We start from the raw sequence: 101,684 nt of genomic DNA, 5'->3' as shown, positions 1-101,684 counted from the left end.
CCTCCCGGCTGAGCGGAGGGGCGCCTCAGGCGACGTACGAGACGAAAGGGCGTCAGCCCATGAACTTCTTGAACTCGTCCGGCAGCTCGAAGTTCTGTCCCTGCTGTCCGGCGGGAAGGCCGAAGGCGCCGCCTTCCTGACCGGCCTGCTCGCGGCGGGCGGCAGCAGCCTGCTCCTCCTGCTTGCGCTTCATCGGGTTGCCCGACTGCCGCTTGCCCTTGGCCTGCTTCTGCTTCTTCTTCTGCTTGCCGGGGCCGCCACCCATGCCGGGCATCCCGGGCATACCCGGCATGCCGCCGCCCTGGGCCATCCGCGACATCATCTTGCGGGCCTCGAAGAAGCGCTCGACCAGGTTCTTTACGGCGCTCACCTCGACGCCGGAGCCCTTGGCGATACGGGCGCGGCGCGAGCCGTTGATGATCGCCGCGTCCGCGCGCTCGGCGGGCGTCATCGACTTGATGATGGCGGCGGTGCGGTCGACGTCCCGCTCGTCCAGGTTGTTGATCTGGTCCTTGATCTGCCCCATGCCGGGCATCATCCCGAGCAGCTTGCTGATGCTGCCCATCTTCCTGACCTGCTCCATCTGGGCCAGGAAGTCGTCGAGCGTGAAGTCCTTGCCGCCCTTGCTGCCCTGCAGCTTGGCGGCCATCTTCTCGGCCTCTTGCTGGGAGAAGGTCTGCTCGGCCTTCTCGATCAGCGTGAGCATGTCGCCCATGCCGAGGATGCGGGACGCCATGCGGTCCGGGTGGAACGCGTCGAAGTCGTCCAGCTTCTCGCCGTTCGAGGCGAACATGATCTGGCGCCCGGTGACCTGGGCGATCGACAGGGCGGCGCCACCACGGGCGTCACCGTCGAGCTTCGACAGGACGACGCCGTCGAAGCCGACGCCGTCGCGGAAGGACTCCGCGGTGTTGACGGCGTCCTGACCGATCATGGCGTCGACGACGAAGAGGACCTCGTCCGGGCTGACCGCGTCGCGGATGTCCGCGGCCTGTTGCATCAGCTCCTGGTCGATGCCGAGGCGGCCGGCGGTGTCGACGATGACGACGTCGTACTGCTTGGTCTTGGCGAACTCGATCGAGTCCTTGGCGACCGCGACGGGGTCGCCGACTCCGTTGCCCGGCTGCGGGGCGTAGACGCCGACGCCCGCGCGCTCGGCGACGACGGAGAGCTGGTTCACGGCGTTGGGCCGCTGCAGGTCGCACGCCACCAGGAGCGGGGAGTGGCCCTGCCCCTTGAGCCAGAGGCCGAGCTTTCCGGCGAGCGTGGTCTTACCGGCACCCTGCAGACCGGCGAGCATGATGACGGTCGGCGGGTTCTTGGCGAACCGCAGGCGTCGCGTCTCGCCGCCGAGGATGCCGATGAGCTCCTCGTTGACGATCTTGATGACCTGCTGGGCGGGGTTCAGGGCCTGGGAGACCTCGGCCCCTGCGGCGCGCTCCTTGATCTGCTTGATGAAGGCCCGGACGACGGGAAGGGCGACGTCCGCCTCGAGCAGGGCGATGCGGATCTCGCGCGCCGTGGCGTCGATGTCCGCCTCGGACAGGCGGCCCTTGCCCCGGAGGTTCTTGAATGTCGCTGCGAGGCGGTCGGAGAGAGTGTCGAACACGGCGGTCGCGAATCCTCGGGTCGAAGGGGGCGCCCCCCGCTCGCGCGGAGCTGAGCGTGGGGGAGGGCGGATAGGTCGCCCTCCAGGGTATCTGCACCGCTGCGGGTGTGGGTCCGCAGTATCTGAGCGGGGCTCCGCACCTCGACGCGGGGCGTTCCGCCCGCCCCGATTCGCGGGGCCCCCTGCCCGATACGCGGTGACTTCCCACCCCGCATCGAGGACGTGGTGACTCCACACCCCGCATCAGGGCATCGCTCCCCTACCCCCGCAACCCCTCCTCCACGACCCGGGCCACCCCGGCGGCCCGCTCCCCCGAGAGCGGTCCCGACCCCGCTTCCGTCTCCGTCACATAGAACGCGTCCACCGCGTTCGCCCCCAACGTGGAGACATGCGCGCTGCGCACGACCACCCCGGCGGACTCCAACGCCCGCCCGATGCGGTGCAGCAGCCCCGGCGCGTCCTGGGCCCGCACCTCGATCACCGTCGCGACCCGGGAGCCGGCCGGCGCCACCGTCACGCGAGGCGGCGGGGCCACCGTGCCCCGGCGGCGGGGGTATGCCGCGTCCCGCTCCGCCAGCCGGGCCGCGATATCCAGCGACCCGTCGAGCGCCCGCACCAAGTCCGCCCGCAGCCGAGCGGCCTGCGGCAGGGAGCCGTACTCCGCGGCGACCCGCCAGTTCAGGAGCAGCACCGAGTCCTCGAGCCCGGAAGGCAGCCCGACCCCCCGCAGCTCCGCAGTACGTACTGCGAGCCGGTGCATGGCGAGCACCCCCGCGACGGCGGGCAGCACGCCGGGCTGATCCGGCACCGCGATGACCAGCTCCACGCCCAGCGGCTCCGGGTCACCGGCAGCCCCTTCCCCCTCGGTCCCCTCCGTCTGCGCCCGCAGGGCAAGCACGGGCCCACCCGTACGGAAAGCCTCCACGGCGAGCCGCTCCTGCTCGGCGGTGGGAGCGACGTCCTCCGCGCCCTCCGGCTCGTCCCCCGAGAGCACCGCCCCCACCCGCTTCACCAGGTCGGCGACGAGCGATCCGCGCCAGGCGGACCAGGCCGCCGGACCGGTGGCCAGCGCGTCCGCCTCCGTCAGCGCGTGCAGCAGCTCCAGCGTGCCCTGCGTCCCCACCGCGTCCGCGACGGACTTCACCGTGGCCGGGTCGTCGAGGTCCCGCCGCGTGGCCGTCTCGATGAGGAGCAGGTGATGCCGCACCAGGGTCGCGAGGACCGCCACGTCGCCACGGTCGAAACCGATCCGGGCGGCGACGTCACGGGCGATGATCTCCCCGGCCTCGGAGTGGTCCCCCGGCCAGCCCTTGCCGATGTCGTGCAGCAGTCCGGCCACGAGCAGCAGGTCGGGCCGCCCCACGCGCCGGGTCAGCTCCGAGGCCTGCACCGCCGTCTCCACCAGATGCCGGTCGACCGTCCACGTGTGTACGGCGTTGCGCTGCGGCCTGCACCGCACCCGCTCCCAGTCGGGAAGCAGCCGGGTGATCAGCCCCTCGGCCTCAAGGGCCTCCCAGACCTCCACCGTCGGCCGCCCCGCGCCGAGCAGCGTCACCAGCTGCTCCCTGGCCTCCGCGGGCCACGGCGTGGGCAGCGGCCGCACCGCCGCCGCCATCCTGCGCACCGCGTGCAGCGAGAGCGGAAGACCGGCCTGGGCCGCGGCGGCGGCGGCCCGCAGCGGCAGCACGGGATCGCGCTCGGGCCTTGCCGCCCTGGCGAGGACCACCTCCCCGTCCTGCTCAACGACGCCCTCGGCCAGCGGCGACCGCTCGGCCGCCGCCCCCTTGCCGCCGCCCAGCATGGCCCGCAGCCGCGGCCGCACGGACCGGGACCGCAGCACCCGGCCCACCTCGCGCCACGTCACGTCACTCGCGTAAGAGACGGTGCGGGCGGCCTCGTACACCTGCCGCAGCAAGGTGTCCGCGTCCAGGAGTCCCAACTCGGCGGCGACCTGGTCCTGCTCCTGCAGGGCGAGCCGGTCCGTGGCCCGCCCGGTGGTCAGATGCAGCGCGTCCCGTACGTCGAGGAGCCGCCGCCGGGCATCGGAGAGCCCCTCCCTCGGCGCGTCCGCCAGCCACGACGCGGCGACGGCCCGCAGCGCGGTCGCGTCCCGGAGCCCGCCCCTGGCCTCCTTCAGGTCGGGCTCCAGGAGGTAGCTCAACTCCCCCTGCCGCTCGGCCCGTTCCTCGCACAGCTCCCGCAGCTCGGGCAGCTTCTTCGGCGCGAGGTTGCGCCAGTCGGCGAGCACCGCGGTGCGCAGGCCCGCGGTAAGACCGAGGTCGCCCACCACGTGCCGGGCGTCGAGCAGCCCCAGCTGCACCTTCAGGTCATCGCCCGCGGTCTTGCGCGCCTCGGCCGGTGTCCGCACGGAGTGGTCGAGCGCGAGCCCGAGGTCCCAGATGGGGTACCAGACGCGGTCCGCGAGGGCCGCCACCTCCCCCGCGTCCGCGCTGCCGTCGTGCAGCAACAGCAGATCGAGGTCGCTGCGCGGCGACAGCTCCCCCCTGCCGTAGCCGCCCACGGCGACCAGCGAGGCCCCGCGCGGCGCGCCCGCGGCCGTGAAGAGCCCGGTCAGCCAGTCGTCCGTGAGGTCGGCGAGGGCCGAACGGCGCGGCGGCCCGGACTGCGCCTCCCCCTGAAGGAGGCGCAGCCGGGCCGCCGCATAGCCGCTGGGTCCGGAGTCTTCCGAGTCCGATTCAGTACGTACGTCCACACTCGTCACCCAGCAGCTCCTGTCAGTCCCGCTCAGTTCCGCTCTGTTCCGGTCGGCATGACCCGGCCCGACCCGTCCCGCGTCACAGCGCGTCGGGTCCGCGCTCGCCGGTCCGTACCCGGACCGCCGTCTCGACCGGGACGCTCCAGACCTTGCCGTCCCCGATCTTGCCGGTCCGGGCGGCCTTCACCACGACATCCACGAGCTGTTCGGCGTCGTCGTCCTCGACGAGGACCTCGATGCGGATCTTCGGCACGAGATCGACGGTGTACTCGGCGCCGCGGTAGACCTCGGTGTGACCGCGCTGGCGGCCGTAGCCGCTGGCCTCGGTGACGGTCAGGCCCTGGACGCCGAAGGCCTGGAGGGCCTCCTTGATCTCGTCGAGGCGGTGCGGCTTGACGACCGCGGTGATGAGCTTCATGCGTCCACCTTCTTGTCCTTGCCGGCCGTGTCGTTGCCGGCCTTTCCTGCCTCCTGGACCGGGCTCGGCACGGCGGCCGTGCGGGGCGCCGTGCCGCCGCCCGCTCCGCTGAAGTCGTACGCGGTCTCGGCGTGCTGCACCTGGTCGATGCCCGCGACCTCTTCGTCCTCGCTGACCCGCATCCCGATGGTCTTGTCGACCAGGAGGGCGAGGATCGCGGAGGCGATGAGGGAGTACGCGAGGACGGCGCCGACACCGGCGGCCTGCTTGCCCAGCTGGTCGAGGCCGCCGCCGTAGAAGAGGCCCTTGGCGTCGGACTGGACACCGCCGGTGGCGAAGAAGCCGACGAGCAGCGAGCCGACGACACCGCCGACGAGGTGGACGCCGACGACGTCGAGGGAGTCGTCGTAGCCGAACTTGAACTTGAGGCCGACGGCCATGGCGCACAGCAGACCCGCGATGGCGCCGACGGCGATCGCGCCGAGCGGCGAGATGGAGCCGCCGGACGGGGTGATGGCGACGAGTCCTGCGACGGCACCGGAAGCGGCGCCCAGCGTGGTGATCGCGCCGTGCCGGATCTTCTCGTAGGCGAGCCAGGCCAGCATGGCCGCGGCCGTGGCGACCTGCGTGTTCAGGAACATCATCGCGCCGACGCCGTCGTTGTTGCCCAGCCACGATCCGGCGTTGAAGCCGAACCAGCCGAACCAGAGGAGCGCGGCGCCGAGCATGACGAGCGGCAGGCTGTGCGGCCGCATCGGGTCCTTCTTGAAGCCGACGCGCTTGCCGATGACCAGGATCACGCCGAGCGCGGCGGCACCCGCGTTGATGTGCACGGCCGTACCGCCGGCGAAGTCGATGACGCCGAGCTCGAAGGCCCAGCCGCCCGTGCCCCACACCCAGTGCGCGACCGGGAAGTAGACGATCGTGGCCCAGAGCGCGACGAACAGCGCCCAGGCGGTGAACTTCACGCGGTCGGCGAGCGCACCGCTGATCAGTGCGGGCGTGATGATCGCGAACATCAGCTGGAAGACCGCGAAGACATAGACCGGGATGCTGTAGCCGTCCCACAGCTCCGTGAGCCCTATGCCGCTCAGGCCCACGTAGTCGGACGACCAGCCGAAGAGGCTGCCGTGGTCGGTGCCGAACGCGATGGAGAAGCCGTACAGCACCCAGAGGATGGTGACGATCCCCAGACTGATGAAGCTCATCATCAGCATGTTCAGCGTGCTCTTGACGCGGACCATGCCTCCGTAGAAGAAGGCGAGTCCCGGTGTCATGAGCATCACCAGGGCGGAACAGATGAGCATGAACCCGGTGTTGGCGGCAGACAGCTGCGGGGCGTCTGCGGCGATCGTGATGCCTGGGGGCATCGGCGTCTCCTCGTCGTCGTATGCGGCCCGTGCGGGCGGGGCAGGTGGGGTCTCCCCTGGTCGAGCGGGACCGAGAGCTTGGGGAAGGGTGGGCCGTTATGCGCCATGAGATTGGCCCAGCGCCGTTTCAGGGGGCGCCCCTCGATGTTTCGCCGCAGTGACGAAGAGGTCGTACGTGTTACGCGTCCATGAACTGCCGGGTCAGGCAGGGGGCGGTTTCCTACCCTGCGCACACGGCAAGAACCGGCCGCGACGGCCATCCGATTGACCAGGCATGGGGGAGCCGAGTCGGGCAGTTCGGGATGGGCCGGCCGCGGCCGGAGTTCTGGTGGGGCGCCGTCAGACCGCCTCCGCGGTTTCCGGCATCTCGACGGCGAGCTGTTCGGTGAGCTGCACGACCTCGGCGTTGTCGCCGAAGTCCCGCACGGCGGTGTCCACGGTCTTGCGCAGCCGGGTGTTGACCCGCTCGGAGCGGACCTTCTTGGCGATGGTGAGGGCCTTGCCCGCGAGGACCGTGCTCTGCTCGGGCTCGCGCTGGAGCAGGTGGACCGTGGCCATCCCGATGAGGTTCAGTGCGTACGAACGCTGGTGCTCGGAATCCTTGCCGAAGAGATCGACGGCACGCTCCATGACGGGCTCGGAGAGCGAGGCGTACGTGGGGCTGCGTCCTGCGACATAGGCCAGGTCACGGAACGAGTGGGCGTTCTCGCCGTTGAGCTCGGCCTCGGAGAAGAAGCGGATCCAGTCGGGCTCGGGCTCGTCGAAGTCCAGGGCGTCGGCGAAGGTGTCCTCGGCCATCCGCACGGCCCGTTTGCACCTGCCGGGCTGGCCCATGCTGGCGTAGGCGCGGGCCTCCATCGCATACAGCATCGCCTGGGTGCGCGGGCTCGCGCAGTCCCGGCTTCCGTACTGCGCGAGGTGGATCAGTTCGAGCGCGTCGTCGGGCCGCCCGAGGTGGATCATCTGGCGGCTCATGCTGGAGAGGATGTACGAACCGAGCGGCTTCTCGCCCGCTTCCTTCGCGGCGTGCAGGGCGAGCACGAAGTACTTCTGGGCGGTGGGCTGGAGGCCGACGTCATAGCTCATCCAGCCGGCCAGCTCGGCCAGTTCACCGGCGACCTTGAAGAGCCGCTTGGACGTGGCATCGGGCTGGGGCTCCTGCAACAGGTCCGTCACCTCGTGCAGTTGGCCGACGACCGCCTTGCGCCGAAGGCCGCCGCCGCACTGGGCGTCCCACTGCCGGAACATCACGGTCGTGGACTCCAGGAGGTCCAGCTCCGGTTTGGAGAGCCGACCGGGCCTGCGGGAGGGCGTGGACGGCTCGGGGTCGCCGACGGGGCTCGTCGGGCCGGGGACCAGCCAGCGCTGCATGGGCTCGATGAGGGCGGTGCCCGCGGAGAGCGCGAGCGAGGTGCCGAGGAAGCCGCGCCGGGCCAGCATGAGGTCGCTGCGCGAGAACTCGCTGATGAGTGCGACGGTCTGGGGGCCGGTCCACGGCAGGTCGACACCGGAGACGGAGGGCGACTGGTGCGCGGCGCGAAGGCCGAGGTCCTCTACGGCGACGACGCAGCCGAAGCGCTCGGAGAACAGCTCGGAGAGGATGCGCGGGATGGGTTCGCGCGGATTCTCGCCGTCCAGCCAGCGCCGCACCCGCGAGGTGTCGGTGGAGATGTGGTGAGCACCCAACTGCCGTGCCCTGCGGTTCACTTGCCGCGCCAGCTCGCCCTTCGACCAGCCGCTGCGCACGAACCAGGAATTGAGCAGTTCGTTGGGGCGCTTCTCAGCGTTCGTACCACTTCCGCCACTGCCGCCCACTGGAACGCCCCCATCCCTCACGACACTTATGCGCGGTCCCACGCCAAGCCCTAGCCAAGCCTTACCAGAATGCCGCGCATTGCGGCTCTCCGTCCGGAGAACGTCACCCATCGAACAGGAAACCGAGTTGCCTCCGGCATACCCACGAGTGCACGGCACTCAGGGGCCGTGCACTGAAAGTAATCCTACGATCACCCGTCCGGCGAGGGCGATCCCGGAAACGCCACCATTCGCCACCCCTTCGAATGAACTCCCGTCCCGCAACAAGCGATTCACTTGACAGTGGACGTCCGAGGGTGGGCGGAAGGGAGCACTTGAGGGCGCGCATGACCGAGCGCACCCCCCTTCGGACACCGGGCGCCCGCACAAAAGCACAGGGTCACGATCCGATTCCGTCACGTAACCACACCGCGCTCGACCCGTTGGAGGGGGCATGGGCTTCACGATCGGCGGCATCCGGGGAATCGACAAGCCCCGCACCGGTTCCCGATGGCGCGGGCGCGCCTCGGACTGCACCGCGGTGGCCGAGTACACCGGACTGTGGGGATGGGCCGCGGTCCCCGGCGCACGCGCCCTGGACGGCCGCTGCTCCTGCGGCGTGGCCGCCTGCGCGGCCCCCGGCGCCCACCCGCTGGAGTTCGCTCCCGAGGTTCCCGCCGGGGCGACGCTCGACGAAGTGACGGAAGCCTGGGCCCAGTTCCCCGGCGCCGCCGTGCTGCTGCCCGTGGGGCGCGCCTTCGACGTGCTCGAAGTGGCCGAGGCGGCGGGGCGCAGGGCGCTGGTCCGCCTGGAGCGCATGGGCCTGCCGCTCGGCCCGGTGGCGGCAACGCCGGACGGCCGCGCGCACTTCTTCGTCGCCCCCGGCGCCGCCGCCGAACTCCCCCAGCTGCTCTACCGCATGGGCTGGGACGACGCGGACCTCGACCTGCACGGCCGCGGCCCCGGCAGCCACCTCACGGCCCCGCCGTCCGACCACGGGGGCCTCGGCCCGGTCCGCTGGCTGCGCGCGCCCGACCTCGACTCGGCGACGCATCCGCCGCAGGCGCGGCTGATCCTGGGGACCCTGGCGTACGTGGCCCATCGCTCACCCGCGTAGGAACCGCCCGCACACGGAAGTGCCCCACCCCGGCTGCACCCCGGGGTGGGGCACTTCTTTCGTACGTCGCTCGTACGTCGCTCGTACGTCGCTCGTACGCGGCCGACGCGGGCCGGACGGGCCGGGCGGAGCGCCTACTCCCCGATCAGCGCGTCGACGAACGCCTCGGGCTCGAACGGCGCCAGATCGTCCGCCCCCTCGCCGAGGCCCACCAGCTTCACCGGCACACCCAGCTCCCGCTGGACGGCGACGACGATTCCGCCCTTGGCGGTGCCGTCCAGCTTCGTCAGGACGATGCCGGTGATGTCGACGACCTCGGCGAAGACCCGCGCCTGCACCAGGCCGTTCTGCCCGGTCGTGGCGTCCAGGACGAGCAGCACCTCGTCGAGCGGCGCGTGCTTCTCGACGACGCGCTTGACCTTGCCGAGCTCGTCCATGAGGCCGGTCTTGGTGTGCAGCCGGCCCGCGGTGTCGATGAGGACGACGTCGGCGCCCTCCGCGATGCCCTCCTTGACCGCGTCGAAGGCGATCGACGCCGGGTCGCCGCCCTCGGGTCCGCGGACCGTGCGCGCGCCCACGCGCTCGCCCCAGGTCTGCAGCTGGTCGGCGGCGGCGGCGCGGAACGTGTCGGCTGCGCCGAGGACCACCGAGCGGCCGTCGGCGACCAGGACGCGGGCGAGCTTGCCGGTGGTGGTGGTCTTGCCGGTGCCGTTCACGCCGACGACCATCACGATGCCGGGCGTCTCCAGGCCCGACTCGGTCTTGACCGTGCGGTCGAATTCCGGGCCGACCAGCGTGAGGAGTTCCTCGCGCAGGAGGTTGCGCAGTTCGTCCGGGGTGCGGGTGCCGAGCACGCGGACGCGCTCGCGAAGCCGCTCGACCAGTTCCTGGGTGGGGGCGACGCCGACGTCGGCGGTGAGGAGCGTGTCCTCGATCTCCTCCCACGTGTCCTCGTCCAGGTGCTCGCGGGAGAGGAGCGTGAGCAGCCCCTTGCCGAGTGCGTTCTGCGAGCGGGAGAGCCGGCTGCGCAGGCGGACCAGGCGACCTGCCGTGGGCTCCGGGGTCTCGATCTCCGGCGCGGCCGGCTCTTCGATGACGACGGGGGCCGACGCCGAGGGCTCGGCGAGCGGGAGTTCCACCTCCTCGATCGTGCGGCGCGGTTCGTCGCGCGGCGTCTCGGCCTCGTCGCCGACGTGCGGCTCGGCCGGAGGAGCGGTGATGGTGGGCGTGGACGACGGGGCCTTCGGCGGCAGCTGCTTCTTCTTGCGGCTGCCGATCACGAGCCCGCCGAGCGCGCCGATCACGACCACGGCGATGACTACAGCAAGGATGACGATTTCCATAACCCAACCAGTATGCGTGAGCGTGACCTCAAGCACGCCGATGCGTTACCTGCGCAAGGCCCAGTGTCCTGCGGGCCGGGCTGGCCCGCCGCCAGACCTCGCGTCGGCGAGAAGCCCTTCAGGGCGGAGTCACAACTCACCCAGTATCAGAGTGTGAGTCGGTACGCACAGGCCGTACCCGGGGCGTGTACGGCTCATATCGTGGGCCGCACACGCCCCGCTTTGGGTGATCCCACGAATCACATGCCGCGATAGTGCCCATTACTCGGACTAAAGTACGATAGAGCTCTCCGTATCAACGCGCGTAGAGTCCAACCCGATCACCCCCACGGACGGATCGCGGCGTTGCGATCCGAGCGAGAGGCACGGACCCCACCCCATGAGCACCACCGCCGAAACCGAAGGCGCCCTGGAGACACGCGGCCTCGAGCCCGTCCCCGACTCCGAGCGCACGGGCCGGACCCGCGAGCTGTTCCCCACCTGGGTGGCGGCCAACATCAGCGTCCTGCTGCTCACCATGGGCGCGGGTCTCATCGTGACCAACGGCCTGAACTTCTGGCAGGCGCTGGTCGTCGCCCTCGTCTCGCCCCTCCTGAGCTACGGCCTCGTGGGGCTGATCTCGATCGCGGGCAAGCGCGGCGGCTCCCCCGGCATGACGCTCTCGCGCGCCGTCTTCGGCCAGCGCGGCAACCTCTTCCCGGGCTCGCTGATCTGGGTCGCGCGCTGGGGCTGGGAGACGATCAACGCGGTGACGGGCGCGTACGCGATCATCACCGTCCTGGACATCTGCTTCGGCGTGAAGTCCAGTACGTGGCTGACGATCGTGACCCTGTTCGCCTTCGTCGCCTGTACGTTCCTGATCAGCGGCCTGGGCCGCAAGGTCCTGCACATCTGCAACACCTGGGCGACGTACCTCTTCGGCGCGTTCAGCGTGCTCGTCCTGGTCTACCTGGTGGCCAACACCCCCTGGTCGGACGTCTTCTCGCGGCCCGCGGGCTCCACCGCGGCGATGGTCGCGGGCGTCGGCGTGATCGCCGCGGGCGGCATCAGCTGGGTCCCCACAGGCCCTGACTTCACGCGCTACCTCCCGCGCAAGGCCTCGAACAAGGCGCTCGTGGGCAACGCCATCGGCGGCGCCGGCATCGTCGTCGTACCGATGGTCCTGATGGGCGCGGTCATGGCGGTCAGCACACCCAGCCTGTCGAACGCCTCCGACCCGGTCTCCTTCCTCGGCCAGCTCCTTCCGACCTGGATCGCGGTGCCGTACCTGGTGATGGCCCTGATCGGCATGCTCCTGATCAACTCGATGTCGATGTACTCCGCGGGCTTCACCGCGATGACGCTCGGCATCAAGGTCCCGCGCACCTGGGCCGTGTCCATCAACGCCATCATCAGCCTGATCTTCGGCTACCTCCTGATGAACGTGGCCACCAGCTTCATCGGCTCGTTCATCTCCTTCCTGACGCTGCTCGCGGTCGCGTTCTCCGCCTGGATCGGCGTCTTCGGCGTCGACATGCTGCGCAGGAAGACGTACGACGGCGAGGCGCTGATGGACACCAAGCGCACCAGCGCCTACTGGTACAAGGCCGGCTTCGCCTGGCAGGCCATGACCGCGTGGGCGATCGCCCTGGTGATGGGTCTGCTCTTCACGAAGGTCGACTGGTTCAGCGGCCCGCTCGCCACGTCCTGGATCGGCCGCAACGGCCTGGGCTGGCTGGCCACGATCCTCATCGCGGCCGCGCTGTACGCGGTACTGCCGAGGGACCCGGCCGTCGAGACGCCCGAGGGCCCGGAGGGCAAGAGCGGCGGCGAGACGGAGCTGGTCTCGGCCTGATCCGGATCAACCGCCGCGCGACACTGGTCATCTGACACCGCGTCATCTAACGTCCCTCTTCGCCCGCCCACGGTGAAGGGGGACGTTTCCATGCCCGTCACAGTCGTACGCTTCAACCTCGTCGATCCGGATGCCACGCCCTCCTCGCTGAGCGACCGCTACAAGGCCGCCCTGGAGATGGCCGCGTACGCGGACGACCGGGGCATCTCCACCGTGCAGACCGAGGAGCACCACGGCGTCGGGAACAACTGGCTGCCCTCGCCCTTCACGTTCGCCGGCGCGGTGTTCGGCGCGACCCGGCGCATCGCGGTCACGGTCTCCGCGATCATCGGCCCGCTGCACGATCCGCTGCGGCTCGCCGAGGACATCGCCGTGCTCGATCTGCTCAGCGGCGGCCGTCTGGTGACGGTGGCGGGGATCGGCTACCGGCCCGCCGAGTACGAGGCGTTCGGCGTCGAGTGGAAGCGGCGCGGCAAACTCCAGGACGAGCTCCTGGAGACCCTGTTGCAGGCGTGGACGGGCGAGCCCTTCGAGTTCCGCGGCCGCACCGTACGCGTCACCCCGCGCCCGTTCACCCGACCGCACCCGATGCTCCTGGTCGGCGGCTCCTCGCAGGCGGCGGCCCGCCGCGCGGCCAGGCTCGGCCTGCCGTTTTTCCCCAGCGCCCATCTGCCCGAGCTCGAGGCGTACTACAACGAACGCCTCGCGGAGTACGGCACCGAGGGCTGGACCATGATGCCCGCGGCCGAGACCCCGCTCCTGCACATCGCGGACGACCCGGACCGCACCTGGGCCGAGCACGGCGCGCACTTCCTGCACGAGGCCCGCACCTACGCCTCCTGGCAGTCCAAGGACATCCGCTCGGCGGTGAAGTCCGCCGCCACCACGGTCGACGAGCTGCGCGCCGAGGGCGTCTACCGCGTCCTGACGCCCGACGAGTGCGTGCGGTACGTGCAGGGCGGCGCCGCCAATCTCGTACTGCACCCGCTGTCGGGCGGGATGCCGGTGGACGAGGGATGGCGCAGCCTGCACCACTTCTGCGAAAACGTACTGCCCCGGCTCAAGGAATAGGTCCTTGAACCGGGGCAGCTTCCTAGGAAGAGGGGCAGCGGGGATTAGCCCATCTCCTCCAGGGTCTTGCCCTTCGTCTCCTTGACGAACTTCATGACGAAGGGGATCGAGATCACGGCGAAGGCGCCGTAGATGATGTACGAGCCGGTCAGGCTCCACTCGGACATGCTCGGGAACGTCTTGGTGATCGCGAAGTTGGCGAGCCACTGGGCCGACGCGGCCACACCGAGGGCGGCGGCGCGGATCCGGTTCGGGAAGATCTCACCGAGCAGCACCCAGACCACCACGCCCCAGGAGAGGGCGAAGAAGAGCACGAAGGCGTTGGCGGCGATGATCGCGGTCAGGCCCTGCGCGTTCGGCAGCGAGACGTTGTCGCCGGAACCTGTGCGGTACGAGAACGCCCATGCGCAGGTGAAGAGCGCGAGCGCCATGCCCGCCGAGCCGATGATGGCGAGGGGCTTGCGGCCGATGCGGTCGACGAAGACCATCGCGATGACCGTACCGATGATGTTCACGATCGACGTCTCGAACGAGTACAGGAACGAGCTGCTCGGGTCCTTGCCGATCGACTGCCACAGCTGGTTCGAGTAGTAGAAGATCACGTTGATGCCGACGAGCTGCTGGAACACCGAGAGCCCGATGCCGATCCAGACGATCGGCAGGAAGCCGACCTTGCCGAGCAGGTCCTTGAACGAGGACTTGTGCTCGCGGCGCATGCCCTCCTCGATCTCGGCGACGCGCCCGTCCAGGTCGATCTCGGTGCCCTCGACCTCGCCGAGCACCTTCTTCGCCTCGGTGTTGCGGCCCACCGAGATCAAGAAGCGCGGCGACTCGGGGATCGCGAAGGAGAGCAGACCGTAGAGGACGGCGGGGATGACCATGACGCCGAGCATCAGCTGCCAGGCCTCCAGGCCCAGGAGCTTGCCGCGCTGGTCGCCGTCGGCCACGTTCAGGATGCCCCAGTTGACCAGCTGGGAGACGGCGATGCCGATGACGATCGCGGCCTGCTGGAAGGAGGCGAGACGGCCTCGGTACGCGGGCGGGGCCACCTCGGCGATGTAGGCCGGGCCGATGACCGAGGCCATGCCGATGCCGATGCCGCCGATGAAGCGCCACATCGTCAGGTCCCACGCGGCGAACGGCAGGGCGGAGCCCACGGCACTCGCGGCGAAGAGGACGGCGGCGATCTGCATGCAGCGGATGCGGCCGATGCGGTCGGCGATGCGCCCGGCGATCGCGGCACCGACGGCACAGCCGAGCAGTGCGGTGGCGATGATCCAGCCGAGCATGTTCGCGTCTACGTCGAAGCGGTGCTGGATGGCGACGGTGGCGCCATTGATCACCGAACTGTCGTAGCCGAAGAGGAAGCCACCCATCGCGGCGGCTGCCGTAATGAAGATGACATGGCCGAGATGGTCCGGGTGGGCCTCTCTGCCTCCGGGCTGCGGCGCCTTCGTTGTGCTGGTCACATGGACTCCTCGGGCCACCGGCAACATCGCCGGGGGTGGGGGTGAGCACTTCAAGTGGCGCACAACTTCGCGCCGCCCACCACCTGAAGGTAAAAGCAACGTTGCAGAGACTATGCCTTCAAGTTTCGAAGTCAAGACCTGGGTTCCTGTGAACTTCAGGCACTCCTGAGGCAGGCTTCGTTCAAGTGTTGAAGTAATCAAGGAGGGCCGGTGAAGGCCGGTGCTGGACTGGGGGCCAGCCGGTAAAGGGCTAACGCAGCCGCTGGCTGATCACCTTCGAGACGCCGTCGCCCTGCATCGAGACGCCGTACAGCGCGTCCGCGACCTCCATCGTCCGCTTCTGGTGCGTGATCACGATGAGCTGCGAGGCCTCCTGCAGCTCCTCCATGATGCGGATGAGCCGCTGCAGGTTGGTGTCGTCGAGCGCGGCCTCGACCTCGTCCATCACATAGAAGGGACTGGGCCGTGCCTTGAAGATCGAAACGAGCAGCGCGACGGCCGTCAGGGACCGCTCACCGCCGGAGAGCAGCGAGAGCCGCTTGACCTTCTTGCCGGGCGGCCGGGCCTCGACGTCGACGCCCGTGGCGAGCATGTTGTCGGGGTCGGTCAGGATGAGCCGCCCCTCGCCGCCCGGGAAGAGCCGCGAGAACACGCCCTCGAACTCACGGGCCGTGTCGCGGTAGGCCTCGGTGAAGACCTGCTCGACGCGCTCGTCGACCTCCTTCACCACTTGCAGGAGGTCCGCCCGCGTCTTCTTCAGGTCCTCCAGCTGCTCGCTGAGGAACTTGTGGCGCTCCTCCAGCGCGGCGAACTCCTCAAGGGCCAGCGGGTTCACTTTTCCGAGCTGCTGATACGCCCGTTCGGCTGACCTCAGCCGCTTCTCCTGCTCACCGCGGACGTACGGCACCGGCTTGTTGCGCGGGTGCTCCGGGTCCTCGGGCAGCTCCTCGCCCTCGGCGGCGGGCGAGGGCGGCACGAGCCGGTCGGGGCCGTAGTCGGCGACGAGACCTGCCGGTTCCACACCGAGTTCCTCCAGTGCCTTGGACTCCAGCTGCTCGATCCGCAGCCGCTTCTCGGCACCGAGTACCTCGCCGCGGTGGACTGAATCCGTCAATTTGTCGAGCTCGGCCTTGAGGTCGCGCCCCTGGTTCCGCTCGGCGGTCAGATCCCGCTCCCGCACCTCCTTGGCCCGCTCGGCGGCCACCCGCTCCTCCTGCGCCCGTACGAGAGAGATCTCGACGTGCGCGAGGAGCTGGCGCGCACCATCGGCGACGGCACCGGCGACCGCGGCCTCGTGCCGCATCCGGGCCTTGCGCTGCTCGGCACGCGCGCGTGCCTCGCGTTCGGCGCGGGCTGCCCGGTCGAGCGAGTCGGCGCGCCCTGAGAGCCCCTTGACCCGCTCCTCGTGCGTACGGACCTGGAGCCTGGCCTCCATCTCGGTCTGCCGGGCATTGGCCCCGTCGGCGGCAAGCCGGTCCCGTACGGAGGTGTCGGGCTCCTCCTCGGCGGGGGCCTCCTCCGCCACGGCAAGCCGCTCGGCCAGCTCTTCGGCGTCCTGGACCGCCCTGTCCAGGGCCTCCTGCGACTTGGCGGCGGCGGCCGCACTGCGCTCGGCCTCACCGGCGGCGCCACGCGCCTGCCCGGCGAGCGCGCCGAGCTGCTGCGCCACCGACGACTTCTCCCGGTCGGCGGCGCGCCTGCGCTCCCCCAGCTCCTCCACCAGCGCGGCGGCCTCCTTGCGCCGCTCGCCCGCATCCTGCTGTGTGCGCGCCAACTCCTCGCACTGCCCGGCGAGTTGTTCGAGCTCGGCCGCCGCCTCGTCCACGGAGGCCTGCACCTCGATCAGGCTCGGCGCCCCGGCGGACCCGCCGTGCGCGAAGTGCGCCCCCAGCAGGTCGCCCTCGGCGGTGACGGCGGTGAGCTCCGGGTGGGCGTAGACGAAGTCCTCGGCATCCTCAAGGGTCCCGACCGCGACCATCCCCCGCAGCAGCCGCCGCACCGAGGGCATCAACTCCTGAGGCCCGCGCACCAGTTCGGCCACCAGAGGCGGCCCGTCGGCACCCGCGGGACGTACGTCACCGGGGTCGGCGTCCGGCGCCCCCGTCAGCAGCAGCGCGGCCCGGCCCGCGTCCTGCTTGCGCAGCAGCCGGATGGCTTCCGCCGCCGACGCCGGTGTGGCCACCGCGATCGCGTCCGCCGCGGCACCGAACGCCGCCGCGACCGCCACCTCGTACCCCGGAGCGACCGTGAGCAGCTCCGCCGCCGGACCGAGCAGTCCCGTGAGGCCGTCCTTGGCGGCGAGCAGCGCCCCCGTACCGTCCTTGCGCCGCAGGCCCAGCGCGAGCGCCTCGTGCCGGGCGGCGACCGCGGCCCGCTTGCGCTCGGCGGCGGTGGCCGCCTCCCTGGCCGCGGTCAGGGCGCCCTCGGCCTCCGTGAGGGAACGCTTCGCCTCGTCGTGCCGCTCGCCGAGCTCCGCGTCACCGGCGTCGAGCCCGTCGACCTCCGCCTTCAGCTGCTCGTACTCCTGTTGGGCCGCGACCGCGCGCTCGCCGGCCTCGTCACGGGCCACGGAGAGCCTGTCGATCTCGGCCTGCGCCGAGCCCGCCCGCGAACGCGCCGCGTTGACCTGGCCGTTCAGCCGCGCGAGCCCTTCACGCCGGTCGGCGATGGCCCGTGCCGCGTCCTTGAGGCGGCGCTCCTCCACCGCCAGCTCCCGCTCCAGATCGGCACGGTGGCCGACGGTGTCCTCAAGCGCGTGCTCGGCCGCTTCGAGGGCGGCCTCCAGCTCCGCCTCCTGCTCACGGATCCGCGCGGCCTCGCGCTCCATGTCCTCGGGGTCACGGCCGCGCCGCTCCTCCGGGGGCGCTGCGGTCGCGCTCTTCACGCGGGCGTCGGCCAGCGACACCGTGCCGCGCACCCGCTCGGCAAGCTGCGACAGCTCGTACCACGTCTGCTGCGCACGCTGGAGCCGCGGCGTGAGGCGCCGCACCTCGTCCTCAAGCTCGCCCTCCCGCTGGAGCGCCTTCTTCAGCTCGGCCTCGGCACTGTCCTTGCGCCGCTTGAGCTCCGCCTCGTCGGCGATCTCGGTCCGCAGCGCGTCCCGCAGGCGTACGAGATCGTCGGCGAGCAGCCTCAGGCGGGTGTCGCGCAGGTCGGCCTGGATCACGGCGGCCCTGCGCGCCACGGCGGCCTGCCGCCCAAGCGGCTTGAGCTGGCGCCGGAGCTCGTCGGTCAGGTCCTGTACGCGGGCGAGGTTGGCCTGCATCGCGTCGAGCTTGCGCAGCGCCTTCTCTTTGCGCTTGCGGTGCTTGAGGACACCCGCGGCCTCCTCGATGAAGGCGCGGCGCCCCATGGGGTCGGCGTGCAGGACGCCGTCGAGCTGGCCCTGCCCGACGATGACGTGCATCTCGCGCCCGATGCCGGAGTCGGAGAGCAGTTCCTGGATGTCGAGCAGCCGGCAGGTGTCGCCGTTGATCTGGTACTCGCTGCCGCCGTTGCGGAACATGATCCGCGTGATGGTGACCTCGGCGTAGTCGATGGGCAGGGCGCCGTCGGAATTGTCGATGGTGAGGGACACCTCGGCACGGCCGAGCGGCGGGCGCCCGGTGGTGCCGGCGAAGATGACGTCCTCCATCTTGCCGCCGCGCAGCGACTTGGCACCCTGCTCGCCCATGACCCAGGACAGCGCGTCCACGACGTTGGACTTGCCGGAGCCGTTCGGTCCGACGACGCAGGTGATGCCCGGTTCGAACTTCAGCGTCGTCGCCGACGCGAAGGATTTGAAACCGCGCAGTGTCAGGGCCTTGAGGTGCACGCCGCCGGACTCTACCTTTCACTGACCGTTTCACCCAGGAAGATGCAGGGCACATCAGACGATAAGGAAGCGACGTACGCGGCGACAAGAAAGACATCCGCGGCAAGAGAAAGAAAGAAGGGACGCCGAAGCGTCCCTTGCAGAACTGGACAAGCGGCTGACATGGGCAGCCCGACCACGTGCGTTAACAGGCATCCCGCAGAGCCAAGAGTGCGTCACCGCGTTGAAGCGTCACGCAGCCTGCGAGGTTAGCGCCTTACAGAGGTAGTGGTGGTCAGGTGAGCGCAGGCTCCGCCTGGGGTACGTCGAGGCTCTCGAGGAGCGATTCGTGAGAAGCGGCAGCCGCGAGCGCGTCGTTTTCGGCCTGGATCTTGGTGAGCTCGGATTCCAGGTCCTGTACACGCTGCTGGAGCCGTCGCATCTCGGCGAGAAGTCGCGGGTCGGAACCGCCGACGTAACCGAGAAGCGCCTTTGCCATGATGGATGGTCCTCCACAATGAGTGACCGACCGAAGCGGTGTGGGTCGTGAGGGAATCGCACCCGCGGTGCTTGGCACTCGTTGTTCTTGCTGGGTCTTGCTGGCCGTTCTCACATGCCAAACAGCTAAGGTGCGCGGGGATTCCAGAGTCTCACCAAAAAGTTTGACGGTCAACACGATCACGCCCCGTATTGGCGGGCAACCCGGCGGCCTGCGGCCGTGGGAACGGCGGCGCGGCCTCTGCTGCGGGGCCCTGGGGGCGTGTCGATCATCCTGCACGGGGGAGCCTGCCACGACATGCCGTTCTTGGCAACCACCAGGCGTTTTCCGTCCCGGACGGTTGCCCTGGCCCCTCCTGAGGAGGTCCGCCCGGCGGCTCTTCGTCAGCGAATCGCGAACGTGTCGTAGATGCCGCGCGGCGTGTCCCAGATCTCAGTCACACCGTCGACGCGGCCGGGTGTGTCGCCCTCGCGCAGCCAGTCGAGCAGTCCCTGGGCGCCCGCGCGCTGCCCCTCCGCGACGACTTGCACACGGCCGTCCTCCAGATTGAGAGCAAAACCACTCAGGCCCCCGATCTCCAGAGCCTTGGCCCGCGTGAACCAGCGGAATCCCACGCCTTGTACCTGGCCACGCACCCAGGCCGTGACTCTGACTTCTTCGTTCATGGGTGCACGCTAACCGGCCAATTGCTCTCGGAGCACTTCGTCCCCATGCGCCATCGCGTACAGTCCCGACTCGATGAGCCTCACTCGTATGGGTGAGCCACTTTGACCGCCAGGACGAGGAAGGCCAGGAGATGGGACGCCACCGACGCTCCGGCGCAGGGGCAGCCGCCACCGGCCGCGCCACAGAGGGCTTTGATGCGTACATGGACGGGCTCTCCGGTAACCCGGAGCCCCGCCCCGCCACCGCGTCGCACCGCCGCAGGGGCCGCCGCTCCGCACCGGTGCGCACCGGCCTGCTCGGCGTGTCCGCGGCCGTCGCGATGGGCGCCGTGGCAGTCGCGTCCGGCCTCGTCCCCGGCGCCGAGAACTACTCCCTGGGCGGTGGCGGCGACTCGAACAAGGTGCGTGCCGCCACCACCCCCAGCGACGTGGCCCCCCAGGGCGGCGACAGCGGCACCGCCGAGCGCGAGACGGCCCCGCCGAGCCGCGGCTCCGAGCGCCCCGAAGCCCCGGACCCGACCCCCTCGAAGTCCACCGAGAAGCCCTCGGCCGAGCCCTCGAAGAAGCCGTCGACGAAGGCCCCCGCACCCGATGCGGGGGCCGACGAGAAGAAGAAGACGACGGCCCCGGCCAGCCCCTCGCGCACCCCCGCCCAGAAGCCCAAGGCTCCGCCGGCCGCATCGAAGTCGCCGTCCGCCGAGAGCGCGGCCGAGGCGGCGGTGCTCACCCTGGTCAACGAAGAGCGGGCCAAGGCGGGCTGCTCCCCCGTGCGTGCCGACGCCGCGCTCGCCTCGCTCGCCGGGGACTTCAGCTCGGACATGGCCGCGCGTGACTTCTTCGACCACACCGACCCGGACGGCGCGACCCCGTGGGACCGCGCCGAGAAGGCCGGGATATCGGACCTGGGCGGCGAGAACATAGCCCGCGGCCAGGCCAACGCGCAGTCCGTCATGGACGCCTGGATGAACAGCCCCGGCCACCGGGCCAACATCCTCAACTGCGACTACAAGACCTTGGGCGTCGGCGCGCACTTCGCGCCGGGCGGCCCCTGGTGGACGCAGGACTTCGGCTTCTAGGACGGACCGGCTCACTAACCATCGGTTAGCGCCACCCCTTGGTTTGCGCTGTGCGGGAGTATGCTGGCCGTATGGATTCCGGCACCGAAGACCTGGCGTACGACGTGTTCTCCAGGCAGTGCCCCTCGCGCGGCACCCTGGAGCACGTCACCGGACGCTGGGGCGCGCTCACTCTGGGCGCCCTGCACGACGGCACGTTCCGTTTCAACGAACTGCGCCGCCGGGTCGACGGCGTGAGCGAGAAGATGCTGTCCCAGACCCTGCACGCCCTTGAACGGGACGGCCTGGTGCACCGCGAGGCGCAGCCCACGAACCCGCCGCGGGTGGACTATGAACTGACCCCGCTGGGACGGGAGGTCGCCGACCGCCTGATGAACCTCATCCACTTCGTGGAGGGCAGGATGGACGGCGTGCTCGAAGCGCGCGACCGCTACGACAACACGGCGGCCGGCGGCCGCTGACACCGCGGGCAGAAGTAACTGGAGCGGTTCATCCAGGGACGGCGGCGCATCGGCGTACCGCAGCGGCGGCACGGCTCGTCCTCACGTCCATAGGCGTCGAGCGACCGCTCGAAGTACCCGGACTCGCCGTTCACGTTCACGTACAGGCTGTCGAAACTCGTGCCGCCGACGGCGAGGGCCGCGTTCATCACGTCCCTTACGTGGCCCAGGAGTTCAGCCGTGCGCGGGCGCGTGAACGTGGCGGTGGGCCGCTCGTAGTGCAGCTTGGAGCGCCAAAGGGCCTCGTCCGCGTAGATGTTGCCGACCCCGCTGATCAACGACTGGTCGAGCAGCGCGCGTTTGATCGTCGTACGACGGCGGCGCAGCGCGGTGTGGAAGGCCGCGTCGTCGAAGAGCTCGTCCAGCGGGTCGCGTGCGATGTGCGCGATGACGTCCGGCATTCCGTCCGGGGTGTTCGCGTGCAGCGAGAGTCCGCCGAAGGTGCGCTGGTCCACGAAGCGCAGCTCGGTGCCGAGGTCGTCGGCGAAGCGCACCCTGATCCGCAAGTGCTTCTCGTCCGGCGCCTCTTGGGGCTGTACGAGCAGCTGTCCGCTCATGCCGAGATGGGCGAGGATCGAGGTTCCGCTGTCCTCGACGGGCAGCCAGAGATACTTCCCGCGCCGCATCGCCGTACCGACACGGTGGCCCGTGAGGCGCAGCCCGAAGTCGGCACCGCCCGCGATGTGCCGCCGCACGGAGCGCGGATGCAGGACCTCGACATCGGCGACGGTGCGATGAGCCACCCACCGCTCGAGCCCACGCCGGACGACTTCAACCTCGGGCAGCTCGGGCATGGGCTCTTGACTCCGGGTAATCGGGTGGGCGAGAAAAAATGCCGCGAAGCGGCGGAAAAAGCTGGTGCCGGCCACCCGAAGGGCGACCGGCACCAACAGTAAAGCGGTTGTCAGGCAGACGGGGCTTCAGCGGCCCCGTCGACCTCCGCGGCAGCGGGAGCAGCCGCAGCGGCTTCCGCCGCCTTGATCCGCTCATCCGCGGCAGCGCGAATCTCGCGCCAAGCGGACTCCGCGGCCTGCTGCTCCGCTTCCTTCTTGCTGCGGCCGGTGCCGGTGCCGTACGAGACGCCTCCGACGCGGGCGGCAGCAGTAAAGGTCTTCTCGTGGTCGGGGCCGCTCTCCGTGACGAGGTACTCGGGAACACCGAGGCTCTCGGTCGCGGTGAGCTCCTGGAGGCTGGTTTTCCAGTCCAGGCCCGCACCCAGGTTCGAGGACTTCTCGATCAGCGGGTCGAAGAGCCGGTGCACCAGCTCGCCCGCCGCGTCCAGACCCTGGTCCAGATAGACCGCGCCGATCACCGCTTCAAGGGTGTCGGCGAGGATGGATGCCTTGTCCCGGCCACCCGTGCCCTCTTCGCCCCGGCCGAGCCGGATGAAGGAGCCGAGTTCGAGGCCACGACTGACCTCCGCCAGCGCACGCGAATTGACCACCGCGGCCCGCAACTTGGCCAGCTGGCCTTCGGGCAGGTCGGGGTGGGTGCGATAGAGCGTGTCCGTGACGACGAGTCCGAGCACCGAGTCCCCGAGGAACTCGAGCCGTTCATTCGTCGGCAGACCGCCGTTCTCGTACGCGTACGAACGGTGGGTCAGTGCACGCACCAGAAGGGCGGACTCGAGTTTGTACCCGAGCCGCCCTTCCAAAAGCGTGTGGGACGAGGCCGTGTTTTCCGCCTGCTTCTTGGCGTTCTCCGCCTTGGCGTCATCCGCCATTTTGTGGCTAGACACGGTGCCTCTCACCAGCCGCTCAGACCTCGAGGACCTGGCGCTTGTTGTACGTGCCGCAGCTCGGGCACGCGATGTGCTGCAGCTTCGGCTCCTGGCAACGCTCACACGAAACCAAGGTGGGGACCGCAGCCTTCCACTGCGACCGGCGGTGGCGCGTGTTGCTGCGCGACATCTTCCGCTTCGGAACAGCCACGGCTACTTCTCCTGCTTCTCGTCGACGCCGGCTTCGGCGCCGCTCACGTCGTCCTTCTCGCCGTCCTGGATGGTCCCGGCGAGTCCCTGCAGTGCCGCCCAACGGATGTCGGCGACGTCATGGTGGTGCTCCGGGTCGTCCGCGAGCCGTGCTCCGCACTGGGAACACAGGCCCGGACAGTCGTCCCGGCACACCGGCTGCATCGGCAGTGCGAGCACTACCGCATCACGCAGCACGGTTTCGAGGTCGAACAAGCCGTCCTCGAGATAGAGCCTGTCCTCGTCGTCCTCGGCGTCGTCGGCCGGTTCCGCAGTGCGGCCCCGGTCGTCGGCGTCAGGGTACGAGAACATCTCCTGGAAGTCCGCGTCCACCTCAAGCTTCAGCGGCTCCAGACACCTTACGCACTCCCCCTCGGCCGTTGCACGGGCGGTGCCTGTGACAAGCACCCCTTCCATGACCGACTCAAGGCGGATCTCCAGCTCGACCGGGGCGCCTGCCGGCACTCCGATGACCCCTTCGATGCCGAAGACACCCGGAGAACCGGGGGCCTCGACGGAACGGGTCAGCCGCTGCAGCGCACCAGGACGCCGACCCAGCTCGTGTGTGTCGAACACGAGAGGGTTTCGGTGGTCAAGGTGAGCACTCAGGGCTTTTCCTGCTTTCGAATCCTGGAAGTTCTTGGAGGGCGACCCCGTCATGATGAGCTCGGCTCACTGACCGGGCAGCCCGGATCGCGGACGTACGCGCGACCGAAGAGCCAGGATACTGGACCTTTCGCTCTCGGCCCAATCCGGCCCGGGACCGTCCGCCGGGCAGGGGCTAGCGGCCCTGTTCGTACTGGCGCAGCTGCTCCGCGGTGATCATGCCGGTATCGAAAAGACTGGTCTCGTCGAGCACGCCGGGCGCGGGGTGGTGCTGCTGCTGCGGCTCTCCGTACCCCTGCTGCGGGTAGCCGTACGGGTCCTGCTGCTGGTAGCCGTACGGGTCCTGCTGGGCGTACTGCTGCTGGTAGGCGTACTGGTCCTGCTGCGGGTAGCCGTAGGGGTCCGGCTCCTGCTGGGGCGGGGCGTACGGCTGCTGCGCGGGGATCTGCGGGGCTGCCTGCGGCGGCTGCGGGGCGTCGGGGACGGGCGCGGGGACCACGGCGGCCGTGGGGTCGGTGAGGCCCGCGAGGTACTCGGCGTCCGTGGTGTGCGCCTGCGGTCCTCCGAGGCCCTCTGCGAGGGCGGCGAGGTCGTCGGCGGGCGCACGGCCGTGCAGGGTCTGCCGGCCGCGGCCGACCGCCTCCAGGGTCTTGGCGAGGACCGCCTCGAAGGCGCCGAGCTTGGCGTCGACGTAGGCGTCCGCGTCCCGGCGCAGGGTCTCGGGGTCGTGGCTGCGCTGCGGGGCGTCCTCGTCCTCGTAACCCTGCTCGTCGAGGCCGGGTCCGGTGCCCAGGAGCTTCTCGCGGCCGCGGCCGACCGAGCCGAGGGTCTTGGTGAGGACGACCTCGAAGTTCGCGAGCTTGCTGTCCACGTAGTCGTCGGCCTCGACGCGGACGTCTTCGGCGGCCTGGCGGGCTTCGGCGAGGATGCGCTCGGCCTCGCCCTGGGAGTTGCGGGCGACCTCCGTGTCGGAGATCAGCGAACCGCGCTCGGCGTGCGCGGTCTCGATGATCCGGTCCGCCTCCTGGCGGGCCTGCTCGACCATCTGCTCCCGGCCGCCGATGAGCTCCTGTGCCCGGGCCAGGGAGCCGGGCAGCGCCTCGCGCACCTCTTCGAGCATCGACAGCAGATCGGCGCGGTTAACCACGCACGAGGCCGACATGGGCATGGACCGGGCGCTGCCGACCGCCTCGACGATCTCGTCGATCTTCTTCTGCACGTCCACCGTGTGCTCGCCACTCTCTACAGCTGGTTGGAGACGGACGGCACGACTGTAAGGCCAGTCGGCGGCCGTCCGACACCGGGTGACGGGGTGTCAGTACGCGTCATTTCTTGCCGATGCGCTCCGCCAGCGCCTCGTGGACCACCGGAGGCAGCAGATGGGCGACGTCACCGCCCCAGGCGGCGACCTCCTTGACCAGCGAGGAGGAGAGGAAGCTGTAAGTGGGGTTGGTGGGCACGAAGAGGGTCTCGACGCCCGAGAGGCCGTTGTTCATCTGGGCCATCTGCAGCTCGTAGTCGAAATCGCTGACCGCTCGCAGGCCCTTGACGATGGCCGGAATGTCGCGCTGCTTGCAGAAGTCGACGAGGAGGCCGTGGAAGGACTCGACCTCGACGTTCCCGAAGTCGGCGGTGACCTCGCGGATCAGCTCTATCCGCTCCTCCACGGAGAAGAGGCCCTTCTTCGACTGGTTGATCATCACCGCGACATGCACCACGTCGTACAGCCTGGAGGCGCGGGCGATGATGTCGAGGTGTCCATTGGTGATGGGGTCGAATGACCCCGGACAGACGGCGCGGCGCAACTGAAGTCCCTCGCTCTCCGGTCCGGTCATGGCGCGATCACTGAGTCGTCGCACGTAGAGGCGGCGCGACCGTACCAAAACGTGGCTTCGCCGTAGCGACGGGACCTCAGTGCTTCGAAGCCGTCGGGCCAGCTGAATTCTCCGCCTCTGGTACTGCGTTCAACGGTGACGAGCGCATCGTCCGTGAGCCAGCCCCCGGCACGGAGTGTGAGCAGGATCTCGCGAAGATCGTCATCGGTGACGACGTACGGAGGGTCGAGAAAGGCCAGGTCGTACGGGGTCGTGGGGGCGCCGCCCTGGACGATCTGGGCGGCTTTGCCCGCCCTGACCTCGGCACCGGGCAGGCCGATGGCCTGCACGTTCTCCCGGATCGTGCGCACCGCGCGGGCATCGGTCTCGACGAGCAGGGCGTGGCCCGCGCCGCGCGAGAGCGCTTCGAGGCCGATGGCACCGGACCCGGCGTACAGGTCCAGGACGCGTGCCTCGTCCAGCGTGCCCTGCAGGGCCTGCCAGGTGGAGAACAGGCCCTCGCGTGCGCGGTCGGACGTGGGCCGTGTGCCGCTGCCCGGCGGGACGGCGAGGAGACGTCCGCCGGCCACACCGGCGATCACGCGGGTCATCTGAGTCCTTGTCGGTGTACGAACGTGCGGGAAGATCCGGCCTCAGTCTCTCAGCCCCTGCGCCTCCGTCGCCTGTCAGCCCTTGTCGAGGTACTGCTCGCGCTCGTCGTCCAGGAGTGCGTCCAGGGCCGTGCGCAGCTCGGGCAGGTGCTCCAGATCCGGGTCGGCGGCGACCACGGCGACTGCTTCCTCGCGGGCCTCGGCGATGATCTCCTCGTCCTCGATGACCGCGAGCATGCGCAGGCTGGAGCGGACGCCGGACTGCGCCTGGCCCAGTACGTCGCCCTCGCGGCGCTGCTCCAGGTCGATCCGGGAGAGCTCGAAGCCGTCGAGCGTCGCGGCCACGGCGCCGAGGCGGGCGCGGGCCGGGCTCGCCTCCGGCATCTCGGTGACCAGCAGGCAGAGGCCGGGTGCCGAACCACGGCCGACCCGGCCGCGCAGCTGGTGCAGCTGCGATACGCCGAAGCGGTCGGCGTCCATGATCACCATGGCGGTGGCGTTCGGGACGTTCACGCCGACCTCGATGACCGTCGTAGCGACCAGGACCTGCGTCTCGCCCGCGGCGAAGCGGCGCATCACCGCGTCCTTGTCGTCGGGCTGCATGCGGCCGTGCAGGATCTCCACCTTGAGGCCGCTCAGCGGGCCGCGGGAGAGCTGCTCGGCGACCTCGATGACGGCGAGCGGGGGCCGCTTCTCGGCGGTGGCCTCCTCCTCGGCCTTCTTCTTGGCCTTCTTCGGGTCGTCGTCCTCGTCCCCGATGCGGGGGCAGACCACGTACGCCTGGTGGCCGTTCTCGACCTCCTCGCGCACGCGCTCCCACGCGCGCGCCAGGAAGTGGGGCTTGTCCTCGGCCGGTACGACATGGCTGGCGATCGGGGAGCGGCCCGCCGGGAGCTGGTCGAGGACCGAGGTCTCCAGGTCGCCGAAGACCGTCATCGCGACCGTGCGCGGAATGGGCGTGGCCGTCATGACGAGGAGGTGCGGGGGCTGCTTGCCCTTGCCGCGCAGGGCGTCGCGCTGCTCGACCCCGAAGCGGTGCTGTTCGTCGACGACGACCAGGCCCAGGTCGTGGAACTGGACCTTGTCCTCGATCAGCGCGTGCGTGCCGATGACGATCCCGGCCTCGCCGGTGACCAGGTCGAGCAGGGCCTGACGGCGCCCCGCGGCGCCCATGGAGCCGGTGAGCAGCGTGACCTTGGTGCCCTGGTCCGAGCCGCCGAGCATGCCGCCCTCGGCGAGCTCGCCCATCATCTCGGTGATCGAGCGGTGGTGCTGCTGGGCAAGCACCTCGGTAGGCGCGAGCATGGCGGCCTGCCCGCCCGCGTCCACGACGGCGAGCATGGCGCGCAGGGCGACCATCGTGTTGTGCGTCACCGTGAAATTGTCCGTGACATAGGCCCGGCTCGGGTGCGCGACGCTGATGCACTGGACCGGCTTCCGACCGACGAACTCGACGCTGCGGATTCCCCGCCGGAAGGTGTTGTACTTCGGCCGCTCCCTCACTCGGCTTGCTTTCCGCGTGAGCCGGAAGGGTGCGTACTCGTCGGGCAGGGCGATCGACACGTTGAACGCCGCCTTCTTCGGCAGCACCCTTGCCCGGCCGCCCAACGACCGCACGAGCCATGCGACGTCCTCAGCAAGCCGGAGAGAGGCCGAACACAACGAAATGCTCAGCCCGTCCGATTGAATCGTGCCGTCTGTGTCCAGAAGCCCCTGCAGAAGCGCCAGCCGACTCTTGATCGACACATTCTTGAACGCGTCGGGGATGAACTTGTCGTGTGAGGTCAGGCCCCACAGTCCTAGGTCCCGTAGCGCCTGAATGACAGGGTTACGCACTCCTCCTGGCCGGTGGACCAGCTGAATCGTGTAGTCGCACGAGGACCCGGCCACGGGGACCAGGTGGCACTCCGGGGTCACAGCACCGGCGGCGGCGTCGTGGATCTCGTCGTCGATCGTGGACAGCCGCAGGTTGTGCCTGAAGGACCCGTCCCCCAGCAGCAGCCCCATGAGGTACGGATCGAGTGGGGGTGCTGCGTCACCCCCTAGATCGACTGGTGTCGCGGCAGGGAGGTACCACTTCGAGGATCCGTTCGCCTTGAACAGGTCCAGGCGGATTTCCCGGGTCGTCATCACCTTGGGCGGCTGGCCGCGGTGCCAGCCACAACTCGTACCCACGATCCAGAGGTGCTCGTCGTCGCATTCGACGGAGCTCCCGTCCGACAGGGTCAGGCTCCACACGTCACGCTCGCCCTGTGGAAAAACGCCATCGACCACGGCGATCTCTCCCGAGGGCACGAAGACGGACTCGCCTCCCCGGATTTCGCCCATCGGTCGGAAGCCGTCCGGCGTCAGCACCAGCGAATCGAGCGGCTGAGCCTTACCCGATCCGACCTCGCCCTGGAGGAGGCGGTGCATCGGGTGCTCGGTGGCGAGGTCGTCGAAGATCTCCTTGGAGACCTTCTGCTGGCCGTCGGTCAGGGTGAAGGGCAGCTTGGCGTCGAAGGCGTCGAGCAGGCCGCCCTCGCGGGGGCGGCGGGCGATCGCGGGCAGCTGCGCGTCCGCGTACCTCCGGCGGGCCAGGGCAACCTGGAGGACGAAGGCCTCGTCCCACTTCAGGCGGTCGCGGGCGGATTCGATGTCCGCCTTGGTCTGCGGGCGGTGGATCTTCAGGAGCGCTTCGGGGAGCGGGATGAGCTCCCGGCCGTCGCGCAGGCTCGGCGGCAGCGGATCGACGGCCTCTTGGGCGCTGGGCAGGACCGCGTCGACGGACTTGGCGATCTTCCAGGACTCCAGCTTGGCGGTGGCCGGGTAGATCGGAATGAGGGCGCCGGCCCAGGAGTCGACGGTCTCCTCGGCGCTGTCGGAGTCGCCCTTCAGGAGTTCGTACGCGGGGTGGGCCAGCTGCATCTTGCGGTTGAAGACGGACGCCTTGCCCGCGAACATCGCGCGCGTGCCCGGCAGCAGGTCCTTGTGCGGCTTGTGGATGCCCCGGCCGAAGAAGACCAGCTGGAGCTGGCCGCTGCCGTCGGTGATCGTCACTTCGAGGCGCTGGCCCCTGCCGCCGTTGAACGTCAGGATGCGGGCCGTCGCGACCTGGGCGACCACCGTGACGTGCTCGTCCAGGGGCAGGTCGGCGAGGCGGGTGAGCTCGCCCCGCTCCGCGTACTTGCGCGGGTAGTGGTGCAGCAGGTCGCCGACCGTGTGCAGGTCGAGGTGCTCGGCCATCACCTTCGCGGTGGCGGGACCGACCACTTTCTTCAGGGGTTCTTCGAGCGCGGGCACGAGATCCATTGCACACCACCCCACTGACAATTCGGCGTACGTCTGTGAAATCCGCTGGTCAGCGATGGAGGAGACGTCCGCTACTCGACGCCGATCAGCAGCAGCGCCGACTGGCGTCCGCCGCGGTAGACCACGGTGTCGACCGCCAGATGCGCCTCGCGCACATGCTTCTCCAACTCGTCGCCGAGGCTGTCCGGCACGTCCTCGCCGAGCACAAGCGTGACCATCTCGCCGCCCGCGGCCAGCATCCGGTCCAGGACGGACCGCGCGGTGCGTGTGGTGTCGTCGCCGATCACGGCCACGTCCCCGTCGATCAGGCCGAGGACGTCACCGGCCTGGCAGATGCCCGCCATGGTCCACGACTGCCGCTCGGCGAGGGCCAGTTCGGCGTACCGGGTCGCGCCGGCCGCCGAGGTCATCGCGACGACGTCCTCGTCGAAGCGGCGGTCCGGCTCGTGCACGGCGAGCGCCGCGATGCCCTGGACCGCGGACCGGGTGGGGATCAGCGCGACCCGCACCCCTTCGGTACGGGCCTGCTCCGCCGCGGCGGCAGCGGTGTGGCGCAGCTCGGCGTCGTTCGGCAGGAGCACCACCTCGCGCGCGTGCGCCCGCCGGACGGCTTCGACGAGCTCCCCGCTGGCGGGCGGCTCCCCCGGCCGCGCGGGCACGGTGGTCGCCCCGGCTTCGGCGTAGAGACCCGCAAGCCCTTCCCCCGGTACGACGGCGACGATCGCGCGCTGCGCGCGTTCCCGCGGCGGCTGCGCGGCGCCCGCGGTGTGCGCGTCGCCCACCCCGAAGTGGGTGATGCGGATGCGGTGCGGCCGCCCCGCCTCGACGCCCGCCTCCACGGCGGCCCCGGCGTCGTCGACATGGACGTGCACGTTCCACAGCCCGTCGCCGCCGACGACGACGAGCGAGTCACCGAGCCCGTCGAGCCGTGTCCGCAGCCGCGCGACGGCCGTGTCGTCGGCCTCCAGGAGGTAGATCACCTCGAAGGCGGGGGCCGTCGCGTCGGGCGGGGTCTCCTGGCACTCGGCGGGCTCCACCGGCTCCACGCGCGCGTGGCCGCCCTGAGCAGCCGTCTTCAGGCGCACCGTCTCGCCCGACAGGACCTCCACCAGCGCCCCGAGCACCGTCACGAGTCCGCGCCCGCCGGCGTCCACCACTCCCGCTCGGCCCAGCACCGCGAGCTGCTCCGGCGTCGCGTCGAGCGCCCGGCACGCGCTGTCGTACGCGGCCCGCGCCACCACTCCGCAGTCGCCGTCGGCGTCGCAGGCCGCATCGGCAGCGGCGGCGGCCACCGTCAGGACCGTGCCCTCCACGGGGCGCGCCACGGCCTGGTGGGCCGACTCGGCGGCCCGCCGGAGCGCGAGCGCGAGAGCCGGCCCTTCGGCGTGATCAGTGTCACGGTCGGCGCCGAGGACCTGCGCCATCCCCCGCAGCAGCTGCGACAGGATCGTGCCCGAGTTCCCGCGGGCGCCTATCAGCGCGCCGTGCGCCATCGCCCGCACGGCCTCGGCGAGGGAGGGACGGGAGGGTTCGAGGCCCGTGAACACCGCGTCGACGGCCTGGCAGGCCGATTCCACGGTCAGGTACAGGTTGGTTCCGGTGTCTCCGTCCGCGACCGGATAGACGTTGATCGCGTCGATCTCCTCGCGGGCCCTTCCCAGGGCGTCCAGAGCGAGGCCGCACCAGGCGCGCACCGCGACGGCGTCGAGGTTCTGCGGCACCTGCTCGCCTCCTAAGGGCATCCGGAATGGACGCAGCGTAGACCGGGAAGGGCCAAAGGCCCGGGGCGGGGCCGGGGCGAGACATGGTAGTTTCGTTCTACCGAAGCAGTCGTTGTATGCTGCTCCGGTTGCCCGATACCCATCGGGACATTCCTCCTGGCAACGCCACCCACGATCATTGCACTGATCCCGGCATGCCGGGATTACCCGTAAGTGCATCTGAAGTCTTGGAGTGACCCGTGGCTGCCAACTGCGACGTCTGCGGCAAGGGGCCGAGCTTCGGCAACAACATCTCGCACTCTCACCGCCGTACGTCCCGTCGCTGGAACCCGAACATCCAGCGCGTTCGTGCCGTGGTCAGCGGGACGCCGAAGCGGCTCAACGCCTGCACCTCGTGCATCAAGGCCGGCAAGGTCTCGCGCTGACGCATTTCCCCAAGCTCTTAATGAGCAGGGGATGCCCCATTGCGCGGCCACCTAGCTGGTTGCTGAAAGAGCCGGTCCCCCTCGGGGGACCGGCTCTTTCGTGTGTGCCCCGAAGGCATCGCCTCCACCGGCAGCTCCCAAAGGCCTTGTACGCCAAGGGAGTTCTGCACGGTGACGGCGGTGACGCGTGCCGTGCTTAATCCATGTCGCCGTTGTCGCCGAAGTGGTCCCAGCCCTTGCTGGTCCAGGGCGCTCCGTCCACCGTCACCTGGGGCAGGGCCGAGGGGTTGAGGACCTCGCCGATGACCTTCCAGCGGGCGGGGAGCTTCACGTCGGCCGGGAACGTCGCCACTATCGCGTGGTCCTCTCCGCCGTTGAGCACCCACTGCAGCGGGTCGACGCCGACCGCCTGGCCGATGTCGTTCATCTGGGAGGGCACGTCGACGTCCCCGGAGCGGATGTCGATGCGCACCTTGCTCGACTCGGCGATGTGTCCGAGGTCGGCGATGAGACCGTCGCTCACGTCCGTCATCGAGGTCGCGCCGAGGCCGGCCGCCGCGGGGCCCGCGTGGTACGGCGGTTCGGGCCTGCGGTGGGCCTCCACGAAGGCGCGGGGTGAGCGGAAGCCGCGCGAGAGCACCGCGTGCCCGGCGGCGGACCAGCCCAACCAGCCGGTGACGGCGACGACATCGCCGGGCTGCGCTCCCGCGCGGGTGACCGGCTCGTGGTTGCGCAGATCGCCGAGCGCGGTGATCGCCACGGTGATCGTGTCGCCGCGTACGACGTCGCCGCCCACGACGGCCGCTCCCGCGACCTGGCATTCGTCCCGCAGGCCGTCCATGAGCTCGGTGGGCCAGCTGGCGGGGAGTTCGGCGGGGACGACCAGGCCGAGCAGCAGAGCGGTCGGTACGGCGCCCATGGCGGCGATGTCGGCGAGGTTCTGCGCGGCGGCCTTGCGGCCCACGTCGTACGCGGTGGACCAGTCGCGGCGGAAGTGACGCCCCTCCAGGAGGATGTCGGTGCTCGCCACGACCCTGCGGTCCGGCGCCGACACGACGGCGGCGTCATCGCCGGGACCGAGCCGGACGGCCGGGGTGGAGGTGAGCCGGGAGGTGAGTTCCCTGATGAGCCCGAACTCCCCCAACTCGCCGACGGTTCCCTTCACCGGGACTCACCATGCCCTTTCACGCTGCTCGGCTTGCGGTCGCGAGCCTTCACTGTCATAGGTACGGTCGAGGTGACCGTCAACTTCTGTTGCCCGTCCACCGCGATGTGCGCGCCACAGCGATCCCGGGTCTCCCCGCGGGAAGCGGCGACGCGGTACCGTGGCGTCCCTTCTCCCCACATGATCCTCGTGGCCGCCCTGGAGGTTCCGTGGTACAGGCGTACATCCTGATCCAAACAGAGGTCGGCAAAGCGTCGACCGTCGCCGAGCTGATCGGCAAGATCCCAGGAGTGATCCAGGCCGAGGACGTGACCGGACCCTACGATGTCATCGTGCGCGCCCAGGCGGACACGGTGGACGAACTCGGCCGCATGGTGGTCGCCAAAGTCCAGCAAGTGGACGGCATCACCCGGACCCTGACCTGCCCCGTCGTGCACTTGTAGCCCCCGTCTACCCTTGGCCGGTGATGATTTCCCGTCGCCGGCGCCGCTGCCTGGTCTCAGCCCCCGCTCTCGCACTCCTGATCGCGTCCGCGGGCTGCTCCTCAGCAGACGAAGAGGCGAAGGCCGCGGTTCCCACCCCGGACAGCAAGGTCACCGAACTGTGCCGGAACCTGGACAAGCAGCTGCCCGGGAAGGTGGACGGTCTCGCACGGGTTGATCCCGCGCCGGAGTCGGAGCTGACCGCCGGGTGGGGAGACCCGGCGATCATACTGCGCTGCGGTGTCGCCAAACCGCCGAAGATGAACGACCCCGAGGCGGACGGCGTGACGGCGGACGGCGTCAACTGGCTGATCGAGGAGCAGGACGACGGTTCGTTCCGTTTCACCTCCACGCTGCGCGAGGCGTACGTGGAGGTGACCCTGCCGAAGGAGCGCGCGGGGAGCGGCGTGAGCCCGCTGACGGACTTCGCCGCCCCCGTGAAGAAGACCATCCCCGAGGGGATCGCCTCCTAGCTCCGCAAGGCCTTCGCGGGAGGTGCTAGCGCAGCCCCGTCGACCGGCCGAGGGCCGCCTGGACGAGCCGGTCGACCAGCTCGGGGTAGCTGACGCCGCTCGCCTCCCACATCTGCGGGTACATCGAGATGGGCGTGAAGCCCGGCATCGTGTTGATCTCGTTGATCACGAACCCGTCCTCGGTGAGGAAGAAGTCCGCGCGCACCAGGCCCTCGCAGGACGTGGCCTCGAAGGCGTCGACCGCGAGCCGCTGGATCTCGGCGGTCTGCTCGGGCGTCAGCGGGGCGGGCACGATGCCGGGCGTCGAGTCGATGTACTTCGCCTCGAAGTCGTAGTAGTCGTGCGACTGCACCGGCGGGATCTCGGCGGGCACGCTCGCGCGCGGCCCGTCCTCGAACTCCAGGACCCCGCACTCGATCTCGCGGCCGCGCAGCAGCGACTCGACGAGGATCTTGGGGTCGTGGCGGCGGGCCTCCTCGATCGCCTCGTCGAGGCCCTCGAAGGAGTCGACCTTCGTGATGCCCATCGAAGAGCCGCCGCGGGCGGGCTTGATGAACAGCGGCCAGCCGTGGTCACCGGCGAACTCCGCGATCTTCTTGCGGGCGCCCTCCTGGTCGCGGTCCCACTCGCGCGGGCGGATCACCAGGTACGGGCCGACGGGAAGACCGAAGGAGGTGAACACCCGCTTCATGTACTCCTTGTCCTGGCCGACGGCCGAGGCGAGCACTCCCGCGCCCACGTAGGGCACTCCGGAGAGTTCGAGGAGTCCCTGGAGGGTGCCGTCCTCGCCGTACGGGCCGTGCAGCATCGGGAAGACGACGTCGACCTCACCGAGCGCCTTGGGCACGGAGCCGGGCTCGTTGTAGACGACCTCGCGGTTGTTGGGGTCCAGGGGCATCACCACGCCCCCGTCGGCCGACTCGGCCAGCGCGTCGACGTTGGGCACCTGGCGGTCGGTGATCGCCATGCGCTCGGGATCGTCGGCGGTCAGCGCCCAGCGGCCGTCCGTCGTGATGCCGATGGGCAGGACGTCGTACTTGGTGCGGTCGATGGCACGCAGTACGGCGCCCGCCGTGACGACCGAGATGCCGTGCTCCGAACTGCGGCCGCCGAACACGACGGCCACACGCGGCTTGCGGAGCGGCAGCTCAGAGCTCTGCTCGGGGGTCGCCTTGGGGCTCTGGGGGAGGTTCTCGCTGCTCATATCGGCTTGAGGGTACCCGCTGGCCCCCACAGAGTCAGCGGCGCTCGGGCTTGGCGCTGCGCGACATCAGCTCCTTGAGGGCGACCACCGGCGGCGTGCCCTCGTGCACGATGCCCACGACCGTCTCCGTGATGGGCATGTCGACGCCGTGCCTGCGGGCCAGTTCGAGGACCGATTCGCAGGACTTGACGCCCTCGGCGGTCTGCTTGGTGACCGCGATGGTCTCCTCCAGCGTCATGCCCTTGCCGAGGTTCGTGCCGAAGGTGTGGTTGCGCGAGAGCGGCGACGAGCAGGTGGCCACCAGGTCGCCGAGGCCCGCGAGTCCGGAGAACGTCAGCGGATCCGCGCCCATCGCCAGGCCCAGACGGGTGGTCTCGGCGAGGCCGCGGGTGATGAGCGAGCCCTTGGTGTTGTCGCCCAGGCCCATGCCGTCCGCGATGCCCACGGCGAGACCGATGACGTTCTTGACGGCGCCGCCGAGCTCGCAGCCGACCACGTCCGTGTTCGTGTACGGGCGGAAGTACGGCGTGTGGCAGGCGGTCTGGAGGCGTTGCGCGATCGATTCGTCCCGGCAGGCGACGACCGCGGCGGCGGGCTGCCTCGCGGCGATCTCACGGGCGAGGTTGGGTCCCGTGACGACGGCGACGCGGTCGGCGGCGACCTTCGTGACGTCCTCGATGACCTCGCTCATCCGCATCGCCGAGCCCAGTTCGACGCCCTTCATGAGGGAGACGAGCACGGTGCCGGGGGCGAGCAGCGGCGCCCACTCGGCGAGGTTGGCGCGCAGCGTCTGGGAGGGCACGGCGAGCACGGTGAAGTCGGCCCCGGCCGCGGCCTGTGCCGGGTCGGTGGTCGCCTTGAGGTTCGCCGGGAGTTCGACGTCGGGGAGGTAGTCGGGGTTCCTGCGCGAGGAGTTGACCGCGTCCGCGAGTTCGGCGCGGCGGCCCCACAGGGTGACGTCGCACCCCGCGTCGGCGAGCACCATGCCGAAGGCGGTACCCCAAGAGCCCGTTCCGAAGACGGCGGCCTTCACCGGGTTCGTCACTTGCTGTCCTCCGTGGTGTTCTCGGTGCTGTTCCCGGAGACGCTCCGACCGTTCTGGTCCGCCGCCTTGCGTCGTTGCGCGAGCCGCGCCTTGCGCGGGTCGTAGGGGGTCCCGGGGGCCTTCTCCTGCCGGATCTCCTCCAGGAGTTCGGTGACCGCGGCCATGATCTCCTCGGTCACCTCCCGCAGGATCTCGGGGGTGGGCTCCTTGTCGTAGAAGCGCGAGAGGTCGACCGGCTCGCCGGCCAGGACCTGGAGCCTCTTGCGCGGGAAGAGGCTGAGCTTCTTGCTGTACGGGGGAAGCGCGAGGTTGGCGCCCCACTGCGCGACGGGGATGACCGGGCACTGGGTGCGCAGGGCGACCCGCGCGGCACCGGACTTGGCCGTCATCGGCCACATCTCGGGGTCCCTGGTCAGGGTGCCCTCGGGGTAGAACGCCACGCACTCACCGCGCTCGATCGCGTCGACCGCGGCACGGAAGGCGTCGAGCGCGTTCGTGGTCTCGCGGTAGACGGGGATCTGGCCCGTGCCCTTCATGACCTTGCCGACGAAGCCGTCCTTGAAAAGGCCGTCCTTGGCCAGGAAACGCGGCACTCGTCCGGTGTTGTACTGAAAATGCGCGTACGACAGCGGGTCGATATACGAGTTGTGATTCACCGCGGTGATGAATCCACCGTCGGCCGGAATGTGTTCCATTCCTCGCCAGTCCCGCTTGAAGAAAACCACCAGAGGCGGTTTGGCGATGACCGCCGCCAGGCGGTACCAGAAGCCGATTCTGCGGCGGGACACTCGGACACCTTCCTCCATGAACCCGGGCGGCCGCACAAGTGTCGCCCCAGGCTGCCTGTCTGTCGAGAACACCGTACGCCCGCCCTCACGGCCCGGGCCTCCCAGCAGGCCACAATGGGCGCTGACGCGAAGGACGGAGCCGCCCCCGTGCAGTGGACCCTGGTAATACCCCTGAAACCGCTGGAGCGCGCCAAGAGCAGGCTCACCGCCGCCACCGGCGACATTCTGCGACCGGGCCTCGCTCTCGCCTTCGCCCAGGACACCGTGGCCGCCGCCCTGGCCTGTAGCGCGGTACGGAGTGTGGTGGTCGTCACGGACGACGGACTCGCCGGGCGTGAGCTGTCGGCGCTGGGAGCCCGGATCGTGCGGGACGAGCCAGCGGGCGGCCTCAACGCCGCTCTGGCCCACGGGACGGCGACCGTGCGCGCCGCGCGGCCCCGAACAGCTGTCGCGGCGCTGAATGCGGACCTCCCCGCACTGCGCCCCCCGGAATTGGCCCGGGTGCTCGGCGGTGCGGCCCAATTCCCCCGTTCATTCCTCGCGGATGCCGCCGGAATCGGGACGACACTGCTGTCCGCGGCCCCCGGCATGGAATTGCGCCCCGCTTTCGGCGCGGCGTCGCGTTCCCGGCACGCGGCGTCGGGCGCCGTGGAACTTCCGCTCGGCGACGTCGATTCCGTACGCCAGGACGTGGACACCGGCGACGATCTGCGGGCCGCGCTCGCGCTGGGCGTGGGGCCGCGCACGGCGACGGCCGCGGCGCGGCTGCTGATCGCCGACTGAGTACGCTTCCCCCATGCAGGCGACCGCGTACACGTACGACTCCGAGACCCGCAGCGGCAGCGTGCTGCTCGACGACGGCACCCCTGTGCCCTTCGATCCCCCGGCGTTCGACGCGGGCGGCCTGCGGTTGCTCAGGCCGGGCCAGCGGGTGCGGATCGAGGTCGAGGGAGAGGGCGAGCAGCGGCGGATCACCCTGGTGACGCTGCAGACTTTCTGAGCCCAGTGGCGCCGGAGCCCGTACGAGGGCCCTGAGCCGCATCGAGCCGCACCCGGACACGCCGCGGGCCGGGCTCCCAATGGGGAGCCCGGCCCGGCGCGTGAGTGCCCTCGTGCCCTTACTTCTTGCGGGCGGTCGCCTTCTTGGCGGTGGTCTTGCGCGCCGTCGACTTCTTGGCGGGCGCGGTCTTCTTGGCCGTGGCCTTCTTGGTGGCCGGCGCCGTCTTCTTGGCGGTGGCCTTCTTGGTGGCGGGGGTGGCCTTCTTGGCCGTCGCCTTCTTGGCCGTGGCCGCCTTCTTCGCCGTCGCCGTGGTCTTCTTGGCGGTGGCCTTCTTGGCGGTGGCCGCCTTCTTCGCCGTCGCCGTGGTCTTCTTGGCGGTGGTCTTCTTGGCGGGAGTGGCCTTCTTCGCCGCCGCCTTCTTGGCCGTGGCCTTCTTGGCCGCCGCCTTCTTGACGGTCGCCGAAGCGCTGCCGCCCGAAAGGCTGCCCTTGGGCGCCTTCTTGACCGCGACGTCGTTCTTCGGGAGCTTCTTCGAGCCGCTCACCAGGTCCTTGAAGCCCTGTCCGGCGCGGAAACGCGGGACCGAGGTCTTCTTGACCCGAACGCGCTCCCCGGTCTGCGGGTTGCGGGCGTAACGGGCCGGACGGTCAACCTTCTCGAACGAGCCGAAACCGGTGACCGAAACACGGTCTCCGCTGACCACGGCACGGACGACTGCGTCCAGAACCGCGTCCACGGCGTCGGCGGCCTGCTGACGGCCACCCACCTTGTCGGCAATCGCTTCTACGAGCTGCGCCTTGTTCACGTCTTCCCCTTCGGAGACCTCGCCCGAGCGTATTCGCCAGGCTTTTTCGCACGTTAGGCAGATATATACCGCAAATCAAACACGAAACGGGCTAATCACCCTTGTGCCGCAACGAACTCGGCTGTCCATGAGTTCCTCGAAGGTTCCTCGAAGGGCCGTTTGAGCCTTGTCGCTCAGGTGTCTTCGGGGAATCGGCCCTCGTCAACCTGGTCGAGGTCCGCCATGAATCGCTCCAGACGCCTTGCCGCATCGGCGAGATCGTGTTTGGCCGCGGCCGTAATGACCAGCAGCTTCCGGGTCAGCGCCATCCGTACGCCCTCCGGGACTTGCAGTGCACGCACCCTTGAGTGCGCTTCCTTCAGTTGGTCCGCAACAAGCCCGTAGAGCTCGAGTTGGCTGTTACGTTCCATGCACCGATTGTGCCATCTGGGGCGAGTTGTCGCCTCCGCAGGGGGTAACTACCCACATTCGGCGCCCTCCTGAGGGTACCCGCTCGCAGTGAGTACAAGGGGATTTCAAGCCTCTTCTGCCGTCGAAATCAAGGGAGTTGAGACCACCCGTTCAGGTCATCGGGTACCCCGAGGGGGCCGGACACAGATGTACCCCCAACCGTTCACGATTGGGGGTACACCAGGGTGCTGCGGGGGTGTTGCGGGGGTGTCAGACCTGCACCGTCCGGGGCTTGTACGAGCGGCGCTTCGACTCGTATTCGGCGATGTCCGGCTCGTTCTGGAGCGTGATGCTGATGTCGTCCAGGCCGTTCAGGAGACGCCAGCGGGCGTTCTCGTCGAGCTCGAAGTCGGCGGTGATGCCCTCGGCACGAACCTGGCGATCCTGCAGGTCAACGGTGATTTCGGCCTGCGGGTCGGCCTCCGAGAGCGCCCAGAGCGCGTCCACGATCTTCTGGTCGAGCACGACGGTCAGCAGGCCGTTCTTCAGCGAGTTGCCGCGGAAGATGTCGGCGAAGCGCGAGGAGATCACGGTCTTGAAGCCGTAGTTCTGCAGGGCCCAGACGGCGTGCTCGCGCGAGGAGCCCGTACCGAAGTCGGGGCCCGCGACCAGCACCGTGGCGCCCTGGCGCTCGGGTTTGTTCAGGACGAACTCGCCGTCCTTGCGCCAGGCCTCGAAGAGCCCGTCCTCAAATCCGTCCCTGGTGACCTTCTTCAGCCAGTGGGCGGGGATGATCTGGTCGGTGTCGACGTTGCTGCGGCGCAGCGGGACGGCCCGGCCGGTGTGCGTGGTGAATGCTTCCATGGCTCTCAGACTCCGGCGGTGACGGGGGCGTCAGGGGCATCGGTCAGGTCGGCGGGCGAGGCCAGGTGGCCCGTCACCGCGGTGGCGGCGGCGACCTGGGGCGACACCAGGTGAGTGCGGCCGCCCTTGCCCTGCCTGCCCTCGAAGTTGCGGTTGGACGTCGACGCGGAGCGCTCGCCGGGCGCCAGTTGGTCGGGGTTCATGCCCAGGCACATCGAGCAGCCCGCGTGCCGCCATTCGGCGCCCGCGGCGACGAAGACCTTGTCCAGGCCCTCCTCGATGGCCTGCAGGGCGACCCTGACCGAGCCGGGAACGATCAGCATGCGCACGCCGTCGGCGACCTTGCGGCCCTCGACGATGGAGGCTGCCGCACGCAGGTCCTCGATGCGGCCGTTGGTGCAGGAACCTACGAAGACGGTGTCGACCTTGATGTCGCGCAGCGCCTGGCCCGCGGTCAACCCCATGTATTCCAGGGCCTTTTCGGCGGCGAACCGCTCCGACGCGTCTTCGTACGAAGCAGGATCGGGGACCTTCTCCGAGAGCGGCGCGCCCTGGCCCGGGTTGGTGCCCCAGGTGACGAACGGCGCGAGCTTGGTGGCGTCGATGTAGACCTCGGCGTCGAAGACCGCGTCCTCGTCCGTCTTCAGGGTCTTCCAGTACTCGACCGCCGCGTCCCACTCCTCGCCCTTCGGGGCGTGGTCGCGGCCCTCGATGTAGTCGAAGGTGGTCGCGTCGGGGGCGATCATGCCCGCGCGGGCGCCGGCCTCGATCGACATGTTGCAAATGGTCATGCGGGCTTCCATCGAGAGTTTCTCGATGGCGGAGCCGCGGTACTCCAGGACGTAGCCCTGGCCGCCGCCGGTGCCGATCTTGGCGATGATGGCGAGGATCAGGTCCTTGGCCGTGACGGTGTCGGGCAGTTCGCCGTCGACGGTGATGGCCATGGTCTTCGGGGGCGCCATCGGCAGCGTCTGCGTGGCCAGGACGTGCTCGACCTGGGAGGTGCCGATGCCGAACGCCAGCGCACCGAAGGCGCCGTGCGTGGAGGTGTGCGAGTCGCCGCAGACCACGGTGGTGCCGGGCTGGGTCAGTCCCAGCTGGGGGCCCACCACGTGGACAACGCCCTGCTCGACGTCGCCGAGCGAGTGCAGCCGCACGCCGAACTCGGCACAGTTCTTGCGCAGCGTCTCCAACTGGGCGCGCGAGACCGGGTCCGCGATGGGCTTGTCGATGTCGAGGGTCGGGGTGTTGTGATCCTCGGTGGCGATGGTGAGGTCGAGACGCCGCACGGGCCGGCCGGCCTGCCTCAGGCCGTCGAAGGCCTGCGGGCTCGTCACCTCGTGCAGCAGGTGCAGATCGATGAAGAGGAGGTCGGGCTCGCCTTCGGCGCGCCGGACGACGTGGTCGTCCCAGACCTTCTCCGCGAGTGTCCTACCCATCGCTTTCCCTCCGACCGGCTGTGTTGGGCCGGCCCAACTAGAGAATGTTCGTCCACGCCCGTACCCCTCGTGCCGTACGTGGACCGCTTTCCGTTGGTCCGCGGATCGCATGTACAGGGTGACGTGTTCCATCGGAAATTGAACTTGCGTTTCACAGAGTGAGACGCGAGTATCGACGCATGGACAACTCTAGCGGCGTCGGCGTTCTCGACAAGGCGGCTCTCGTCTTGAGCGCCCTGGAGTCCGGTCCGGCCACCCTCGCGGGGCTGGTCGCGGCCACCGGACTCGCACGACCCACGGCACATCGCCTCGCCGTGGCACTGGAACACCACAGGATGGTGGCACGCGACATGCAGGGCCGTTTCATTCTCGGCCCGCGGCTCGCGGAACTCGCGGCGGCGGCCGGCGAGGACCGTCTGCTCGCCACGGCGGGCCCGGTCCTCACGCACCTGCGCGACGTCACGGGCGAGAGCGCGCAGCTCTATCGCCGCCAGGGCGACATGCGCATCTGCGTCGCCGCGGCCGAGCGCCTCTCGGGCCTGCGGGACACGGTCCCCGTCGGCTCGACGCTGACGATGAAAGCGGGCTCGTCCGCGCAGATCCTGATGGCCTGGGAGGAGCCGGAGCGCCTGCACCGCGGCCTCCAGGGCGCCCGCTTCACGGCCACGGCCCTCTCGGGCGTACGGCGCCGGGGCTGGGCCCAGTCGATCGGCGAGCGGGAGCCGGGCGTCGCGTCCGTCTCCGCCCCCGTACGCGGCCCATCGAACCGCGTGGTCGCCGCCGTCTCGGTCTCCGGACCGATCGAGCGCCTGACCCGCCACCCCGGCCGGATGCACGCCCAGGCCATCATCGACGCCGCAGGGCGGCTGTCCGAGGCCCTGCGCCGCACGGGCGGCTGACCCGCACCACACGCACCCAGCACACGGAACGCCCGATGGGCCGCCTCAACGCCGCGGCGGCCCATCGGGCGTTCTTCTCTTGTGCCCCTCAGGCTCTTGTGTCCCTCAAGCCGCCTTGAGCCGGTCTGCGGCCCTGTCCCCCCGCCGGCCGACCGGCACCACACCGATGGCCTTGCCGAGCCCGAACTCCGGCATGTTGATGTACACGGCCTCGTGCGCACCGGCCGGCACGTCATACGTCTCGTGCCAGAAGCCGACTTTCCCCTTGCCCTCCCGCAGCCGCCGGTTGAAGGCGGCCCAGGCGGGCCGGTGTTCCTTGCCCTGGTCGGACGCGTAGGCGAGCAGCTTCGGTGTCGACTCCCAGTACTGGACGACGTACAGCAGCCGCGGCCCGCCCATCAGCAGCTGATATCCCAGCATGCCGCTCCCCCGATCCTCCGACAGCTCCTTGAGCATCCTCGGCATCGCGCGGAAGACGGGCCACCAGCTGCGCACGGCGCGGAAGTTGTTGATGCGCATCCCGATGGTGAAGACGGTGATACCGCCCTGCGCATCGGCGGTCATGCGCCCTTCGATCGGCTTGGTGCTCATGATGATTCCCCCATCCAGAGAGCGTTGGATAGTGCCGCTATCCATGATTGGATAGTGCCACTCCCCAAGTAGATGCGCAAGAGGGCGGACGGCACAGGGCAGGACGGCAAGAGGAGAAGTGAGCCGATGAGACTGGCGGAGCTCAGCACGCAGAGCGGGGTCTCGACGGCCACGATCAAGTACTACCTGCGCGAGGGCCTGCTCCCGCCGGGTCACCGGGTGACGGCGACGCAGGCCGAGTACGACGAGACGCACCTGCGGCGGCTGCGCCTCGTCCGGGCGCTCATCCAGGTGGGCCGGGTACCGATCGCCTCGGCGCGGGAGGTTCTCACCGCCCTGGAGGACGACAACCTGGACCACAACTCCCGCCTGGGCACAGCCGTTTGGGCACTCCCCCACGGCCCCGAGTCCGCCGAGGAGGACGCGCACACCGCAGCCGCGCGGCGCACCGTCGACGCACTCCTCGACCAGCCCGAGTGGGAGCACGCCAGGGAGTACGGGGCCGACTCGCCGGCCTATCGGATGCTGGTGACCGCGGTCGGCACGCTGTCCCGGCTCGGATATCCGTGCGCCGTAGAGGACTTGGCGCCCTACGCACGCGCCGGTGGGCAACTGGCGGTCGCTGACCTCGACTTGATCGAGCGCTACGAATCGCCGGACGAACAGCTGCAGGCGGCGGTCGCGCTCACCGTGCTCTATGAACCGGTGCTGCTCGCGCTGCGCCGTATCGCGCAGGCGGAGGAGTCCCACCGTCGCTTCGGGCAGGGCGCCGGAGCCGAAGGGGAATGAACGAAGAAGGGCCCTCCCTTACGGGAAGGCCCTTCTCCATCTGTACCCCCGACCGGATTCGAACCGGCGCTACCGCCTTGAGAGGGCGGCGTGCTAGGCCGCTACACAACGGGGGCTAGCTTGTCCTGCTGTACTGCGCTGGGCTACCAGGACTCGAACCTAGAACAACGGAACCAGAAACCGTCGTGTTGCCAATTACACCATAGCCCACTGTGGTCTAGACCAGCTAGACCCTGCGTACCCCCGACCGGATTCGAACCGGCGCTACCGCCTTGAGAGGGCGGCGTGCTAGGCCGCTACACAACGGGGGCCCTAGCGATCCTGCATCGGTAGCAGTGGGTGCGACCCTGACTGCTTCCATGGGAAGGATCTGTACCCCCGACCGGATTCGAACCGGCGCTACCGCCTTGAGAGGGCGGCGTGCTAGGCCGCTACACAACGGGGGCGTTGCAGATAAGCTCTGCGAGCTGGCCTACCAGGACTCGAACCTAGACTAACGGAACCAGAAACCGTCGTGCTGCCAATTACACCATAGGCCATCGATACGCAACCCCTTCAAGGGGTTTTGCTTCGATTTACGTCTCCCTGTCCGGACCTTTCGGCCTTCTCGGGCGGCGCAGGAAGAACATTACCCGAAGGTGGACGGCGCTCCAAAACGGGTATCGCCGCGGAGCAGCGGGGGCAGCTCGGTGAGCCGCGAGATGCGGTGCACGCCCGACGGACCTTCCTGGACCGCGCTGTTGCGGTCGAGCCAGATCCCGAGAAGGCCCGCGTCCCGGGCGCCTCTCGCGTCGATCTCCGGCTGGTCCCCCACGTAGGCGACCTCCTCCGGCTTGAGGCCCATCGCCGTGCACACCGCGAGGAAGGCCTCCGCAGCGGGCTTGGAGACGCCGAGTTCGGCGGCGCACAGGACGGACTCGAAGCGGTCGCGCACGCCGAGGATGCGCAGCTTGCGGTCCTGGACGATCAGGGCGGAGTTGGACAGGACCGCGTGACGGTAATCACCGGCGAGGGTGTCCAGGACGGGAACGGTGTCGGGGAAGAGTTTCCAGGCGGATTCGTAGTGGACGAGGTACCGCTCGTACCAGGAGTCCGCGTCCTGGTCGGTCAGGATGTCGTCCAGGAACTCGCGTACGCGGTCGCGGCGCTGGTCCTGGAAGTCGATCCCGCCGGCGCTGAAGCGGGCCCAGTGGCGCTCGGTGACCTCTTTCCACAGGGCGAGGGCGCGCTCGGCGGTCTCGTACCGCTCGATGATGCCCTCGGCGGTGAGATGGGCGTGCATGCCGGTGGTGTCGGCACCCGCGTAATCGAAGATCGTGTCATCTACGTCCCAGACCACGGCTTTGATCGGCATGGTTCGAACGTACGCGAAGGGCCCGGATGCCGTGGTGGCTTCCGGGCCCTTCATGCTCTTCGTGCTCTTCGTGCTCTTCGTGCTCTTCGTGCTCTTCGTGCCTACGCGGCCAGCTTCGCCAGGGCCGCGTCGATGCGGGTCAGCGACTTCTCCTTGCCCAGGATCTCCAGGGACTCGAAGAGGGGCAGGCCGACCGTGCGGCCGGTGACCGCAACGCGGACCGGGGCCTGGGCCTTGCCGAGCTTCAGGCCGTGCTCCTCGCCGGCGGCCAGGACGGCCTCCTTGAGGGACTCGGGGGACGTCCAGTCGGCGGCGTCGAGCTTGGCGCGGGCCGTCGTCAGGAGCGCGGCCGGGTCGCCCTTGCCCATGGCCTTCGTCCAGGACGCCTCGTCCTCGACGGGCTCGTCCAGGAAGAGGAAGTCCACGTTCTCCGTGATCTCGGAGAGGACCTTGATGCGGGTCTGGGCGTGGGGGGCGATGGCCTCCCAGGCCGCCTGGTCGAACGCCTCGGGGGCCCAGTTGGCGTGCGGGGCCTTCAGCCACGGCTCACAGGCCGCCGCGAACGCCTTCACGTCCAGCATGCGGATGTGGTCGGCGTTGATCGCCTCGGCCTTCTTCAGGTCGAAGCGGGCCGGGTTGGCGTTCACGTCCGCGAGGTCGAACTTGGCGACCATCTCGGGGATCGTGAAGACGTCCTGGTCCGCGGAGAACGACCAGCCCAGGAGGGACAGGTAGTTGAGCAGGCCCTCGGGGAGGAAGCCGCGCTCGCGGTAGAGGTTCAGGGACGCCTGCGGGTCGCGCTTGGAGAGCTTCTTGTTGCCCTCGCCCATCACGTACGGGAGGTGGCCGAAGGCCGGGGTCTCCTTGGCGATGCCCAGGTCGGCAAGGGCGTTGTAGAGGGCGATCTGCCGCGGGGTCGAGGAGAGCAGGTCCTCGCCGCGCAGGACGTGGGTGATCTCCATCAGGGCGTCGTCGACCGGGTTCACCAGGGTGTAGAGCGGTGCTCCGTTGGCGCGGACGATGCCGTAGTCCGGGAGGTTCTCCGGCTGGACGGTGATCTCGCCGCGGACCAGGTCCGTGAAGGTGATCGCCTCGTCGGGCATGCGGAAGCGGACGATGGGCTTGCGGCCCTCCGTCTCGTACGCGGCGCGCTGCTCGGCGGTCAGGTCGCGGCAGTGGCCGTCGTAGCCGGACGCCTTGCCGGCGGCGCGGGCGGCCTCGCGGCGGGCGTCGAGCTCCTCCGTGGAGCAGTAGCAGTAGTACGCGCGGCCCGCGTCCAGGAGCTTCTGCGCGACATCCCGGTAGATGTCCATGCGCTGCGACTGGCGGTACGGCGCGTGCGGGCCGCCGACCTCGGGGCCCTCGTCCCAGTCGAAGCCCAGCCAGCGCATCGCCTCGAGCAGCTGCTCGTACGACTCCTCCGAGTCGCGAGCCGCGTCGGTGTCCTCGATGCGGAAGACCAGGGAGCCCTCGTTGTGCCGGGCGTAGGCCCAGTTGAAGAGAGCGGTGCGGACCAGGCCCACGTGGGGGTTGCCGGTCGGCGAGGGACAGAAACGTACGCGTACGGGAGTCGCGTTAGCCACGCTTGATCACCTTGTTGGTGAGAGTGCCGATGCCTTCGATGGTGACGGCGACCTCGTCGCCGACGTTGAGGGGGCCGACCCCTGCCGGGGTGCCCGTGAGGATGACGTCGCCCGGGAGCAGCGTCATGGCCTCGGAGATGTGCACGATCAGGTCCTCGATGGAGCGGACCATGTCGGTCGTGCGCCCCAGCTGGCGCTGTTCGCCGTTGACCGTGCACTGGATGGTGAGGTCCGAGGGGTCGAGGTCGGTCTCCACCCAGGGGCCGAGCGGGCAGGAGGAGTCGAAGCCCTTGGCCCTGGCCCACTGCTTCTCGCGCTGCTGCACGTCACGCGCGGTGACGTCGTTCGCGCAGGTGTAGCCGAGGATGACGTCACGGGCGCGCTCGCGCGGGACCTCGCGGCACATGCGGCCGATGACCACGGCGAGCTCGGCCTCGTAGTGCACCTCCTGCGAGAAGGAGGGGTACGCGATGGAGTCGCCGGGGCCGATGACCGAGGTGGACGGCTTGAAGAAGGCGACCGGGATCTCGGGGACCTCGTTGCCGAGCTCCTTCGCGTGCTCCGCGTAGTTGCGGCCGATGCCCACGACCTTGTTGGGGAGCACCGGGGGCAGCAGCCTGACCTTGCTCAGCGGGACCTTCGTGCCGGAGAGCTCGAAGTCCGCGAACGGGATGCCCTTGATGATGTCGAGGACGAGCCCGTCGGTCGTTCCGGGGGGACTTTCGCCCTCGACCGCGCCGAAGGCGACGTTGCCGTCGATGGAGAACCTGGCGATGCGCAAGAGCGGTGCCCTTTGCTGGAGGGGAGAGAGTTTGACACCCCAGGCTAACGCGGTGGCCTGCGGCCCGCGTGCGACCGGATCCCACGTGACCCCGAGCCGCCGCCCCGTCTGTCGCCGCTGCGCGAGCTCGTCCTCAAACCCCGGACGGGCTGGACTACACCCCGGCCGGGCTGGACTGCTCCGGCGCGTCCATCAGGATCGTGCGCTTCGGGTTGGCCGTCACCGTCGGCAGTTCCAGGGCGTGGTCCGGCTGCTCGGCGGCCGGGGCGACCTCCTGCGCGTCCGTGAGGTGGGCGAGGGTGGTGCGGCGGGGGTTGGCTATGTTGCGGAACATCGCCGACTTCACAGTCTTCATCTGGTGTTCGGATCCTGTCGGTTGAGGCGTCCCGTACGGGCGCGGGTTGTCGGATTCGCCATCCCTGTAAAGCGTCAGGCTAAACATCCAATTCCCGGCCAAAGCTTTGGGGAGGCCTTGATCTTGATGTGAGTTTGCTCACGAGCGAGCGGGCAAATAGGTCAATTCAGGCCCGTGAAGGCCTTGTTGGAATCGGACATTGCGCCACTGAAGCCACCATTCCGCTCCCGATCATGAAGACTGGGACACCACTCGACTGTAGGTTTCCCGGGCTTAATGGACCGATTTGCCCAGATAACTTTCTACGTCTCGTGACGCGCCACTCACGCCGTGTCACGGAGGTCTCGACGCGACACACGGGCCTTGTTGGAGATCCTGCACTGTGCTGGAATTCCCGGGACCGCCGCGGGATCGAACCGGCGCGCAGGGGCGCAACGCAGCGCCGAGTGGCGGCGGGAAAGGGGAGCAGCGCCGGTCACTCACGACCACCATGGGGCGTTCTGCGCCCCACGACGCCGACACCGTCCCGCCGTTTGTGCGGAGGGACGCCTGGTCCAGAGGTTGCGACGCTAGTGCAGGGACGTTTCAAGAGGGATGGCAGCAGCGCTGCGGCGGAGCCGGAGCGCGGCGGGACCGACCGCGGCTCCTCGGCCCAGCACGCCCAGAACCCCGGGCAGGCCCCCGGCGACGGCGGCCCGAGCGCCGTGCGCGGTCCGGGCGGCACGAGCCTGCCCACGGCCGGCGCGCCGACGGGCGGCACCACGGGCACCGCGAAATCGCCCACAGGCCCCGGCTCCCGAATAGCCCTGCGCAACTGGCGCATCTCGACCCGACTTGTCTCGCTGCTCGCGCTCCCCGTGATCACCGCGACCTCGCTCGGCGCTCTTCGTATCAATGAGTCGATGGACGAGATCCAGCAGCTCAACAACATGAAGATGCTGACCGACATGACCAAGCGGGCCACCGAGCTGGCCTCCGCGCTCCAGGAGGAGCGCGACCGCTCGGCAGGTCCCCTCGCGCACGACGCGAAGGCGTCGGACTACGTGGTCAAGGGCTCCAGGGAGAAGACCAACCGCGCGTACAACCGTTTCCTCCAGGAGACGCAGGAGCTCGACAACACCGAGAGCGACAAGGGTCTCCTCGGCGTCCGGGCGAACACGGTCGAGATCACCCAGCAGCTCCAGAAGATCAGCGACGTACGCCAGAACGCGTACAGCGACAAGAAGTCGACGTCGCAGACGATCGACGCCTACAGCCAGCTCATCGAGCAGCTGCTCTCCCTGTCCTCGGACATGGCGCAGGCGACCAGCAACCCGGACATGATCCAGCGCACCCGCGCCCTGACGGCCTTCTCCTCCGCCAAGGAGTACGCCTCGGTGCAGCGCGCCGTGATCGCCGCCGCGCTTCCCGCGGGCGACAGCACGTTCGGCACCATCTCCGAGACCGACCGGCGCTACGGCTTCGCCGCGCTCGACAAGGAGAACTCCGAGCTCGATGCCTTCAAGGGCATCTACGCCGGCAACCCCGACGAGCTGACCAAGCCCATCGACGGCGGCAACTCGTCCATCGAGGGCGCCGACTCCTACGCGAAGCGTGTGCTGAGCCAAGAGGGCGGCATCAAGCTCCAGGACAAGCGCTCGTACAAGGACTGGGTGGACGCCGACACCACCAAGATCGACGCGATGTCCAAGATCGAGCTCACGCTCCTCAACGAGATGGAGCAGAAGGCCCGCGAGCTGCGCAACGAGTCCGAGCAGGCCGCCATCCTCAACGGTGCGCTGATCCTGCTCGTCCTCGGTGTCTCGCTCGTCGGCGCCTTCGTCGTGGCCCGGTCCATGATCCGCTCGCTGCGGCGCCTCCAGGACACCGCGACCAAGGTCGCCCAGGACCGGCTGCCCGAGCTCGTCAAGCAGCTCTCCGAGGCCGACCCGCAGGACGTCGACACCTCCGTCGAGTCCGTCGGTGTGCACTCCAGGGACGAGATCGGCCAGGTGGCCGCGGCCTTCGACGACGTGCACCGCGAGGCCGTCCGTCTCGCCGCCGAGCAGGCGCTCCTGCGAGGCAACGTCAACGCGATGTTCACCAACCTCTCGCGCCGTTCGCAGGGCCTCATCCAGCGCCAGCTCTCGCTCATCTCCGAGCTGGAGTCGCGCGAGGCCGACCCGGACCAGCTCTCCTCGCTCTTCAAGCTCGACCACCTCGCGACCCGCATGCGCCGTAACGGCGAGAACCTCCTCGTGCTCGCCGGTGAAGAGCCCGGCCGTCGCTGGACCCGGCCCGTCCCGCTCGTCGACGTGCTGCGTGCCGCCGCGTCCGAGGTGGAGCAGTACGAGCGCATCGAGCTCTCCGCGGTCCCGACGACCGAGGTCGCCGGACGCGTGGTCAACGACCTCGTGCACCTGCTCGCAGAGCTCCTGGAGAACGCGACGTCGTTCTCCTCGCCGCAGACCAAGGTCAAGGTCACCGGTCACGCGCTGCCCGACGGACGTGTGCTCATCGAGATCCACGACACGGGCATCGGCCTCTCCCCCGAGGACCTCGCCGCGATCAACGAACGGCTCGCGTCGCCGCCCACCGTGGACGTCTCGGTCTCGCGCCGCATGGGTCTGTTCGTGGTCGGCCGTCTGTCGCAGCGCCACGGCATCCGCATCCAGCTCCGTCCGTCGGACTCCGGCGGTACGACCGCGCTGGTCATGCTGCCCATCGATGTCGCGCAGGGCGGCAAGAAGGCGCCGAACAAGCCCGGTACGCCCGGCCCCGGCCAGAGCGGCGGCCCCGTCGCCGCGCAGGCCTCCGCGGGTGCGGCCGCCGCGCGCCGCGGTGTCGGTGCGGGCAGCGGTGCGCCCGGCTCGGCTCCCGCGGGTTCCGCGGGACGGCTCGGTGCGGGTCCGCCCCGTGGTCAGGTCACGGGATCGGGGCCGCGCGCCGCGCTGCCTTCGCGTGACGCGGGGCCGCGGACCGGTTCGCCGTCCGCGCCGGCCGGTCCTCCCGGGCTCTCGGGTCCTTCGGGTCAGCAGCCTCCCCGGCAGGGGCCGCCCGCGCAGGGTGCCGGTGCCGCGGGCAGCTCCGGTGGCAGCCTCTTCGGGGGTGCTCCGAGCGCGGGACGCGGCCAGGGTTCCGCGCCGCAGCCTCCCGTGCCCCAGCAGCGTACGAATCCGGTGAACCCGGCCTCCGGGCCCGCGAACCCCGCTGCGAACCCCTCAGCGAACAACGCCGGGGATCAGGGTCGCCGGCCGCAGCTGCCGCCGCGCGGTGGTCCGCGTGCCGAGCTTCCCGGCGGCAACCCGCAGCCCCGCGTGCCCAGCTGGAGCGACGAGAACGCCCAGCCGCAGGTCTCGCGCGAGCCGTTCGACACCCCGCGCGGTCACGAGGAGCCTGAGTCCACCGGACAGTTCCCGCACGCCTCGGCCGGCAACAGCATGCAGGGCCCCGGCTCGACCGCCGAGTTCGCGCGGCCGGACTTCAACGGTCCGCCGCCCGGCACGGGCTCGCCGCAGAACGCGGGCCAGGGCGGTCAGGGTCAGGGCGGCCAGCAGGGCACCGGGCAGTTCGTACGCCCGGACGTCTTCGGCGGCCAGAGCGGACAGGGCGGTCAGGGCGGTCAGGGCAGCCAGGGTGGTCAGCTCGGCCAGGACACCTCCTCCGGCACGGGTCAGTTCCAGCGTCCCGGCACCAGCGCCCCCGGCTACGACAACGAGGCGCCCCGGCGCGGCCAGGGCCCCGGTCAGGGCCAGAGCCAGGGCGGCCAGCTCGGCATCCCGCCGGTGCCGCCGCAGTCCTCGCAGCCGCAGCAGCCCTCGCCGTCGGAGGGCCTGCCGCCCGCCGGTCCCGGCGACGGCCGCACCCCGCTGTTCGACACGCTGGAGACCAACTGGTTCCAGCAGCAACAGCAGGGATACCAGGCCCCGCAGGGCGGCGACCGCTCCCCCGAGCAGCAGCAGCCCCAGCAGCCGCAGCGCCCGCAGCAGTCGGCACCCCTCCCGCCGCGGCCCCGGGCCCAGCAGCCGCAGAACCCGGCCGCACCCCAGCGTCCGGCGCAGGCGCCCGCTCCCGCGTCCAACGGAACGGGCGGCGGCAACAACATCAACGGCGTCACGAACGGCAGCGCCGCATCCTGGCGCACCTCGCCCAACGACGAGCTCGGCCGCCAGGCCGAGCGCGTCCGGCAGCCGTCCGCCGGTGGCGTCACCACATCCGGCCTGCCGCGCCGCGTCCCGCGAGCCAACCTCGTCGCGGGCACCGCACAGCAGCAGCAGGACAGCACAGGTCCGCAGGTCTCGCGTGCGCCCGAAGAGGTACGCGGCCGGCTGACGAATCTCCGTCGGGGCATCCAGCAGGGTCGCCAGGCCGGTACCGGCCAGACCGGCAGCTTCCCCACTCACCAGCAGGAGCGTTAGTTGAGTCCGAGCCAGGCGGCACAGAATCTGAACTGGTTGATCACGAACTTCGTGGACAACACCCCCGGGGTGTCCCACACGGTCGTGGTCTCCGCCGACGGCCTCCTTCTGGCGATGTCCGAGGGCTTCCCGCGTGACCGTGCCGACCAGTTGGCCGCGGTGGCGTCGGGTCTGACCTCTCTCACCGCCGGAGCCTCCCGGATCTTCGAGGGCGGGGCCGTCACCCAGACCGTGGTGGAGATGGAGCGGGGGTTCCTCTTCCTCATGTCGGTCTCCGACGGTTCCTCCCTGGCCGTGCTCGCGCACCCCGAGTGCGACATCGGCCTCGTCGGATACGAGATGGCGCTGCTCGTCGACCGCGCGGGCGCCGTCCTCACCCCGGACCTCCGCGCCGAACTGCAGGGCAGCCTGTTGCACTGACTTTTCTCATCGGCCGCCCCACCGACCGAACGTACTGACCACCGTCCGGCCACCCTGGTGCCCCCCACCGGCTCTATCAGACGGCACGCAGACCACCTGCTGTCCCGCCCGGAGGATCCATGACCCCGCCCAACGCCTCTCACGACCCGTACGGTGCTCACGCGTCGTACGGCATTGAAGGCGACCAGCCGCTGGTGCGTCCTTATGCGATGACCGGCGGCCGGACCAGGCCCCGCTACCAGCTCGCGATAGAGGCGCTGGTGAGCACGACGGCCGACCCGGCGCAGCTGATGGGGCTGCTCCCCGAGCACCAGCGCATCTGCCACCTGTGCCGCGAGGTCAAGTCGGTGGCCGAGGTGTCGGCGCTGCTCTCCATGCCGCTCGGCGTGGCCCGGATCCTCGTGGCCGACCTGGCCGAGGCCGGGCTCGTCGCCATTCACCAGCCCGGCGGCGACGAGAACGCCGGCGGTCAGCCTGACGTGACACTGCTCGAAAGGGTGCTCAGTGGACTTCGCAAGCTCTAGCAGCGGAGCGCCGGCTCGCTCCACCACTTCCGCGAAGATCGTGGTGGCGGGCGGCTTCGGCGTGGGCAAGACCACGTTCGTGGGCGCGGTTTCCGAGATCAACCCGCTGCGCACCGAGGCCGTCATGACGTCCGCGTCCGCGGGCATCGACGACCTCACCCACACCGGGGACAAGACGACGACGACCGTCGCCATGGACTTCGGCCGCATCACCCTGGACCAGGACCTGATCCTGTACCTCTTCGGTACGCCCGGTCAGGACCGCTTCTGGTTCATGTGGGACGACCTCGTGCGCGGCGCGATCGGCGCCGTCGTGCTGGTCGACACCCGCCGTCTCGCCGACTGCTTTCCGGCCGTCGACTACTTCGAGAACAGCGGCCTGCCCTTCGTCATCGCGCTCAACGGCTTCGACGGCCACCAGCCGTACACCCCCGATGAAGTGCGCGAAGCTCTCCAGATCGGCCCCAACACGCCGATCATCACCACGGACGCGCGACACCGTGCGGACGCAAAGAGCGGCCTGATCACGCTGGTCGAGCACGCACTTATGGCACGACTCAAGTAGACGAGGGAGTACGGCAGTTGCCGTAGATTCAACAGAGCGGCCTGTGTCTTTTGACACGGATGACCGCTCTGTTCATAACGTTTCGACAGAGAATTCGCCGGGCGCCGCCACGCGTCGCGGTCATTCGGTGTCGCTGCGCGCACAAGAGCCCCGCCTTTTGGCGGGGCTCGCTCTTTTTGACCGTTTTATCTGAGGCTTACACCACTCGGAACAAGCGCTTCTCACTGTTTGGTGGAGGACCCCCTGACGTGCTGGAATGCGCTGAACTGCCCAGTAGCACGGGCCTTGGAGACGACAGCGGGACCGGTGTAGGTCCCGCCGCCGAGAGGTTGTTGGTCGAGTGAGGCGAAGCAAGACGAGCCCCGCACCGCCGCAGACGCGGGACACGCGGGGCAACTTCACCCCGCCGCCGCGCACAGCGGCGTCCCCCGCCGATGTGCAGGGCATGGAAACCCCGGCTCCCTCCGGCGGCAGAATGTCCCCGCGCAACTGGCGCGTGCCGACCCGCCTGAACGCGATCCTCCTCATACCCGTGCTCGTCGGCCTCGTCATGGGCGGCTTCCAGGTAAAGGGGTCGATCGACACCTGGAGCGAAGCCCAGGACGCCGAGAACACGGCCCGCCTCGTGCAGGCGTCGCTGAACTACGGCAACCGCCTCATCGAGGAGCGCGACCTCTCCGCCGCTCCGCTCCTTCGCGGCAAGAAGAACGACCCGGTCGTCGTGAAGGCCCGCAAGGCCACCGACGAGGCGAAGACCGAGTTCGACGCCGCCGCGGAGAACATGCCGCAGAAGGAAGGCCTCAAGCGCCGCCTCGACGGATTCCACAAGGTGGAGCCCGGTCTGCAGTCCCTGCGTGCGGCCGCGTACACCTCCAAGCTCTCGGGCGCGCAGACCGAAGAGGGCTACGTCGCCATCCAGCACCCCCTGATGGAGTTCGCCAACGAGCTCGGTCTGGGCACCGGAAACATCACCAGCTACGGGCGTACGGTCTACGCGATCTCGCTGACCAAGGCCGCGCTCTCCCTGCAGCGCTCCATCGGTACGCACATTCTCGTCAAGCCCGGCCCCACCGCTCCCAGCCTCGCCAAGCAGCGCGTGGCGCTCTCCTCGTACGCCTACCTCGAGGGCATCGCCATCGAGGAGTACACGGGCGGTGGCACCCCCGCGGACGTCGCCAAGCTCGAGGCCGCGAAGAAGAAGCTGAAGGCCGACGGCGAGAAGCAGGCCAAGCAGGCCGCGGCCGCCGCGAAGGCCAAGGGCGAGACGTTCGTCCCGCCGCCGTCGTCCGAGGCGATGGTCGCCGCCATGGCGCAGCTGCAGACCACGCAGCCCAGCGCCCGGGTCGCCCTCGCGGGCAAGGGCATCACCCCCGAGGCCTGGTGGGCCACCACATCCGCCAAGTTCGACGCGTACCGCACCATCGAGTCGGACCTCGCCGACAAGGCGGTGACCGAGGCGTCGGACATCGCCGCCGACGCCCAGCGCAACGCGTACATCACCGGCGCCATCGTCGTGATCGCGCTGCTCGCCGCCTTCATCCTGGCCGGGATGATGGCCCGCCAGATGTCCAAGGCGATGCGTCAGCTGCGCACCGCCGCCTTCGGCATCGCCGAGCAGCGTCTGCCGATGCTGGTCGACCAGCTCTCGCGCACCGACCCCGGCCGCGTCGACACCCGCGTACAGCCCATCCCGATCTCCTCCACGGACGAGATCGGCGAGGTCGCCCGCGCCTTCGACCAGGTGCACCGCGAGGCCGTCCGGCTCGCCGCCGAGCAGGCCCTGCTCCGTGGCAACATCAACGCGATCTTCACCAACCTCTCGCGCCGCAACCAGTCCCTGATCGAGGGCCAGCTGACCCTCATCACCGACCTGGAGAACAACGAGGCCGACCCGGACCAGCTGGAGAGCCTCTTCCGCCTGGACCACCTGGCGACCCGTATGCGACGCAACGGCGAGAACCTCCTGGTCCTCTCCGGCGAGGAGCCCGGCCGCCGCTGGGACCAGCCGGTCCCGCTGGTCGACGTGCTGCGCGCCGCCTCCTCCGAGGTGGAGCAGTACGAGCGCATCGAGCTGTCCGGTGTCCCGGAGGCCGAGATCCACGGCCTCGCCGTGACCGACCTCGTGCATCTGCTCGCCGAGCTCCTGGAGAACGCCACCACGTTCTCCTCGCCGCAGACCAAGGTCCGCGTCACCGCGACCCGTCTTCCCGACGGCCGCATCATGGTCGAGATCCACGACAAGGGCATCGGCCTCACCGCCGAGGACTTCGCGGACATCAACCACAAACTGGCCAACCCGCCGACGGTGGACGCCGCGATCTCGCAGCGCATGGGCCTGTTCGTGGTCGGCCGCCTCTCCGACCGGCACGGCATCCGCGTCCAGCTGCGCCCCTCGGGCGAGCAGGCCGGTACGACCTCGCTCGTCATGCTGCCCGACGGCATCACGCACGGTGGCGGCGGCGAGAACCACCTGCCGGAGTCCGAGTTCACGGTCTCCTCGATCATGCCGGAGCAGCACCAGGCCCCCGAGCCGCCGGCCTTCCACCACGAGCCGATGCGTACGGCGGCCGAGCTCGGCTTCGACGACAGCCGCTACAACGGCGATGCCGCCGACTCCCCGGATCTCGACCCGGTGGGCCGCTCGCTGATGCGCGAGGAGCGGCGCGCCGCTCTGGAGGCGCAGGCGCAGTCCCCCGACGGCCGCCCGCTCTTCCGCGACGACATGGACGCGCAGCCCGGCTTCGACCAGCAGGGCGGCTACGACCCCTCGTACGACCAGCAGACCCCGGCGTACGACGAGTACAACCAGGGCCAGGCCGTGCAGCCGGCGTACGACGAGCCGTACTACCCGGCGCGGGACGGTTACCAGGACGCCCCCTATGCGGAAGCGGGTCACGACGACCGCGCCGCCGGCGCGGGTGCCGTCTCCGAGCCGTTCACGGCCTACCCGGACCGCTCTCACCAGGACGACTGGCCCTCACGCGGCGGATTCGACGACAACTCGGGTGCGTATCAGGCCGAGTACTCTCCGGAACCGGAATCTGGTCCGGCGGCTCCCGCGAACGGTGCCGAGCGCGTAGGCTTCGAGCGTCCCGGGCCGGCTCCCTCCGCGGTCCACGACACCACCGCCGCGGGTCTTCCGCGCCGCGGCGGCTCCGGTGCGAACAGCAACGGCAGCGCCCCGGCCCCGACCGGCGACGCGTTCGGCAACACCGACGACAACAGCTGGCGTACGTCCAACGACGACCGCTGGCAGCGCGCCGAATCGCTGAAGGAGCCCAAGGCGGGTGGCGTCACCCCGTCCGGTCTCCCGAAGCGGGTGCCCAAGGCCAATCTGGTCGAGGGCACGGCGGAACAGACCCCACAGGGCGGCCCTCAGGTCTCCCGCGACCCCGAGGACGTGCGGGGTCGGCTGAGCAACCTGCGCCGCGGCGTCCAGCGGGGACGCAGCGCAGGCAGTGACACCACGAATGGCCAGGGCTTCGGTCCTGACAGCACCTACAACCAGGAGCGTTAGTGTGAGCCCGATGAGCCAGGCGGCGCAGAATCTGAACTGGTTGATCACGAACTTCGTGGACAACACCCCCGGGGTGTCCCACACGGTGGTGGTCTCCGCCGACGGACTCCTTCTGGCGATGTCCGAAGGCTTCCCCCGCGACCGGGCCGACCAGCTCGCGGCCGTCGCGTCCGGTCTGACCTCCCTCACCGCCGGGGCCTCCCGGATCTTCGAGGGCGGTTCCGTGACCCAGACCGTTGTGGAGATGGAGCGAGGATTTCTCTTCCTCATGTCCATCTCTGACGGCTCCTCACTCGCCGTCCTCGCACACCCGGATGCGGACATCGGTCTCATTGGGTACGAGATGGCACTTCTTGTCGACCGCGCGGGCACCGTACTTACGCCCGACCTGCGTGCGGAGCTGCAGGGGAGCCTTCTCAACTAGTAGACGTACGGTGCGTTTTCGCGTCCCGTGGCCGTAAGGTTTCGGGACGCGGCTCCAGAATGATGGTGCCCGGCACAGTCGGAGGAGGAGTACGTGGCAGGTTCAGGAACACCCCCGGACGGTTCGTCATCGGCCAACTGGTCGCCTGGTCACGGCCAGGGGCAGGGGCCGCACGAAGGGGCGCCGAACCGGTACAACTTCCCCTCCGCGCCCAGCCAGCACCGCAGGCCTTATCAGCAGCCGCAGCAGCCGGGCCCCCGCCAGAGCCCGTACGAGCAGCCTCATACCCCCAGGATCCAGCCAGTGCAACCACAGCGACGAGCGCCCGAGCCGGCGCCCGCTGCGAGCAACCCCCTGGTGCGTCCGTACGCCATGACGGGCGGCCGTACCAGGCCCCGCTACCAGCTCGCCATCGAGGCGCTGGTGCACACCACCGCCCAGCCGCACCAGCTCCAGGGCCAGTTGCCGGAGCATCAGCGGATCTGCAATCTGTGCCGCGAGATCAAGTCAGTCGCTGAGATCTCGGCACTTCTCTCCATTCCCCTCGGCGTAGCCCGGATCCTCGTAGCCGACCTGGCGGAGGCCGGACTTGTCGCCATCCATCAGCCGGGCGGCGACGAGACCGCCGGCGGCCAGCCAGACGTGACACTGCTCGAAAGGGTGCTCAGTGGACTTCGCAAGCTCTAGCGGCGGAGCAACAGCCCGCTCCACCACTTCCGCGAAAATCGTGGTGGCGGGCGGCTTCGGCGTGGGCAAGACCACGTTCGTCGGGGCGGTCTCTGAGATCAACCCGCTGCGCACCGAGGCCGTCATGACGTCCGCGTCCGCGGGCATCGACGACCTCACCCACACCGGGGACAAGACCACCACCACGGTGGCCATGGACTTCGGCCGCATCACCCTGGACCAGGACCTGATCCTGTACCTCTTCGGTACGCCCGGTCAGGACCGCTTCTGGTTCATGTGGGACGACCTTGTACGCGGCGCGATCGGCGCGGTGGTCCTGGTCGACACGAGGAGGCTCGCCGACTGCTTCCCCGCCGTCGACTACTTCGAGAACTCCGGACTGCCCTTCGTCATCGCCCTCAACGGCTTCGACGGCCACCAGCCGTACACGCCCGACGAGGTCCGCGAGGCGCTGCAGATCGGTCCGGACACCCCGATCATCACCACCGACGCGCGGCACCGCGCCGACGCCAAGAGCGGGTTGATCACGCTCGTGGAGCACGCGCTCATGGCGCGGCTGCGGTAACCAGCCCCGCCCACGCACGACATTTCGCCCCCGCCGGCTGCTGCCGGCGGGGGCGAATTGCTGTGGCGAAGCCTGCTGCCGTTGCCCAGCGTTGCACCTTTGGCCAAAACACATGCCTGCCGCTGTGATGTTTTCGGTGGGACCCTCGCTGGAGGGAGAGGCAGGTTCGCGTCCACTACTCCTGCCCTTCTTTCCCCTGACGGATCGAGCAGGAAGCGAAGCCCTCACATGAGCCTGTCCTACTCAGGCGGGAGAGTCTCCCCGGCCGGTGCCCCGGCCGGACAGCGGGCACGGGCGCCACTGGCCGGGCAGCAGAGCCGCTCCGGGGCGCTCACAGCGGACGAACACCTGGGCGAGACGGTGGCGGCGGCACAGCGGGGGGACGAGGCCGCCTTCCGGATGCTCTACCGCTCCTTGCACGACCAACTCCTGTCGTACGCCCAGGGATTGGTGGGTCCGACGCTGGCACCCGGCGTCCAGAGCCGAAGTTGGGAGTACATAGCCCGAAATCTGGCCAAGTTTCAGGGCGACGGCGCCGACTTCCGCGGCTGGTGCGCGCTGGTGGTCCGCACCAGAGCCCTGGAACAGCCGGGCCTCCGGGACCGGCGCGGGGCCGACGGCGACGAGCCCGCGCGGCCCGCCGACCGAACCCTCGCCTTCATCGCGCGGCTGCCGCAGGAGCAGGCCGAAGCTCTGCTCCTCCTCGTCGTCGTGGGGCTCGACCTCCGGCAGACGGCCACCGTGCTCGGCAGACGGGCGAGAACCGTCCGGACCGCCGCACACCGGGGCCTGCGCGCACTGGCGAAGCTGCTCGGGGACACCGCCGCCCGGTAGGTCGCTATCCGGTCAACCAGGCCGCAGGGCACCTTCTGCGCAGCGGTACGACAGACACAGCACGAGAACGACAGGCACAGGCACGGGCACGGGCACGGCCGAGAGAGACCAGGAGAGACAACCGAAGAGAGGAGAGTCATGCCGACAAACAGACGCGGACGCCGGCCGACGCATCGCGTCAGGCCGACGTCTCACCCCCCACCACCGGCCTCGTCAGCCGAAACCGGGCACCTTGAGCTCAGCCCAGACCATCTTTCCGCCGATCGTCGGTTCGACCCCGACGTCGGCCGACAGAGCCGCCACGAGGAACAGCCCACGCCCACTGACCTGGAACGGGTCCGGGGGCTCCATGGGCACCACCGGAAGCTCGGTGGAGGTGTCCGTCACCTCCAGGCGCACACCCTCGGCGCCCGTACGACGGACGGCGAACTCGAACGACGAGTAGCTGCAGTGCCGCACATTGCTGCACAGCTCGGTGGCCACGAAGGCGCAGTCGTCGACCAGCGCCTCCAGGCCCCAACTGCGCAAGCAGGCGCCGACGATCCGGCGTATCTGCTCCAGGCAGTGCGGGTCGTACTCCATGCGGACCTCGCAGGATCTGCTGATCACTACGAGCTCTTCCGCGGATGTGTTCGGCATTGCCCCTCCGGCACCGCTGTAGGTGTCAACTCAACCGAGAACAAAGGACGTTGGACTCGCATCATGTCGAGGCATCTATCACCTAGGCAAGTATTACTGACTGTTCACATCCCTCAAGGGGGGTGCGCAAGATGACAGTTGTCTGGCCGGAAGGCGCGGGACATCATGTGCGCATGCCGCAAAGTGATATGCCCACCATGCGCAGCCGTCGTCTCGGCGCCGAGCTGCGACGACTCCGGTCGGATGCCGGCCTCAAGGTCCAGGACGCGGCCGATGCACTGGAGTGTGGGCAGCCAAAGATCAGCCAGATCGAGACAGGCAAACGGGGCATCCGGCAACTCGACCTCACCACCCTGCTCAACCTGTACGGGGTGGAGGACGATCAGCAGCGGTCGAATCTGAAGCGGCTCGCCAGGGACATCCACAAGGTGGACTGGTGGTCCGGTCAGGGCCCCTTGCTCAGCGGCGACTTGCGCGACTACCTCACACTGGAAGCCGACTCCTCACTCATCCGCGCTTACGAGCCGATGGTGCTGCCGGGCCTGCTCCAGACAGAGGCATATATGCGGGAGATATTCACCGCGGGAGCCGAAGCGGATCGCGTCGAAACCCTTGTAAAGACGCGAATGAGACGCAAGGATCTGCTGCACGGGAACACCGAATTCCGGCTGCGCGTCATCATCGACGCCCCGGCACTGCACCGCATTTCTGGTCCCACTGAATTGATCCATCAACAGTTTCAGCACTTGATCGAAGTGGGAAATCAGGCCAATGTCACCGTTCAGATCCTCCCTCTGAACATCGCATTGCCGCTCGCGCAGTACGCTCCGTACACGATCTTCACGCTGCACGGAGAACCCCCCATAGAGGTGACCTGGTTGGAGCACATGACCGGGGGAACGTTGCTTGAGCAGCGGCCTGACGTCCAGGTTTACACCAAAGCCTGGGACGACCTGACGGCAGCCGCGCTCTCTCCCGCCGAGTCGCGCCAGTACATCCTTGACCACATGAAGAAAGAGAGCGGGTCGTGATGTCTCGCACATCTGCGGCCAGTCCCGCGTTCACAGAGGCAATAGACGAATCAGTGAAAGCGAACTGGCACAAGAGTACCTACAGCGGCGCCTCGAACGGCTGCATCGAGCACACGAAGCTTTCGGCCGATCAGCGGGCGATTCGTGACACAAAGAATCGGGAGTTCGGAACACTCGTCTTCGACTCCACCGCATGGCGCGCATTCATCGCTGGAATCAACTCCGGGATTCTGCAGATATGAGAACGAACACTGCAAGCGGCACACGCGTCACACAGCGGGAAAAGGCGCTGCTCTACGCGCTCGACATCTCCCGCGCCCAGTGGACAAGCACCCCCGGGAGCCCCGTGGAGGGCCCCGTGGAGATAGCGCCGCTGGGGAACGGCGCAGTGGCCCTGCGCAACCCCGCAGACCCCCGCGGCCTCGTCCTGCGCTTCACCGCGGAGGAGTGGTACGCCTTCAAACTCGGGGTGCTTGACGGAGAGTTCGACTGACCTCGCGGGCGAACCCCGAAGGACCCCGCACCAGGGCGGGGTCCTTCGGGGTGCCTGTCGGCCTTGCCGGCTGCTTCAGGGCGCCGGTCAGCCCTGCCAGCTGTGCGGGGCACGGAAGCCGGGGCTGCGCTCCAGGCGGCGCCAGCCGGCCTTGTCGCGGCCGCGGCGGGGCGTGGCGGGGGTCTGTGCGGTGGCGGCGGCGCGGGCCAGCAGGATCGCGGTGATGGCGGCGACCTCTTCGGGCTCGGCGTGGCCCTTCTCTACGCGGATGTCGGGGGTAGTCATGTGCAGCGTTCTCCTTGTGGGCTACTGCAGGATTACTGCGGGGGGTTGCCGTGCTTGCGCGACGGCAGGTCTGCGTGCTTGTTGCGGAGCATCGCCAGGGAGCTGATGAGGACCTCGCGGGTGGCGGCGGGGTCGATCACGTCGTCCACCAGGCCGCGCTCGGCGGCGTAGTAGGGGTGCATCAGCTCGGACTTGTACTCCTTGACCATCTTCTGCCGCATGGCCTCGGGGTCCTCGGCGGCCGCGATCTGACGGCGGAAGATCACGTTGGCGGCGCCCTCGGCACCCATCACCGCGATCTCGTTGGTGGGCCAGGCGTAGGTGAGGTCGGCGCCGATGGACTGGGAGTCCATGACGATGTACGCGCCGCCGTACGCCTTGCGCAGGATCAGCGAGATCCGCGGGACGGTGGCGTTGCAGTACGCGTACAGCAGCTTGGCGCCGTGGCGGATGATGCCGCCGTGTTCCTGGTCGACGCCCGGCAGGAAGCCGGGGACGTCCAGGAGGGTGACGATGGGGATGTTGAAGGCGTCGCACATCTGGACGAAGCGGGCCGCCTTCTCGGAGGCCTCGATGTCCAGGACCCCGGCCAGGGCCTGCGGCTGGTTGGCGACGATGCCCACCACCTTGCCGTCCAGGCGGGCCAGGGCGCAGATGATGTTGCGGGCCCAGCGCTCGTGGACCTCCAGGAAGTCGCCGTCGTCGACGAGCTCCTCGATGACCTTGGTCATGTCGTACGGCCGGTTGCCGTCCGCGGGTACCAGGTCGAGCAGGACGTCCGAGCGGCGCTCGGCCGGGTCGTCCGACTCGTGGACGGGCGGGTTCTCGCGGTTGTTGGAGGGCAGCATCGCGATGAGGTAGCGCACCTCGGCGAGGCAGGTCTCCTCGTCGTCGTAGGCAAAGTGGCAGACGCCCGAGGTCTCGGCGTGCACGTCGGCGCCGCCCAGGCCGTTCTGGGTGATCTCCTCGCCGGTCACCGCGCGGACGACGTCCGGCCCGGTGATGAACATCTGCGAGGTCTCGCGGACCATGAAGACGAAGTCGGTGAGCGCGGGGCTGTAGGCGGCGCCGCCCGCGCACGGGCCCAGCATGACGCTGATCTGCGGGATGACGCCGGAAGCCTTGGTGTTGCGCTGGAAGATGCCGCCGTAGCCGGCCAGCGCGGAGACGCCCTCCTGGATACGGGCGCCGGCGCCGTCGTTGAGGGACACCAGGGGCGCCCCGGCCGCGATGGCCATGTCCATGATCTTGTGGATCTTCGTGGCGTGCGCCTCGCCGAGGGCGCCGCCGAAGATGCGGAAGTCGTGCGCGTAGACGAAGACCGTGCGGCCCTCGACCGTGCCCCAGCCGGTGATGACACCGTCCGTGTACGGCTTCTTGGCCTCCAGGCCGAACCCGGTCGCCCGGTGCCGGCGCAACTGCTCGACCTCCTGGAACGACCCCGCGTCCAGAAGCAGCTCGATCCGCTCGCGTGCGGTCAGCTTGCCCTTCGCGTGCTGGGCCTTCGTCGCCTTTTCGCTCGGGCCGCGCAGGGCCTCGGCACGGATCGCGTGCAGTTCGGCCACGCGTCCACGTGCGTCGGTGGGCTCGCCCTCGGGAGAAGAAGCGGTGTCGTCCAAAACGGTCATGTAGTGACCTTACGAAGTGCGCCTACCGAAACGGACCGTCGACTATGAACAGTCTCCGGCCCGTTTTCCTGGCACCCCCGAACAGAAGCCCGGTCCAGTGGGCCCTAAGTGACTGCTCAGAGGGTCGTCGCGCTGTAGGGATTCGACAAAGGGCGGGGTCATGCGCGGTGAGAGACGCCTCACACCCTTTGGCCGAGACGCATGAGGCGGGTCTGCTGCGCCGGGGCTACCGTCGAATTCGGTGCGTGAGCGAACCGACACGCTCCGCTTGATGTTGAACATTGAACTGAATGGAGCTAGAGTCAATCTCGTTGAACATTCAACAGACATTCAGCAGGCATTCGACAGGCATCACCCCTCGTAGCTCGCAGCTCGGGCTCCCGCTCGCAGCTCGTCCCCAAGGAGCAGTCATGGGTCTCTTCGGCCGCAAGAACGAAACCACCTCCTCCGCCGCGCCCTCCGGCACCGACGCGGCGTCCGCCCCGGTCAGCCCGGACCTGGCCGCGCTGACCGGCGAGTACACGATCGACCCCGCGCACACGTCGATCGGCTTCGTCGCCCGCCATGCGATGGTCACGAACGTCAAGGGCTCCTTCACCGACGTCGCGGGCACGCTGCACCTGGACGGCACTGACCCCGCCGCGTCCACGGCTTCCATCGACGTGCAGATGGCGAGCATCGACACCGGCAGCGCGGATCGTGACGGTCACCTGAAGAGCGCGGACTTCTTCGACATCGAGAAGTACCCGGAGATGACCTTCCGCTCCACGAAGGCGGAAGCGCTGGGCGGCGACGACTACCGGGTCACCGGTGACCTGACGATCCTCGGCACCACGAAGCCGCTCTCCATCGACCTCGAGTTCAACGGCTCGGCCACGGATCCCTTCGGGAACGAGCGGGTCGGGTTCGAGGGGCAGGCGCAGATTCTCCGTTCGGAGTGGGGGCTCACGTGGAACGCCGCTCTGGAGACGGGCGGGGTGCTTGTCTCCGACAAGATCAAGCTGAGCTTTGACATTTCCGCGATCAAGTCTGGCTCCTGAGCCCTGGGCGGTTTTCGGGCCCTCCGCTTCGCGGCGGATCTCTCCCACCCACCCACCCGATTGCCCCGTGTCTGGGGTGGGGTGGGTGGGTCGTCCCGTTTTCGGGCAGGGTGCGGGCCGTCTCGGGCCCGTGCTGGTTGCGGTTTTGTACGGACTTCGCCGCCTAGCGCAGCAACTCGGTCAGTGCCTGCTCCAGTTGGGTTCTCGCCGTCGTGTCCGTGATGATGCCGGACTTGGTCGGCGTTGCCGGGGTGACCGGGATCCGGACGCACGCCTCGTCCCTTATTGCCGCGCCCGTGTAACCGAGCACCGTCCGCAACGTGGCTGCCGCGCCCTCTCCCCGGCCGGGGGCCGCCGCGTTCACCCAGGCGACCGGCTTGTCGGAGATTTCCGTGCCGCCGACCGTCCAGTCGAGCAGGTTCTTGAAGGATCCCGGCAAGGTACCCGCGTACTCCGGCGTGCAGATCAGGATCGCCGCCGCCTCGTCGATCGCCGCGCGGAGTCGGGCCACCGCCCGCGGCAGGGGGTCGGTGTCGTCGTCGGGGTTGAAGTGGGGCAGCGTCGCGAGGCCGTCGTAGCGAAGGGTGCGTACGTCCGGGGGCGCCACGTCCTGCGCGGTGCGCAGCACGGTCTCGTTGGAGGAACCGGCGCGCAGACTTCCGGACAGCAGCAGGATCATGGGGGCCATCGGACGAACGTATCCACCTGTCCGGCCCCTCCGCACCTCCTATACCGTTCGGGCCGTGGCCGAGTTCATACAGCAACTGCCTGCCCTGATAGGCGTGATCGTCGGTGCGCTGGGGTCGTATCTGGCGATCACCCGGGGCGACCGGGTCCGTTTCCAGCGGGAGCAGGCCGCCCGTTGGGACGAGCGGCGGCTCGCCGTCTACGGGGACTACGCGCGCGTCGTGAAGCAGTCGGTCACGCTCACCTACCGCGTCGCGTCCCACCTCGGCAACGACCCGCATCCGCACCCCCTCTCCCCCGAGGAGGCCGCGCCGCACCTCGCGGAGGCCTCGATCGCGCGGGATCCGGCCGGTGAGGCGCTGCTGATGCTCGGTACGCCGGACGTGGTGGACAAAGCGCGGGTCTGGGTCCTGACGGTCGTCGAGATGGAACGCTTCCTGCGCGAGGACACCAGGGACCCCGCCGCGTGGTCCGCGCTCCTGGAACGCCAGCGGACCACGCGCGAGGGCTACTACCAGGCGGTCCGGCGCGACTTGGCGCTGCCGCCCGGGCACTCGGGGTCCTGGAGCATGCCGCCCCCGGAGGGGCGTGTGTGAGCCTCCCGGCCCGGCCCGGACCGGCCCTGCTTCCGGTTACGCCGTCCAGTCGGGCCTGCGGCCCAGATACCGCAGTAGTCCGGCTGCCTCGCCCTTTTCCATGCCGCCCGCCTCCGGCTCAAGCGCCGGCGCGAAGGCGAAGGCGCGGACCGGCTCGACGGTCTGCCGGGCCACGTCGAGCAGCGGGCGCGCCAACTCGTCGTCGAGCGGGGATGGTTGGCCGGTGGCCACGGCTATGTCCCACGCGTGGACGGCGGCGTCGAGCGCGCAGGCACCGACGCCGAGGGCCGCGGTCATGGTGCCGGGCGGCAGCGGTACCCGTACCTCCTGAACCGTCTCGTCGACCGTCGCCCAGGCCTCGGCGGTGGCCGCGAGCGCCGGTTCGAGCAGGGCCCCGGGGGAATCCGCCAGCTTGCCGGAGGGGGCGAACGGGTCCTCCGCCGGACCGGGGCCTCCGGTGAGGGCCGAGGCGTAGCCGAGCTGGTCGCCGGCGGCGTGCTGGAGGACCTGGGTGACGTTCCACTCCGCGCAGGGCGTCGGGCGGTCCCAGTCCCCGTCCGGTACCCCTCGGACGGCCGCGCGCAGCGCCGCGTGCGCACGGTCGAGGATGGGCCAGGTGCTGTTCGTGCCGTGCTCGTCGCTCATGTCTTCTCCCGCTCGTCGGGGTGCGTTCGCCACCTTGCCCTAGAGCGCGGTCCAGCATCTAGCTTCACGCCCATGACCACACAGCAAGAGCGGAAACAAGGGCAACAGCGGCGGATCGGAGTTGCGTTCGGTGCGCTGAGCACCGCGGACGACGTACTCGAAGGGATCGATCTGCACGGCAGGACCGCGCTGGTCACCGGCGGCTACTCGGGCCTCGGCCTGGAGATCACCCGCGCGCTCTCCAAGGCGGGCGCCCACGTCGTCGTCCCGGCGCGCAGGCCCGGCCCGGCAAAGGACGCGCTGCGCGGTACGGACCGCGTGGAGGTGCACGCACTGGACCTGGCGGACCAGGGCAGCATCCGGCACTTCGCGGACCGTTTCCTCGCGACCGGCCGCAGCCTCGACATCGTCATCAACAACGCGGGCGTGATGGCCTGCCCCGAGGCCCGCGTCGGCCCGGACGGCGCCTGGGAGTCCCACTTCGCGATCAACCACCTCGGCCACTTCGCCCTGGTCAACCGTCTGTGGACGGCGTTGCGTCCGGGCACCGCACGCGTGGTCTCCGTGGCCTCGTCCGGCCACTTCCTCTCCGGCATCCGCTGGTCGGACCCGCACTTCCACCAGGGCTACGACCGCTGGCTGGCCTACGCCCAGTCGAAGACGGCGAACGCGCTCTTCGCGCTGCATCTCGACTCGCAGGGCGCGGCGGACACCGGCGTACGGGCCTTCGCCGTGCACCCCGGCAGCATCCTCACCCCGCTGCAGCGCCACATCCCCCGGGAGGAACAGCTCGCGCAGGGCTGGATGTCCGAGGACGGCACTCCGGCGCAGGGCTTCAAGACCCCGGCGCAGGGCGCGGCCACGGCGGTCTGGGCGGCGACCTCACCGCTGCTCGACGCCCATGGCGGCGCGTACTGCCAGGACTGCGACGTGGCGGAGCCCGCCACGACGGACGACATGCTGATCGGCGGCTTCAAGCCGTGGGTGAGGGACCCGGAGTCGGCGGCCCGCCTCTGGCAACTCTCCGCGGAGCTCACGGGATTGAGTGCCCTGGCATGATGAGGGCATGACCCCGGACCGGCACGACGAGTGGATCACCATCACCTCGTACGAGATCACGCCCGGCAGCCCTCGGCCGCTTGCCGCGCTCCGCGGTTGACTGCGTGAGCGGGGCATCGACTGGATGCCGTTCCCGCCGGGCGCGGTGCACGTGGACCTCATGTGCGGCCCTGGCCCTGACGGCCGGTGGCACGGCCATTTCGTGATCCGCGTCCCGGCGGACGCACTCCGCCCGCTCGGCCTGCACCCCGGCCGGCCCCTGTCCCGCGTGGTCGGCCCCTCACCGCCGGGCTGGTGGCACGCGGCGGCGGAACGGCGCCGCTAGAGGGCGGCGGAAGCGGTGTGCGTCAGGATCGCCTCCGCGAGCGGGCCCTGCACCGCCGGCGGCAGTGCGTGCCCCATGCCCGCGATCTCCACCACCCGCGAGTCGCTGCCGATGACCTGCGCCAGGTGGTGGGCGTGCGGCGGCGGGAAGACCGGCTCGGCCGTGGCGGAGACGGCGAGCACGGGGACCTTCGTGCCGGCCAGCTCGTCGGTGCGGAGCATGTGGGAGTCGTCGGCCCGCGCGTGGGCCGACGAGGCGACGTGGGTGCCGGTGTGCATGATGATCCGGCGCTCCAGGTCGCGGAAGTACGTGTCCTCCACGTCGAGTTGACCGCCGTTCAGGACGCGCCAGTGCTCCACCCGGCGGTCCAGTTCGGCCTCCACACCCTTGTCCTGAACCGGGCGGGACCACATTTCGAGGACTTCCGGGGCGATGCCCGGGAGTTCACCGACCGGGACCTCGGTTCCGTCCGGGGCCGTGTACGGGGTCTCGCTGAGCGCGCACGTGCCGATCAGGGTGGCGCTGAGGACGCGCTCGGGGTGGTCGGCGAGGACCAGCTGGGCCAGCATGCCGCCCAGCGACATGCCGACCAGGTGCGCCCGCTCGACACCTAGGCCGTCCAGGACCGCTACGGCGTCCCGCGCCAAGTCGGTTACCGCGTAGGGGTGTTGATCGAAGGCGGTGGTGGAGCGGCCCGTGTCCCTGTGGTCGTAGCGGATGACCTGATGCCGTTCGGCGAGCGCGTCGACCAGGGCGTCGGGCCAGCCGATGCCGGACGCCTGGGCGCCCATGACCAGGAGCAGCGCCGGGGCGTCGGGAGCGCCGCGCCGCTCCGTCCACAGCCGGACTCCGGGGGCGGCTTCGACGTATTGCTGCTTCTGCTGCATGGGGTGACCCTCCGAGCCGTCGCATCATAGAACGATACGTATCGTCTCGCGATCTCCTGATGACGTCAACCCGGTCGGCCGACCGCCGCCTGCCAGAACCCACCGCCTGCTAGAACCCGCCGCCCCCGAAGTCCCCGCCACCGCCGAAGTCCCCGCCACCGAAGCCGCCGCCGAAGTCGCCGGGGTCGAAGTCCGAGCCCGAGTAGTCACCGCCCTCGAACCCGCCGCCCGCCCCGCCGCCGAAGTCCCCGTACCCCGCCCCGTAGTCCGCCGCGTAGGCGGGGCTGGCCATCATGCCGCCCAGCATGGTGCCGACGAGGAGGCCAGGCAGCAGGGCGCCGCCGAAGTAGCCGCCGGCCCAGGGGCCGTAGGCCGGGCCCGCCTCCCAGTACGGGCGCCGCTCCCCCGAGTCCGTGGCCACCGTGCGGGACATGGGCTGCTCGCCGTCCGCGAGGCGCGTCGCGTCCGCGAGGCAGACCGGGACGGTCCGCTCGGACCCGCCGGGCGGCGCCCACTGCGCGTCCTTCACCGACGGGCCGTGGCGGGGGTCGAAGAAGCACGGCGCACGCCGCTCCGGCAGCGGTCGGCCTTCCCTGCGCGCGGCGAGCAGGGCGAGCGAGAAGCGGCCGTCCTCCAGGGACTGGGTGACGGCGCGCACCTGCTCGGGCCGCTGAGCCGCCGCCATGAACGACTTCGCCTTCTCGTACGAGTCGAGGGCGCGTTCGTAGTCGGCGCGCATCGCGTCGTCCGCGCCGGCCTCGGCGGGGTGGAAGTCCAGGCGGTCCAATTCCTCGCCGTACGCAGTGATGTCCTCGTCCACCACGACCCGCAGCTTTTCGAGGGCCGCCCGCTGCTCCTGCGCCCGCCGCCTGCGGTTGCGCCGGACCACCGCGTACGCGGCTCCGCCTCCCGCGACGAGCACCGCGCCGACGCCGACCAGAGCGCCCACGTTGACGCCGTCGTCGGAACCGGCACCGCCCCACGAGTCGGGCGCCGAGCCCCTGGCGTCCTTCACGGCCTGGTCGACGAAGGCGTTCAGCTGGGCCTTGGTGTCGGCCTCGTCCCCGTACGTCGTGACGAGGTTGGAGACGGCGTTGCGGCTCAGGACCTGCCGGTCGGCCTGCGCCGCGAAGTCGTCACCGAGCCGGATCCCGTACAGGCCCGTCACTCCGGTCTCGGTGCGCAGCTTGTTGAAGAGGTTTTCCTTGGGGAAGTCCGCGGGCAGCACCGCCACGAACACCGGCTTGTCGGCGTCCTTGATCTTCTGCGCGAGGGCGTTCGCCTCGCCCCCGGACAGCTGGTCCGAGACGGCCGGATCCACGTACACCGGGCTCTTCTCCCAGGCGTCGGCCACGGCCGGGACGCTCGCGGCCGATGCGGCCCCGGGCGCCGCCGTGAAAGACACGGCGCCCAGAGCCACGAGGAGGCCGGACAGCGCGACACCTATTCGCTTCGCCCCATTGTTCATACTTCGAAGCTAACTCAGCCGGGCCGCCGACGGAGGTCCGGAGCCACCCCGGTTTTCTACTCCACGGGCTCGACGCCCGCCCGCAGCAGGCCGTACGTGTAGGCGTCCTCCAGGGCCTGCCACGAGGCCGCGATGACGTTCTCCGCGACGCCGACCGTCGACCATTCCCCGTTGCCGTCACTGGTGGAGATCAGCACCCGGGTCGTGGACGACGTGCCGTGCTTGCCCTCCAGGATGCGGACCTTGTAGTCGACGAGCTCCATCTTGGCGAGCTGGGGGTAGATCCGCTCCAGGCCGACCCGGAGCGAGCGGTCGAGGGCGTTGACCGGGCCGTTGCCCTCCGCGGTGGCGACGATCCGCTCGCCCTTGGCCCACAGCTTCACGGTCGCCTCGTTCGCGTGCGTGCCGTCGGGCCGGTCCTCGACGATGGCCCGCCAGGACTCGACACGGAAGTAGCGCCGGGCCCGGCCCTCTGCCTCCTCGCGAAGGAGCAGCTCGAAGGACGCGTCCGCCGCCTCGTACGTGTAGCCCTCCAGTTCGCGCTCCTTGACCCGCTCGACCACGCGGCCGACCAGCTCGCGGTCGTCGCCGAGGTCGACGCCGAGTTCCTTGCCCTTGAGCTCGATGGAGGCGCGCCCCGCCATGTCCGAGACCAGCATCCGGATGCGGTTGCCCACCAGCTCCGGGTCGATGTGCTGGTAGAGATCCGGGTCGATCTTGATCGCGGAGGCGTGCAGGCCCGCCTTGTGGGCGAAGGCCGATACGCCCACGTACGGCTGGTGCGTGGAGGGGGTGAGGTTGACGACCTCGGCGATGGCGTGCGAGACGCGGGTCATCTCGCGCAGCGAGCCCTCGGGCAGGACCTGCTTGCCGTACTTGAGCTCCAGGGCGCCGACGACGGGGAAGAGGTTGGCGTTGCCGACCCGCTCGCCGTAGCCGTTGGCGGTGCACTGCACGTGGGTGGCGCCGGCGTCGACGGCGGCAAGGGTGTTGGCGACCGCGCAGCCCGTGTCGTCCTGCGCGTGGATGCCGAGCCGGGCGCCGGTGTCGGCGATGACGGTGCCGACGATGGCCTTGATCTGGGCGGGGAGCATGCCGCCGTTGGTGTCGCACAGGACGACGACGTCGGCGCCGGCCTCGGATGCGGTACGGGCGACGGACTTCGCGTACTCGGGATTGGCGCGGTAGCCGTCGAAGAAGTGCTCGCAGTCGACGAAGACGCGCCGCCCCTGCTCCACGAGGTAGGAGACGGTGTCCCGCACCATCTCCAGGTTCTCCTCCAGGGTGGTGCGCAGAGCGAGCTCGACGTGCCGGTCATGGGATTTGGCGACGAGCGTGATGACCGGGGCTCCGGATGCCAGCAGGGCGTTGACCTGCGGGTCCGTGGCAGCCGAGCCACCCGCGCGGCGCGTGGCGCCGAAGGCGACGAGCTGGGCGTGCCGGAAGGTGATCTCTTGCGATGCGCGGGCGAAGAACTCGGTGTCGCGGGGGTTGGCGCCCGGCCAGCCGCCCTCGATGAAGCCCACGCCGAAGTCGTCCAGGTGCCGGGCGATGGTCAGCTTGTCCGCGACGGTCAGGTTGATTCCCTCGCGCTGCGCGCCGTCGCGCAGCGTGGTGTCAAAGACGTGGAACGAATCGTCGGGTGTGCTGGTTTCCGTCATGCTGATCTGGCTCCTGTGTCGGATCTCGGTCTACCGGAATGACCGGCTCCACCGCCTCAATGATCCCTCGCGCTCCGCGTCCGGCTGATGTTGGGCCAGGAAACGAAAAAACCCCTCGTGGGTACGAGAGGTTTGCGCGCGGGTCTGAGAGACGACGGTGTCCGCCCGTACATGGTGGTACGAGACGGTCACTGCGGACCGGCGCGCCTGCTGCCAATAATCATGGCGAACGAGAGCACGGTGGCAGCCTGCCACAGCCCGCACACACCGCGCTGCCCCGTCTCACGATGCGGGCGGCGCGTGGAACGCGCCGCCCGCGGTGACATGAGACCTCAGCCCTCGCGCAGGTGACGTACGAAGATGTCCCGCACCCCGTTGGTGTCGCCGGGCACCAGGTTCGTGGCGTCCGACGAGAAGGCGATGGTCCTCGCGTCCGCGCCGAGCCCGAAGTGGGACACGCTGGAATCGGCTTCGCCGCCGCCCTGCGGCACGTCCACGCGCTGGTTCTTGCCGGTGCGCAGGTCACGTACGTAGAGGGAGCCGTTGCCCGGGTCGTCGGCGACGAGACCGGAGGCGCTGGAGACGAACACGACGCGGCGGCCGTCCGGAGTGATCCGGGCCTCGGTCGAGTCGCCGTCCGTCTGGCCGCCCTCGGCGTCGTACACGATCCGCTCGATGGCGTCGGTGCGCAGGTCGATGCGGAAGATGTCGTACTTCTCGTTGGTGTCGCCGGGGACGAGATCGCCGGAGCGCGCGGAGAAGACGCCGTAACGTCCGTCCCCGCTCAGCGAGCTCACACCGACCTCGCGGTCGGCGCCCGACGGCGTGAGGTCGAGCCGCCTGCCCTCGCCCGCCTGCACGTCGTAGATGTAGGTGCGTCCGTCGTGACCGGGGCGCTGCTGGCCGATCGAGTAGCCGATGCGGCTGCCGTCGGCGCTCACGGTGAACTGCGAGATGAAGTACGAGGAGCTGGCGCCTCCCGTGACGATCTCGCTGATCCGCTTCGTGGTCCCCTTCTTGCGGTCGCGGACGTACACGCCGGTGTTCATCCCGTCGACGTAGTCGCCGTTCTCCTTGAGCTGCGAGACGAACGTGACGTACCGGCCGTCCGCGCTCGTCTGCGCGGGGGTCGTGTCCTCTCCGGTCACGGGCTTGTCCGCGTCCGAGAGGCTGACGAGCTCGGTCCGCTTCTTCTTGAGGTCACGGACGTAGATGCCGCTGTAGTACTCGCCCCCTTCGTACGTGACGGCGGCGAAGGTCACGTAGCGGCCGTTGTCGCTGATGGCCGGCCGCTGGCTCACGTAGTCGGCGAACTCGGCGCCGGAGTCCTGCACGCTGACCCGTTCGACCGTGCCGCGCTTCAGGTCGCGGACGTACACGTCGGGCCAGGTGTCGGTGTCGCCCGGCACGAGGTTCTTCGCCTCCGTCGAGAAGGCCACGTACCGCCCGTCGGCGCTGACGTCCGGCAACTCGGACGCTCCGTCGGCCTGCGCCCCGCCGGGGCCGACACTGATCCGTTCGGTGCCCGGCGCGGCATCGGGCGCCGCGTACGCGGCGGGCAGGGTGGCGGCCGTGACCGCGGAGACGAGTACCGCGGCGGCCAGGGCGGCGCGGCGCTTGGTTCTGCGCATGGTTCGAATCCCCCGTGATATGCGGATGTTCGATGCGTGCAATGTCTGTGATGCGCGGGATGCTCTTATGGTTGCGGGGTTTGCGGAACTGTCCGCAGAAAGACGTCCGAGACGCCGTTGGTGTCCCCCGGCACCAGATCGGCCGACTTGGAGTCGAAGGCCACGACCGTGCCGTCGTCGTTGACCGAGGGGTTCCGCGCCGCGAGGTCGTTGCGGCCGCCGTCCGGGTCGGCGCTGATCAACTGCGTTGTTCCGGTTGCCAGTTCGCGCAGGTATACGGAGGGGACGGCCCCCTTGCCGCGCCTCTTCGCCGAGATGTACGCGACGTGGGTGCCGTTCTTGGCGAGCGAGGCCTGCGCCGTGTACCCGTTCTTCTTCGGGGCCCGGATCAGGGTCGTCGTACCCGCGTCGAGGTCGCGCACATAGACGTTCGTGTCGCGGTTGTCGTCGCGGCTCCCTTTGCCGGACGCGAGGTTGGTCGCGCGCGAGTCGAAGGCGACGCGGCGCCCGTCGTAGCTGAGCGAGGCGCCCGATGAGGGCCCGTTCGCGGCGCCGCCGTCCCGCGCCACGGACACCTTCTCCAGGGCGCCGGTGGTCATGTTCCGTACGTAGATGTCGCCGCCCTGCGCGTAGGAGACGTACTCCCCGTCGGAACTGATCGACGGATCGTCGGCGGCCTCGGCCGTTGCCTCGCTGACCAGATCGGTGGTCCCGCCGTTGAACTTGAAGCGGTAAACCCGCGGTTGCGGTGTCGGGTCCGCGTCGGTGGCGGGAAGGGTGGCCGTGTAGACGACCCACTGGCAGCCGGGGTCGAGGTGGGGCTGCCCCATCGAGGCGAAGCGGACCCCCTGGTAGCTGTGCAGGCCGGTGATCTTCCCGACCGGGCGGTTGCGGATGTAGACGGTCGGCCGGTGGTCGGGCTTCGGCGGGCTGCCGAGGGTGGTGGACTCGGAGACGAAGCCGACCATCCGCCCGCTGGCGCAGGGCGCACCGTCGTACGACGGGCCGTCCGCCCCGTAGTTGACGCCCGAGAGACCCCCGGAGTCCAGGACGGACACCCCTGGCAGGCCGTCGGCGCCCCCGTCGGAGGTGAAGGCGACCACGCGGCCGTCGCCCATCGCCGGGTCGTACGACGGGTCGGCGAGCTGCTCGCCGGTGCTGGTGGTGCTGACCCGCTCGGTGGCGGGCGGCACCGGGTCCGGCTCCGCGTGGGCAGGGAGCGCTCCCGTGACGCCGAGCAGTGCGGCAAGGCCCAGGCTCAGGCCGGCGACGGCTCTCTTGCTGCTGTTCATGACTGGATTCCCCCGGTTGGGTCAGCGGGTGTGGCGCACGAAGATGTCGGAGTCGCCGTTCGTGTCGTCGGGCACCAGGTCGGCGGCCTCCGAACTGAAGGCGACGGACCGGCCCTTGGCCGATACGGCCCCCGGCACGGCCGTCCCCGGCCCGACGGATACGCGCCTGCCGGTGCGCAGATCGAGCAGGGTGAGGGCGTCGCCCTCGGCCAGGACGGCATGCCGTGCGTCCCGGCTCGCGGAAACGGCGGGCACATCGGCGGCATGCCGGGTCCTGCCGGTCCGCAGATCGCGTACGTAGGTTCCGCCCTCCGCGTCGAAGAGGACGTGCCGCCCGCTCTCGCCGAGCTGGATCAGCCTGCCCTTGCCGAGGCCCTTGTCGACGTGGACCGTCTCGCCGGTGGCGCGGTTCCTGACCAGGACGTCGGAGGTGTCGGCGGGGTCGGCGCCGGACCCACGGGTCTGGTACGCGACCACGCTGCCGTCGGCGCTGAGCGACGCCGCGTCCTTCGGGCCGTCCGCCGCGCCGGAGATCAGCTCGTCGCCGCCGCTCGCCATGGAGCGTACGTACAGCTTCAGGGTGGGGCTCGGCCGGTCGCCCGCGCCGTACGCGACGTGTCCGCCGCCGCGGCTGACCGCCCACATCTCGCCGATCCACGCCTCCGGGTCGTCGGCGGGGCGTACGACCTGCGAGGTCCCGGTCCTGCGGTCGTGCAGATGGGGCAGCGGGACCTTGGTGCCCGCGGTGAAGCCGACGTACCGGCCGTCGCCGCTGATGACCGGCGGCGCCCAGGAGAATCCGCTCGCCCCGTCGACGGCGGTCACCTCGCCCGTGACGCGGTCCTTCACCTGGAGGCAGGTGTACGCATTCTGCCCGCAGCCGAGGTCGGTCGCCTTCGTGTGGAAGGCGACGTACCGCCCGTCGTCGCTGATCACGCCCTCGGTCGAGTTCCCGTCCAGCTGGGCGCCGTCACGCGCGGTACTGACCCGCTCGGTGCGGGGCGCACGGGGGTCGGCGCTCGCCGGGGACAGCGCGAGGCCGGTGAGCGCGGCGACAACCGCGGCGCTCACCAGTGCTCTTGAGGGGCGCGGCATCAGCGTGCCGTCCACTTGAAGATGTCGCTCACGCCGTTCGTGTCGCCCGGCACGATGTCCGCGCCGTCCGAGGCGTAGACGATGCCGCGGCCCCTGTCGGCGATGGCTCCCGCCGTGGCGCTTCCATGGCCGATCGTCCGCTCGTGCCCGCTCGGCAGGTGGCGCAGCCTGATCTCCGACCGCCCGTCGCCGTGGACGCCGTACACGAGTTGCCGGCCGTCCCGGCTCACCGCTTGCGCGCGCCCTCCCGCGAAGTGCTCGGCCTCTCCGGTGCGCAGATCCCGTACGTAGGCGCCGTCCGGGCCGTTCATCGCCACCGTGCGGCCGTTGACCTGGACCAGCTCGGACGGGGTGCCGTCGTCGACGCGGGTGAGGCTGCCCGTGACGCGGTCGCGGAGCCAGATCTGCGTGGTGCCCTTGTCCTCGTAGGCGACGTAGCGGCCGTCGGCGCTGATGGAGGGGTCCACCATGTCGCGGGCCGCGTCGGGCGGTCCGTCGCTGATGACCTCGCGGGTGTCCGTCTCGCGGTCGTAGACCTCGACGCGCTGGGGCTCCGCGGGGTGCTGCGGCTGGAGGTCGTAGGCGATGTAGCGGCCGTTCGCGCTGATGGCGGGCGACGACGCGCTGTACTTGAAGCCCCGGCCGTCGATCTGCTTGATCTCCCCCGTGGTCAGGTCGGTGAGGAAGACGTTGATGCCGTGCGAGCCCCAGCCGGTGTGCGCCGCGTACCGCCCGTCGTCGCTGATCACGGGCGCGGCCATGGAGTTCCTGAGGCGCTTGACCTCACCGGTCTCCAGGTCCTTCACGAACGCCCAGTCGTACGGTCCTTGATGCCCCTGCGTCAGGTTCTCCGCGTCGCTGTAGAAGGCGACGTAGCGGCCGTTCCCCGAGACGGACGCGGTGCGGGAGGCCCCGTCGGCCTCGGTCCCGTCGGCCGCGGTGCTCACGCGCTCCACCTTCGGTGCCGGCGGCTCGTGCGGCGCGGCCTGCGCCGCGGCCGGTAACACGGTCGTGCCGAGTGCCGCGGCCAGTAAGGCACTCAAGGACACCCGTCTGGCAACGGACACCCGCCCGGCGAAGGACACACCTCTGGCAGTGGACATGGCTTCCCCCAAAACCTGTCGCAGCCCCCGGCCCGATACCGAGAACCCACGGGGATACAAGCGCACCGCCAGGAAACGCACAATCCGCAGGAACGCGTACAACCTAGACGGGGGTCCCCGGGTCCTGAGGGGCGGCGGACGCGAGTGCTCCGTCCAGGAACTCCCTTACGTGCGCCAGGATTTGGTCACGGCCCGTGCCGCGAAGGCCGATCGCCACATGGATGGAGAATCCGTCCAGCAGTGCCCGCAGGCGGGCCGCGAACCGGTCGGGGTCAAGAGCCCCGAACTCGCCCCGCGAGACCCCTTCGGCGAGCAGCGCCACCAGGTCCCGGTGCCAGGCGCTCTCGATGGCGACCTGCCGGTCGCGCTCGTCCTCGTCGGCGTTCAGGGACCGGTTCCAGACCTCCAGCCAGAGCGTCCAGTGGGGGTCGCCGGGGCCGTCGGGGACGTACAGATCGACGTACGCGTCCAGCCGCTCGCGGGCCGTGCCCCGCCGTGCGAGCAGCCTGCCGCGCGCGGCGCCGCGCGCGGACTCGCTCCACTCCAGGGTGCGCAGGAGCAGTTCGTCCTTGGTGCGGAAGTAGTAGAGGAGGTGGCCGCTGCTCATGCCGACCTCGCGGCCGAGCGCGGCCATGGTCAGCTTCTCCAGGCCGCGCTCGGCGATCATCTCCATGGCGGTGGCAAGCACGTCCTCGCGCGGTGGTGCGTTCTTCCGGCGGGCGGCCTCGGCCACGGGTACTCCTGCGATGCTCCGTCTGGCGCTGGGCGCGCTAGATCTTCGGCTGCTGCTGGGTGATGCAGTGGATGCCACCACCTCCGGCAAAGATCGTACGGGCGTCCACGAGCGTCACGGTGCGCCCGGGGAAGAGACGGCGGAAGATGCCTGCCGCGATCTCGTCGCGCGGGTCGTCGAAGGCGCACAGGACAACGCCGCCGTTGCAGATGTAGTGGTTGATGTAGGAGTAGTCGACCCAGCCGTCGTCGTCGGTCAGGACGGTCGGCGCGGGCACCTCGACGATCTCCAGGGTCCGGCCGCGGGCATCGGTCTGCCCCCGAAGGACCCCGGCGATCTCCTTGCTGACCTCGAAGTCCGGGTGGGCGGGGTCCTGCTGCGTGTGGACGAGGACGACACCGGGCGCGGCGAAGGCGGCGACGATGTCCACGTGGCCGCGGGTGCCGAACTGCCCGTAGTCGCCGGTCAGACCGCGCGGCAGCCAGATGGCTTTCTCCGTGCCGATGCGGGCGTGCACCGCCTCCTCGGCCTGCTCGCGGGTCATGTTCGGGTTGCGTCCGGGGTCGAGCTGGACGGTGTCGGTCAGCAGGACCGTGCCCTCGCCGTCGACGTGGATGCCGCCGCCCTCGTTGACCAGGGGCGAGGAGTGGACGGGCACGCCCGCGATGTCGGCGACGTGCCGGGCGATCTTCGCGTCGTGCTCCCAGCGGGCCCAGTCCTGGCCGCCCCAGCCGTTGAAGATCCAGTCCACCGCCGCGAGCCGGTCGCCGTCGCGTACGAAGGTGGGGCCGATGTCACGCATCCACGCGTCGTCCAGATCGCGCTCGACGAGCTCGATGTCCGGGCCGAGGAGCGCGCGGGCCGACTCGCTCTGGTCGGTGCCGACGACCATCGTGACGGGTTCGAAGCGGCGTACGGCGCGGGCGACGTTCGCCCAGGCGATCCGCGCCTCGGCGAGCTCGGTCTCGTTCGTGAAGGTGGTGTTGGGGCCGGGCCAGGCCATCCAGGTGCGTTCGTGCGGGGCCCACTCGGCGGGCATGCGGAAGGTCATGGTGATCCCTACGGGAAGGACGGGCGGCGGGCGGGTCTACAGGAAGTACAGGCGGTTCAGGGACACGGAGTCGGCGGGCTCTGAGCGCACCGGGTCGCCGTCGAGCGTGACCAGGCCGGAGCGCTGGTCGACGTCGATGGAGCCGGTGCGGGAGTTCAGGCGCAGATCGGCGGGCCCGATGCCGCGGGTGCCCCGCACGGCGACCCTGCGCCGCCGGGTCGGCATCTGGTCGTTGCCCTGGTCGACGGCGGCCTGCGCGACGAACGCCACCGAGATGTCGGCGGGCGTCGCGCCGTACGACCCGAACTGCGGTCCGAGGACGAGCGGCTCGCAGGTATCGGTCGCGGCGTTCGGGTCGCCCACGACTCCGTACGCGGGGAAGCCGGACTTCAGGACCAGCTGCGGCTTGGCCCCGAAGTACTCGGGCTTCCAGAGCACGACGTCGGCCATCTTGCCGACCTCGATGGAGCCGACCTCGTGCGCGAGGCCGTGGGCGATGGCGGGGTTGATGGTCAGCTTGGCCATGTAGCGCAGGACGCGGGCGTTGTCGTCCCCGTCGCCGTCGCCGTCCATCGGGCCGAGCTCGGCCTTCATCTTCCCGGCCATGGCGAAGGTCCTGCGCACGGTCTCGCCCGCGCGCCCCATGCCCTGCGCGTCGGACGAGGTGATGCCGATGGCACCCAGGTCGTGCAGCACGTCCTCGGCGCCCATCGTCCCGGCGCGGATGCGGTCGCGGGCCATCGCCGCGTCGCCCGGCAGGTCCGTCTTCAGGTCGTGGACGGAGACGATCATGCCGTAGTGCTCGGCGACGGCGTCGCGCCCGAAGGGCAGCGTGGGGTTGGTGGAGGAGCCGATCACGTTCGGCACGCCCGCCATCTTCAGGACGTTCGGCACATGACCGCCGCCGCACCCCTCGATGTGGAAGGCGTGGATGGTCCGCCCTTCCAGGACCTTCAGGGTGTCCTCGACGGAGAGACATTCGTTCAACCCGTCGCTGTGCAGGGCGACTTGCACGTCGTGCTCCTCGGCGACCCGCAGCGCGGTGTCCAGGGCGCGCGTGTGGGCGCCCATGTCCTCGTGCACCTTGAAGCCCGATGCCCCGCCCTCGGCTAGCGCCTCGATCAGCGGGGCGTCGTGCGAGGACGAACCCCGGCCCAGGAAGCCGATGTTGACCGGCCAGGCGTCGAAGGCGTTGAACGCGTGCTTCAGCGCCCACGGGGAGTTGACCCCGACGCCCCACACCGGCCCGAATTCCTGGCCGATGATCGTGGTGACGCCGGAGGCGAGCGAGGCCTCCATGATGCGCGGCGAGAGCAGATGAACGTGCGTGTCCACGGCTCCGGCGGTGGCGATGAGGCCCTCCCCCGACACGATGGACGTGCCGGTGCCGACCACGACGTCGACTCCGTCGAGAGTGTCCGGGTTGCCGGCCCGCCCTATGGCGTGGATACGGCCTTCGCGGATGCCGATCGACACCTTGCGGATGCCCTGCACCGCGTCGATCACCAGGACGTTGCTGATCACGACGTCACAGGTCTCGCGGACGGCGGCGGCCTTCAGGTGCAGACCGTCGCGGGCCGTCTTGCCGAACCCGGCGAGGAACTCCTCGCCGTACTTCTGCGCGTCGGACTCCACCCGGACGGTCAGGCCCGAGTCACCGAGCCGGACGCGGTCGCCCGCGCGGGGGCCGTGGGTGGCGGCGTACTCGTACGGGGTGAGGCGGCGCGGTTCGGCGGGGTGGCCTCCAGGGCGGCTCATCGCTCGACCTCCTGCTGGGTGGATTCCGGTACGCCGAGGTAGCCGCAGGCGGCGGCGCGGTGCAGGGCCTCTTCGCGGGCGCCCGGCGCGTCAAGGGGTCCGTCCACCAGACCGGCGAAGCCGATCGCGACGCGCTCGCCGCCGATCGGCACGAGCCCGACCTCGGCGCTCTCGCCGGGGCCGAAGCGGACGGAGGACCCGGCGGGCACCGCGAGCCGCATGCCGTAGGCGGCCTCGCGGTCGAAGTCGAGCCGGGGGTTGGCCTCGAAGAGGTGGAAGTGCGAGGTCACGGAGACGGGGACGGTGGCGGTGTTGTGCACGGCGATCGTCGCGACGGGCGCGAGCTCCTCGTGCTCCGGTCCGGGCAGCAGCGCCCCCGGGCCCTCGCTTCCCAGCCCCGCCCCGATCGGCTGCGAGACGACCGCGAGCCGGGACCCGTCGTCGAAGACGGCCTCGACGTGCACCTCGGTCACGACATCGGCGACGCCCGGCAGGACGTCGCCGGGGCCCAGGACCGAGCGCGCCCGCTCGATCGCCTCCGTGAGCCTGGCGCCGTCGCGGGCCGCCTCGCACACCGTGTCCGCGATCAGCGCGGTCGCCTCGGGGACGTTGAGTCTGAGGCCGCGCGCCTTGCGGGCCCTGGCCAGCTCGGCCGCCCCGAAGAGCAGCAGCCGGTCGCGTTCCGTGGGGGTAAGCCGCACGCCACCACACCTCCATCGTTTGAACAACACTCTAACCACGAGATTGACACGACGGAAACATTGACGTGCGAGCTTGACTCAGGTCACATTGAGCGGCACTCAAACAGTCGAACGGCGGCCTGTGTGCGCAGGCCGCCACGATCGAGCGTCAGGGGCACCCTCATGCCGATAGAACAGCGCGGAGTCGACACCATCCCGGACGGGGAACGCACCAGCGGTCCCCGCGATCTCATCTCGATCCTGCTCGGCTCCAACCTCTCTCTCGGGGTGATCGTCTTCGGCTGGCTGCCGGTGTCGTTCGGCCTCGGCTGGTGGGCGTCGGTCACCTCCGTGGTGGCGGGCACGGTGATCGGCACGGCCCTCACGGCGCCGCTCGCCCTGGTCTCGCTCCGCACGGGCACGAACCTCTCCACCTCCTCCGGGGCCCAGTTCGGCGTGCGGGGCCGCCTGGTCGGCTCGATCGTCGGGCTCCTCCTCTCCCTCGGCTACACCGCGCTGACCATCTGGATCGGCGGCGACGTGATGGTGGGCGTCCTGCACCGCCTGATCGGGCTCCCGGCGGGCGGACTCTCGTACGGGATCGTTTACGCGCTGCTCGCCGCGGCCACGGTGACGGGCGCGGTGTACGGCTACCGGGTGCTGCTGCGTCTTTCGCGGGTGCTCGCGGTCGGCATGACGGCGCTCCTCGTCCTCGGGGTGGTCGCCTACGCCCCCGACTTCACGACGTCGGCGCTTCCCGAGACCGGCGGCTACCTCCTCGGCTCCTTCTGGCCGACCTGGCTCCTGGCCCTGGTGGCGGCGGGCCTGAGCGGCCCGATCGCGTTCATCACGCTCCTGGGCGACTACACGCGCTACGTCTCCCCCGCCCGGCACACCTCGCGCACGGTGCTGCGGGCTTCCTGGGTCGGCCTCCTCGCGGGCCTTCTCGTGCCGCAGCTCTTCGGTACGTTCACGGCGTACGCGGCGGGCGCTGCGCTCGACTACGCGGGCCCGCTGGTCTCGGCGTCCCCCGCCTGGTACCTGGTCCCGCTCCTGCTCGCCGCCTCCGCGGGCTCGGTCGGCAACGCGGGCCTGATGCTGTACTCGATGGGCCTCGACCTGGACGCGATCCTGCCGCGTGCCTCGCGGGCGCGGGCGACGTACACGGTGGCGGTGGTGGCCACGGGGTGCGTGTTCGTGGGCCACTACGCGTGGCAGGCGCAGGACGCGATGACGTCCTTCGTGCTGCTCCTGACGGCGATCGGCACACCGTGGGCGGTGATCACCCTGGTCGGCTTCGCGCGCTGCGGGGGCGGCTACGACGCGGAGGCGCTCCAGGTCTTCAACCGCCGTTCCCGGGGCGGGGTCTACTGGTACCGCGGGGGCTGGAACATCCCGGCGACGGTGAGCTGGGCGCTGGGCGCGGCGGTCGGCCTCGCGGCGGTCTCGCTCCCCTCCTACGAGGGGCCGCTGCTCTCCCTGACCGGCGGAGTGGACTGCAGCTTCCTGCTGTCGGGGGTGGTGGGTGGTCTGGCGTACGTGATCCTGGAGCGGGGGCGGGTGCCGGAGCCCGCGGCGGACTCCGACGGACCGGCGGTCAGCGTGCCGGCGCCGTGATCAGCTCCTGCAGGTACCGCTCCGCAGCACGTCGATGGATGGCGAGGGTCCCATCGCGCCCCGCGTTCCCCTGACCGAACAGGCTTTCCCGCCCACCCATCCGATTGCCCCGCATCGACCGGCGGACAAAGGCCGGCCCGGAGGGTTCGCCTCCGGGCCGGCCTCCCTGCGCGTAAGCCCTCAGCCGAGGTCATGCATCCAGCCGTGCCGGTCCTCCGCCGTGCCCCGCTGGACGTCGAGCAGCGCCTCGCGCAGCTTCATCGTGACCGGGCCCGGCTCGCCGCCGCTCTGGGTCCACTCGCCCGAGCGGCACTTGACCGTGCCCACGGGGGTGATCACCGCGGCCGTGCCGCAGGCGAAGACCTCCGTCAGGGTGCCCTCGGCGGTGTCCGCCTGCCACTGGTCGATCGAGACGCGCGCCTCCTCCGACTCGTAGCCCAGGTCACGGGCGACCGTGAGCAGCGAGTCACGGGTGATCCCGGCAAGCAGCGAGCCCGTCAGGGTCGGCGTGACGATCTTGTCCCCGTACACGAAGTACAGGTTCATGCCGCCGAGCTCCTCGACCCACTTGTGCTCCACGGCGTCCAGGTAGGCGACCTGGTCGCAACCCTTCTCCGCGGCCTCGGCCTGCGCGAGCAGGGACGCCGCGTAGTTGCCGCCGGTCTTGGCGTCGCCGACGCCGCCGGGCACGGCGCGCACGCGGTCCTCCGACAGCCAGATCGAGACGGGCTTGACGCCACCGGGGAAGTACGCGCCCGCGGGCGAGGCGATGACGATGAAGAGGTACTCGTTGGCCGGCTTCACGCCGAGCCCGACCTCACTGGCGATCATGAACGGCCGCAGGTACAGCGACTCCTCGCCGCCGTGTGCCGGAACCCACGCCTTGTCGGCCTTCACCAGCGCGTCGCACGCCTCGATGAACGTCTCGACCGGCAGCTCCGGCATGGCGAGCCGCCGTGCCGACCGCTGGAAGCGCTCCGCGTTGGCCTCGGGGCGGAAGGAGGCCACCGAGCCGTCGGGGCGGCGGTAGGCCTTGAGGCCCTCGAAGATCTCCTGCGCGTAGTGCAGGACGTTGGTCGCCGGGTCGAGGGAGAGCGGGCCGTACGGCGTGAGCTGGCCGTCGTGCCAGCCGCGGCCCTCCGTCCACTTGATCGTCACCATGTGATCGGTGAAGTGGCGACCGAACCCGGGGTTGGCCAGGATCGCCTCGCGCTCCGCCTTCGACAGCGGGGACGAGGTGGGCTTGAGCTCGATCGTGGGTGTCGGCGTCGTCGTCATGAGTACTAGTCCTTCACGGTGTGATGGTGACGGACCGCGCTCACGCCTGTACTTCTCGTACTAGGACGTCCGAGTAACCCTGCATTCCGCGGCCCCACGTTCGATTATCGCTCGCGTGGCGCCGAGGAAGAAACAGCATGAATGCGGCCCGGGGGTCGATGGTGGCACCCGGAGCCGCATACGAGAAGCCGCCGGGTGGTCAACCGGACCCGGCGGCTTCTGTGTCAAAAGGATGAGCTGCCGGGTCAGCCAGCTACTCGTACGGCGAGCGCGTCGCCGATCTGCTCGGTGGTGCGGACGGTGTCACCGCGCTCCGCGAGGTCGGCGGAGACGGCGGCCTCGATGCGCGCGGCCTCGTCCTCGTAGCCGAGGTGGCGCAGGAGCAGCGCGACGGACAGGACAGTGGCCGACGGGTCGGCCTTGCCCTGTCCTGCGATGTCCGGCGCCGAGCCGTGCACGGGCTCGAACATCGACGGGAACTCGCGGCTCGGGTTGATGTTGCCGGAGGCCGCGACGCCGATGCCGCCGGAGACGGCGGCGGCGAGGTCGGTGATGATGTCGCCGAAGAGGTTGTCGGTGACGATCACGTCGAACCGCGCGGGGTCGGTGACGAGGTAGATCGTCGCCGCGTCCACGTGGATGTAGTCGGTGGTGACGTCGGGGAACTCCTTCGCCACCTTGTTGAAGACGTTCGTCCAGAGGTGTCCGGCGTACGCCAGGACGTTGTTCTTGTGGACCAGCGTCAGCTTCTTGCGCGGGCGGGCCTGCGCACGGGCGAAGGCGTCACGGACCACGCGCTCCACGCCGAAGGCGGTGTTGACGGAGACCTCGGTGGCCACCTCGTGCGGGGTACCGGTGCGGATCGAGCCGCCGTTGCCCGTGTACGGACCCTCGGTGCCTTCGCGTACGACGATGAAGTCGATCTCGGGCTGGCCCTTGAGGGGGGTCGAGACGCCCGGGAGCAGCTTCGAGGGCCGCAGGTTGACGTGGTGGTCGAAGAGGAAGCGAAGCTTCAGCAGGAAGCCGCGCTCCAGGACGCCGGACGGGACCGAGGGGTCGCCGATCGCGCCGAGGAGGATCGCGTTGTACTGCTTGAGGGCCTCGGCGTCCGCGTCCGTGAGGGTCTCACCAGAGGCGTGGTAGCGCTTGGCGCCGAAGTCGAACTCCTTGGTCTCCAGCTTCACATCCTGCGGGAGGACGGCATTGAGGACCTTGAGCCCCTGGGCCACGACTTCCGGGCCGATTCCATCACCGGGGATCACTGCGAGATTGATGCTGCGAGACATGACGGCAGCCTACGCTTCGTCCCACGGGATGACACACACAGTCCGGCATGCGGACACTCCTGGTCACGCCACGGGTGGGTCATCACATGGCCACCCTGCCTTTACCCGCAGGCCCGGTGGTAGTTGTCGGTTACGGGGAAGTTCCCTTGCATGGACACCCCCGATGTCGGCATCCCGGAGCAGCTCGCGGCGAGGATGAGCATGCCGGAGCAGCACGAGTATCTCCGCGGGAAGCTTTCGCGCCGCAGAGTCCTGGCCGGTTCGTTCGCCACCGCCGGCACGGTCGGCGGCATCGGCCTGCTCACCGGCAGTTCGGGCAGCGCCCGCGGCGAGGCCGCATCGGCGTCGAGCCCGCTCCCGGCGCCGCGCGCGCCCGTCCGGGTCGACGGCAAGCTGGTGGCGCCCTTCGCCCGGCATCTGGCCTTCGGCGCCGACCCGAAGACGCAGATGCGGGTCTCCTGGCAGGTGCCGTTCGCGGTCAAGTCCCCTTATCTGCGGGTCGGGTTGAAGCCCTGGGAACTGAGCCGGAAGATCGAGGCGGAAGTGCGGGACCTGCACACCCCGTCCCTGTCCAAGAAGCTGCCCGCGGTCGAGCAGTACTACCTGCACGCGGCGCTCGACGGCCTGCGGCCGGGCACGACGTACTACTACGGCGTCGGACACGACGGCTTCGACCCGGCATCGCCCGAGCGGATGGCGACGATCGGCTCCTTCCGCACGGCACCGGCACAGGCGGAGAACTTCGTCTTCACGGCCTTCGGCGACCAGGGCGTGAGCTATCACGCCCTCGCCAACGACCAGTTGATCCTGGGCCAGAACCCGTCCTTCCACCTGCACGCGGGCGACATCTGTTACGCCGACACCACTGGGCACGGCAAGGAGTCGGACACGTACGACGCGCGCGTGTGGGACACCTTCCTCGCGCAGACGGAGTCCGTGGCGAAGTCGGTCCCGTGGATGGTGACGACCGGCAATCACGACATGGAGGCGTGGTACTCGCCGAACGGCTACGGCGGCCAGTCCGCCCGCTGGTCGCTCCCTACGAGCGGGTTCGACCCGAAGAACGCGCCGGGCGTCTATTCGTTCACGTACGGCAATGTGGGCGTCGTCGCGCTCGACGCGAACGACGTCTCGTACGAGATCCCCGCCAACAAGGGCTACACGGACGGCAAGCAGACCGCCTGGCTGGACAAGCGCCTCGGCGAGTTGCGCGCGGACCGGTCCGTCGACTTCGTGGTGGTCTTCTTCCACCACTGCATGTACTCGACGGCGAGGCACGCGTCGGACGGCGGGGTGCGCGACGCGTGGCTCGACCTGTTCACCAAGCACCAGGTGGACCTGGTCGTCAACGGTCACAACCACGTCTACGAGCGCACCGACGCGATCAAGGGCGGCGAGGTCGGCAAGCCCGTGCCGGTCGGCGCGTCGACCGATCCGACGCGCGACGGCATCGTGTACGTCACCGCGGGCGGCGCGGGCAAGGACCTCTACGACTTTCCGGCGGGCGTGAAGGACAGCTACGAGGGCCATGTCGACGACAGGGATTCGATCCCGTCGTTCCACTGGACCAAGTCGCGTGAGCCCGATCCGGACACCGTGGAGTGGTCACGGGTGCGGTACACCGGCTTCTCGTTCCTCGCGGTGGAGGTGACGGCCGGCGCGCACCCGAGACTGTCGGTTTCCGCGCTCGCCGAGAGCGGTGAGCGCGTGGACCACTTCGTGGTGGTGCGCGGGGCTCAGTGACCCGTCTCGCCGCCGTTGTCCCTGCGGTCGAGGGCGCGCTGGAGGGCTGCGGCGGCCTTCCTGCGCTCGGAATCACTGGTACGGGAGGCGTGGCGGACTCGGCGTGCGGTCGTCTCGGCCATGGGGGATCCACTCCTTGAGGGAAGGGGGTATTTCGAGACGCCGGAGAGGCGGCGAGCGGGGAGCAGCAGGGGTTGCCTGCACGGGGCTCCGGCTCACGACCGCCATTCGCTTGGTCGAGCGATACGTTCGGCTCCTACAAAGCTAAGCGAGGACGGAGCGTCTGTCTCCACAATTACTCGGACTTCCTACTATCTGAGACGGCCTTCGTTCCCGGCCCCTCCTCCGGCGGCTCTGAGCTCGCGGATGAGAGCGCGTACGGCGAGCGTGGAGGCCAGCTCAGGGGTGGTGACGTAGCCCACGGACCGTGTCGGGCGCTCCGGACCGAGATCAGTGATCTCGATTCCGTGCGGTGCTCCGTTCAGCGAGAGCCCGGGCATGATCGCCATGCCGAGACCCCTGCTCACCATCGAGAGCACCGCTCCGTCGTCCTCGGTCAGGACGGTCGCCTTCGGGATCCAGTCCTGCCCCGCCCACCACGTCCGGGTGTAGGAGCCGCAGTTCTCGTGCCAGTCCACCAGCGGCAGGGAGCGCGGATCGGGATGCCCGGCCGGGTGCACCAGCGAGTACGGCTCCTCGATCAGTACGTCCCCGATGAGCCCGGCGGGCAGGGGCGAGGTCGCCCCGATCGTCGCGATGCCGATGTCCGCACGCCCCTCGGCGACTTCCCCCGCGGTGCCCGCGCCCAACTCACGGACGACGCGCACCTCCGGCTCGATGCCGGGATGGCGGGCGGTGAGCCGCTCCAGGACGGGCGGCAGCAGATACAGGGCCACGCTGCGGAAAGCGGCGATGCGCAGCACTCCCGCGACCATGCCGCGCTCCGCGCCCCGGGCCTCGGCGGCCAGCGCGTCCAGGAGCCGCAGCACGCGCCGGGCGTGGGCGGTGGCGGAGGCGCCGGCCGCGGTCGGCGTCGCGCCCTTGCGGCCCCGCTCGAAGAGCACCGCTCCGACTTTGCGCTCCGTCCCGCGTATGGAGTGCGAGACCGCGGACTGGGTGAGCCCGAGCGCCTTGGCCGCCGCCGAGAACCCGCGCTCGCGGTCGACGGCGACGAGGATGCGCAACTCGTGGGGCGCCAGGTCGGTGGCGGCGGACGCGGTGGAAACCGGGGTAGCGGCTTGAGCTGCTGTCATCAGGGGTCCCACCTGCTTCTATGAGGGCTCTTCATGGTCCGTGCCGTTGCATGAGCGCAACCCTCTCCCCGGCCCCCGCATTCCTCCGTACGGTCACCGCCATGACCGAGACCGCGCTCACCGTGCACCAGACCGCCCGCCCCCACGGCTTCCCCACCCCCGACCACTTCGCCTTCGTCGAGTCCCCGCTGCCCGAACCCGCCCCCGGCACCGCCCTGGTGGAGAACCTCTACTGGTCGGTCGACCCCTACCACCGCGAAATGATGGACGGGGACTTCGCGCTCGACGCTCCCCTGGAGGGCCGCACCCTGGGCCGGGTCGTGGAGTCCCGCGACCCCGCGCTCCGCGAGGGCGAGATCGTCTTCCACCGGCAGGGCTGGCGCACCCACACCGTCGTCACCCCGGACGAGGCACGCGCCGTCCCCCGCTTCGACGGCGTACCACTCTCCGCGCACCTGAGCATCCTCGGCGGCACGGGCCTCACCGCCTACGTCGGTCTCACCCGCATCGCCGAACTCCGCGAGGGACAGGACCTGTTCGTCTCGGCTGCGGCCGGCGGCGTGGGCACGGCCACCGGGCGGCTCGCCCGCCTCATGGGCGCGGGGCGGCTCGTCGGCAGCGCGGGTACGGCGGCCAAGGCGGCGTACCTGACGGAACACGTCGGCTACGACGAGGTCTTCGACTACCACACGGGCCCCACGGCCGAGCTGCTGGCGAAGGCCGCGCCCGACGGGATCGACCTCTACATGGACAACGTCGGCGGCGAGCACCTCGAAGCCGCGATCGCCTCGCTCCGCGAGTACGGGCGGATCGTCCGCATCGGCACGATCGCGCAGTACAACAGCACCGGCACGCCGTACGCCCTGCGCAACCTCCCCGACATCGTCGAGAAGAGCCTGCGCATGGAGGGCTTCCTCGTGCGCAACCACTACCAGGTGCAGGAGGAGTTGAACGCGTTCGTGGTGCCGCATCTGCAGAGCGGACGCATCGGCCTCGACGAGACCGTGGTGGACGGCTTCGGCAGCATCGTGGACGCGTTCCTGGGGATGCTGCGGGGCGAGAACCTGGGCAAGATCATCGTGCGGGCGGCGGGAGCGTCGGACTAGCGGTGGATCAGCGGTGGACTAGAAGACGTCCCCGTCGCGCCAGTCGATGAGGAGTTCGTGCACCGGGTCGAGGTCGGCGCCCCAGAGCAGCGGGGGCTCCTCCTCGGGCATGTGGACCACGCCCCGGGGGCCGACGGTGCCGACCGCGCCCTTCCACTCCTGCCAGCCGCGCCCGAGGTAGAGCCGCTGCCCCTCGTCCGACGCGGAGAGGGCGCCGAGCGCGTACGCCCGGTCGATCACCCGCTCCAGCGCGCCCATCACCTGCCCGCCCAGGCCCTGCCGCTGCCGGTCGGGGCGGACGGCGACCGCTTCCACGTAACCGATGCGCAGCGAACGGCCGTTGTGCAGCAGCCTCCGCTGGATCACGGAGCCGTGCGCGAGGAGCAGACCGGAGTCGTCGTGCACGAGGGCGTGCATCCCGCCGAGGCCGTGGTCCCAGTCCTGATCGCTGAAGTCGCCGTCGAACGCCTCGTCCATCAGAGCGCGGGCCGCGCGGAGTTCGGCGGGGTCGAGATCGCAGGTATGGGCCGTACGCAACGTCGTCACCCATCTACCGTACTCAGGCCATATCTGAGTACGCACCCCGATTTGCCCGCGTCCCGGCGGCGGCAGAGTCGGTGCCATGAACGGCCTCTACGCTCTCAAGCCCTGGTACGCGGACCGGTTGTCCGGCGTACGCGGCGCGCTCGCCCGTCGCGAGGTGTCGCCCGACACCCTCACCGCGGCGGGTGTGCTCTGCGCCGCGGGCGCGGCGGCGGCGCTCGCCTGGCTGCCGGTGCCGGTCGCGGCGCTCCCCGTGGCCGTGCTCCTTGCCGCCCGGCTCGCCTTCGCCAACCTCGACGGCGCGCTGGCCCGCGACACGGGCCGCACGACCCGCCGCGGCGCGCTCCTGAACGAACTGGGCGACCGGGCCGCCGACCTGGCCATGCTGGCGGGCTTCCTCACCTTGGCCCCGCTGTGGCTGGTGGTGACGGCGGGCCTCGCGGCGACACTGCCTTCGTGGATGTCGCTCGCGGGCGCGGCGGCGGGCGCGCCCCGCCTGAACGGGGGCCCGGTCGGCAAGACGGAGCGCTGCGCCCTGGTCGTCCTCGCGGCGGCTTCCGGGTGGGCCGTGCCGGTGCTCGCGGTGATCGCCGCGGGGTCGGTCCTTACGGCGGTGCTGCGATTCGGGCGCCTGTGGCGGCAGTTGGGCACTTCCGCACCGGCCGCCGGCGATGTGCGGGGCGAGCGATGAGCGCCGCGTTCGTCGCCGGGCGGGCCTTGCCCGTGGTCGCCGGAGTGCTCGGCGCCGGTGGAGTGGCCGTCGCCGCGCTGCCCTCGCGGATACGGATGCGCGCCGAGCTGCGCAAGCGGTGGCGGACCTGGGCGCTGGCCGCGCCGCTCTTCCTCGGGGCGTTCTTCCTGGGCCGGGCCGGGGCGTTCGCGCTCGCTGCCGGGCTCGGAGTGATCGCCGTGGGCGAGTACGCCCGGATGGCGGGGTTGCCGCGGGGCGAGCAGGCGGTGCTCGGGGTGGCCGCGGTGGCGGTGCCGGGCATCGCCTGGGCCGCGCCCGACGCCCTCGATCTGCGGACGGCGGGCGCGCTGCTGATCGCCGCCGCCGGTGTGGCCCTCTTCTCCGGGGACGCCGCGCAGGGCTTCACGCGGGCGAGCCGGACGGTCTTCGGGCTGCTCTGGATCCCGGTCTCCCTCAGCGGTCTCGTACTGCTCGGCGACACGGCCGTGGCGGTGGGCGTCGCGGTGGCGTTCGGGGACGTCGGGGCGTGGTGCGGGGGCACGGCGCTCGGCCGCAGGGGTCTCCTGTCCCGGCCGCTCTCGCCCCTCTCCCCCAACAAGACCTGGGCCGGAGTCGCGGGCGCCGCCGCCGCGACCGCCGGCGCGCTGGCCGCGGTCGGCGCGTTCTCCCTGCTGCTGTGGGGCGCGGTGCTCGTCGGCTGCGTACTGGGGGATCTCCTGGAGTCGATGGTCAAGCGCGAGGCGGGCGTGAAGGACGCGGGGAGCTGGCTGCCGGGGTTCGGCGGTCTCCTCGACCGGATCGATTCGCTGCTGGTCGCGCTGTTGCTGACGATGGTGGTGACGCTGTGAGGGTCCGTACGAGGATGCGGGTGACGACAGATCCAGCCCGTCCGGCGTTCGAGGACGAACTCGGCGGAGCCGGTGAGCGACGGCGCCCGAAGCTGGGCGCGGTCCTCCGCCACGCCCTCTGGTGGACCCTCCTCACCCTCACCGGCGGGGTGGAGCGACGCGGTCAACTGCCGCGCGGCGGCTGCGTGGTCGTGGCGAACCACTCGTCGCACGCGGACACCGCGGCCCTCCTCGCCGCACTGGACGCCCGCCACGCGCCCGCGATCGGCGCGGCCGCGGACTACTGGTTCGCCTCCCCCTGGCGCAGGCGGATCTGCAGCCGCCTGGCCGCGGGCTTCCCCGTGCGCCGTACGGGAGGCGGCATGGACGACCTGCTGTCCAGGGCGGACACCCTCCGCGCGGGCGGAGCCGTCGTCCTCTTCCCCGAGGGCACCCGCGCACGGGCGGGCGAACTTGGCACCTTCCACAAGGGCGCGCTCGTCCTCGCCAGGCAGGCGGACGTGCCCGTCGTCCCGGTCGCCATCGACGGCACCGCCCGCCTCCTGCCCAAGCACGGCAAACTCCGCCCCACCCTGGTCAGGGTCCGCATCGGAACCCCGCTGTCCCCGGACGTCACACCGGAGGAGGCGCGTGACGCGGTGGCCGGGCTGCACCGCCGTACGGAGCGGGAGCCGCTCAGGGACTCCGTCACGCGCAAGCGGATCGCCGCTGTCATCAGCTCCCGCTGGGGTCTGGCGGCGGCCTTCGCCTGGGCCTTCGCGGAGGCGCTGAGCTGGCCCCTGATGCCGGAGCTGTTCCTGGCGATCGCGTGCGTGGCGGTCCCGCGCCGGGCCCTGAAGCTGTCGGTCACCGCCCTCGCGGGCAGTCTCGCAGGCAGCCTGCTCGCACTCCAACTGGCCTCTGCCGGCGCCCAGTTGCCGCACCCCCTGACGACGGACCGGATGCGCGCGGAAGTACGCGCCGAACTCGCCGCCGAAGGCGCGACAGCCGTACGCCACCAGCCCTGGAACGGCATCCCCTTCAAGGTGTACGCACGCGAGGCGGGCCGCGCCGACATCGCGCCGCAGGACTGGCTGGCCCAATCAGCACTCTCCCGCGGCTCCCGCACCCTCACGGTGGGCCTCGCCTTCGGGGCCTTCGGCTTCCTCGTACACCGGCTGCGACGGTTCTACGTCCTGTATCTGGCCCTGCTCGGCGGCGGATTCGCGATCGGCCTCTCATTGATCGTGACGGGATGGAGCTGACCGGGGCACACTCGTGCACATGGCTGACGAGACCGCAGAACGGCCCTGGACCCCCATTCACGGCGAGCCGTACCGCTCCGTTCCCTACCGCCCCGACCGAGCGCATGCCGCAGACCGAATCCCTCGCGCACGCCGCCGAGTTGAGGACACGTATGCAGGAGCGGCGTACGGTACGGCAGTTCGCCCCCGACCCCGTGCCCCCGCAGGTCGTGCGGGACGCCATCGCCTGCGCGGCGACGGCTCCGTCCGGCGCGCACCAGCAGCCGTGGACGTTCGTCCTCGTCCAGGACCCGGAGATACGCCGCCTGATCCGCGAGGCGGCCGAGCACGAGGAGCAGATCTCGTACGACGGACGCCTCGGCGAGGAGTGGCTGGCGGCGCTGCGTCCGCTTGGCACGGACGAGGTGAAGCCGCATCTGACGGACGCGCCCGCGCTCGTCGTCGTCTTCCAGCAGCGCTACTGGCTGGGCGAGGACGGCACGAAGCACAAGCACTACTACGTCGACGAGTCGGTCGGCATCGCGGTGGGGATGCTGCTGTCCGCGCTGCACCTGTCGGGCCTCGCCGCGCTGATCCACACGCCGAGCCCGATGCGGTTCCTGGGCCAGGTGCTCGGCCGCCCCGAGAACGAGAAGGCTTTCGCGGTGATCCCCGTGGGGTATCCGGCGGCGGACTGCCGGGTCCCCGACCTCGTACGGAAGTCGCTGGATCAGGTCCTGGTGGAGGTCTGAGCGGAAACCAGCTCACGCTCCGTCCCCTGCTCCGTCCCGTGCTCCGACGCGTGCTCCATGGAGGGGTAGTCGGTGTACCCCTCGGCGCCGTGGGTGTAGAGGTGCGCCGCGTTGATCTCCTGGAGCGGCGCGCCTGCCGCGAACCGCTCCGGCAGGTCGGGGTTGGAGATGAAGGCGCGCCCGTACGAGACGAGATCCGCAAGCCCTTCGGCGAGTACGGCCTCGCCCGCTTCCCGCGTCGTCGGGTCGCCGTTCTCGCCGACGTTGCCGATGAGGGTGCCGTGCCAGTGGGGGCGCAGGTCGGTGAGGGCGGGGTAGCTGTCGTTGTCGGTGAGGTGGAGGTAGGCGAGCCCGAGGCCGTCGATCTCGTCGAGCAGGGCGCGGTAGACGGGACCGGGGTCGGTCTCGACCATCCCGAACTGCGGGTTGCCCGGCGAGAGGCGCAGGCCGAGGCGCTCGGCGCCGATGGCGTCGGCGACAGCGCGGGTCACTTCGACGGCGAAGCGGATGCGGTCGGCGATCGAACCGCGGCCGTAGGCGTCGGTGCGGAGGTTGGAGTTGTCCGCGAGGAACTGGTGGATCAAGTAGCTGTTGGCGCCGTGCAGTTCGACTCCGTCGAAGCCTGCGGCGATGGCGTTGCGCGCGGCGTCGGCGAAGTCCTGGACCGCCGTGCGAATGTCGTCGGGGCTCATCTCGCGCGGGGTGACCGGGTCGGCCTTGCCGCCGTCGCGCACGTGGACGCGGCTCGGGTCGACGAGCACGGCGGACGGCGCCGCGGGGATGTCCTGATCGATCCGGGACAGCGGGTGCCCGTGCCGGCCGCCGTGCATCAGCTGGGCGTAGATCCGGCCACCGGCGGCGTGCACGGCATCGGTGACGCGCTGCCATCCCTCGATGTGCGCGGCGGTCTCAAGACCCGGGAATCTCCAGCCGCTCTGGCCCCGGCTGCTGGGCCAGATGCCCTCGGTGACGATGAGTCCCGCGGAGGCGCGCTGGGCGTAGTGGTCGGCGACGACGGGCAGCGGCGTGCCGTCCTCCGTCGCGCGGTGGCGGCTCATGGGGGCCATGACGATCCGGTTGGGGAGGTGGCCCAGGCGGCTTGCGGAATACGGTGCGAGAAGCGAAGTGTTCGTCATGCCGGAACGGTAGAAGCTGACACCGGTGTCAGATTCAAGTGCGGAGGTACTTCAGGTGCGGAGGTACGCGTGACATGAGGATCGGCGAGCTGGCAAAGCGTACGGCGGTGAGCGAGCGCTCCCTGCGCTATTACGAGAAGCAGGGCCTGCTGTACGCGGACCGCACGCCGGGCGGCCACCGCGACTACCCGGAGGCGGCGGTCGACCGCGTCGTGCACATCCAGGAGCTGTTCGCGGCGGGCCTGTGCAGCGCGAAGATCGTGCAGCTGCTCCCCTGCATGCGGGACAAGGACGGCGGCCCCTCGGAGAAGGCCACGCCGTGGCTGGTGGAGGAGCTGTCGGTGGAACGGGCCCGGATCGACGGAATGGTGGAGGAGCTGCTGCGGGCCAGGGAGGTACTGGACGAGGTGATCTCCGCGGCATCGGGGCCGGCACCGGCGGGCAGCTGAGGGAAAGCAACACCGCCCCCGACCGGGGTGGGGCCCAGGTCGGGGGCGGGGTACAGAGGGGGCGCGAGGCCCGGAGGGGCTAGCCCATGTGCGGGTACGAGTACTCCGTCGGAGACACCAGCGTCTCCTTGATGGCCCGGGTCAGCGTCCAACGCTGCAGGTTCTGCGGCGCACCGGCCTTGTCGTTCGTACCGGAGGCACGACCGCCGCCGAAGGGCTGCTGCCCGACGACAGCACCGGTCGACTTGTCGTTGATGTAGAAGTTGCCCGCGGCATAGCGGAGCTTCTCCATCGTGTACGCCGCCGCAGCACGGTCACCCGCGATGACCGACCCGGTCAGCGCGTAGTCCGACGCCGACTCCATCTGGGTCAGCATCTCCTCGTACTTGTCGTCCTCGTAGACGTGGATCGCGAGGAACGGACCGAAGTACTCCGTCGTGAAGACCTCGTTCGACGGGTCGGTGCACTCGACGACAGTCGGACGCACGAAGTAGCCCACCGAGTCGTCGTACGTGCCGCCCGCGACGATCGTGCAGGTCGGGTCGGACGCCGCACGGTCGATCGCCGCCTTGTTCTTGGCGAACGCGCGCTCGTCGATGACGGCGCCGATGAAGTTCGACAGATCGGTGACGTCACCCATCTTGATGCCGTCGACCTCGGCCGCGAACTCCTCCTTGAAGCCGGAGTTCCAGATCGAGGCGGGGACGTACGCACGCGACGAGGCGCTGCACTTCTGGCCCTGGAACTCGAAGGAACCACGGGTCAGCGCGGTCTTGAGGACGGCGCGGTCCGCGCTCGGGTGCGCGACGACGAAGTCCTTGCCGCCGGTCTCGCCGACGAGGCGCGGGTACGTGCGGTAGTTGGCGATGTTCTCGCCGACCGTCTTCCACAGGTGCTGGAAGGTCGGGGTCGAGCCGGTGAAGTGGATGCCCGCCAGGTCACGGTGGGTCAGGGCCACCTCGGAGACGGCGATGCCGTCGCCGGTCACCAGGTTGATGACGCCCTTGGGCAGGCCCGCCTCCTCCAGGAGCTGCATGAGCAGCACGGCGGCGTGCGTCTGCGTCGGGGACGGCTTCCACACGACCACGTTGCCCATCAGGGCCGGGGCGGTGGGGAGGTTGCCCGCGATGGCGGTGAAGTTGAACGGCGTGATCGCGTAGACGAAGCCCTCGAGCGGGCGGTGGTCCAGGCGGTTCCAGACGCCGGTCGAGTTCGCCGGGGGCTGCTCGGCGAGCAGGTCACGGGCGTACTTGACGTTGAAGCGCCAGAAGTCGACGAGCTCACAGGGAGTGTCGATCTCGGCCTGCTGGGCGGTCTTCGACTGACCCAGCATCGTCGAGGCGGCGAGCGTCTCGCGCCACGTCGTGGAGAGCAGCTCGGCGGCGCGCAGAATGATCGCGGCGCGGTCGTCGAAGGACATCGCGCGCCACGCCGGGGCGGCGGCGAGTGCGGCGTCGACGGCGTCCTGTGCGTCCTGCTTGGTGGCGCCGCGGCCGTTGCCGATGACGGCCTGGTGGTTGTGCGGCTGCACGACCTTGAAGGGCTCACCGCCACCGAGGCGCTTGACGCCGCCGATGGTCATCGGCAGCTCGATGGGGTTCTCGGAGAGCTCCTTGAGCTTCGTCTCGAGGCGGGCACGCTCCGGGGAACCGGGTGCGTAGCCGTGCACCGGCTCGTTGACCGGCGCGGGGACCTGGGTGACGGCGTCCATGAGTTCCGTATCTCCTTAAGGGGGGTCGGGGGAAAGGGAGCTCAGCCCTTGGTGAGGATGGAGCGGGCGAAGAAGAGCAGGTTGGCCGGCTTCTCCGCGAGGCGGCGCATGAAGTATCCGTACCAGTCGGTGCCGTAGGCGGTGTACACCCGCATCCGGTGGCCTTCGGCCGCGAGCCGCAGGTGCTCGTCGCTGCGGATGCCGTACAGCATCTGGAATTCGTACTCGTCCAGTTTGCGCCCGGCGCGCCGTCCGAGCTCCTGTGCGATGGAGATCAGGCGCGGGTCGTGGGACCCGATCATCGGGTATCCGTCGCCCTCCATGAGGATGCGCATGATCCGGACGTACGCCTTGTCGATCTCCGTCTTGTCCTGGTACGCGACCTCGGCGGGCTCCTTGTAGGCGCCCTTCACGATGCGTACGCGGCTGCCGGCGGCGGCCAGGCGGCGGGCGTCGTCCTCGGTGCGGAAGAGGTAGGACTGGATGACACAGCCGGTCTGCGGGAAGTCCTTCCGCAGCTCCTCGTGGATGGCGAACATCGAGTCGAGGGTGGTGTGGTCCTCGGCGTCCAGGGTGACCGTGGTGCCGATCGCGGCGGCCGCGATGACGACCGGGCGGACGTTGGCGAGGGCCAGCTCGTGGCCGCCCTCCAGGGCCTGGCCGAACATGGAGAGCTTGACGGACATCTCGGCCTTGGTGCCAAGACCCAGGTCCTTGAGGCGCTCGACGAGCTCCAGGTAGGCGTCGCGCGCGGCGGCGGCCTGCTCGGGCGTGGTGATGTCCTCGCCGACGACGTCGAGGGTGACCTCTAGGCCCTTGTCGGCGGCGTCCGTGATGATCGGCACGACCTGGTCCACGGTCTCACCGGCGATGAAGCGGCTGACGACCTGCTTGGTGCCCGGGGCCGCAGAAACGAATCGGCGCATCTGGTCGCTGCGCGACGCGGCGAGGATCACGGGACCCAGCACGGGCACCTCCACGGGGAGTAGATAGGGGGCCGTACCTGGATATGCGTAACAAGCCGGTACGGCACGGAGAACCACCGTGAAACTTAAGGATCCCGCCGATCCGGTGCCATCGACACCTGTCACGCATCCGTGCCCTGGATCTCAGACATCTGTCTGAAGGTGGGACGGAACTAGGCCAGAATGGACAGCGTGAAAGGTGATTACCAGGAACTCGTGGACGAGATCTCAGCCCTGCTCGGGGCTCCGGCGACGCTGGAGAACCGCGATTTCGAGCTGATCGCCTTCGGTGCGCACGACAGCGGCGGGGACACCGACTTCGACGCGACGGCTCTCGACCCGGTGCGCACCCGCTCGATCCTCACGCGCCGCTCCACGGCGGAGGTCCGCACCTGGTTCGAGAGCTTCGGCATCACCCGGGCGACGGCCCCGATCCGCATTCCGCCCACCCCGGAGGCGGGCGTCCACCGCGGCCGGATCTGCCTTCCCGTACGGCATCGAGGGTTCGCCCTGGGTTACGTATGGCTGCTCGACGACGATCCGGGGCCCACGGAAGCCCAGCTCACCGCCGCCATGGAGGTCGCCGCCCGCATCGGCGCGCTGCTCGCGGACGAGGTGCAGGCCGGCGCCGATCTGACCCGCGAGTTCCGTGCCGTGCTGACCGCCGAGCGCGGCTGGCAGCGGGACATGGCCGTGGCCGACCTGCGTACGGCGCTCGGCCCGCGCGGCGAGGGCCTGCACGCGGTGGTCTGCGTCGCCCCTTGGCCCTCCGCCGACCCGGACTCCGCCCCTTCGGTCCGTACGGTGCAGGGGGCGACGGCGCTGTGCACGGTGCCGTGGGGCACGGCGGGCCAGAGCCTCGCGGTCCTGGTCAGGCTGCGCTCGGCGGACGTGCACACCCCGGCGGTGTCGGCGGCGACCCGGCTCCTGGAGACGGCGAAGGACGCGGCGGCGGGCATCGCGAGCGCCCGGCACGGCCTGGACGACCTCGCCACCGCCTGGTGGGAGGCTTCCACGGCGGCCCGCGCGGCCCGCGCCGAACCACGCTTCGCCCCGGTGGCCCAGTGGTCGGAGGTCGGCCCCTACCGCCTGCTCACGTCGCTCCCCCCGGAGGCCGCCGAGGACCCGGCGGCCCGCGCCCTGCTCTCCCCCGCCCACCGCGAACTGGCCCGCACCGCCGAGGTGTTCCTGGACTGCGCGGGACAGGCGGGCCGCGCGGCGGCGGAGTTGGGCATCCACCGCCAGACGCTGTACTACCGCCTCTCCCGCGTGGAGCAGCTCACGGGCCTCGACCTGGACGACGGCGAGGACCGGCTGCTGCTCCACATGCTCCTGAAGGCGTCACGGCTGTAGGCCGCATCAGGCCCCGGCGGAGCCCCCGTCGGCGCGCCCCATCGCGCGCCTCATGCCCTCGGTGAGCTGCTCGGCGGTGGTCGCCGACTCCGGATCGAAGAGCCACTGCACCATCAGGCCGTTGAGCAGCGTCGTGTAGAAGCGGCCCTCGCTCTCCACCACGTCGTCCGGGATGACGCTCTCCTCGATCCCGGTGAACAGCGCGGCGAGCCCGCTGCGCCCCTCGCGCTGCGCCTTGACCAAGAGCTCACGGACACCGGCGAGACGCTCGCCCTGCGTGATGACCTCGAAGGTCAGCATCCAGATGGAGCGGGAGGCGGGGAAGTCGCGCAGGATGTTCGACCAGACCTCCTCGAACCGCTCCAGTGAGCCGTCCCTGGCCTCGCCCTTACCGGCGGGCGCTTCGCCGAAGCTGTCGCCCGCCTTGTCGACGAGGGCGACGAACGCCTCCACCAACAGGGCGTCCTTCGAGCCGTAGTGATAGCCGATGGACGCCAGGTTCGTGCCCGACTCCTTCACGATGTCGCGCGCGGTCGTCCGCACGAAGCCCTTCTCCAGCAGGCAGCGCTTGGCGCCTTCGAGCAGATCCTCACGATGTCCCATACGGCCAGCGTACCCCCGATCCATACGGGCGTCCCATACGAACGTATTATACAGGCGTACTAGACAAGCGTTTAAGACGCTCGTACAGTCCTGCTCATGATGAACTCGACGCACGAACAAGCGAATTCGGCGGTCCCGGAGCGCGCGGGCCGCAAGGAGTGGACCGCCCTCGCCGTCCTGATGCTGCCGCTGCTGCTGGTCTCGATGGACGTCTCGGTCCTCTACTTCGCGGTCCCCGCGATCAGCGCCGACCTGGAGCCCAGCGGCACCCAGCAGCTGTGGATCTTCGACATCTACGCGTTCGTGCTCGCGGGCCTGCTGATGACGATGGGCTCGCTCGGCGACCGCATAGGCCGCCGCAAGCTGCTCATGTTCGGCGCCCTCGCCTTCGGCGCTGCCTCCCTGACCGCCGCCTACGCGGGCAGCGCCGAACTCCTCATCGCGGCCCGCGCGGTCCTCGGCATCGGCGGCGCGACCCTGATGCCGTCCACGATGGCCCTCGTCCGCACGATGTTCCGCGACGCCGGACAGCGCGCGAAGGCCATCGGCATCTGGTCCGGCGTGATGGTGGCCGGCGTCGCGCTCGGCTCGGTGATGAGCGGCATCCTCGTCGAGCACTTCTGGTGGGGCTCGGTCTTCCTGGTCAACCTGCCCGCGATGGTGCTGCTTCTGCTCCTCGCGCCGGTCCTCATCCCGGAGTCCAGGGACCCGGAGCCGGGCCGCTTCGACCTGCTGAGCGTGCCGCTGTCCATGGCCGCCGTACTGCCCGTCGTCTACGGCCTCAAGGAGATCGCCGCCGAGGGCCTCGAACCCGCCTACGCCGCCTCGCTCGCCGCCGGACTCGTCTTCACCGCCCTCTTCGTGCACCGCCAGCGCACCACACGGTCACCGCTGATCTCCCCGGCGCTGTTCCGTGGCCGCGGCTTCGCCCCCGCCGTCCTCCTGAACCTCATCTCCTCGCTGTCGATGATGGGTTCGGCCTACTTCACCACGCAGTACTTGCAGTCCGTCCTCGGCAAGAGCGCCATGGAGGCCGCCCTGTGGGCGCTGCTCCCCTCGGTCCTCATCGGCTTCGCCGCCCCGGCCGCCACGGCTCTGGTGCAGCGGGGAATGAACCGTGCCTACGTCGTCTCCTGCGGCTTCCTCGTCTCGGCGTGCGGTTACGGCCTGCTGATGCTGACCGGCACGGACTCGTTGTGGACGGTCCTTGCCGCCGCCGGCCTCCTGGCCTGCGGTGCCGTGATCATCGGCTCGCAACTGACCGACCTGGCCCTCGGCTCGGCCCCGGCGGAGAAGGCGGGCTCCGCCTCCTCGCTCCTGGAGACGGGCCAGGAGTTCGGCGGCGCCCTCGGCATGGCACTGCTCGGCTCCATCGGCAACGCGGTCTACCGCAACGAGATCCCGGACGCGGCCCCTGCCGAGGCCCACGAGACACTCGGCGGCGCGCTCGCGGTGGCCGGACACCTGCCGGACAGGGCGGCCTCCGCACTGGCCGACGCGGCGCGCGAGGCTTTCACCAGCGGCATGCATGTCGCGGCGCTCGCCGGGGCGGTGGTGCTGCTGCTCGCGGCGGCGCTGTCGGCGGCGACGCTGCGGCGGATCGAGCCTGCGGCACCCGAGCCGGAGAAGACCTTGGCCGCCTGAGACCTGGAGATACAAAAACGCCGGACGGGCTGGAGAGATCCAGCC

General features: G+C 70.1%; 94 protein-coding genes, 5 tRNA genes and 1 pseudogene. 38 read left to right on the top strand and 62 right to left on the bottom strand.

Going from position 1 to position 101,684, the window contains the following annotated elements:
• Positions 1 to 52 precede the first annotated feature (52 nt).
• The 5 genes from ffh to nsdA all read right to left on the bottom strand — a co-directional run bounded on the left by ffh (position 53) and on the right by nsdA (position 7,928).
• Positions 53 to 1,609: a signal recognition particle protein gene (gene ffh / locus ACWFR3_RS20125; protein WP_453735942.1), complete on the bottom strand. Its 1,557-nt coding sequence runs from the start codon at positions 1,607 to 1,609 to the stop codon at positions 53 to 55.
• Between the two features lie 259 nt (positions 1,610 to 1,868).
• The gene (locus ACWFR3_RS20120; protein ID WP_453735941.1) at positions 1,869 to 4,331 is read right to left on the bottom strand and encodes a [protein-PII] uridylyltransferase; all 2,463 of its coding nucleotides are present in this window, start codon (positions 4,329 to 4,331) and stop codon (positions 1,869 to 1,871) included.
• A gap of 73 nt (positions 4,332 to 4,404) precedes the next feature.
• Positions 4,405 to 4,743 (bottom strand): P-II family nitrogen regulator, encoded by a 339-nt coding sequence (locus tag ACWFR3_RS20115; RefSeq protein ID WP_249587501.1) that lies wholly within the window; start codon positions 4,741 to 4,743, stop codon positions 4,405 to 4,407.
• A complete protein-coding gene (locus ACWFR3_RS20110) occupies positions 4,740 to 6,113 on the bottom strand; it encodes an ammonium transporter (RefSeq protein ID WP_453735940.1) in 1,374 nt (457 codons plus the stop codon). Before ACWFR3_RS20110 ends, ACWFR3_RS20115 begins: the two co-directional genes overlap by 4 nt.
• Before the next feature lie 339 nt (positions 6,114 to 6,452).
• Positions 6,453 to 7,928, bottom strand: coding sequence for a transcriptional repressor NsdA (nsdA, locus tag ACWFR3_RS20105; RefSeq protein ID WP_453735939.1), 1,476 nt, complete (start codon positions 7,926 to 7,928; stop codon positions 6,453 to 6,455).
• 433 nt (positions 7,929 to 8,361) lie between these two features.
• Here nsdA and ACWFR3_RS20100 point away from each other — a divergent pair, with 433 nt between their 5' ends.
• Complete coding sequence (locus ACWFR3_RS20100; RefSeq protein WP_453735938.1) at positions 8,362 to 9,024, top strand: bifunctional DNA primase/polymerase; 663 nt, start codon at positions 8,362 to 8,364, stop codon at positions 9,022 to 9,024.
• Between the two features lie 134 nt (positions 9,025 to 9,158).
• On the opposite strand, the gene ftsY is transcribed toward ACWFR3_RS20100, so the two are convergent.
• Positions 9,159 to 10,367, bottom strand: coding sequence for a signal recognition particle-docking protein FtsY (gene ftsY / locus ACWFR3_RS20095; RefSeq protein ID WP_453735937.1), 1,209 nt, complete (start codon positions 10,365 to 10,367; stop codon positions 9,159 to 9,161).
• A 379-nt stretch (positions 10,368 to 10,746) separates the two neighbouring features.
• On the opposite strand from ftsY, the gene ACWFR3_RS20090 reads away from it, so the two are divergent.
• Together ACWFR3_RS20090 and ACWFR3_RS20085 are read left to right on the top strand one after the other, a co-directional pair.
• Positions 10,747 to 12,201 carry a purine-cytosine permease family protein gene (locus ACWFR3_RS20090; RefSeq protein ID WP_453735936.1) on the top strand — a complete coding sequence of 485 codons (1,455 nt, stop codon included), beginning with the start codon at positions 10,747 to 10,749 and terminating at the stop codon, positions 12,199 to 12,201.
• Positions 12,202 to 12,291: 90 nt separating this feature from the next.
• On the top strand, positions 12,292 to 13,272 hold the full coding sequence (locus tag ACWFR3_RS20085; RefSeq protein WP_453735935.1) for an LLM class flavin-dependent oxidoreductase: 981 nt from the start codon (positions 12,292 to 12,294) through the stop codon (positions 13,270 to 13,272).
• Positions 13,273 to 13,316: 44 nt separating this feature from the next.
• On the opposite strand, the gene ACWFR3_RS20080 is transcribed toward ACWFR3_RS20085, so the two are convergent.
• From ACWFR3_RS20080 to ACWFR3_RS20065, 4 genes are all read right to left on the bottom strand, one after another.
• Positions 13,317 to 14,768, bottom strand: coding sequence for a sugar porter family MFS transporter (locus ACWFR3_RS20080; protein WP_453735934.1), 1,452 nt, complete (start codon positions 14,766 to 14,768; stop codon positions 13,317 to 13,319).
• Between the two features lie 223 nt (positions 14,769 to 14,991).
• Positions 14,992 to 18,555 carry a chromosome segregation protein SMC gene (gene smc, locus ACWFR3_RS20075; protein WP_453735933.1) on the bottom strand — a complete coding sequence of 1,188 codons (3,564 nt, stop codon included), beginning with the start codon at positions 18,553 to 18,555 and terminating at the stop codon, positions 14,992 to 14,994.
• A 274-nt stretch (positions 18,556 to 18,829) separates the two neighbouring features.
• A complete protein-coding gene (locus tag ACWFR3_RS20070; protein WP_190084741.1) occupies positions 18,830 to 19,033 on the bottom strand; it encodes a hypothetical protein in 204 nt (67 codons plus the stop codon).
• A 383-nt stretch (positions 19,034 to 19,416) separates the two neighbouring features.
• On the bottom strand, positions 19,417 to 19,698 hold the full coding sequence (locus tag ACWFR3_RS20065) for an acylphosphatase (RefSeq protein ID WP_453735932.1): 282 nt from the start codon (positions 19,696 to 19,698) through the stop codon (positions 19,417 to 19,419).
• A 131-nt stretch (positions 19,699 to 19,829) separates the two neighbouring features.
• On the opposite strand from ACWFR3_RS20065, the gene ACWFR3_RS20060 reads away from it, so the two are divergent.
• Together ACWFR3_RS20060 and ACWFR3_RS20055 are read left to right on the top strand one after the other, a co-directional pair.
• Complete coding sequence (locus ACWFR3_RS20060) at positions 19,830 to 20,774, top strand: CAP domain-containing protein (protein ID WP_453735948.1); 945 nt, start codon at positions 19,830 to 19,832, stop codon at positions 20,772 to 20,774.
• A gap of 71 nt (positions 20,775 to 20,845) precedes the next feature.
• On the top strand, positions 20,846 to 21,235 hold the full coding sequence (locus ACWFR3_RS20055) for a winged helix-turn-helix transcriptional regulator (RefSeq protein ID WP_453735931.1): 390 nt from the start codon (positions 20,846 to 20,848) through the stop codon (positions 21,233 to 21,235).
• On the opposite strand, the gene mutM is transcribed toward ACWFR3_RS20055, so the two are convergent.
• The 9 genes from mutM to ACWFR3_RS20010 form a co-directional block, all read right to left on the bottom strand.
• Complete coding sequence (gene mutM / locus ACWFR3_RS20050; RefSeq protein ID WP_453735930.1) at positions 21,205 to 22,068, bottom strand: bifunctional DNA-formamidopyrimidine glycosylase/DNA-(apurinic or apyrimidinic site) lyase; 864 nt, start codon at positions 22,066 to 22,068, stop codon at positions 21,205 to 21,207. The two genes, ACWFR3_RS20055 and mutM, sit on opposite strands and share 31 nt — an antisense overlap.
• Before the next feature lie 110 nt (positions 22,069 to 22,178).
• Entirely contained in the window at positions 22,179 to 23,024 is an 846-nt protein-coding gene (rnc, locus tag ACWFR3_RS20045) for a ribonuclease III (RefSeq protein ID WP_453735929.1), read from the bottom strand.
• A 7-nt stretch (positions 23,025 to 23,031) separates the two neighbouring features.
• A complete protein-coding gene (gene rpmF / locus ACWFR3_RS20040; RefSeq protein WP_003965982.1) occupies positions 23,032 to 23,205 on the bottom strand; it encodes a 50S ribosomal protein L32 in 174 nt (57 codons plus the stop codon).
• A 2-nt stretch (positions 23,206 to 23,207) separates the two neighbouring features.
• Entirely contained in the window at positions 23,208 to 23,903 is a 696-nt protein-coding gene (locus ACWFR3_RS20035) for a YceD family protein (RefSeq protein WP_453735928.1), read from the bottom strand.
• A gap of 121 nt (positions 23,904 to 24,024) precedes the next feature.
• Complete coding sequence (locus ACWFR3_RS20030; RefSeq protein ID WP_453735927.1) at positions 24,025 to 25,074, bottom strand: cell division initiation protein; 1,050 nt, start codon at positions 25,072 to 25,074, stop codon at positions 24,025 to 24,027.
• Positions 25,075 to 25,174: 100 nt separating this feature from the next.
• The gene (gene coaD, locus ACWFR3_RS20025; RefSeq protein WP_190084850.1) at positions 25,175 to 25,654 is read right to left on the bottom strand and encodes a pantetheine-phosphate adenylyltransferase; all 480 of its coding nucleotides are present in this window, start codon (positions 25,652 to 25,654) and stop codon (positions 25,175 to 25,177) included.
• 26 nt (positions 25,655 to 25,680) lie between these two features.
• A complete protein-coding gene (gene rsmD / locus ACWFR3_RS20020) occupies positions 25,681 to 26,274 on the bottom strand; it encodes a 16S rRNA (guanine(966)-N(2))-methyltransferase RsmD (protein ID WP_453735926.1) in 594 nt (197 codons plus the stop codon).
• Positions 26,275 to 26,349: 75 nt separating this feature from the next.
• On the bottom strand, positions 26,350 to 29,565 hold the full coding sequence (locus tag ACWFR3_RS20015; protein WP_453735925.1) for a helicase-related protein: 3,216 nt from the start codon (positions 29,563 to 29,565) through the stop codon (positions 26,350 to 26,352).
• Positions 29,566 to 29,636: 71 nt separating this feature from the next.
• Positions 29,637 to 31,307: a DAK2 domain-containing protein gene (locus tag ACWFR3_RS20010; protein ID WP_453735924.1), complete on the bottom strand. Its 1,671-nt coding sequence runs from the start codon at positions 31,305 to 31,307 to the stop codon at positions 29,637 to 29,639.
• A gap of 218 nt (positions 31,308 to 31,525) precedes the next feature.
• Between ACWFR3_RS20010 and rpmB the strand changes: the two genes are divergently transcribed.
• A complete protein-coding gene (rpmB, locus tag ACWFR3_RS20005) occupies positions 31,526 to 31,711 on the top strand; it encodes a 50S ribosomal protein L28 (RefSeq protein WP_160507429.1) in 186 nt (61 codons plus the stop codon).
• Between the two features lie 196 nt (positions 31,712 to 31,907).
• On the opposite strand, the gene ACWFR3_RS20000 is transcribed toward rpmB, so the two are convergent.
• Positions 31,908 to 32,876 (bottom strand): thiamine-phosphate kinase, encoded by a 969-nt coding sequence (locus ACWFR3_RS20000; protein ID WP_453735923.1) that lies wholly within the window; start codon positions 32,874 to 32,876, stop codon positions 31,908 to 31,910.
• 209 nt (positions 32,877 to 33,085) lie between these two features.
• Here ACWFR3_RS20000 and ACWFR3_RS19995 point away from each other — a divergent pair, with 209 nt between their 5' ends.
• Entirely contained in the window at positions 33,086 to 33,319 is a 234-nt protein-coding gene (locus tag ACWFR3_RS19995; protein WP_016642988.1) for an Lrp/AsnC family transcriptional regulator, read from the top strand.
• Positions 33,320 to 33,342: 23 nt separating this feature from the next.
• Entirely contained in the window at positions 33,343 to 33,831 is a 489-nt protein-coding gene (locus tag ACWFR3_RS19990; RefSeq protein ID WP_453735947.1) for a DUF3515 domain-containing protein, read from the top strand.
• A 25-nt stretch (positions 33,832 to 33,856) separates the two neighbouring features.
• Here the strand turns inward: ACWFR3_RS19990 and ACWFR3_RS19985 are convergent, their stop codons facing one another.
• Genes ACWFR3_RS19985 through ACWFR3_RS19975 form a run of 3 tightly spaced genes read right to left on the bottom strand, consistent with a single transcriptional unit; the run spans position 33,857 to position 36,868 of the window.
• Complete coding sequence (locus tag ACWFR3_RS19985; RefSeq protein WP_453735922.1) at positions 33,857 to 35,035, bottom strand: D-alanine--D-alanine ligase family protein; 1,179 nt, start codon at positions 35,033 to 35,035, stop codon at positions 33,857 to 33,859.
• Positions 35,036 to 35,069: 34 nt separating this feature from the next.
• Positions 35,070 to 36,080 carry an NAD(P)H-dependent glycerol-3-phosphate dehydrogenase gene (locus ACWFR3_RS19980; protein WP_453735921.1) on the bottom strand — a complete coding sequence of 337 codons (1,011 nt, stop codon included), beginning with the start codon at positions 36,078 to 36,080 and terminating at the stop codon, positions 35,070 to 35,072.
• Positions 36,077 to 36,868, bottom strand: coding sequence for a lysophospholipid acyltransferase family protein (locus tag ACWFR3_RS19975; protein WP_453735920.1), 792 nt, complete (start codon positions 36,866 to 36,868; stop codon positions 36,077 to 36,079). Before ACWFR3_RS19975 ends, ACWFR3_RS19980 begins: the two co-directional genes overlap by 4 nt.
• A gap of 147 nt (positions 36,869 to 37,015) precedes the next feature.
• Between ACWFR3_RS19975 and cofC the strand changes: the two genes are divergently transcribed.
• Positions 37,016 to 37,651 (top strand): 2-phospho-L-lactate guanylyltransferase, encoded by a 636-nt coding sequence (gene cofC / locus ACWFR3_RS19970; protein WP_453735946.1) that lies wholly within the window; start codon positions 37,016 to 37,018, stop codon positions 37,649 to 37,651.
• Between the two features lie 13 nt (positions 37,652 to 37,664).
• The gene (locus tag ACWFR3_RS19965; protein ID WP_190084725.1) at positions 37,665 to 37,868 is read left to right on the top strand and encodes a hypothetical protein; all 204 of its coding nucleotides are present in this window, start codon (positions 37,665 to 37,667) and stop codon (positions 37,866 to 37,868) included.
• Between the two features lie 118 nt (positions 37,869 to 37,986).
• On the opposite strand, the gene ACWFR3_RS19960 is transcribed toward ACWFR3_RS19965, so the two are convergent.
• The 4 genes from ACWFR3_RS19960 to leuC form a co-directional block, all read right to left on the bottom strand.
• Complete coding sequence (locus ACWFR3_RS19960; RefSeq protein WP_453735919.1) at positions 37,987 to 38,673, bottom strand: HU family DNA-binding protein; 687 nt, start codon at positions 38,671 to 38,673, stop codon at positions 37,987 to 37,989.
• A gap of 173 nt (positions 38,674 to 38,846) precedes the next feature.
• Positions 38,847 to 39,083 carry an SCO5555 family protein gene (locus tag ACWFR3_RS19955; protein ID WP_453735918.1) on the bottom strand — a complete coding sequence of 79 codons (237 nt, stop codon included), beginning with the start codon at positions 39,081 to 39,083 and terminating at the stop codon, positions 38,847 to 38,849.
• Positions 39,084 to 39,333: 250 nt separating this feature from the next.
• Positions 39,334 to 39,927: a 3-isopropylmalate dehydratase small subunit gene (gene leuD, locus ACWFR3_RS19950; RefSeq protein ID WP_453735917.1), complete on the bottom strand. Its 594-nt coding sequence runs from the start codon at positions 39,925 to 39,927 to the stop codon at positions 39,334 to 39,336.
• Positions 39,928 to 39,932: 5 nt separating this feature from the next.
• Positions 39,933 to 41,366, bottom strand: a complete 1,434-nt coding sequence (gene leuC / locus ACWFR3_RS19945; protein ID WP_453735916.1) for a 3-isopropylmalate dehydratase large subunit — start codon at positions 41,364 to 41,366, stop codon at positions 39,933 to 39,935.
• Between the two features lie 179 nt (positions 41,367 to 41,545).
• On the opposite strand from leuC, the gene ndgR reads away from it, so the two are divergent.
• A complete protein-coding gene (ndgR, locus tag ACWFR3_RS19940; RefSeq protein WP_190084720.1) occupies positions 41,546 to 42,265 on the top strand; it encodes an IclR family transcriptional regulator NdgR in 720 nt (239 codons plus the stop codon).
• 105 nt (positions 42,266 to 42,370) lie between these two features.
• On the opposite strand, the gene ACWFR3_RS19935 is transcribed toward ndgR, so the two are convergent.
• The gene (locus ACWFR3_RS19935; protein WP_453735915.1) at positions 42,371 to 42,856 is read right to left on the bottom strand and encodes a DUF4188 domain-containing protein; all 486 of its coding nucleotides are present in this window, start codon (positions 42,854 to 42,856) and stop codon (positions 42,371 to 42,373) included.
• A 126-nt stretch (positions 42,857 to 42,982) separates the two neighbouring features.
• On the opposite strand from ACWFR3_RS19935, the gene ACWFR3_RS19930 reads away from it, so the two are divergent.
• Entirely contained in the window at positions 42,983 to 43,645 is a 663-nt protein-coding gene (locus ACWFR3_RS19930) for a MerR family transcriptional regulator (RefSeq protein ID WP_453735914.1), read from the top strand.
• Between the two features lie 43 nt (positions 43,646 to 43,688).
• On the opposite strand, the gene ACWFR3_RS19925 is transcribed toward ACWFR3_RS19930, so the two are convergent.
• The 9 genes from ACWFR3_RS19925 to ACWFR3_RS19885 form a co-directional block, all read right to left on the bottom strand.
• A tRNA-Glu gene (locus tag ACWFR3_RS19925) sits at positions 43,689 to 43,761 on the bottom strand.
• 22 nt (positions 43,762 to 43,783) lie between these two features.
• Positions 43,784 to 43,855: transfer RNA gene (locus tag ACWFR3_RS19920), tRNA-Gln, on the bottom strand.
• Between the two features lie 28 nt (positions 43,856 to 43,883).
• Positions 43,884 to 43,956, bottom strand: a tRNA-Glu gene (locus ACWFR3_RS19915).
• Positions 43,957 to 44,018: 62 nt separating this feature from the next.
• A tRNA-Glu gene (locus ACWFR3_RS19910) sits at positions 44,019 to 44,091 on the bottom strand.
• A 21-nt stretch (positions 44,092 to 44,112) separates the two neighbouring features.
• Positions 44,113 to 44,184 (bottom strand) — tRNA-Gln (locus tag ACWFR3_RS19905).
• A gap of 89 nt (positions 44,185 to 44,273) precedes the next feature.
• Entirely contained in the window at positions 44,274 to 44,999 is a 726-nt protein-coding gene (locus ACWFR3_RS19900) for an HAD family hydrolase (RefSeq protein WP_453735913.1), read from the bottom strand.
• Between the two features lie 101 nt (positions 45,000 to 45,100).
• Positions 45,101 to 46,582: a glutamate--tRNA ligase gene (gene gltX, locus ACWFR3_RS19895; RefSeq protein ID WP_453735912.1), complete on the bottom strand. Its 1,482-nt coding sequence runs from the start codon at positions 46,580 to 46,582 to the stop codon at positions 45,101 to 45,103.
• On the bottom strand, positions 46,575 to 47,363 hold the full coding sequence (locus ACWFR3_RS19890) for a fumarylacetoacetate hydrolase family protein (RefSeq protein WP_453735911.1): 789 nt from the start codon (positions 47,361 to 47,363) through the stop codon (positions 46,575 to 46,577). The genes gltX and ACWFR3_RS19890 overlap by 8 nt, the downstream gene beginning before the upstream one ends.
• 154 nt (positions 47,364 to 47,517) lie before the next feature.
• Positions 47,518 to 47,718: a hypothetical protein gene (locus ACWFR3_RS19885; protein ID WP_453735910.1), complete on the bottom strand. Its 201-nt coding sequence runs from the start codon at positions 47,716 to 47,718 to the stop codon at positions 47,518 to 47,520.
• A gap of 572 nt (positions 47,719 to 48,290) precedes the next feature.
• On the opposite strand from ACWFR3_RS19885, the gene ACWFR3_RS19880 reads away from it, so the two are divergent.
• The 9 genes from ACWFR3_RS19880 to ACWFR3_RS19840 all read left to right on the top strand — a co-directional run bounded on the left by ACWFR3_RS19880 (position 48,291) and on the right by ACWFR3_RS19840 (position 59,651).
• Positions 48,291 to 52,115: a nitrate- and nitrite sensing domain-containing protein gene (locus ACWFR3_RS19880; RefSeq protein ID WP_453735909.1), complete on the top strand. Its 3,825-nt coding sequence runs from the start codon at positions 48,291 to 48,293 to the stop codon at positions 52,113 to 52,115.
• On the top strand, positions 52,116 to 52,535 hold the full coding sequence (locus ACWFR3_RS19875; protein WP_098244998.1) for a roadblock/LC7 domain-containing protein: 420 nt from the start codon (positions 52,116 to 52,118) through the stop codon (positions 52,533 to 52,535).
• A 119-nt stretch (positions 52,536 to 52,654) separates the two neighbouring features.
• Positions 52,655 to 53,059 (top strand): DUF742 domain-containing protein, encoded by a 405-nt coding sequence (locus tag ACWFR3_RS19870; protein WP_453735908.1) that lies wholly within the window; start codon positions 52,655 to 52,657, stop codon positions 53,057 to 53,059.
• Positions 53,040 to 53,624: a GTP-binding protein gene (locus tag ACWFR3_RS19865; protein WP_190084711.1), complete on the top strand. Its 585-nt coding sequence runs from the start codon at positions 53,040 to 53,042 to the stop codon at positions 53,622 to 53,624. The genes ACWFR3_RS19870 and ACWFR3_RS19865 overlap by 20 nt, the downstream gene beginning before the upstream one ends.
• A gap of 340 nt (positions 53,625 to 53,964) precedes the next feature.
• Entirely contained in the window at positions 53,965 to 57,141 is a 3,177-nt protein-coding gene (locus tag ACWFR3_RS19860) for a nitrate- and nitrite sensing domain-containing protein (RefSeq protein ID WP_453735907.1), read from the top strand.
• A 10-nt stretch (positions 57,142 to 57,151) separates the two neighbouring features.
• Positions 57,152 to 57,565, top strand: coding sequence for a roadblock/LC7 domain-containing protein (locus tag ACWFR3_RS19855; RefSeq protein WP_135330751.1), 414 nt, complete (start codon positions 57,152 to 57,154; stop codon positions 57,563 to 57,565).
• A gap of 93 nt (positions 57,566 to 57,658) precedes the next feature.
• A complete protein-coding gene (locus tag ACWFR3_RS19850; RefSeq protein ID WP_453735906.1) occupies positions 57,659 to 58,252 on the top strand; it encodes a DUF742 domain-containing protein in 594 nt (197 codons plus the stop codon).
• Positions 58,233 to 58,817 carry a GTP-binding protein gene (locus tag ACWFR3_RS19845; protein ID WP_190084708.1) on the top strand — a complete coding sequence of 195 codons (585 nt, stop codon included), beginning with the start codon at positions 58,233 to 58,235 and terminating at the stop codon, positions 58,815 to 58,817. The genes ACWFR3_RS19850 and ACWFR3_RS19845 overlap by 20 nt, the downstream gene beginning before the upstream one ends.
• Before the next feature lie 228 nt (positions 58,818 to 59,045).
• Positions 59,046 to 59,651, top strand: coding sequence for an RNA polymerase sigma factor (locus ACWFR3_RS19840; RefSeq protein WP_453735905.1), 606 nt, complete (start codon positions 59,046 to 59,048; stop codon positions 59,649 to 59,651).
• Between the two features lie 213 nt (positions 59,652 to 59,864).
• On the opposite strand, the gene ACWFR3_RS19835 is transcribed toward ACWFR3_RS19840, so the two are convergent.
• Entirely contained in the window at positions 59,865 to 60,290 is a 426-nt protein-coding gene (locus ACWFR3_RS19835; protein ID WP_453735904.1) for an ATP-binding protein, read from the bottom strand.
• A 173-nt stretch (positions 60,291 to 60,463) separates the two neighbouring features.
• Here ACWFR3_RS19835 and ACWFR3_RS19830 point away from each other — a divergent pair, with 173 nt between their 5' ends.
• From ACWFR3_RS19830 to ACWFR3_RS19820, 3 genes are read left to right on the top strand one after another with little or no spacing between them, the layout of a single operon-like run.
• On the top strand, positions 60,464 to 61,321 hold the full coding sequence (locus ACWFR3_RS19830) for a helix-turn-helix domain-containing protein (protein ID WP_453735945.1): 858 nt from the start codon (positions 60,464 to 60,466) through the stop codon (positions 61,319 to 61,321).
• The gene (locus tag ACWFR3_RS19825; protein ID WP_453735944.1) at positions 61,321 to 61,563 is read left to right on the top strand and encodes a DUF397 domain-containing protein; all 243 of its coding nucleotides are present in this window, start codon (positions 61,321 to 61,323) and stop codon (positions 61,561 to 61,563) included. Before ACWFR3_RS19830 ends, ACWFR3_RS19825 begins: the two co-directional genes overlap by 1 nt.
• Positions 61,560 to 61,814 (top strand): DUF397 domain-containing protein, encoded by a 255-nt coding sequence (locus ACWFR3_RS19820; RefSeq protein WP_453735903.1) that lies wholly within the window; start codon positions 61,560 to 61,562, stop codon positions 61,812 to 61,814. Before ACWFR3_RS19825 ends, ACWFR3_RS19820 begins: the two co-directional genes overlap by 4 nt.
• 87 nt (positions 61,815 to 61,901) lie before the next feature.
• Here the strand turns inward: ACWFR3_RS19820 and ACWFR3_RS19815 are convergent, their stop codons facing one another.
• Together ACWFR3_RS19815 and ACWFR3_RS19810 are read right to left on the bottom strand one after the other, a co-directional pair.
• Positions 61,902 to 62,099 carry an acyl-CoA carboxylase subunit epsilon gene (locus ACWFR3_RS19815; protein WP_453735902.1) on the bottom strand — a complete coding sequence of 66 codons (198 nt, stop codon included), beginning with the start codon at positions 62,097 to 62,099 and terminating at the stop codon, positions 61,902 to 61,904.
• 32 nt (positions 62,100 to 62,131) lie between these two features.
• Positions 62,132 to 63,727, bottom strand: a complete 1,596-nt coding sequence (locus ACWFR3_RS19810) for an acyl-CoA carboxylase subunit beta (RefSeq protein WP_453735901.1) — start codon at positions 63,725 to 63,727, stop codon at positions 62,132 to 62,134.
• Between the two features lie 410 nt (positions 63,728 to 64,137).
• Between ACWFR3_RS19810 and ACWFR3_RS19805 the strand changes: the two genes are divergently transcribed.
• Entirely contained in the window at positions 64,138 to 64,767 is a 630-nt protein-coding gene (locus tag ACWFR3_RS19805) for a YceI family protein (protein WP_453735900.1), read from the top strand.
• A gap of 163 nt (positions 64,768 to 64,930) precedes the next feature.
• On the opposite strand, the gene ACWFR3_RS19800 is transcribed toward ACWFR3_RS19805, so the two are convergent.
• Positions 64,931 to 65,455 (bottom strand): NADPH-dependent FMN reductase, encoded by a 525-nt coding sequence (locus ACWFR3_RS19800; protein WP_453735899.1) that lies wholly within the window; start codon positions 65,453 to 65,455, stop codon positions 64,931 to 64,933.
• A 55-nt stretch (positions 65,456 to 65,510) separates the two neighbouring features.
• On the opposite strand from ACWFR3_RS19800, the gene ACWFR3_RS19795 reads away from it, so the two are divergent.
• Entirely contained in the window at positions 65,511 to 66,050 is a 540-nt protein-coding gene (locus ACWFR3_RS19795) for a hypothetical protein (protein ID WP_453735898.1), read from the top strand.
• Between the two features lie 36 nt (positions 66,051 to 66,086).
• Here ACWFR3_RS19795 and ACWFR3_RS19790 read toward each other — a convergent pair whose 3' ends face one another.
• Positions 66,087 to 66,695, bottom strand: a complete 609-nt coding sequence (locus ACWFR3_RS19790; RefSeq protein WP_453735897.1) for a TIGR03086 family metal-binding protein — start codon at positions 66,693 to 66,695, stop codon at positions 66,087 to 66,089.
• 72 nt (positions 66,696 to 66,767) lie between these two features.
• Between ACWFR3_RS19790 and ACWFR3_RS19785 the strand changes: the two genes are divergently transcribed.
• Positions 66,768 to 67,754 carry an SDR family NAD(P)-dependent oxidoreductase gene (locus ACWFR3_RS19785; protein ID WP_453735896.1) on the top strand — a complete coding sequence of 329 codons (987 nt, stop codon included), beginning with the start codon at positions 66,768 to 66,770 and terminating at the stop codon, positions 67,752 to 67,754.
• 124 nt (positions 67,755 to 67,878) lie between these two features.
• Positions 67,879 to 68,079 (top strand): hypothetical protein, encoded by a 201-nt coding sequence (locus tag ACWFR3_RS19780; protein ID WP_453735895.1) that lies wholly within the window; start codon positions 67,879 to 67,881, stop codon positions 68,077 to 68,079.
• Here the strand turns inward: ACWFR3_RS19780 and ACWFR3_RS19775 are convergent.
• From ACWFR3_RS19775 to ureA, 11 genes are all read right to left on the bottom strand, one after another.
• Positions 68,076 to 68,966, bottom strand: coding sequence for an alpha/beta fold hydrolase (locus ACWFR3_RS19775; RefSeq protein WP_453735894.1), 891 nt, complete (start codon positions 68,964 to 68,966; stop codon positions 68,076 to 68,078). The two genes, ACWFR3_RS19780 and ACWFR3_RS19775, sit on opposite strands and share 4 nt — an antisense overlap.
• Positions 68,967 to 69,075: 109 nt before the next feature.
• On the bottom strand, positions 69,076 to 70,434 hold the full coding sequence (locus ACWFR3_RS19770) for a hypothetical protein (RefSeq protein ID WP_453735893.1): 1,359 nt from the start codon (positions 70,432 to 70,434) through the stop codon (positions 69,076 to 69,078).
• A 56-nt stretch (positions 70,435 to 70,490) separates the two neighbouring features.
• On the bottom strand, positions 70,491 to 72,095 hold the full coding sequence (gene cimA, locus ACWFR3_RS19765) for a citramalate synthase (protein WP_453735892.1): 1,605 nt from the start codon (positions 72,093 to 72,095) through the stop codon (positions 70,491 to 70,493).
• Between the two features lie 332 nt (positions 72,096 to 72,427).
• Complete coding sequence (locus ACWFR3_RS19760) at positions 72,428 to 73,726, bottom strand: TolB family protein (protein WP_453735891.1); 1,299 nt, start codon at positions 73,724 to 73,726, stop codon at positions 72,428 to 72,430.
• A gap of 65 nt (positions 73,727 to 73,791) precedes the next feature.
• Positions 73,792 to 75,018, bottom strand: coding sequence for a TolB family protein (locus tag ACWFR3_RS19755; RefSeq protein ID WP_453735890.1), 1,227 nt, complete (start codon positions 75,016 to 75,018; stop codon positions 73,792 to 73,794).
• A gap of 21 nt (positions 75,019 to 75,039) precedes the next feature.
• Positions 75,040 to 76,089 (bottom strand): hypothetical protein, encoded by a 1,050-nt coding sequence (locus tag ACWFR3_RS19750; RefSeq protein WP_453735889.1) that lies wholly within the window; start codon positions 76,087 to 76,089, stop codon positions 75,040 to 75,042.
• Between the two features lie 23 nt (positions 76,090 to 76,112).
• Entirely contained in the window at positions 76,113 to 77,060 is a 948-nt protein-coding gene (locus ACWFR3_RS19745) for a TolB family protein (RefSeq protein ID WP_453735888.1), read from the bottom strand.
• A gap of 259 nt (positions 77,061 to 77,319) precedes the next feature.
• A complete protein-coding gene (locus ACWFR3_RS19740; RefSeq protein ID WP_453735943.1) occupies positions 77,320 to 77,889 on the bottom strand; it encodes a TetR/AcrR family transcriptional regulator in 570 nt (189 codons plus the stop codon).
• A gap of 97 nt (positions 77,890 to 77,986) precedes the next feature.
• On the bottom strand, positions 77,987 to 79,000 hold the full coding sequence (locus ACWFR3_RS19735) for an agmatine deiminase family protein (RefSeq protein WP_453735887.1): 1,014 nt from the start codon (positions 78,998 to 79,000) through the stop codon (positions 77,987 to 77,989).
• A gap of 36 nt (positions 79,001 to 79,036) precedes the next feature.
• Positions 79,037 to 80,758: an urease subunit alpha gene (locus ACWFR3_RS19730; RefSeq protein WP_453735886.1), complete on the bottom strand. Its 1,722-nt coding sequence runs from the start codon at positions 80,756 to 80,758 to the stop codon at positions 79,037 to 79,039.
• On the bottom strand, positions 80,755 to 81,459 hold the full coding sequence (ureA, locus tag ACWFR3_RS19725) for an urease subunit gamma (protein WP_453735885.1): 705 nt from the start codon (positions 81,457 to 81,459) through the stop codon (positions 80,755 to 80,757). The genes ACWFR3_RS19730 and ureA overlap by 4 nt, the downstream gene beginning before the upstream one ends.
• A gap of 162 nt (positions 81,460 to 81,621) precedes the next feature.
• Between ureA and ACWFR3_RS19720 the strand changes: the two genes are divergently transcribed.
• Positions 81,622 to 83,055 carry a cytosine permease gene (locus tag ACWFR3_RS19720; protein WP_453735884.1) on the top strand — a complete coding sequence of 478 codons (1,434 nt, stop codon included), beginning with the start codon at positions 81,622 to 81,624 and terminating at the stop codon, positions 83,053 to 83,055.
• A gap of 180 nt (positions 83,056 to 83,235) precedes the next feature.
• Here the strand turns inward: ACWFR3_RS19720 and ACWFR3_RS19715 are convergent, their stop codons facing one another.
• Together ACWFR3_RS19715 and ACWFR3_RS19710 are read right to left on the bottom strand one after the other, a co-directional pair.
• Positions 83,236 to 84,333, bottom strand: a complete 1,098-nt coding sequence (locus ACWFR3_RS19715) for a branched-chain amino acid aminotransferase (RefSeq protein ID WP_453735883.1) — start codon at positions 84,331 to 84,333, stop codon at positions 83,236 to 83,238.
• Between the two features lie 245 nt (positions 84,334 to 84,578).
• The gene (locus ACWFR3_RS19710; RefSeq protein ID WP_453735882.1) at positions 84,579 to 85,619 is read right to left on the bottom strand and encodes a 3-isopropylmalate dehydrogenase; all 1,041 of its coding nucleotides are present in this window, start codon (positions 85,617 to 85,619) and stop codon (positions 84,579 to 84,581) included.
• A 150-nt stretch (positions 85,620 to 85,769) separates the two neighbouring features.
• Here ACWFR3_RS19710 and ACWFR3_RS19705 point away from each other — a divergent pair, with 150 nt between their 5' ends.
• Positions 85,770 to 87,362, top strand: coding sequence for a purple acid phosphatase family protein (locus ACWFR3_RS19705; RefSeq protein ID WP_453735881.1), 1,593 nt, complete (start codon positions 85,770 to 85,772; stop codon positions 87,360 to 87,362).
• Here ACWFR3_RS19705 and ACWFR3_RS19700 read toward each other — a convergent pair.
• Both ACWFR3_RS19700 and ACWFR3_RS19695 read right to left on the bottom strand, forming a co-directional pair.
• The gene (locus ACWFR3_RS19700) at positions 87,356 to 87,484 is read right to left on the bottom strand and encodes a hypothetical protein (protein WP_361194286.1); all 129 of its coding nucleotides are present in this window, start codon (positions 87,482 to 87,484) and stop codon (positions 87,356 to 87,358) included. The two genes, ACWFR3_RS19705 and ACWFR3_RS19700, sit on opposite strands and share 7 nt — an antisense overlap.
• Before the next feature lie 189 nt (positions 87,485 to 87,673).
• The gene (locus ACWFR3_RS19695) at positions 87,674 to 88,615 is read right to left on the bottom strand and encodes a LysR family transcriptional regulator (protein WP_453735880.1); all 942 of its coding nucleotides are present in this window, start codon (positions 88,613 to 88,615) and stop codon (positions 87,674 to 87,676) included.
• 101 nt (positions 88,616 to 88,716) lie between these two features.
• Between ACWFR3_RS19695 and ACWFR3_RS19690 the strand changes: the two genes are divergently transcribed.
• Positions 88,717 to 89,721 carry an NADP-dependent oxidoreductase gene (locus tag ACWFR3_RS19690; protein WP_453735879.1) on the top strand — a complete coding sequence of 335 codons (1,005 nt, stop codon included), beginning with the start codon at positions 88,717 to 88,719 and terminating at the stop codon, positions 89,719 to 89,721.
• Between the two features lie 18 nt (positions 89,722 to 89,739).
• Here ACWFR3_RS19690 and ACWFR3_RS19685 read toward each other — a convergent pair whose 3' ends face one another.
• The gene (locus tag ACWFR3_RS19685) at positions 89,740 to 90,345 is read right to left on the bottom strand and encodes a GNAT family N-acetyltransferase (RefSeq protein ID WP_453735878.1); all 606 of its coding nucleotides are present in this window, start codon (positions 90,343 to 90,345) and stop codon (positions 89,740 to 89,742) included.
• Between ACWFR3_RS19685 and ACWFR3_RS19680 the strand changes: the two genes are divergently transcribed.
• The 4 genes and pseudogenes from ACWFR3_RS19680 (at position 90,344) to ACWFR3_RS19665 (ending at position 93,778) form a co-directional block, all read left to right on the top strand.
• Positions 90,344 to 90,955, top strand: a complete 612-nt coding sequence (locus ACWFR3_RS19680) for a CDP-alcohol phosphatidyltransferase family protein (RefSeq protein WP_453735877.1) — start codon at positions 90,344 to 90,346, stop codon at positions 90,953 to 90,955. The genes ACWFR3_RS19685 and ACWFR3_RS19680 overlap by 2 nt on opposite strands.
• The gene (locus ACWFR3_RS19675) at positions 90,952 to 91,803 is read left to right on the top strand and encodes a phosphatidate cytidylyltransferase (protein ID WP_453735876.1); all 852 of its coding nucleotides are present in this window, start codon (positions 90,952 to 90,954) and stop codon (positions 91,801 to 91,803) included. Before ACWFR3_RS19680 ends, ACWFR3_RS19675 begins: the two co-directional genes overlap by 4 nt.
• A gap of 20 nt (positions 91,804 to 91,823) precedes the next feature.
• Positions 91,824 to 93,047 carry a lysophospholipid acyltransferase family protein gene (locus ACWFR3_RS19670; protein ID WP_453735875.1) on the top strand — a complete coding sequence of 408 codons (1,224 nt, stop codon included), beginning with the start codon at positions 91,824 to 91,826 and terminating at the stop codon, positions 93,045 to 93,047.
• A 19-nt stretch (positions 93,048 to 93,066) separates the two neighbouring features.
• Positions 93,067 to 93,778 (top strand): annotated as a pseudogene (locus ACWFR3_RS19665) (nitroreductase family protein).
• Here ACWFR3_RS19665 and ACWFR3_RS19660 read toward each other — a convergent pair.
• Positions 93,757 to 94,914, bottom strand: a complete 1,158-nt coding sequence (locus tag ACWFR3_RS19660) for an alkene reductase (protein WP_453735874.1) — start codon at positions 94,912 to 94,914, stop codon at positions 93,757 to 93,759. The pseudogene ACWFR3_RS19665 and the gene ACWFR3_RS19660 sit on opposite strands and share 22 nt — an antisense overlap.
• A gap of 74 nt (positions 94,915 to 94,988) precedes the next feature.
• Between ACWFR3_RS19660 and ACWFR3_RS19655 the strand changes: the two genes are divergently transcribed.
• Positions 94,989 to 95,363: a MerR family transcriptional regulator gene (locus tag ACWFR3_RS19655; RefSeq protein WP_453735873.1), complete on the top strand. Its 375-nt coding sequence runs from the start codon at positions 94,989 to 94,991 to the stop codon at positions 95,361 to 95,363.
• A 79-nt stretch (positions 95,364 to 95,442) separates the two neighbouring features.
• Here the strand turns inward: ACWFR3_RS19655 and pruA are convergent, their stop codons facing one another.
• Both pruA and ACWFR3_RS19645 read right to left on the bottom strand, forming a co-directional pair.
• Positions 95,443 to 97,074 (bottom strand): L-glutamate gamma-semialdehyde dehydrogenase, encoded by a 1,632-nt coding sequence (pruA, locus tag ACWFR3_RS19650; RefSeq protein WP_453735872.1) that lies wholly within the window; start codon positions 97,072 to 97,074, stop codon positions 95,443 to 95,445.
• A gap of 41 nt (positions 97,075 to 97,115) precedes the next feature.
• Positions 97,116 to 98,042, bottom strand: a complete 927-nt coding sequence (locus ACWFR3_RS19645; RefSeq protein WP_453735871.1) for a proline dehydrogenase family protein — start codon at positions 98,040 to 98,042, stop codon at positions 97,116 to 97,118.
• Between the two features lie 180 nt (positions 98,043 to 98,222).
• Here ACWFR3_RS19645 and ACWFR3_RS19640 point away from each other — a divergent pair, with 180 nt between their 5' ends.
• The gene (locus ACWFR3_RS19640) at positions 98,223 to 99,392 is read left to right on the top strand and encodes a PucR family transcriptional regulator (protein WP_453735870.1); all 1,170 of its coding nucleotides are present in this window, start codon (positions 98,223 to 98,225) and stop codon (positions 99,390 to 99,392) included.
• A gap of 6 nt (positions 99,393 to 99,398) precedes the next feature.
• On the opposite strand, the gene ACWFR3_RS19635 is transcribed toward ACWFR3_RS19640, so the two are convergent.
• On the bottom strand, positions 99,399 to 99,995 hold the full coding sequence (locus ACWFR3_RS19635; RefSeq protein WP_453735869.1) for a TetR/AcrR family transcriptional regulator: 597 nt from the start codon (positions 99,993 to 99,995) through the stop codon (positions 99,399 to 99,401).
• 96 nt (positions 99,996 to 100,091) lie between these two features.
• Here ACWFR3_RS19635 and ACWFR3_RS19630 point away from each other — a divergent pair, with 96 nt between their 5' ends.
• The gene (locus ACWFR3_RS19630) at positions 100,092 to 101,639 is read left to right on the top strand and encodes an MFS transporter (RefSeq protein WP_453735868.1); all 1,548 of its coding nucleotides are present in this window, start codon (positions 100,092 to 100,094) and stop codon (positions 101,637 to 101,639) included.
• Positions 101,640 to 101,684: the final 45 nt, after the last annotated feature.

This window comes from Streptomyces sp. NPDC055189 (genome assembly GCF_053606765.1).
This window is presented reverse-complemented; position numbering and strand designations above follow the sequence as displayed.

Coding starts and splice junctions, on each gene's coding strand:
- ACWFR3_RS19930 (WP_453735914.1), top strand. CDS start 42,983: ATGAGACTGGCGGAGCTCAGCACGCAGAGCGGGGTCTCGACGGCCACG.
- pruA (WP_453735872.1), bottom strand. CDS start 97,074: ATGGACGCCGTCACCCAGGTCCCCGCGCCGGTCAACGAGCCGGTGCAC.
- ndgR (WP_190084720.1), top strand. CDS start 41,546: ATGGACAACTCTAGCGGCGTCGGCGTTCTCGACAAGGCGGCTCTCGTC.
- ACWFR3_RS19800 (WP_453735899.1), bottom strand. CDS start 65,455: ATGGCCCCCATGATCCTGCTGCTGTCCGGAAGTCTGCGCGCCGGTTCC.
- ACWFR3_RS19640 (WP_453735870.1), top strand. CDS start 98,223: ATGGACAGCGTGAAAGGTGATTACCAGGAACTCGTGGACGAGATCTCA.
- ACWFR3_RS20060 (WP_453735948.1), top strand. CDS start 19,830: ATGGGACGCCACCGACGCTCCGGCGCAGGGGCAGCCGCCACCGGCCGC.
- ACWFR3_RS19990 (WP_453735947.1), top strand. CDS start 33,343: ATGATTTCCCGTCGCCGGCGCCGCTGCCTGGTCTCAGCCCCCGCTCTC.
- ACWFR3_RS19810 (WP_453735901.1), bottom strand. CDS start 63,727: ATGACCGTTTTGGACGACACCGCTTCTTCTCCCGAGGGCGAGCCCACC.
- ACWFR3_RS19900 (WP_453735913.1), bottom strand. CDS start 44,999: ATGCCGATCAAAGCCGTGGTCTGGGACGTAGATGACACGATCTTCGAT.
- ACWFR3_RS20080 (WP_453735934.1), bottom strand. CDS start 14,768: ATGTTGCCGGTGGCCCGAGGAGTCCATGTGACCAGCACAACGAAGGCG.
- ACWFR3_RS19740 (WP_453735943.1), bottom strand. CDS start 77,889: ATGGAGATGATCGCCGAGCGCGGCCTGGAGAAGCTGACCATGGCCGCG.
- rsmD (WP_453735926.1), bottom strand. CDS start 26,274: ATGACCCGCGTGATCGCCGGTGTGGCCGGCGGACGTCTCCTCGCCGTC.
- ACWFR3_RS19840 (WP_453735905.1), top strand. CDS start 59,046: ATGAGCCTGTCCTACTCAGGCGGGAGAGTCTCCCCGGCCGGTGCCCCG.
- ACWFR3_RS20010 (WP_453735924.1), bottom strand. CDS start 31,307: ATGCCCTTAGGAGGCGAGCAGGTGCCGCAGAACCTCGACGCCGTCGCG.
- ACWFR3_RS19735 (WP_453735887.1), bottom strand. CDS start 79,000: ATGACCTTCCGCATGCCCGCCGAGTGGGCCCCGCACGAACGCACCTGG.
- ACWFR3_RS19685 (WP_453735878.1), bottom strand. CDS start 90,345: ATGGCACCGACTCTGCCGCCGCCGGGACGCGGGCAAATCGGGGTGCGT.
- ACWFR3_RS19985 (WP_453735922.1), bottom strand. CDS start 35,035: ATGAGCAGCGAGAACCTCCCCCAGAGCCCCAAGGCGACCCCCGAGCAG.
- ACWFR3_RS19790 (WP_453735897.1), bottom strand. CDS start 66,695: ATGAGCGACGAGCACGGCACGAACAGCACCTGGCCCATCCTCGACCGT.
- mutM (WP_453735930.1), bottom strand. CDS start 22,068: ATGCCCGAGCTGCCCGAGGTTGAAGTCGTCCGGCGTGGGCTCGAGCGG.
- ftsY (WP_453735937.1), bottom strand. CDS start 10,367: ATGGAAATCGTCATCCTTGCTGTAGTCATCGCCGTGGTCGTGATCGGC.
- ACWFR3_RS19885 (WP_453735910.1), bottom strand. CDS start 47,718: ATGAAGACTGTGAAGTCGGCGATGTTCCGCAACATAGCCAACCCCCGC.
- ACWFR3_RS19760 (WP_453735891.1), bottom strand. CDS start 73,726: ATGCGCAGAACCAAGCGCCGCGCCGCCCTGGCCGCCGCGGTACTCGTC.
- ACWFR3_RS19680 (WP_453735877.1), top strand. CDS start 90,344: ATGAACGGCCTCTACGCTCTCAAGCCCTGGTACGCGGACCGGTTGTCC.
- ACWFR3_RS19780 (WP_453735895.1), top strand. CDS start 67,879: ATGCCGTTCCCGCCGGGCGCGGTGCACGTGGACCTCATGTGCGGCCCT.
- leuD (WP_453735917.1), bottom strand. CDS start 39,927: ATGGAAGCATTCACCACGCACACCGGCCGGGCCGTCCCGCTGCGCCGC.
- ACWFR3_RS19820 (WP_453735903.1), top strand. CDS start 61,560: ATGAGAACGAACACTGCAAGCGGCACACGCGTCACACAGCGGGAAAAG.
- ACWFR3_RS19855 (WP_135330751.1), top strand. CDS start 57,152: ATGAGCCAGGCGGCGCAGAATCTGAACTGGTTGATCACGAACTTCGTG.
- ACWFR3_RS19695 (WP_453735880.1), bottom strand. CDS start 88,615: ATGACAGCAGCTCAAGCCGCTACCCCGGTTTCCACCGCGTCCGCCGCC.
- ACWFR3_RS20035 (WP_453735928.1), bottom strand. CDS start 23,903: ATGACGGGGTCGCCCTCCAAGAACTTCCAGGATTCGAAAGCAGGAAAA.
- ACWFR3_RS20090 (WP_453735936.1), top strand. CDS start 10,747: ATGAGCACCACCGCCGAAACCGAAGGCGCCCTGGAGACACGCGGCCTC.
- ACWFR3_RS19830 (WP_453735945.1), top strand. CDS start 60,464: ATGCCGCAAAGTGATATGCCCACCATGCGCAGCCGTCGTCTCGGCGCC.
- ACWFR3_RS19825 (WP_453735944.1), top strand. CDS start 61,321: ATGTCTCGCACATCTGCGGCCAGTCCCGCGTTCACAGAGGCAATAGAC.
- ACWFR3_RS19655 (WP_453735873.1), top strand. CDS start 94,989: ATGAGGATCGGCGAGCTGGCAAAGCGTACGGCGGTGAGCGAGCGCTCC.
- ACWFR3_RS19935 (WP_453735915.1), bottom strand. CDS start 42,856: ATGAGCACCAAGCCGATCGAAGGGCGCATGACCGCCGATGCGCAGGGC.
- cimA (WP_453735892.1), bottom strand. CDS start 72,095: ATGACGGAAACCAGCACACCCGACGATTCGTTCCACGTCTTTGACACC.
- ACWFR3_RS19715 (WP_453735883.1), bottom strand. CDS start 84,333: ATGACGACGACGCCGACACCCACGATCGAGCTCAAGCCCACCTCGTCC.
- ACWFR3_RS20055 (WP_453735931.1), top strand. CDS start 20,846: ATGGATTCCGGCACCGAAGACCTGGCGTACGACGTGTTCTCCAGGCAG.
- ACWFR3_RS20100 (WP_453735938.1), top strand. CDS start 8,362: ATGGGCTTCACGATCGGCGGCATCCGGGGAATCGACAAGCCCCGCACC.
- ACWFR3_RS19835 (WP_453735904.1), bottom strand. CDS start 60,290: ATGCCGAACACATCCGCGGAAGAGCTCGTAGTGATCAGCAGATCCTGC.
- ACWFR3_RS19630 (WP_453735868.1), top strand. CDS start 100,092: ATGATGAACTCGACGCACGAACAAGCGAATTCGGCGGTCCCGGAGCGC.
- ACWFR3_RS19775 (WP_453735894.1), bottom strand. CDS start 68,966: ATGCAGCAGAAGCAGCAATACGTCGAAGCCGCCCCCGGAGTCCGGCTG.
- ACWFR3_RS19785 (WP_453735896.1), top strand. CDS start 66,768: ATGACCACACAGCAAGAGCGGAAACAAGGGCAACAGCGGCGGATCGGA.
- ACWFR3_RS19755 (WP_453735890.1), bottom strand. CDS start 75,018: ATGAACAGCAGCAAGAGAGCCGTCGCCGGCCTGAGCCTGGGCCTTGCC.
- ACWFR3_RS20110 (WP_453735940.1), bottom strand. CDS start 6,113: ATGCCCCCAGGCATCACGATCGCCGCAGACGCCCCGCAGCTGTCTGCC.
- ACWFR3_RS19955 (WP_453735918.1), bottom strand. CDS start 39,083: ATGGAACGTAACAGCCAACTCGAGCTCTACGGGCTTGTTGCGGACCAA.
- ACWFR3_RS19730 (WP_453735886.1), bottom strand. CDS start 80,758: ATGAGCCGCCCTGGAGGCCACCCCGCCGAACCGCGCCGCCTCACCCCG.
- ACWFR3_RS19870 (WP_453735908.1), top strand. CDS start 52,655: ATGACCCCGCCCAACGCCTCTCACGACCCGTACGGTGCTCACGCGTCG.
- ACWFR3_RS19720 (WP_453735884.1), top strand. CDS start 81,622: ATGCCGATAGAACAGCGCGGAGTCGACACCATCCCGGACGGGGAACGC.
- ACWFR3_RS19710 (WP_453735882.1), bottom strand. CDS start 85,619: ATGTCTCGCAGCATCAATCTCGCAGTGATCCCCGGTGATGGAATCGGC.
- ACWFR3_RS19675 (WP_453735876.1), top strand. CDS start 90,952: ATGAGCGCCGCGTTCGTCGCCGGGCGGGCCTTGCCCGTGGTCGCCGGA.
- ACWFR3_RS19805 (WP_453735900.1), top strand. CDS start 64,138: ATGGGTCTCTTCGGCCGCAAGAACGAAACCACCTCCTCCGCCGCGCCC.
- ACWFR3_RS20065 (WP_453735932.1), bottom strand. CDS start 19,698: ATGAACGAAGAAGTCAGAGTCACGGCCTGGGTGCGTGGCCAGGTACAA.
- ACWFR3_RS19690 (WP_453735879.1), top strand. CDS start 88,717: ATGACCGAGACCGCGCTCACCGTGCACCAGACCGCCCGCCCCCACGGC.
- ACWFR3_RS19770 (WP_453735893.1), bottom strand. CDS start 70,434: ATGAACAATGGGGCGAAGCGAATAGGTGTCGCGCTGTCCGGCCTCCTC.
- leuC (WP_453735916.1), bottom strand. CDS start 41,366: ATGGGTAGGACACTCGCGGAGAAGGTCTGGGACGACCACGTCGTCCGG.
- ACWFR3_RS19705 (WP_453735881.1), top strand. CDS start 85,770: ATGGACACCCCCGATGTCGGCATCCCGGAGCAGCTCGCGGCGAGGATG.
- ACWFR3_RS20085 (WP_453735935.1), top strand. CDS start 12,292: ATGCCCGTCACAGTCGTACGCTTCAACCTCGTCGATCCGGATGCCACG.
- ACWFR3_RS19635 (WP_453735869.1), bottom strand. CDS start 99,995: ATGGGACATCGTGAGGATCTGCTCGAAGGCGCCAAGCGCTGCCTGCTG.
- ACWFR3_RS19815 (WP_453735902.1), bottom strand. CDS start 62,099: ATGACTACCCCCGACATCCGCGTAGAGAAGGGCCACGCCGAGCCCGAA.
- ACWFR3_RS19660 (WP_453735874.1), bottom strand. CDS start 94,914: ATGACGAACACTTCGCTTCTCGCACCGTATTCCGCAAGCCGCCTGGGC.
- ACWFR3_RS20115 (WP_249587501.1), bottom strand. CDS start 4,743: ATGAAGCTCATCACCGCGGTCGTCAAGCCGCACCGCCTCGACGAGATC.
- ACWFR3_RS19965 (WP_190084725.1), top strand. CDS start 37,665: ATGCAGGCGACCGCGTACACGTACGACTCCGAGACCCGCAGCGGCAGC.
- ACWFR3_RS20070 (WP_190084741.1), bottom strand. CDS start 19,033: ATGGCAAAGGCGCTTCTCGGTTACGTCGGCGGTTCCGACCCGCGACTT.
- ACWFR3_RS20015 (WP_453735925.1), bottom strand. CDS start 29,565: ATGGATCTCGTGCCCGCGCTCGAAGAACCCCTGAAGAAAGTGGTCGGT.
- ACWFR3_RS19700 (WP_361194286.1), bottom strand. CDS start 87,484: ATGGCCGAGACGACCGCACGCCGAGTCCGCCACGCCTCCCGTACCAGT.